The following is a 115,343-nucleotide window of genomic DNA, read 5'->3' as shown; positions in this document are numbered from 1 at the left end:
GATGTGCATGTACAGCGCCGTCGACGGCGTGCCGCAGGACTGGCACCGCACGCACCTGGCGCAGTTCGCGTCTGGCGGCGCCGGTCTGATCGTCGCCGAGGCGACCGGCGTGGTTCCCGAAGGACGCATCTCGCCGCGCGACACCGGCATCTGGAACGACGAGCAGCAGGAGGCCTGGGCGCGCGTCGTCGACGATGTCCACGAGCGCGGCGGGCTGATCGGCATCCAGCTGGCTCACGCCGGGCGGATGGCCTCCACCTGGTGGCCGTGGGCCGATCAGCACGGCACCGTGCCCGCGACCGAGGGCGGCTGGCCGACGGTCGCTCCATCCGCCATCGCGTTCGAGGGGTACGCGGCTCCCTCGGCGCTCGACGCGGCAGGCATCGAGCGGATCGTCGCGGCCTTCGCCGATGCCGCCCGACGGGCGCTGGATGTCGGGTTCGACGTGCTCGAGGTGCACGGCGCGCACGGCTATCTGCTGCACGAGTTCCTCTCGCCGCTGTCGAACGTGCGCGACGACGAGTACGGCGGCTCGCTCGAGAACCGCGCGCGTCTGCTGCTGCGCATCGTCGAGCGGGTGCGCGACGTCGCAGGCTCCGCGACACCGGTCTTCGTGCGACTCTCGGCGACCGACTACGCCGAGGGCGGCTTCACCCCCGAGGAGGCCGCGCAGGTAGCGGGTTGGGCGATGGATGCCGGCGCCGACCTCGTCGACGTCTCGAGCGGCGGCATCGTCGCGCGACCTCGCATCGAGTACCGGCCGGGCTTCCAGGTGCCGTTCGCGGAGACCGTGCGCGCAGGTGGACGCGTGCCGACCGCCGCGGTCGGGCTCATCACGACCGGTGCGCAGGCCGAGGAGATCCTCGCCTCCGGCGCCGCCGACGCGATCTTCGCGGGCCGCGAATGGCTGCGCGATCCGCACTTCGGGCTGCGGGCCGCGCACGAGCTGGGTGCCGAGGTGCCCTGGCCGCCGCAGTATCAGCGAGCGCACTGGCGCTGAACCCACGAACGCGGCCCGGCAGGAGGATCCTGCCGGGCCGCGTTCATGAGCGGGGTCAGCGTCCGTGACCGCGACGGGTCGCGTCCTGCACCTCCCCGACGAGCTCCTCCAGGATGTCCTCCAGGAAGAGCACCGCGGTGGTCTCACCCGACCGGTCGCGCACCTTGGCGAGGTGCCGCCCGGCGCGGCGCATCGAGGCGAGAGCGTCCTCGAGGTCGGTCTCCTCCTGCACGGGCAGCATGTGGTGGATGCGCTTGGACGGCAGGGGCTGGGAGATCTTCTCGTCGGGCTCGGGACCCTCGGCCGCGCGCAGCACGTCCTTCAGGTGCACGTAGCCCACCGGTGACTGCTCGTCGTCGACGATCACGTAGCGCGAGAAGCCGTAGCGGGCGACTGCGCGCTCGACGTCGTCGGGGGTGGCCGTCTCAGGCAGCGTGATCAGGTCCGCGAGCGGCACGGCGATGTCGCGTGCCTTCTTGTCGGTGAACTCCACCGCCGCGGCGACGGCGCCCGACGAGTCGGTCAGCACGCCCTCGCGTCGAGAGCGGTCGACGATCGTGGCGACCTCCTCGAGCGTGAACGTCGACGCCGCCTCGTTCTTCGGCTCCACGCCGAACAGGCGCAGCGTGCTGTTGGCGATGCCGTTCAGCGCCCAGATGATGTGGCGGAACACCCGCGACACCCAGACCAGCGGCGGCGCGAGCATGAGGACCGCGCGATCGGGGATCGAGAACGCGAGGTTCTTCGGCACCATCTCGCCGAACACGACGTGCAGGAACGAGACGAGCGCGAGGGTGATGACGAATGCGCTCACCGAGATCACCGCAGGATCCCAGCCCAGGGCGTGCATCGGCACCTCGAGGAGGTGGTGGATGGCCGGCTCCGAGACGTTCAGGATCAGCAGCGAGCAGATCGTGATCCCCAGCTGCGATGTCGCGAGCATGAGCGTGGCATGCTCCATCGCGTACAGGGCGGTCTTGGCGGCACGGGAGCCGCGTTCGGCGAGGGGCTCGATCTGCGAGCGGCGCGCCGAGATGACGGCGAACTCCCCGCCGACGAAGAAGGCGTTCGCGGCGAGCAGCACGACGAGCCAGACGAGTCCTCCCCAGTCGCTCATCGCTCGTCCTCCGTCGCAGCCTCGACCGGGTCGGCGGTGTAGCGCACGCGGTCGATGCGCCGGCCGTCCATGCGCACGACGCGCAGCACCCCGGTGTCGATCCTGACTTCGTCATCGATCACGGGAAGCCGCTCGAGAAGGCTCATCATGTAGCCGGCCACGGTGTCGTAGACCTCGCCCTCGGGCACCTCGATCCCCGTGCGGGAGAGCAGCTCGTCCGGGCGCAGCTCACCGGGGAACGTGATCGAGTCGAGCCGGCGCACGATGCCCGCCCGGGAGCGGTCGTGCTCGTCGGACACCTCGCCGACGATCTCCTCGATGAGGTCTTCGAGAGTCACGATCCCGGCGGTGCCGCCGTACTCGTCGACCACGACGGCCATCTGATAGCCCTTCGTGCGCAGCTCGGCGACCAGCACGTCCAGGTGCACGGTCTCGGGCACGCGCAGCGGCTCGGTGCTCAGCGCGCCGACCGGCACCTCCCCACGCTTCTCGCGCGGCACCGACACGGCGGCCTTCACGTGCACGACCCCAGTGATGTCATCGAGGTCATCGTCGTACACCGGGAAGCGGCTGTGACCCGTGCGCCTGGCCAGGCGGATGACGTCGTCGGCCGAGTCGCCCACCGATATCGCGTGCATGCTCGGCCGCGCGGTCATGATGTCGTCAGCGGTGAGACGCGCGAAGTTCAGGCTCCGATCGAGCAGCGTCGCGGTGTCCTTCTCGAGCACGCCCTGGCTCGCGGAACGGCGCACCAGGGAGGAGAGCTCCTCTGCGCTCCGGGAACCCGAGAGCTCCTCCTTCGGCTCGATGCCCATGCTGCGCAGCACGCCGTTCGCGCTGCCGTTGAGCAGCACGACGGCAGGCTTGAAGACAGCGGTGAACACCGTCTGGAACGGAATCACCACTTTCGCCGTGACCAGGGGCAGCGCGAGCGCGAAGTTCTTGGGCACGAGCTCACCCAGGATCATCGAGAGGAAGGTCGCGATGAGCATCGCCACCGTCACCGAGATGGGTGTCGCCGCAGCATCCGGAACGCCCCAGGCCTCCAGAAGCGGCGCGAGCAGCTTCGTGATGGCGGGCTCCATCGTGTATCCGGTGAGGAGGGTCGTCAGCGTGATGCCCAGCTGCGCCGACGACAGGTGCGTGGAGGTGATCTTCAGCGCTCGGATCGTCAGGCTGAGCCGGGATTCGCCCCGAGCCTCACGGGCTTCGAGCTCGGCGCGGTCCAGATTGACCAGAGCGAACTCGCTGGCGACGAAGAGTCCCGTCCCCACGATGAGCAGCAGCCCCACGCCCAACAGCACGAATTCCATCAGCTGTGTCCCTCGACATCATCGAGGAGCGGGCAGTGGGGCGATGTACTACAAGAAGGAGGGTCGTCCATAGTGCGCCCGATCTTACAGAATTCGGCTGTGCCCGCGTCAGGCGAAACGGCCGCCCGCGCAGACGACTCGGAATCCGTTAGGCGTTAGGCTTGATGACTGTTACGCAAGTGCGACCCGGGCGCTGCAGTCAGCGACAGGTCGCATGTGAGCTTCAGCGACGAAAGAGGGCGATAGAGCGTGTCGAACCAGGTGACCGGCGTCGGTGGCGACGGGGGGTTCGGAGCCAACTCCTGGCTCGTGGATGAGCTTTACGAGCAGTTCCAAAGGGACCGCAACTCGGTCGACAAGGAGTGGTGGCCGATCCTCGAGCAGTACACGCCGGATGCCGCGGCTCAATCTGCCGGCGGTGCACCGGCAGCGTCCGCAGAGCCCGCGCACCCTGTCACCGCCCCGATCCCCGTGATCGGCGCGCAGCCGGTCGCCCGCACCACGGCGAAGCCCGCCAAGCAGGCGCCGATCCCGGCGCAGGCGCCCAAGCGCGAGGCGAAGGATGAGGCGCCCGCCGAAGAGGAGCGCGTCACCCCGCTGCGCGGCATGCCGAAGACCCTCGCGGCGAACATGGACCAGTCGCTGTCGGTGCCGACCGCGACGAGCGTGCGCACGATCCCCGCGAAGCTGATGATCGACAACCGCATCGTCATCAACAACCACATGTCGCGCACCCGCGGCGGCAAGGTCAGCTTCACCCACCTCATCGGCTGGGCGCTGATCCGCACGCTCAAGGAGTTCCCGAGCCAGAACGTGTTCTACGCCGAGGTCGACGGCAAGCCGTCGGTCGTGGCACCCGCGCACGTCAACCTCGGCATCGCCGTCGACGTCCCCAAGCCCGATGGCACCCGCGCGCTGCTCGTGCCGAGCATCAAGCGCGCCGACACCATGACCTTCGGCGAGTACCTCGCGGCCTACGAGGACCTCATCGCCCGCGCTCGCAGCAACAAGCTCACCGCGGCCGACTTCGCCGGCACCACCGTCTCGCTGACCAACCCCGGCGGCATCGGCACGGTGCACTCGGTGCCACGTCTGATGAAGGGCCAGGGCTGCATCATCGGCGCCGGCGCCCTCGACTATCCCGCCGAGTTCCAGGGCTCCAGCCAGCGCACGCTCACCGAGCTGGGCATCGGCAAGACCATCACCCTCACCAGCACGTACGACCACCGCGTCATCCAGGGTGCCGGCTCAGGCGAGTTCCTCAAGAAGGTGCACGAGCTGCTGATCGGCGAGCGCAGCTTCTACGAGGACATCTTCGCGTCGCTGCGCATCCCCTATCAGCCGATCCGCTGGAACGCCGACATCGCGGTGGACCTCGCCGAGCGCGTCGACAAGCAGTCGCGGGTGCAGGAGCTCATCAACTCCTACCGCGTGCGCGGTCACCTGATGGCCGACATCGACCCGCTCGAGTACGTGCAGCGCTCCCACCCCGACCTCGAGATCGAGAGCCACGGACTCACCTTCTGGGACCTCGACCGCGAATTCGTCACCGGCGGCTTCGGCGGACGCCGCGTGATGAAGCTGCGCGACATCCTCGGCGTGCTGCGCGACTCGTACTGCCGCACGCTCGGCATCGAATACATGCACATCCAGGATCCCGAGCAGCGCCGCTGGTTCCAGCAGAAGCTCGAGGTCAAGTACGTCAAGCCCAACCACGACGAGCAGCTGCGCGTGCTGCGCAAGCTCAACGAGGCCGAGGCGTTCGAGACGTTCCTGCAGACGAAGTTCGTCGGCCAGAAGCGCTTCTCGCTCGAGGGCGGCGAGTCGCTCATCCCCCTGCTCGACGAGGTCCTGCAGGGCGCGGCGAACGCCGGTCTCGACGGCGCGGCGATCGGCATGGCGCACCGCGGCCGACTCAACGTGCTGACGAACATCGCCGGCAAGACGTACGGCCAGGTGTTCCGCGAGTTCGAGGGATCACTGACCCCGGGAAACCAGCGCGGCTCGGGCGACGTGAAGTACCACCTGGGCACCGAGGGGACGTTCGTCGCCGAGGACGGCGCTGAGCTGCCCGTCTATCTCGCGGCGAACCCGTCGCACCTCGAGACCGTCGACGGCGTGCTCGAGGGCATCGTACGCGCCAAGCAGGACCGCAAGCCGATCGGCACCTTCGCCTGGCTGCCCATCCTCGTGCACGGCGACGCGGCCTTCGCCGGCCAGGGCGTCGTGGTCGAGACGCTGCAGATGTCGCAGCTGCGCGGATACCGCACCGGCGGCACGGTGCACATCGTGGTCAACAACCAGGTCGGCTTCACCACCCTGCCGACCGATTCGCGCACCTCCGTGTACGCCACCGACGTCGCCAAGACCATCCAGGCGCCGGTGTTCCACGTGAACGGCGACGACCCCGAGTCGGTCATCCATGTGGCGCGGCTGGCGTTCGAGTACCGCGAGCGCTTCCACCGCGATGTCGTCATCGATCTGGTCTGCTACCGCCGCCGTGGTCACAACGAGGGCGACGACCCGTCGATGACCCAGCCGCTGATGACCGACCTCATCCAGGCCAAGCGGTCGGTGCGCAAGCTCTACACCGACGGCCTCGTCGGCCGTGGCGACATCACCGAGGAGGAGTACGACCAGGCCAAGGCGGACTTCCAGAACCGCCTCGAGATCGCCTTCGCCGAGACGCACGCCGCCGAGACCGGTGCGACGCCGATCGCCCCCGACCTCGCTCCGGTCGATGCGCAGGTCGGCGCCCCCGATGTGACCGGTGTGCCGCTCGAGGTGGTCCACCTCATCGGCGACGCGCACGCGAACAAGCCCGACGGCTTCACGGTGCACTCCAAGCTGCAGCAGCAGCTCGACAAGCGCCTGACGATGAGCCGCGAGGGGGGCATCGACTGGGGCTTCGGCGAGCTGCTGGCCTTCGGATCGCTGCTCGTCGAGGGCACACCCGTGCGCCTGGCCGGACAGGACTCCCGTCGTGGCACGTTCGTGCAGCGGCATGCCGTGCTGCACGACCGCCGCAACGGCCAGGAGTGGCTGCCACTGGCGAACCTGACCGACGGCCAGGGTCGTTTCTTCGTGTACGACTCTCTGCTCAGCGAGTACGCCGCGCTCGGATTCGAGTACGGCTACTCGGTCGAGAACCCCGATGCCCTCGTGCTCTGGGAGGCGCAGTTCGGCGACTTCGCCAACGGCGCCCAGTCCGTCATCGACGAGTACATCTCGGCCGCCGAGCAGAAGTGGGGCCAGCAGTCCAGCGTCGTCATGCTGCTGCCGCACGGATACGAGGGCCAGGGCCCCGACCACTCCTCCGCACGCATGGAGCGCTTCCTGCAGCTGTGCGCGCAGGACAACATGTACGTGGCGCGCCCGTCGACGCCGGCCTCCTATTTCCACCTGCTGCGCCGCCAGGCGTACGCCCGTCCGCGCAAGCCGCTGATCGTCTTCACCCCGAAGGCGATGCTGCGCCTGCGCGGTGCGACCAGCGAGGTCGCAGACTTCACCAAGGGCCGCTTCGAGCCGGTGATCGACGACGACCGCGGTCTCGACCGCGACGCCGTCACGCGCGTGCTCGTGCACTCGGGCAAGATCCACTGGGATCTGCGCAGCGAGCTGGAGAAGAACCCGAACCCCGAGATCGCGCTGGTGCGCCTGGAGCAGCTGTACCCGACGCCGATCGACGAGCTGAAGGCGATCACCGACTCGTACCCGAACGCCGAGCTGGTGTGGGTGCAGGACGAGCCCGAGAACCAGGGCGCCTGGCCGTTCCTCGCGCTGGAGTTCGCCGAGGTCCCCGGTCCTCGGCAGTTCCACGCGGTGACGCGCCCGGCTGCGGCGTCGCCGGCGACCGGCTCGTCGAAGGTGCACGCCGCCGAGCAGGTCGCGCTGCTGAAGACCGCCCTGACCGTCGGCTGACGCTCGGATGCGAAAGGCCGCCGCCCTCCTCGGAGGGCGGCGGCCTTTCACGTGAGCGGTCGCCCGTCAGTATCAGAGGCGGAGTCGGTATCAGTACCAGATGCCGAGGAAGGCCGACGGGGTGGTCAGGAAGGCTCGGGAGAGCGCGCTCACCGCGTCGCTGTCGCCGTGGATCCGCCCGGCAGCGGCGAGCTGCGTCGCCGGCACTCCCCCGGCGTAGATCGTCGAGAGCTCGACGACGCCGAGCGTCACGTCGGGCGAATCGGAGGTCGCGGCGACCCGGGCCCGGCCGCTGTCGTCGATGACGATCCGCCAGTCGTCCGCGGCGAAACCGAGCGGGTCGTCGACGCGCAGCACGATGTCGAGCGGTGCGCTGTAGCTGCGCGCAGCGAGCGCCGCCTCGATGTCGAGCACCCGCAGCCAGCCATGGTCGTGCAACTCGGCGGTGACCGCACGCTGGTCGGCGACCAGCCAGGGCAGCGGGTCATCGATGGGCCGCAGGTCGACGCGCGCGCTGGTGACCAGGTCGTGCTGCACGACAAACCGCCAGATCGCGCGCAGCGCCTCGTCGGACACCGTGATGATCGAGCGGATGCGCATCTCGGAGCGGAACCCTCCGGGAACCTCGGCGAGCGTGTACGCCATGGCCCCCTGCACCGCACCGTCCGCGCCGATGAACCGCACCCCGCGGACGGCGGCAGCCTCCTTGTCTCCTTCGGCCAGGCCCGCCATGCGCTGCCACCGGCCGCGCCATCCGGGGACCTGCCCGGAACGCAGGGTCCGGGATGCCTCGTGCAGACGCTCGAGATCGTCAGCGAGACTCTGCTTGTCGGCGTAGACGAGCCGCCCCTCCGATGTCTCACTGCCGCGCCAGCCGGCGCGCGCCGTGTCGACGGTGAATCGCATCACGGGCACCGCGGGGCCGAAGCCGTAGCGACCGTAGATCGTCGCCTCGGATGCGGTGAGCCCGGCGATCGGGACGCCGGCGCGCGCCGCGGCACGCAGCTCCCCCTCGAGCAGATTGCGGGCGATGCCGCGTCGGCGGTGCGTCCCCGCCACGGTGACGGAGCTGATCGCCCACATGTCGATCTCGCCGCCGGGAAGACTGAGCGGTGTCACCCAGCTGTTGACCGTCGCGATCGGCCAGGCGCCGCCTTCCGGGTCGTACACGCCGATGTTGCGCCGTGTGCGCATGGTCTCGCGCATCTGCGCCAGCTCGGCGTCGGTGGGATCCTCGTCGAGGAAGCCGCGTGCGTCCGCGCGGAGGAAGCCCTCCGCGTCGGCATCGACCGCCATGTCGGCGATGCGGTATTCCAGGCCCCTCTCGCGCAGGTTGCGCTGCGAATCCGGGTCGACGGAGATGATGGTCTCTTCCGGTGCGGTCATCCACCCAGCCTAAGCGGACGCGATGGCGCCGCCGCCGTGCGAGTCCGTCCTGGCCGTCAGTGCGTCGCCTGGGCCGAACGCAGGCGCGCCAGCACCTGGTCTCGCAGCTCTTCGGGCGCGGTCTCCTTGCAGGCTCGCGCGACGACCTCGGTGAGGGTCTTCGCGACCAGCGCCTCGTCCTTGCATGCTTCGCAGTTCTCGAGATGCTCGCGAATCTCGGTGTGCTCGGTGCGGCACACCTCGTTGCGGAGGTACTCCTCCAGATCCCGGCGCGCCTTCTCGCAGCCGCAGTCGCTCATTTCCTGCTCCTTGGTTCTGCCGCGCGGATTCCCCGTTCAGCGGCGTAGTCGGCCAGCAGCTCGCGAAGCATGCGCCTGCCACGGTGCAGGCGGCTCATCACGGTGCCGATGGGGGTCTTCATGATGTCGGCGATCTCCTGGTAGGAGAATCCCTCGACGTCGGCGAGGTAGACCGCGAGGCGGAAGTCCTCGGGCACCTCCTGCAGGGCATCCTTCACCGCCGATGCCGGCATGTGGTCGATGGCCTCTGCCTCGGCGGAGCGACTGTGCGACGCGGTCGTCGACTCGGCGCCGCCGAGCTGCCAGTCCTCGAGCTCGTCGATCGTTCCCTGGAACGGCTCGCGCTGGCGCTTGCGGTAGATGTTGATGTACGTGTTCGTGAGGATGCGATACAGCCACGCCTTCAGGTTCGTGCCCTGCGTGAACGTCGACCATGCGCCGTACGCCTTCACGAAGGTCTCCTGCACGAGGTCGGCGGCGTCAGCCGGGTTGCGCGTCATGCGCATGGCTGCGGCGTAGAGCTGATCCATGAAGGGGATCGCCTGCTCCTCGAAGTCGCGTCGAGGATCGCTGGAAGCTGTCTCGTCCATCACGCGCCAGTCTAGGCCGGAGAGCACATCGTCAGCGGAGGCGTCGACGCGGTCGCTCAGCGCGTTCGCCGTCATATGTCTTCTCCTCTCCGTCTGTCGCGGGGCTTCACTAGGCTTAGAACCGATGAGCACTGAACGGTATTCCCCTGCACCCGCTCGAGGCCGGTACGTCGCACCGCTCGCCGAGCACGCCGTGCGCGCGTCCGTCACGGTCCCCGGCTCCAAGTCGCTCACCAACCGCGAGCTGGTGATCGCCGCGATCGCCGATGGACCGGGCCGGCTGATCCGTCCCCTGCACTCCGACGACTCCCGTCGCATGATCGAGGCGCTGCGTCTGCTGGGCGTGAGCATCGAAGAGGAGCCCTCGGATGGCGAGTTCGGCCCCGATCTCCTCGTCACCCCCGCCCGGCTGCGGGGCGGGGTGACCGTCGACTGCGGTCAGGCCGGCACCGTGATGCGCTTCATCGCGCCGCTCGCCGGACTCGCCGACGACGAGGTTCACCTGACCGCGCACGCGAGCGCGCTGCACCGGCCGATGGGCGCCCTGATCACCGGATTGCGCGACCTGGGGGTCGACATCGATGACGAGGGCACCTGGTCGCTGCCGTTCACCGTGCGAGGGCACGGACGGATCCGTGGCGGCCGCGTCGAGATCGATGCCTCCGGCTCCAGCCAGTTCGTCTCGGGGCTGCTTCTCGCCGCGCCGCGCTTCGACGTCGGCCTGCATCTCGTGCACATCGGGCAGCACCTGCCGAGCCTGCCTCACATCGACATGACGATCGAGTCGCTCAGCCGGCGCGGCATCCGCATCGAGCGTCCCGCCACTGGCGAATGGCTGGTCGAGGCCGGCGTCCCCCGCGCGAAGGACGTCGCGATCGAACCGGACCTCTCCAACGCCGCGCCCTTCCTCGCGGCCGCGCTGGTGACCGGCGGCGAGGTCACGGTGACCGGCTGGCCGCTGCACTCCACCCAGCCGGGCGCCCTGCTGCCCGACATCCTGCACGCGCTCGGCGCGCACACCAGTCGGCACGGCGGCGCTCTCACCGTGCGCGCGGGCGAGGGCATCCGGGGTCTCGACATCGACCTGTCCGCGGCGAGCGAGCTGACACCGACCATCGTGGGTCTCGCCGCGTTCGCCGACGGTCCCACCACGATCCGGGGCGTCGCGCACATCCGCACCCACGAGACCGACCGCATCGCGGCGCTGGTGAACAACCTGCGCGCGCTCGGCGGCGACGCCGAGGAGCTGCCCGACGGTCTTCGCATCACCCCGCGTCCGCTGCGCGGCGGCGCCTGGCCGGCGCATCACGATCACCGGATGGCGACCACCGGCGCCCTCATCGGGCTGCGCGTTCCGGGGGTCGAGATCGACGACATCGGCACGACCGCCAAGACCCTGCCCGAGTTCACCCGGCTCTGGGAGCGCATGCTGACGGGCGCCATCGCGTGAGCTGGCTCGGCGACGACGACGACCTCGACGATGTCGAGGAGTTCGACGAGAGCCGCATCCGCACCCGCCCCAATCCGAAGGCGAACCGTCCGCGCACGAAGCGCCGCCCCGCGCACGATGACGCGGAGATCGGGCGCATCCTCGGCGTCGACCGAGGCAGGTACAGCGTGCTGCTCGGCGAGGACACCGCCGAGGAGCACACGATCACGGCCGCCAGGGCGCGGGAGCTGCGACGCACGCCGATCGTGACCGGTGATCGTGCTCGGGTCGTCGGTGAGCTCTCGGGCGAGGAGGGCACCCTCGGCCGCATCGTCGGCATCGTCGAGCGCACCTCGCTGCTGCGCCGCAGCGCCGACGACACCGATCAGGTCGAGCGGGTCATCGTCGCGAACGCGGACCAGATGCTCGTGGTCGTCGCCGCCGCCGATCCCGAGCCCCGCGCCCGCCTGGTCGATCGCTATCTCGTGGCGGCGCTGGATGCCGGCATCCGCCCGCTGCTCGTCGTGACCAAGACCGACCTCGCCGACCCCGCCGACTTCCTCTCCCACTTCGAGGGACTGGACCTGACGGTGTTCACGAGCGCGAGAGGGCAGATGCCCGTCGACGAGATCGGCGAGGCGCTGGTGGGCCATTCCACTGTGTTCGTCGGCCACTCCGGTGTCGGCAAGTCGACGCTGGTGAACGCCCTGGTGCCCGACGCGCATCGCGCGACAGGCCATGTCAACGAGGTCACCGGCCGCGGACGGCACACGTCGTCCTCGACCGTGTCGCTGCGGTATGTCGGCAGAGCCGGCAGCGGCTGGGTGATCGACACCCCCGGAGTCCGCTCGTTCGGGCTCGGGCACGTCGATCCCGCCAACATCCTCACCGCCTACACCGAGCTCGCGGAGATCGCTGCGGACTGCCCGCGGGGATGCACGCACCTGGCCGATGCCGAGGACTGCGCCCTGAACGAGGCGGCAGCCGACGGCGAGCTGAGCGAGACCGGTCAGGCCCGGCTGGAGTCGCTGCAGCGGCTGCTGGCGACCTTCGCCGGATAGGCTTGAGGAGTGACCACACGCCTGGAACCCGGTACCGCCGCCCCCGACTTCTCGCTGCTCGATCAGGACGGCGAGTCCGTCTCGCTCGCTGATCTGCGCGGCCAGAAGATCATCCTGTACTTCTACCCGGCGGCGATGACTCCGGGCTGCACGACCCAGGCGTGCGACTTCCGTGACAGCGTCTCATCGCTGCAGGCCGCCGGGTACACCGTCGTCGGCGTCTCCCGCGACGAGCCGGAGAAGCTGAAGGCGTTCCGCGAACGCGATGGTCTCACCTTCACGCTGCTCAGCGACCCCGATCACGCGGTGCATGCAGCGTACGGCGTGTGGGGCGAGAAGATGAACTACGGCAAGGTCGTCGAGGGCGTGATCCGCTCCACCTTCGTCATCGACGAGGAGGGTGCGATCGCCGCCGCGCAGTACAACGTGAAGGCGACCGGCCACGTCGCCCGGCTGCGCAAGAACCTCGGCATCGACGCCTGAACGCTCCACCCAGCGTCTGCGTCAGGCGCGGTCGCGCGGCTCGTCATCGCGGCTCAGCCGCGGATCGGATGCCCCGTCACGGTGTGTGGCGCTGATCAGCAGCACGAGGCCGATCAGCGCCGTTCCGCCGACTCCGAGGGTGAACAGCCACACCTTCGGCTCGATGCTCAGCGATGCCAGACCGAGCGCGACGCCGAGCACCTGCAGCACCACTCCCCCCGAGCGCGCCCACGACGCTCGACGGAGCGTGCCCCACGAGAACGCCCCCAGGGCGACAGCCGCGATCATGGTGAGCACGATCAGAGCGATGCCGCTGATGTCCGACGCCGCCCCGCCCGCCCCCAGGGCGAGCAGCTCGATGACGCAGACGACCGCGAGGGCGATGGCCTCGATGGCGAGCACGATGGCGGCGGCGACGGCCGGACCGGAAGGGCGCACGTGGGCTCCTCTCAAGAGCTGTAGGAAAACCCTTGATTTCAGACTATTTCTGTAACACAATGGAACAAGCCATGTGCTCCCACATCGGAGTGGGGCGGGCGGTCGCCCGCATCACCAGGGTAGCCGACCCCGATCCGCTCACCCGATCTGCGCGCCGCGTGAACGGCGCCCCACACCGAAACACCTATCTCTGAGGAGCCCCCCGTATGGATTGGCGCGATAAAGCAGCCTGCCTGACCGTCGACCCCGAGCTGTTCTTCCCCGTCGGGAACACCGGCCCCGCCGTCGACCAGATCGAGAAGGCGAAGGCAGTGTGCGCCACCTGCACCGTCACCGAGATCTGCTTGCAGTACGCACTCGAGTCCGGCCAGGACTCGGGCGTGTGGGGCGGTCTCTCTGAAGACGAGCGTCGCGCGCTCAAGCGTCGCGCCGCTCGCGCACGCCGCGCCGGCTGACCCCGACCACCCGAAAGCGCCGGCCCCCGACGGGGACCGGCGCTTTCGTGGTCTCGGGGAAACTCAGCTCAGACCGATATCCACCGCATCGGGATCTCGATGATCACCTCGGTGCCCTCGCCTTCGGCGCCCTTCCACTCGATGCTGCCGCTGAGCTCGCCCTGGATGAGGGTGCGCACGATCTGCGTGCCGAGCCCCTGACCCACCCGCCCCTCGGGAAGACCGTGTCCGCTGTCGGCCACGGTCACCCGCAGCAGCTCGGAGGTGCGGGACGCCTCGATGCGCACGATGCCCTCCTGACCCGCGAGGCCGTGCTCGACGGCGTTCGTGACGACCTCGGTGAGAGCCAGCGCGAGTGGGGTCGCGTACTCGCTGGGCAGCACCCCGAAGCGTCCCTCGAGCTGCGTGCGCGCGCGTGTGTTGGGCGCGGCAGCGACCTCTGCCACGAGCTTCAGCACCCGGTCGAACACCTCGTCGAAGTCCACCGTCTGCGCGAGCCCGCTGGCGAGGGTGTCGTGCACGACGGCGATCGACTCGACGCGGCGCATGGCCTGGGTGAGCGCCTCGCGGGCCTCGTCGGAGTGCGTGCGACGCGCCTGGATCCGCAGCAGGGAGGCGACGGTCTGCAGGTTGTTCTTCACCCGGTGGTGGATCTCGCGGATCGTCGCGTCCTTGGTGATCAGCTCCTGCTCCTGGTGGCGCAGCTCGGACACGTCGCGGCACAGCACGATCGCACCGATCCGGGTGCCGTGATCCTTGAGCGGGATCGCCCGCAGCGACACCGTGACGCCGCGTGCCTCCATGTCGGTGCGCCAGGGCGCGCGCCCGGTGACGACAACGGGCAGCGACTCGTCGACCTGACGCGACGGCGGCACGAGCCGAGTGGTGACCTCGGCGAGCGACTCCCCCTCGAGCTCGTCGTCGAAGCCCATCCGGTTGAAGGCGGACAGCGCATTGGGGCTCGCGAAGGTGGTGATGCCGTCGACGTCGAGGCGGATGAGCCCGTCGGACGCGCGAGGCGCCCCGCGCCGCGGCGCGGTCGGCGCGGCGAGGTCGGGGAACTCGCCGGAGGTGATCATCCGGAACAGGTCGTTCGCGCACTCGTCGAAGCTGATCTGCTGCCGCGACGGCATCCGCACCTCGCCGAGATTGGTGTGCCGGGTCAGGACTCCGATGATCTCGCCCTCGTCCTTGCCCTCCCTGCGGCGCACCGGCACGGCACGGACCCGGGTGGGCGTCTCCTCGAACCAGTCCGGCGAGGACGAGTCGACTATCGCCCCGGACTCGAACGCCGACTGCACCTGCGTGCGCCACTGCGGGCGCACCTTCTCGCCGACGAGATCGCGATAGAACAGGGTGGCTGCGCCGCTCGGACGCGAGTGGGTGACCGCGACGAACGAACCGTCGGCGGTCTTGACCCAGATCACCATGTCGGCGGACGCGAGGTCGGCCAGCAGCTGGCCGTCACCGGCCATGCGGTGGAGCCATTCGACATCGGCATCCGTGAGGAGACCCTGGGCGTGGACGAGGTCGCTGAGTGTTGACACGGATTCAGCCTACTGGCGCCCCGTGCAGCGTTCAGAGGATGGCGAGGGAGCTCGCCCGCCAGCGTCCGTCGAAGCCCTCGAGCCTGATCGCGACAGCCCGCGTGCGTCCGGGCCCTGCAACCACCACGACCGCCTCGATCACATTGTCAACCGGCGCGCTCTCGCGGATCGAGAGGATCTGGAAGCTCGGGCGCGTGGGCGCCAGATTCCGTGCGCTTCGTGCGCGCGCCGACAGGTTGGCCCGCGCGACCAGGGCGCGGAACGCGTCTTCACTGAACCACCGCGCGAGCTGATCGACCTCGCGGACACCGGCGAGCACCTCCAGCGCTCCCTGCGTGAGACTGCGCAGCAGCGGCACCGGGTCGGGCAGCTGGGCCGCCGAGGTCGGCTGCGGATCGAAGTACTCGTTCAACGTCGTCGTCGTCATCACACGATCCCCCCAGCGCGTGGTCCTGCTCATCTTCGTAGCGAACCCCACGAAAATAACACAGGGAATGAAGGCTGCCCAGGGTGATCTCCCCCCTGTGGAGAACTCGCGTCGCCCCTGCAAGTTCTCCCCTACTGTCGAGAACGTGGAATGGGAGCATCTCTTCGACGACCTGGAGGGTCAGCTCGCGGCCGAGTGGGAGGCCGAGCGGGCGGCGCTGGATGCCGAGTCCGAGCGGCTGCGCATCTCGAAGCTGACGCTGCATGACCGGCTGCGCGCGATGAGCGCGACCGAGGGCGGGATGGTGCTGGAGCTGGCCGGCGGCGAGCGATGGGATGCCGTCCTGCGCGTCGTCGGCGCCGACTGGGTGGGCGTGAGCGCGGGCGGCGACTCGAGGATGAGGATCGCGCCGTTGGGGGCCATCGAGTCGCTCGCAGTCGACCACGGCTCCCTGCTGGCCAGCCTCTCGGCCACCCCGCCGGATGGGGGCCTGCGCGGGCGCATGACGCTCGGCTTCGTCCTGCGAGACCTCGCCCGACGGCGCGTGCCTGTGACGCTCGGCAGGCGCTCGGGCGATCCTCAGCACGGAACGATCGACCGCGCCGGCGCCGATCACCTTGATCTGGCGCTGCACGACCCGCACGAGCCGCGACGCGTGCGCTCGGTGCGCGGATTCCGCTGCATCCCGTTCGCCGCGCTCAGCTGGGTGCGGGTGGAAGACGCCGGGGGCGTGGTCTGAGGGAGCGGCAGCCCGCGCCGCAGAGGACCTCAGTCCCGCCGCAGCGGCGCGGTCCCCCACACCTCGGGGAAGCTGGCCTCATTGGACTGCCGCCACAGCGCCATCCGACGCGCTTCCTCGGACTGGGCTTCGAGGTACTCAGCGAGGCTGGAGTGCTCCACCCGCCACCGCGGGGGCGAACCGACCTTCGAGCCGCGCAGACGACCCTCGTGCACGAGGTCGATGACTTCGTCGACCTCGATGCTGAGAAGCTCTGCGACCTGCGCGGGTGCGAGGAAGCGCGGCGCCTCTCCGGATGCTTCGGACATGCACTTATTCTCCCCCGGCCATGGCATGAAAGCCGTCACCGACCGGCCGTTGTGGATAACTTCGGCGGCGATCACCCGGCTTCTGTGACGATGTCTGCATGATGCGCTCCCGTACCCACCGTCGGTTCTTCGCCGACCTGCGATTCCTGATCGGCGTGGCGCTCGTGATCGCATCGGTGGCCGGTGTCTGGCTTCTGGTCTCGACGTCGCGCCAGACCACGCCGGTCCTCCAGGCGACGAGAACGGTCCTGCCCGGCGAGACCATCAGCTCGGCCGAGCTTCAGGTCGTCGAGGTGGGGCTCGGCTCGCTCGGCGACTCGTATCTCGCTCCGCAGAGCCTCGAACCGGGAGCCGTGGCGGTGCGCACGCTCACCGCCGGCGAGCTGGTGCCCCTCGCCGCGGTCGGCGACGTCGATGATCTGCGAACGACGTCGGTGGTGATCGGCAGCACGGCCGTCCCGGCCGGGGTGACGGCGGGGACGGTGGTCGAGCTGTGGCACGCGCCCCCGATCGACGACGGGCGCTCGTTCGAAGAGCCCCGGATCCTCGTCGCGGATGCCATCATCGCGCATGTCGCCGAGGAGGAGGGGATGCTGGCGGGAGGCCGCATCGATGTCGAGATCGTCGTCGACCGAGCCGACATCGCGGATGTGCTGGCTGCGATCACCGGCGGCGATGCCCTCTCGATCGTGCCGACGGGAGCCGGGTCGTGACGAATCTGGTCATCGTCGACGACGGGGGTGCTGCCGCGCTGCTCGCGACGGATCTCGAGCTCGAGGGAGCGCAGGTCACCGTCGTGCCGCCGGATGCCGTGACCGCTCTGCAGCTGGCAGGGATCGACGCGCTGCTCGTGCCGCCGATCCGCTCGGTGCTGACGTCCGACCTGGTCAGCGCCTGCGATCGCGCCGCCGTGCGCCTCGTGCCGGTCGGAACGGCGGACTCGCGGATCGCAGCGCGCTTCGGCCTGCCCGCCCCGCTGCCGTTCGACACTCCGGCGGCGCAGGTCCTGGCCGCGATCATCTCGGGAGCCGGCGTGGCCGGATCGTCCGACCACGGCCGACCGCCTCGCGTGCTCGCCGTCTGGGGGCCGCACGGCGCGCCGGGACGCACCACCCTCGCTATCCAGCTGGCGGTCGAGCTCACCAGAGCCGGACGGCGCACCGCGCTGATCGACGCCGACAGCGTCGCTCCTTCCGTGGCGCTGCAGCTGGGGCTCGGTGATGAGTCGCCAGGGCTGGCTGCGGCGTGTCGGCGAGCGCAGCTGGGCAGTCTCGACGTCGCCGAGCTGTCACGGCTGGCGGTGCCGCTCGAGACATCGGCGGGTGTGCTCGATGTCCTCGGCGGGCTGAATCGCCCGAGCCGGTGGCCGGAGCTCGCCGCCGCGCGTCTGCGTGCGACGCTGGCGGTCGCCCGGAACTGGCAGGACGAGGTCGTCGTCGACGTCGCGGCGGCGTTCGACGAGGACGACGACCAGCTCGGGCCCGACGCGCCGCAGCGGCACGCGGCCACCGCGGCCGTGCTGCTCGAGGCCGACGCGGTGATCGCCGTGCTGAGCGCCGATCCGCTGGGTGTCGGTCGGTTCCTGCGCGGGTACGCCGAGCTGCGTCACCTGGTGGGCGACACCCCGGTGACGGTTGTGGCCAACCGTGCCCGTCCCGGCCCGCTCGGCATCGACGCCAGAGGGCAGATTCGGCGCACTCTCAGCCGGTTCGCCGGCATCGACGACGTCGCCTTCGTCCCCCAGGACCAGCGGGCGGCGGATGCCTCGGCGCTGCACGCCAGGGCGATCGCGGACGTGGCGCCGCGTTCTCAGCTGGTGAGCGCCGTGCGGCGCATCGCCGCCGGCCTCGGCGCGCGCGCCGAGCTCACTGCCGGTAGCTCGCGAGGAAGTTCCCGAGACGCTCGACGGCCTCGCTGAGCACGCGTGCCTCCGGCAGCGTGACGACCCGCAGGTGATCGGGTGTGGGCCAGTTGAACCCGGTGCCCTGCACCAGGAGGATCTTCTCGGACACGAGCAGGTCGTAGACGAGCTTCTCATCGTCGCGGATCTCGTGCATCTCGGGATCCAGCCGCGGGAAGGCGTACAGCGCTCCCTCCGGCTTCACGCAGCTCACCCCGGGGATCGCCTCGAGGCCGCGCCAGGCGATGTCGCGCTGCTCGTGCAGCCGTCCCGAGGGCGCGATCAGAGAGCCGATCGACTGCACACCGCCGAGCGCTGCCTGCACGGCGTACTGCGCCGGCACGTTCGGGCACAGGCGGGTGGATGCCAGCAGCGTGATGCCCTCGAGGAAACCGCGGGCGTGCGACTTCGGCCCCGTGATGACCACCCATCCCGACCGGTAGCCGGCGACCCGGTAGGTCTTGGAGAGTCCGTTGAAGGTGAGACACAGCAGATCGGGTGCGAGCGTGGCGGTCGGGATGTGCTCGGCGTCGTCGAAGAGGATGCGGTCGTAGATCTCGTCCGAGAGAAGCAGCAGTTCGTTCTCCCGCGCGATCTGCACGAGTCCCTCGAGCACCTCGCGGGAGTAGACCGCACCGGTGGGGTTGTTGGGGTTGATGATGACGATCGCCTTGGTGCGCGGCGTCACCTTCGAGCGGATGTCCTCGAGGTCGGGCTGCCAGCCGTTCTCCTCGTCGCAGATGTAGTGCACGGGTGTGCCGCCGGCGAGCGATGTCATCGCGGTCCAGAGCGGATAGTCCGGGGCGGGGATGAGCACCTCGTCGCCCTCGTCGAGCAGCGCCTGCATGACCATCGTGATCAGCTCGGAGACGCCGTTGCCCAGGAACACGTCGTCCGGATCGAAGCGCGGGAAGCCCTCGACCTCCTCGTAGCGGCTGACGACGGCGCGGCGGGCGGTGATCACGCCCTTGCTGTCGCTGTACCCGTGCGCGGTCGGCAGAGCTGCGAGCATGTCGCGCACGATCTGGTGCGGCGCCTCGAAGCCGAAGGTCGCCGGGTTGCCGGTGTTCAGCTTGAGGATCTGATGCCCCTCGGACTCCAGGCGCGCCGCCTCGACCAGCGCCTTGCCACGGATCTCGTAGAGAACGTTCCTCAGCTTCGACGACTGATCAAGGGTGCGGCGGGTCATTCCGCCAGGATACCGGCAGCGTCACGCAGCGCTGTCGCGTGCGACAGCCGGCCGCGACGAGTGCTCTCCACGTGCGCGTGGGCCAGGGCGCCGGCCCTCTCTCCGTCGCGGTCGCGGACCGCCTCGAACAGCGCCACATGCTCGTCGGTGACCTGCGCGAGATCGTCGTGCAGCACGAGCGACCAGCGCAGCCGGCTGCGAATGCTCTTCATCAGATCCGCGAGCAGCCCGTTCTCGGCCAGGGCGACGACGACCTCGTGGAAGTCGGCTGCCGCCCGGCGCGCTGCGATCGCGTCGGCTCGGTCGCCGCACTCATGCGCCTCCTGCAGGACGCTCCGCAGACGTTCGAGCCCGTCGGGGCGATGGCGCTCGGCGGCGAGACGGAAGGCCATGGGCTCGAGCACCTCACGCACCTCGTCGAGATCGACGAGGTCCTCGAGCGTGAACTTCCGCACGACCGCCCAGGTGCGAGGACGCAGCTCGACGAGGCCCTCGGCCTCGAGCACCTTCAGAGCATCGCGCACCGGCACGCGGCTGACGCCGAACTCCCCGGCGAGGTCACGCTCGATGAGCCGGCTTCCGGGCTGACGGATCCCGTCGATGATCGCATCGCGCAGCCACGACGCGACCCGTCCCGACTCCAGCCCACGTTCCTGCGCTCTGATCACAGGATCATCCTCGCACTGGTCCGCTTCGCGGCTGAGCAGGTGGTCGCTGCGACACGGGCGGCATCCGGTCAGCGCCACCCGTGCCGGTGCGCGCTACTTCTTCTTCTTGCTCTGCGCCCGTCGCTGCTCGCGGTTTCCCGTCGGCTGCTCATCGGCATCCACCGACTGACCGAACGCGCCTCGCGCGGCGACGGATGCGCGGGCGGTGGCCGCCTTCTGCACCTGACCGCTCTCGTTGCGCACCTCGACGTCTCCGGCGTCGTTGGGCGCTGAGTACTCCAGCTTCTGCGCGGGCTGCTCGTCGACCAGGCCCTTGGCCTCGACCTCGGTCTGGTCGTCGCCGGCGCGACGCACCTCGACCTCGAGGTTGAAGAGGTAGCCGACCGACTCCTCCTTGATCTGGCCCATCATCGCCTGGAACATCGCATAACCCTCGCGCTGATACTCGATCAGCGGGTCGCGCTGCGCCATCGCCCGCAGGCCGATGCCGTCCTTCAGGTAGTCCATCTCGTAGAGGTGATCGCGCCAGCGGCGATCGAGCACCTGCAGCACGACGCGGCGCTCGAGCTCTCGCGTCGCGGCCTCGCCGAGCCCCTCCTCGCGCTTCTCGTACGCGATCCTCGCGTCGGAGAGCAGCTCGCGCTTGAGCCCCTCCGCGGTGATGGCGCCCTTGCGGTCTCCCGCTTCCGCGACGACCTCGTCGATCGTCACGTCCATCGGGTACAGCGTCTTCAGCTCCGCCCACAGCGCGTCGAAGTCCCAGCTCTCGGTGTGGCCGGCGCTGGTGTGGTCGTCGACGATCCCGCCGATCGCATCCTCGATGAAGTGCTGCACGCGGTCGGCGATGTCGTCACCGTGCAGGATCTGACGGCGGTCGGCGTAGATCGCCTCGCGCTGCCGGTTCAGCACGTCGTCGTACTTGAGCACGTTCTTGCGCATCTCGGCGTTGCGCGCCTCGACCTGCGACTGGGCGCTGCGGATGGCGCGGCTGACCAGACCCGACTCGATCGGCACGTCGTCGGGGAAGTTCGTGCGGGCGAGGATCGCCTCGGCGGCACCCGACTGGAACAGGCGCATCAGGTCGTCGGTGAGGCTCAGGTAGAAGCGGCTCTCACCGGGGTCGCCCTGACGGCCCGAGCGTCCGCGCAGCTGGTTGTCGATGCGGCGCGACTCGTGGCGCTCGGTGCCGAGCACGTACAGCCCGCCCGCCTCGGTGACCTTGACACCGTCCTCGGCGACCTTCTTCTTCATCGCCTCGTAGGTGTCGTCCCACGCGGCCTCGTACTCCTCCGGAGTCTCCTCCGGGTCGAGGCCCTTGGCCTTGAGCTCCTGCACCGCGAGGAACTCGGCGTTTCCGCCGAGCATGATGTCGGTGCCTCGACCGGCCATGTTCGTGGCGACCGTGACGGCGCCGAGCTTTCCGGCGAGCGCGACGATCTCGGCTTCACGCGCGTGGTTCTTGGCGTTGAGCACCTCGTGCTTGACGCCCTTCTTGGCGAGCAGTCGCGAGAGGTACTCGCTCTTCTCGACGCTCACCGTGCCGACGAGCACCGGCTGGCCGGCCGCGTGGCGCTCGGCGATGTCCTCGACCACCTGCGCGAACTTCGCCTGCTCGTTCTTGTACACGAGGTCCGGCTGGTCCTTGCGGATCATCGGGCGGTTGGTCGGGATCGGGACGACGCCGAGCTTGTAGGTCGACATGAACTCGGCCGCCTCGGTCTCGGCGGTTCCGGTCATGCCGGCGAGCTTGCCGTAGAGACGGAAGTAGTTCTGCAGCGTGACGGTGGCCAGCGTCTGGTTCTCGGCCTTGACGGGAACGCTCTCCTTGGCCTCGATGGCCTGGTGGATGCCCTCGTTGTAGCGGCGCCCGACGAGGATGCGGCCGGTGTGCTCGTCGACGATCATGACCTCGTCGTTCATCACGACGTAGTCGGTGTCGCGCTTGAACAGCGCGATGGCCTTGATCGAGTTGTTCAGGAACGAGATGAGCGGGGTGTTGGCCGACTCGTAGAGGTTGTCGATGCCGAGGTAGTCCTCGACCTTCTCGATGCCCGGCTCCAGGACGCCGATGGTGCGCTTCTTCTCGTCGACCTCGTAGTCGACGCCCGGCTCGAGGGTGCGGGCGATCTTCGCGAACTCGGTGAACCAGCGGTTCGCCTCACCCGAGGACGGGCCCGAGATGATGAGCGGGGTGCGGGCCTCATCGATGAGGATCGAGTCGACCTCATCCACGATGGCGAAGAAGTGCCCGCGCTGGACGAGGTCCTCCTTGCGCCACGCCATGTTGTCGCGCAGGTAGTCGAAGCCGAACTCGTTGTTCGTGCCGTACGTGATGTCGGCCGCGTACTGCTGGCGGCGCACCTCGGGAGTCTGGCCCGAGACGATCGTCCCGGTGGTCATGCCCAGCGCACGATGCACGCGGCCCATCAGCTCGGACTGGTACGAGGCGAGGAAGTCGTTCACCGTGATGACGTGCACGCCCTCGCCTGCGATGGCGTTGAGGTAGGACGGGAAGGCGGCGACGAGCGTCTTGCCCTCACCGGTCTTCATCTCGGCGATGTTGCCGAAGTGCAGAGCCGCGCCGCCCATGATCTGCACGTCATAGGCGCGCATGCCCAGCGTGCGGCGTGCGGCCTCGCGCACGGCGGCGAAGGCCTCCGGCATCAGCTGGTCGAGCGTCTCGCCCTTGTCGAATCGCGCGCGCAGCTCGGCGGTCTCATTCCGCAGCTCGTCGTCGGTGAGCTTCTCGAAGTCGTCTTCGAGCGCGTTCACGGCCTTCGCGACCTGCTTGAGCCGGCGGAGGATGCGTCCCTCGCCCGCGCGCAGCAGCTTCTCGAGAGGATTCGCCACGGATGTCTCCCTTGGATTTACGTCCCGGAGCAACGGTCAGCACCGGACATGCTTTGCCATGTTACCGGCGCGTGACCTGCGCACGCTGTGCACCGGCAGGTCGATGCACGCTCACGGCGAACGGACACGCCGCGCGGGTTCCCGGGGGCCTTCAATGTTGCCGGATATGCATATACCGAGAAACGCAATACCGGCGCGCCGGTCGAGGAGTCACCATGTCCGTTCGCCAGAGCCTGCTCGCCATCCTCGACCAGGGGCCGTGCTACGGCTATCAGCTGCGCGCCGAGTTCGATCGCCGCACCGGCTCCACCTGGCCGCTCAACGTCGGCCAGATCTACAACACCCTCGAGCGCCTGGAGCGCGACGGCCTCGTCGCGAGGGGCGCGGTCGACGAGCACGGCCACGTCTACTGGCAGATCACGCCGGCGGGACGGGCGGAGGTGCGTACCTGGCTGGACTGCCCCGTCGAGCGCGGGCACGGCACGCGCGACGAGCTGGCGATCAAGCTGGCCGTCGCCGCCACGCTGCCCGGCGTCGATGTCGTGAGCGTGATCCAGCACCAGCGGACCGCGTCGCTCGCACAGCTGGAGCGACTGAACCGCACCCGGCGCGCCGGCATGAACGCGGACGGGCCCGAGGAGCTCGCCAGGACGCTGGTCGTCGATTCGATGATCTTCGCGGCCGAGGCCGAGGTGAGCTGGCTCGACCACGTCGAGCAGCGGCTCGGCGAGCACCCGCAGCACGCACTGCAGCTGGAGCTGTCCACCGAGCGCCCCAAGCGTGGGCGTCCCGCGAAGGCGCTCGCCTGACGTCGGCGCCCCCTTCGGGCATCCGCACCCCCTCGCCACGGCGCGAGCCGAAGGGGGCGCCGACGGTGCGATGGGGCGCCGACGGGGTGGTGTTCGCGACGGGCGCATCGGATGCACAGCACGCGCACCGACCGACGACCGTAGGATCGTGACATGGCCGGATTCTGGGGCAGACGCAGACGTGAAGAAGAGGCGCTCGCAGCGCAGGACGCGGATCTCGCGCGCCGCGCCGAGCAGGCGCTGGTCGCGGCGGACGAGCGCATCCGCACCACCTCCGATGAGCTCGCGTTCGCCCAGGCCGAGCTCGGCGACTCACTGACCGCAGACCTCGGCAACGCCCTGCGGTCGGTGCGCACTCACCTGGGTGAGGCGTTCCAGCTGCACCAGCTGAACCACGACGAGATCCCCGACACGGTCGAGGAGCTGCGCACCCGCAACGCGCGCATCGTGCAGCTGTGCGAGTGGGCCGAGAATCTGCTCGATGAGAAGACCGGTGAGCTCGCCGAGACGGTCGCGAAGGTGCGCAGGGCTCCCGAGGTGATCGCGCAGGTGCGGCGGGATGCCGAGTCCCTCGCCGCACGCGTCCCGCAGGCGCGCTCCACGATCGAGCGCCTCTCGTCGCGGTACTCCGAGACCGCGATGCGTCGCATCGCCTCGTCGGGTGACGAAGCCGAGCAGCTTCTCGCCTTCGCCACCCACAGCGCAGACGTGTCGGAGCGCCGCCGCGCCGCGCGTCAGAACGAGGAGGCGAACCTCGCCCTCGAGACCGCGACCGAGGCCGTGCGTCGCGCAGGCGCGATGCTGGATGCCGTGGAGGACTTCGAGATCCAGGCGCTGCGCGCCGAATCCACGCTCGCCGATGTCGTCGCCGATTCGCGCGGTGACATCGTCGCGGCCCGCAGCGCTCCGCAGACGCCGGAGGTGACCAAGGCGACCGCGGAGCTCGAGGCCGCGCTGCTCGCGCTCGCGCCGTCGGGCACGCGCAACGACCCTTACGCCGAGCTCACGCAGCTGCGCGGCGCGAACACCGCCCTCGACGAGGCGATCGCGAAGGCGCAGTACCGCGCACAGAACCCGCTCCCCTCGCTCGATCACGTGCAGCATGCCCTCGACGACGCCGATCGTCAGCTGGGCGTGGCACGCGGGCTCATCGCCGGTCATCGTGGCTGGATCGGCGCCGACGCGCGCACCCGACTCGCCGAGGCGGAGCGTCTGCGCATGGATGTCCCCGCGATGCTTCCCGCGGAGAACACCCGCGAACAGGCGCTGGCGGCCGCTCGGCGCGTGGCGCTGCTGGCGTCCGAGGCCCTGCAGCTCGCCCAGCGCGACATCGACTCGTCCCGCCCGCAGAATCAGGGCTGGGGCGGCGACGGCTGGGGCGGCGGCGGGGGTCGCCGCGGCGGTGTGGGCGGCGGCGACATCATGGGCGGCGTCCTCGGCGGCCTGGTGATCGGCAGCATCCTGGACGGCATCTTCGACTAGCCCTTCGACCAGCCCTTCCCCGGGCTCAGGGCCCCGGAACGACAGAGGCGCCTTCCCCGTCGGGGAAGGCGCCTCTTCGCGGATCAGGAGGCGATCGCCTCCTCCGGCGGGGCCGCCGTGGTCAGCGAGATGACACCGTAGTCCCATCCCTTGCGTCGGTAGACGACGCTCGGGTGGTCGGTGCGCGCGTCGACGAAGAGGAAGAAGTCGTGGCCGACCAGCTCCATGCGGTCGACGGCCTCCTCGACGGTCATCCACTCGGCATCGAAGCTCTTGGTGCGGATGACGACGGGCGAGTACTCCTCTTCCTCGTCGGTCTGGACGGGGATCGCTCCGGTGGCCACAGCGCGCAGCACGTCGACCGAAGCCGGCTGCACGTCGATTCCGGCGAGAGCGCCGCTCTCCTTCTCGAAGTGAGCGCCGCGGGGATGGTTGCGCCCGTCGATCCGCTTCTCCTTGGCGCGACGCAGCTGCTCGGCGAGCTTGTCGAGCGCGAGGTCGAATGCCGCGAACTTGTCGGGATCGACAGCCTCCGCCCGGATCACCGGGCCCTTGCTGAGCAGGGTGAGCTCGACCGTCTCATCCGGTATCCGGCCGTTGCGATAGGCGCGATGGGTGACCTTGATCTCGAGCCGCTGCGCTCGCGGGGCGAGCGTCTGGATACGGGCTGTCTTCTCTTCGACAACGGTGCGGAATCGGTCGGAGATGCTCACTCCGACGCCGACGATGCTCGTTTCCATCAGTGTCTCCTTGTCCCGGTCCGCCCGGCCAAGGGCGGACCGTGGTCGCCTTGTGTCCCCCCAACGCTAGTCGCCGTTCACCGACATGTCACTAACCGTTGACATCGATCTCGCCGTTTCGCTAAGACGCGGCGTGGCGGCGAGCGCGACCGCGCATACGGGAACGAAGCCGGCCGCGCGGAGCGCCCGTGCCGCCTCGTCCAGCGTCGCGCCCGTCGTCACCACGTCGTCGACGATGACGACCTGCCCGTGCCCGCGGCGAGCAGCGCGCAGGCTGCCCAAGACGTTGCGAGCGCGCGCCTCGCGACCGAGTCCGCGCTGGTCTCCGGCCTGCCGTGCGGGCACCAGCAGCCGGTGCGCCGTGGCCCCGGCGCGTCGCACCAGCAGATCGGGCACGCGGTAGCCGCGGCGGCGGAACGCCGCGCGACTGGTCGGCACGGGCACGATCAGCGCATCGGCCGACATCCGGCGCAGGATTTCTCCCAGCGCGGCCCCGAGGGGCCGGGCGAGCATTGTGGCGCCGTCCTCCTTCAGGCGTCTGATGGCGCGCGCGGGGACACCCTCGTATCGCAGCGCGGCGTGCACGGGCATGCCCTGCGGGGTGCGCACCTCGTGCGGCTCGGCGTGCAGCAGCATCCGGCACGCGTCGCACAGCAGCGTGCCGCTGCTGTCGCAGCCGGGACAGCTGGCCGCGAGCAGCAGGGCGAGTGCGTCGCTGCCGATCCGCTGCCACAGATCCGCATCCATGCTCCGACCCTGCCCGATCCCGCGACGTGCGGATGCCGTGCAGCGCGCCTCCTGGGGAGAACTCGCAGCACGGGCATCCGGTGCAGGACGAATCAGTATCCGGCTCTGGTGCCGAGCACCCGCACGTCTGCGATCGCCTCCTGCCAGAACGAGCCGCGCTGGGCGTACACCGACTCATCGGTCGACAGCACCCGCACCCCGGTGACGGTCTTCGCTCCCGAGAGTGCGGTCGCCCCCGTCGGGGCCGACGACACCGCAGACGGGCCGCCGATCATGTGCGTCGTCAGCGTCGGGTCGGGGGTGGCGCTGAGCACCGCCACCGCATCCGCCCCGACCCACGACAGTCCCTGCACGGCTCCGGAGAGCTGCGCGACATCGTAGTAGGGGGTGCCGAGGCTGATCGGACGCTGCTCCTGGTCGCGGATGACGGACGCGACGACAAGCCGGCGCTCTCCCCCCGAGGTGACGATCGCGGCGACGCGCGCGCCGTCCGCCGACACCCGCAGCTGGCTGATGGCATCCGCCGACGGCCAGGCGTCGGCGACCGTCGAGGGCTCGGCCTGCGCGGTCGAGACCTGCACCGCGGCGGGGCTCGAGGCCGGGACGGTCCAGATCAGCCCGAAGGGGTCCAGTGACGGCGTGATCAGCCCCGCGCGGCCGTCCACCTGGTTCGTGTGACCGTCGCGCACCGCGAACACGTGCCCGTCGCGCAGCTGCACCGAGGCCAGCTGCGCGTCGGACGAGACGTCGACGGCGGCGATCGGATCGGCGATCTTCGCGATCTGCGCGGTGAGCCCGCCGACCGGGGCGATCTCGCCGCCGGATGTGGCGACGCCGAACATCTCGTCGCCGAGCACCAGCACGCCGGGGTCGATGATCGGGTCCTGGACGGTGATGCGGCCGGCGTCGAGTGGAACTCCGTCGACGAGCAGGCGCACCTCGGTCACCCCCGACCCCTCGAGGCTCGCCTCGAGCTGCGTGCGCATCCTGGCCAGGTCCGTCGGCGAGGCGGACAGCGCCGCACGGCTCACGGGCACCGAGGCGACCTGCGACGCGTCGACCGTCACCGCGTCGCCGACCATCTCGACGTCGGAGGAGAACGGCCGCACGGCAGGGGCGAGCCATTCGCTCGGCTCGCCGGAGATCAGCGCCCGCACCACCGTCGTCGCCATCGCGGCCCGACGCGGGAACCAGCGCACATCGGGCACGAGGTGGGTCCAGGTGGGGTCGAAGTACTGCAGCGAGAACTTCTCATAGACCTGCCCGAAGGTCTCGATGTCGAGGGTGACGCCATCGGGCGCCTCGGAGATCCGCCACTCGCCGCCCTCCTCGCGCACGAGCCGATAGGTGGCGTTCGCGGCGCCCGTGTCGGCGTTGTACCCGCCGGTGCCGTCGACGCTCGCGACCTGCGCGAGCGTCACGCCGACCTCCGCCGACGTCGCCTCCTCATCATCCGATTCGACCGTCGAGTCGTAGTCGCGATCATCGACCGACTTGTCGATCGTGACGCCCGCGTCGGGCTTCCACGCGCTCTGGAAGTCGTCGGTGAGGAACTTGCGTGCGGTCTTCCACGAATCCGCCGGCGACATCGACGCGTCGAGGAAGCCCTCGACGATCCGTGCCGGTCCGGCGCCGGGCTCCGGATCGTCGGCGATGAACGAGAACGGGGGCTCCTCGATCTCCTCCCCCACCGCGAGTCCGGCATTGGGCGGCCCCGACGTGGGGAGCCCAGTGCACCCGACCAGCACGACTGCCGAGGCGAGAGCGGCGGCGATCGCCGACAGGAGACGGATGCCGGTGCGCGAGGTCATGATCTCTGCCGTCCCTTCTCGCCGGAGTCGCCCGCGTCGGAAGCCTCGGCGTCCGGAAGGTCGCGCACGCCGCGCAGGGTGATCGGCTCGGTGACGTCGACCACATCGACCAGGCCTTCTGCCGGCTCCAGCGGCACGGGGCCGCGGCCGACCTCGACGTTCGGGCTACGGGGAATCGTCAGCACGAAGTTGGTGCCGACCCCGAGCTCCGACCACACCTCCAGGGTGCCGCGGTGCAGCCGGGCGTCGCCGAGCGCGATCGAGAGCCCGAGGCCCGTCCCGCCGATCGTGCGCCGGCGTGACGGGTCCGCCCGCCAGAACCTGTCGAACACGTGCTCGGCGTCCTCGGGGCGCATGCCGAGTCCGAAGTCGCGCACGCCGATGGCCACCGCGCGCTGATCGCTGTCGACGGTGATCACGATCGGCTCGCCCTCGCCGTGCTCGATCGCGTTGCCGATGAGGTTGCGCAGCACCCGGCGCACGCGGCGCGGGTCCATGTCGACGGGCGAATAGCCGCCCGGCGCCACCAGCCGCAGCTCGGTGTCGTGGGTGGCCGCGAGCGGCCGCATCTGATCGACCATCTCCTCCGCGAGCTGGGCGAGGCTCGTCGCCTCGACCTCGAGCTGCACTGAACCGGCGTCGTACCGGCTGATCTCGAGCAGATCCGCGAGCAGCGTCTCGAAGCGCTGCACCTGGGTGTGCAGCAGCTCTGCGGTGCGGGCGGTGACCGGATCGAAGTCGTCTCTGGTGTCGTTGATCATCTCGGCGGCCAGCCGGATGGTGGTCAGCGGCGTGCGCAGCTCGTGCGAGACGTCCGACACGAAGCGCTGCTGCACGAGCGAGAGCTCGGCCAGCTCCTTGATCTGACTCTGGATGCTGTCCGCCATCGCGTTGAACGAGCGTCCGAGGCTGGCGAGCTCGTCTTCGCCGTAGACGGGCAGGCGCACCTCGAGGTCGCCCGCGGCGAGTCGCTCACTGGTCTCGGCCGCCTCGATGATCGGCGCCGAGACCGAGCGCAGCACCAGCCACAGGATGCCGGTGATGAGCGCGACGAGAGTGATCCCCGCGAACCAGAGCGTGCGCTGCACGAAGAGCAGCGTCTCGTCGGCGTCCGCCAGGTCGTAGGCGATGTACACCTCGTACGTGCCGACACCGCGGAACTCGAGAAGCTGGCCGACGACGATGCCGGCGGCGACGGTGCCGTCCGCCTGCGGCAGGGCGATCGACTGCCAGGCCTGGCGCGTCGTCACCTGCTTCACGCGGGTGCGCAGCTCTGTGCTGAGCGACATCTGCCCCGACGAGTACTCCAGGCTGCGGAAGCCGGTCGGCGTGTAGCCGTCGCCCTGAGCGGCGGAGATGAAGCCGACGATGCGGCTCGACGACGCCGTGCGGCCCAGCACGCGCTGCGCTTCGCCCCACACCGCGGCGATCGTCGCGCGGTCGTCGCCGGTCTGCCCCGAGTCGAGCTGCTTCTGGGCGGCCGAGACGGCTGCTCGGGCGTTGTGCAGCGCCTCGTCCTTGCGCGATTCGAAGAGGTCGCCGCGGATCACCAGGGCGATGACCACGCAGATGATGAAGATGGCGAGCGAGGTGAGCAGCAGGGTGATCGCCGTGGCACGGAAGCGCATCGAGGTGCGCCACAGCCCGGCGAAGATGTCGGGCCATCTGCGAGGCCCGCCCCAGAGCGCTGCGGTGACGCGCGTCGGAGGATTCACGGCCACGATCGGACCTAGCCGACGCTGCCGGCGCGGTAGCCCACGCCGCGCACGGTGGTGACGATGCGCGGGTTGTCCGGGTCGAGCTCGACCTTTGCGCGCAGCCGCTGCACGTGCACGTTCACCAGGCGCGTGTCGGCCTTGTAGTGATAGCCCCAGACCTGCTCGAGCAGCATCTCGCGCGAGAAGACCTGCTGCGGCTTGGATGCCAGGGCGACGAGCAGCTGGAACTCGAGCGGCGTCAGCGCGATGGGGGCCGTTCCGCGGCGCACCTCGTGCGCGTCGACGTCGATCGTCAGATCGCCGACCCGCAGCACCTCGGTCTCGGTCTGCGGTGCGGGCCGCAGACGGGTCCGGATGCGCGCCACGAGCTCCTTCGGGTTGAACGGCTTGACGATGTAGTCGTCGGCGCCGACCTCGAGGCCGCGCACGACGTCTGCTGTGTCGCTGCGGGCGGTGAGCATGATCACCGGCACACCGGACTCGGCACGAATGCGCGTGCAGATCTCGATGCCGTCCATGCCCGGGAGCATCAGGTCGAGAAGCACCAGGTCGGGCCGGCTCGAGCGCCACTCGTCGACCGCCTGTGCGCCGTCGGCGCAGAACAGCGCCTCGAAGCCCTCGGTGCGAAGCACGATGCCGATCATCTCGGCGAGCGCCGTGTCGTCGTCGACCACGAGGATACGAGAGGTCATGTTCCGCTCAGCCTCAGCTTTCTTCCCTGTGCGGCACCGGCAGCGCCCCTGTGAGGCGACTCGGATCAGCCTACTTGAGAATGCTTCGCGCGCGCGGAGGCGGGCGCACGCGCCGACCGGTCGGTGTGCCACGATGGGAGGGCACAGGGAGGGAGTGCGAATGAGCGGTCAGACCTGGACCCCCGCACCGAAGAAGAGTGCGATTCCATTGCACCCGATGACGTTCGGGATGATCCTGGGGCGATCGTTCAGCGCTCTGCGACACAACCCCAAGGTGCTGTTCGGCTTCGCCGTGGCCGTGCAGTTCGGCATCACCGCGATCGTCGTCGTGGTGATCGCGCTCGTCGCCGGCTTCTCGGCCGCGCGCATCGCGAGCGTGCCGGCCGGCTCCCCGGATCAGGGCCCCATCGTCGCCGGCACCGTGGCGCTCAGCATCGTGCTCGGTGTCGTGCTGACCCTCGCGAGCGTCGCCTTCACCTCGATCGTGCAGGGTCTGGTCGCCGCCGACGTGTCGTACGCCGCGCTCGGGCGCAAGGCCCCGCTGCGCTCGCTGTGGTCCCGCGTGCGCCCGGCGTTCTGGCGACTGTTCGGCTACGCGCTGCTGCAGGGTCTCGCCGTCCTGCTCTGGATGCTCGCGATCGGCGGTGCCGCGATCGCGATCATGGCCGGCAGCGACTTCTCGACGAGCTCGATCGGCCTCGCGGTCGGTCTGGTGGTGCTGCTCGCCGTGACCAGCATCCCGCTGGTGGTGTGGCTGAGCACGAAGCTGCTCGTGGTGCCCGCCGCCCTGGTGCTGGAGAAGGCGACGCTCGGCGCGGCCCTCGTGCGCTCCTGGCGTCTGATCCGCGGCCGCTTCTGGCCCGCGCTCGGGGTGATGTTCCTCATCGGCGCGATCATGGGACTCGCCGCGCAGGTGGTCAGCGTGCCGGGCTCGATCCTCTCGGGAGTGATCGGCGGCGTGATGGCGCCGACCGGGTCAACCGATGAAAGCGAGGTGATCGGCTTCCTCGCGCTGACGATCCTTCCGCAGATCCTCGTCCTCGCCGTGCAGGCGATCACGCTCGTCGTGCAGGGCACCGGTGCGACCCTCATCTACCTCGACAGCCGGATGCGGTACGAAGGGCTCGACCAGACGCTGATCCGCTTCGTCGAGCGCAGCGCGCACGGCGCGTCCGACGCAGAGCTCGAGGATCCCTACGCAGTCGATCCGGCACGCGCGGTGTCCAAGACTCCCCCGCCCAAGCCGCAGCCCGCGGTATATGCCGGCTACGCGCCAAGCGGCTCTGCGGGTCAGCCCTATCAGGGTCAGCCATATCCGGGTCAGCCCTACCCTGCCCAGCCCTACGCTGGCCAGCCCTATGCCGGTCAGTCCTACCCTGGCCAGGCGTATGCCGGTCAGCCAAACGCGGGCCAGCCATATGCGGGTCAGCCGCAGCCCGGCCCGGGTCAGGCGCCGCTGCCGCCGTACGCCGGTCAGCCCTATCAGCCGCAGCCCGGCCCGGGTCAGCCGCCGCTGCCGCCGTACGCCGCTCGATCCCAGCCGCTGGCAGCCCCGGTCCCACCCGCGGCGTCCTCGTCCGAGGATTGGGCGGCGCCGGGCGGAGCCGGATGATCGCACTGCTGTCCGCCGCAGACGTGTTCGTCCCCGACGGCGACGAGGCGCGTCAGCGCGCGCAGGAGGAGCTGTCGAAGGCGGAGTATCAGGCGGCGAAGCCCACCTGGTTCGATCAGCTGGCCGCCGATGTCGCCGACTGGTTCTTCGGCCTCTTCGAGGGCGACGGCACGGGCGCCGTCGCCCCTCTGGCCCTGACGATGATCACGATCGCCGTGGTCGCCGCGGTGGTCGTCGCGCTCATCATGTGGGGCAGGCCCCGTTCGTCGCGGGCCGTGCGCGGTCGCACCGACCTGCTCGGCGAGAAGGACGACCGCACGGCAGCTCAGCTGCGCGCCGACGCCGAGCGCCGAGCGCGTGACGAGGACTGGGACGGCGCTGTCGTGCTGCGCTTCCGGGCGCTCGCCCGCGGGCTGCTCGAGCGCGATCTCATCGATCCCGCCCCCGGCGCGACTGCTCAGGGCATCGCCCGCGAGGCCGCCCCCGCTCTCCCGCAGCTCACGGAGCCGCTGCACGAAGCCGCCACGCTGTTCGACGCGGTGCGCTACCTGGGCGCCTCGGCGAGCGCCGCCGACTACCGCGCGCTCGCGACCACCGACGACCGCATCCAGGCGACCACACCGCGTCTGAGCGCTGACACCGCGGCGGTGCGCGCATGAGCACCAGCCTCTCCAGCACCTCCCTCTCCGGCACCACCGCGTCCAGCACCTCCCTCTCGTCCGACACTCTCGGCAGCACCGCCGCCGCACGACGACCGGGCCGCCGCCGGAACGTGCTCGGCTGGCTGCTCGTCGTCGTGATGCTGGTCGGCATCGCGCTGCTCTCCCTGCGCCTGGTGACCACGGCCCCCTCGCTCGAGGGCGTGCTCAATCCGGAGTCGCCGGCGCCGGGCGGCGCGAAAGCGCTCGCCGAGCTGGTGCGCGAGCAGGGCACCGAGGTCGAGGTCGTGCGCAGCCGTGCGGCTGCTGTCGCCGCCCTCGAGCCGGGCAGTGCGCTCGTGCTGACCGACCCCGTGGCGCTCACCGACGACACCGTGCTCGATCTGCTCGACGAGGCGGATCGGGTCGTGCTGCTCAGCACGAGCGCCCGCATGCTCGAGCTGCTCGAGCTCGGCAGCGGCGCAGGTGACCTCGGCGCTGTCGAGGCGAGCTGCGATCACGCCGAGTTCGCCGAGACGGGTTCGGTCGAGGCCGAGCGGATGTTCGACCCGGCCGACGGCGTGGACGGCTGCTTCCGCGGCGCGGACGGCAGCGCTGCCCTGCTGATCGCCGACCGGGACGGGACGAAGGTCTCGTTCATCGAGGCGACCCGCATGCTCTCCAATCGCCATCTCGCCGATGACGGCAACGCAGCCCTCGGGCTCGCCCTGCTCGCGCAGACCGACCACGTCGTCTGGTACATCGGATCGCTCGGCGACGGCGATCGGGTCGCCGATGCTCCCGCGACCCTCGGCGAGCTCACTCCGGCATGGCTGACGCCGGCCATCCTCCTCCTGTTCATCGCCGGCATCGCCGCGATCTGGTGGCGCGGAGCGCGCTTCGGTCCCCTGGTCGCGGAGTCGCTGCCCGTCACGGTGCGCGCGTCCGAGACCATGCACGGCCGTGCCCGCCTGACGGCGAAGGCCGCGGATGCTTCCCATGCCGCCGCGGCGATCCGGGCGGGTACCCGTGCCAGGCTCGCGCGCCGTCTCGCCCTCAGCCCGCGTGCGACGGCCGTTGAGGTCGCGGATGCGGCATCCGACCGCCTCGGCGTGCCGCGCGGATCCCTGCACGACCTGCTCGGCGGTGCTCCGCCCGCTGACGACCGTGAGCTCATCGAGCTCGCCAGACGACTCGCCGAACTCGAGACGGCGGTCGAGGCCGCCCATACCGAAAGGAACCGCCCGTGAGCGACGAGAGCACCACCCCCACCGCGACACTGGACGACGACGCGCTGCGTCAGGCCATGCATCGCGTGCGCACCGAGGTCGACAAGGCCGTGGTCGGTCAGGCCGGCACGGTCACCGGTCTGCTCGTGGCTCTGCTGGCGCGCGGTCACGTGCTGCTCGAGGGCGTGCCGGGCGTCGCGAAGACGCTCGTGGTGCGCAGCTTCGCGCGCGCCGTCGGACTCGACACCAAGCGGGTGCAGTTCACCCCCGACCTCATGCCTGGCGACGTGACGGGTTCACTCGTGTACGACGCCCGCACCGGCGAGTTCGAGTTCCGCGCAGGTCCCGTGTTCACCAACATCCTGCTCGCCGATGAGATCAACCGGACTCCCCCGAAGACGCAGGCCGCCCTGCTCGAGGCGATGGAGGAGCGTCAGGTGTCGGCCGACGGCCTGAGCCGCCCGCTTCCCGATCCGTTCCTCGTCGCCGCGACGCAGAACCCGGTCGAGCACGAGGGCACCTACACGCTGCCGGAGGCGCAGCTCGACCGGTTCCTGATGAAGCTCGTGGTCGGGATGCCCGAGCGCGACGCCGAGGTCTCGGTGCTGCGCCTGCACGCCAGCGGCTTCTCCCCGCGCCTGCTGACGGGCGTCCAGGCGGCCGTGACCGGCGAGGAGATCCGCGCCGCGCAGGACGCGGCCGCACGCGTGCAGGTGAACGACGACGTGCTCGGCTATGTCGTCGACCTCGCGCGGGCCACCCGGCAGTCGCCCTCCGTCGAGCTGGGTGCGAGCCCGCGTGCGTCGACCGCGCTGCTCGCGGCCGCCAAGGCCTGGGCGTGGCTGAACGCCTCGACGGCTGTGACGCCCGACCACGTGCAGACCATGCTCATGCCGGTGTGGCGTCACCGCCTGCAGCTGCGCCCGGATGCCCAGATGGAGGGCGTCTCGGCCGACGCCGTCCTGCAGTCGGTGGTGCAGCAGACTCGAGTGCCGATCTGACATGTTCGTCACTGCTCTTCTCGCCCCGCTGATCGCGCTGGGCGTCGTGCCGACGGTGCTGCTCGGCGCCGCCGGAGCGCCGCCGTGGGCGGTGTTCGGAGGCTGGATGCTGCTGTGCATCCTGCTCGTGGCGATCGACGTCGTGACGGCCCCGAACCCGCGCTCGCTGATCGTCTCGCGATCCATCCCCGCGCGAGCACGACTGGGCGAGCCGGTGCAGACGAGCGTCGCCGTGCAGAACATCGGCTCCCGCACCCTGCGCGGGCAGCTGCGCGACGCCTGGCAGCCGACGGCCGGGGCTCCCGAGGAGCGGGCCCGGCTCAGCATCCCCGCGGGTGAGCGCCGTCGGACAGAGGTGCCGCTGCTGCCCCGCCGCCGGGGCGAGCTGGTCAGCGAGTTCGTCGTCGTGCGCTCGCGCGGGCCACTGGGGCTCGCCGGACGTCAGGCGCGGCACGACGTGCGAGGAGCCCTGCGGGTGCTGCCGGCGTTCAGCTCGCGGAAGCACCTGCCGTCGCGGCTTGCGCGGCTGCGCGAGCTCGACGGGAACACGTCGATCCAGGTGCGGGGTCAGGGCACCGAGTTCGACTCGCTGCGCGAGTACGTGCGCGGCGACGACATCCGCTCGATCGACTGGCGAGCCACCGCGCGCGCCGGCACCACCATGCTGCGCACCTGGCGCCCCGAGCGCGACCGGCAGGTCGTCATCCTGATCGACACCGGCCGCACCGCCGCCGCACGCGTGGGCGACAGCACCCGGCTCGACGCCTCGCTCGAGGCCGCTCTGCTGCTCTCCGCCCTGGCCGCACGTGCCGGCGATCACATCAACCTCCTCATGTACGACCGGGTCGCCCGCGCGCGGGTGACCGGAGTCGAGGGCGCGGCCCTGCTGCCCGCGCTGACCGACGCGATGGCGCCGGTGCACGCGCGGCTGGTCGACACCGATTGGGCCGGCGCGTTCGCCGCGATCCGCACGCTCACGACACGACCGTCGCTGATCGTCGTGCTCACCGCGCAGGATGCGGCCGAGACCGCCCGCGGGTTCCTCGGGGCGTTCCCGAACGCGTCGCGAGCGACCACCGTGCTCGTGGGCTCGGTGACCGACGACGCCATCGGCGATCTCGCCCGGCGCCGCGATTCGAGAGCGGACGTCTACCTCGCCGCCGCCGCCGAGCAGACCATGGCGGATGCGCAGGTCGTCGCTGACGCGATCCTCCGCGCGGGCGGGGAGGCGATCGCCGCGGACCCCGAGCAGCTGCCGCCGCGCATCGCCGACCGCTACCTCGAGCTGAAGGCAGCCGGACGCCTGTGACACGCTGACCCGATGCATTCGCTTTTCTGAATCGTTCAGAATAAGATGGGGGCATGCCCCTCTCCGACACCGCTGCACAGCAGCGCCTGCGCGACGCCGGACTGCGCGTCACCGTGCAGCGGATCAGGGTGCTCGAGACTCTCGCTGCACGGCCGCACGCCTCGGCGGACGTCGTCTTCACCGGCATCCGCGATGCGCTTCCCGGCATCGCACTCGCCACGGTGCACGGCATCCTGAACGACCTCACCGACGCCGCCATCGTGCAGCGCGTGAACCTGCCCGACGTCGGCAGCGCGCTCTACGAGCTGCGCAGCGATGACAACCATCACCACGTGCAGTGCGTCAGCTGCGGACGCGTCGAAGACGTCGCCTGCGCGATCGGCGCGGCCCCCTGCCTGCACCCCTCCCATGACCACGGCATGAGAATCCTCGAAGCCGCGGTCACCTACCGAGCCCTCTGTCATGAATGCGAAAGGAACGGCAATGGCTGATAAGCCCGCAACCACCACACAGACAGGTACACCGGTCGCGAGCGATGCGCATTCGCTGACCGTCGGCGCCGACGGCGTCACGGCGCTGCACGACCGCTACCTGGTCGAGAAGCTCGCCTCGTTCAACCGCGAGCGCGTGCCCGAGCGCAACCCGCACGCCAAGGGCGGCGGAGCCTTCGGCGAGTTCGAGGTCACCGAGGACGTCTCGGCATACACCCGCGCTGCCGTCTTCCAGCCGGGCGCCAAGAGCGAGACGCTGCTGCGCTTCTCGTCCGTCGCCGGCGAGCAGGGCTCCCCCGACACCTGGCGGGACGTCCGCGGCTTCTCGCTGCGCTTCTACACCCCCGAGGGCAACCTCGACATCGTCGGCAACAACACTCCGACCTTCTTCCTGCGCGACGCGATGAAGTTCCCCGACTTCATCCACTCGCAGAAGCGCCTCGGCGCATCGGGTCTGCGCGACGCCGACATGCAGTGGGACTTCTGGACCCTCTCCCCCGAGTCGGCCCACCAGGTCACCTATGTCATGGGCGACCGCGGCCTCTCGCGCAGCTGGCGTCACCTGAACGGCTACGGCTCGCACACGTACCAGTGGGTGAACGCCCAGGGCGAGCGCTTCTGGGTGAAGTACCACTTCCTCTCCCACCAGGGCGTGGAGCGCATGTCGGCCGGCGAGGCCGAGCGCATCGCCGGTGAGGACGCCGACTACTACCGTCGCGACCTGTACGAGGCGATCGAGCGCGGCGACTTCCCGAAGTGGGACGTGCACGTGCAGATCATGCCGTACGAAGAGGCCAAGACGTACCGCTACAACCCCTTCGACCTCACCAAGACGTGGTCGAAGAAGGACTACCCGCGCATCAAGGTGGGCACGTTCACGCTGAACCGCAACCCGCAGAACTTCTTCGCCGAGATCGAGCAGGCCGCCTTCTCGCCCGGCAACCAGGTTCCGGGCACCGGCATCTCGCCCGACAAGATGCTGATGGCACGCGTGTTCTCGTACAGCGACGCGCAGCGCTACCGCATCGGCGCGAACTTCAACCAGCTGCCGGTGAACCAGCCGCACGCGGCCCAGGTGCGCAACTACATGCACGAGGGTCAGATGCAGTACCACTACGCCCCCGCCGAGCACCGGGTGTACACCCCGAACTCGTACGGCGCCGCAGGCGGCCCCGAGGCCGATCCGCTGCTGGGCGTCGAGGCGAGCTGGGAGTCCGACGGCGAGCTGGTGCGCTCGGCGGCGACGCTGCGCGAGGACGACGGCGACTTCGTCCAGGCGAGCATCCTCTACCGCGAGGTGTTCGACGACGAGGCACGCGAGCGGTTCGTGCACACCCTCGTCGGCCAGTACAACGGGCTGACCGTCCCCGCCATCCAGGAGCGCTTCTTCTGGTACTGGGGCCAGGTCGACCAGGACCTCGAAGCTCAGCTGCGTGCGCTGGCCGGCGCACCCATCGGCGAGCCCGAGCCCATCGGCATCGGCGAGTAATCCGATCCACGCCCACCCGAGGCCCCTTCATCCCCGCGATGGAGGGGCCTCGGCGTGTGCCGGCACGGCGCGCATCCGGATGCGGGATCATCGAAGGACGACCCGGCGCGAGGCCGGCATGATGAGGAGAACCGGCATGACCGAACCCCGCACATCCGTCGCCGCCACCGCCTCCCGCGGCGCCCGGCTCACCGCCGAGGGCTTCGGCTCCTTCCTGATCGTGTTCATCGGCGTGGGGGCGTCGCTGTTCACCGCCACGCTGTACGCCGACCCCGGTGCGGGGTCGGCCGTGAACCTGACCGTCGCGCTGGCGTTCGGCATCGCGCTGCTCGCCGCCTTCAGCTCGTTCGCCGGCATCTCCGGCGGGCACTTCTCCCCCGCGGTGACGATCGGCGCCGCAGCCGCCGGCCGTCTGCCGTGGCGCGACGTGCTGCCCTACGTGCTCGCGCAGGTCGTCGGCGCCGTGATCGCGTCGACCGCGCTGATCGTCGTGGGCCTGTTCGGCCCCGAGCGCTGGCTGGAGCGCGTCCAGGACGCCGGCTTCGCGAGCACCGGCTGGGGCACGCTCTCGCCCGGAGGGTTCGGGATGCCCGCCGTGATGGTCATCGAGGCGATCCTCACCGTCCTGCTCGTGCTGGTCTTCCTCAGCGTGACGCACCCCGAACGCCGCACCGCGGCGGGCGGCGTGGCGATCGGCCTCACCTTCGCCGCCGTCCAGTTCGTCGCCATCCCGGTGGCCGGCGGCGCCGCGAACCCCGCGCGCTCGATCGCCACGGCCATCTACGGCGGGCTCGATCCGCTCGCCCAGCTCTGGGTGTTCCTCATCTTCCCCGCCGTGGCTGCGGCGGCCATCGGGGTCGCCTATCGTGCCCTGTTCGACGGGACCGTGCAGCTCAGCGAGCGCGAGTCCGACGGGGGCGCGTCCCCGCTCAGCCGGCGGTGAGCGTCGGCGTGCCGGCTTCGTACTCGACGAGGTCGCCGCTCTCACCCCGGCGCGCGGCGCGCCGGCCGATGACGAGCATGTAGAAGAGGAACGCGCCCAGAGCCAGCGCTCCGATCCCGATCTTGACCGGCCATGGCAGGTCGGAGCCCGTGACGAAGCCCTCGACCAGGCCGGAGAGGAGCAGCGCGAAGACCAGGCCGATCGCGACCGTGGCGAGCGAGCGACCACCAGCCGCGAGCGATTGCGCCCTGGTCCGTCGTCCGGGGGCAGCCCACGCCCAGAAGATGTGCAGGCCCGCAGCGGCCGCGACGAAGATCGCGGTCAGCTCGAGCAGCCCGTGCGGCAGGATGTGCAGCAGCATCGTGTCGAGGTGCCCGTAGGCCGACATCACCGCAGCCGAGACGCCGAGCCCGAAGGCGTTCTGGACCAGCATCCACACCGGCCAGACACCCGTCACCCCGAAGAGCACGCACTGCATGGCGATCCACGCGTTGTTGAGCCACACCATCCCCGCGAACGACGCCATCGGACCGTAGTAGTCGACGAAGTCCTCCTCGGCGTACTTCCGCAGCACGTCGGGCGGCCCCAGCGTGGCGATCAGCGCCGGGTCGGAGGCGATCCACGCCCCGGTGACCGAGACCACGATCACGAACGCGACCGCGATGATGCCGGTCGTCCAGCGGATCCGGTAGAGCGCGGCGGGCAGCTGCAGCGAGAAGAAGCGTGCGGCCTGCGCGAGCACGTTGTCGCCCGCCCCGGTGAATCTCAGTCGCGCGGCGGCGAGGATCGTCGACAGGTACGCCCCCTGCGGGGAGTCGCCCACCGAGGTCTTCAGCTCGGCGAGGTCAGCGGATGCCGCGCGGTATCGGACGATCAGCTCGTCGACCTCGGCGCCGCTCAGGCGCCGTCTACGGCTCAGCGCATCGAGCCGCTCCCATTCCGGGCGGCGGGCGTCGGCGAGGGCATCGGCATCCACCTGATTTACTGTACTCATGTCCGCCACGATCACCGATGAACAGGAGATCCTCTCCGGCGAGGCCGTCGCGATCGACGTGCAGCCGGTGGGCTTCGTGCTGCGCGCCGCGGGCGCGCTGATCGACATGGCCATCGGATTCGCCCTGTTCCTCGCCGTCACCTTCGTGCAGGTGTGGCTGATGGTCGAGGGGCTGCTGACCGAGCACACCTTCCGCATCCTGATGATCAGCGCCGCGGTGCTGAGCTTCCTCGTGCTGCCAATCACCGTCGAGGTGGCGATGCGCGGGCGCAGCGTCGGCAAGCTCGCGGTCGGCGGCCGGATCGTGCGGATCGACGGCGGCGCCATCACGTTCCGGCACACCTTCATCCGCGCACTCGTCGGAGTGCTGGAGGTGTACATGACCTTCGGCGGCGCCGCGGTCATCACCGGCGCGCTGACCGCGCGCTCCCAGCGCCTCGGGGACCTGGTGGCCGGCACCTACTCCCAGCGCGTGCGCACCCCCGCGCTGCCCTCGCACCAGCCGCACCTGCCGCCGTCGCTGCACGGGTGGGCCACCGTCGCCGATGTGGCGCGGATGCCCGACCGACTGGCCCGGCGCATCTCGCAGTTCCTCGCGAACGTCCAGCGGCTCTCGCCGTCGGCGCGCGCCAGCGTGGCGCACGAGCTCGCGCTCGAGGCGCAGCCGTACATCTCGCCGCTGCCCGCCGTGCCGCCGGAGGAGCTGCTGCTCGGCATCACCGTGCTGCGCAGGGAGCGCGAGCAGCGGGCGCTGGCCCTCGCCGATGAGCGGGCAGAGCGCCTGAGCGGACGGCGCATCGGGCTCTGAGACCGGCCGCCGATTCAGAACCGGATCGCGTCGATCACCTTGACCCGCAGCGCGACGAGCGCGGGAACGAAGCCCGCGATCGCTCCGACGACGACGGCGGCGATCAGACCCGTCAGCGCTGCGCGGATGGGAAACGGCGGCACGTCGACGAGCGAGGGGAACATCGACTCGATGAGCAGCGGCGAGCGGAGCACAGCCACGACGATGGCGATGCCGATGACACCGGCGACGGTCGTGGCCACCAGGCTCTCCAGGAGCACGGTGGTGAAGATCCGCCCCGCCGTCGCGCCGAAGGCGCGTCGGACTCCGATCTCGCGAACCCGCTGCCGCATCGCCACGAGTTGGATGTTCACCAGGCTCAGTGCACCGAGCCCGAGGATCAGCACGGCGATGCCGCTGAGGATGAGCTCGGTCATCGCCTCGCTCTCCTTGAAGCTGGTCGACGCAGCCCAGTCGGACCGGCTCACCGTCACCGAATCACCCTCCGGCATGCCCGCTCTCAGGTCGGCGGCGAGCGATCTGCCCACGTCGGCGACCTCACGCTCGCCGACCCAGATGTCGTAGCGCAGCATGGCATCCTCGGGGAGCTCGTCGACGCGTGAGCTGAACGCGTCGTAGAGCAGATCGATGCGCTTCTCCTGGTCCCACGGTCCCTGACGCGGCCGGACCCCGACCACCTGGTAGGTGCCCCCGGCCGCGCCGGTGAGGGTGAGCGTGGGATGCTGGTCCATCGGCACGCGACCGAGCACATCCCACATCGCCTCCGAGATGATCACCGGCGGGGCGAGCGCCTCGACGTCGTCGACGCCGAATTCGCGACCCGCGAGCAGCTTCTCCCGATGGATGCCCGCGTACGCGGGGTCCATCAGTCGCGCAGCGGTGCCGTGCACGCCGTCTGGCGCCTGCACCGGGAGCATCATGCCCTCCACGAAGCGCGAGACATGGCTGAAGCCGAAGCGCTCGCTGACCTTCTCGAAGCGCTGATGGAAGGCGTCCGCGTCGACGCGACCATCGGCTCCCGCGGGAGCGACGACGAGCGTGGCGACCCGACCCCCGTAGCGGTCGTACTCCTCGGTCTGAGCCTGCACGGTGATGTCCGAGAGCGCGACCACGGCGGTCAGCGCCGCGACCGAGACGGCGATGCCGATCAGGCTCAGCAGCACGCGCAGCTTGTGCACGCGGATCTCCGACCACGCGTCGGAGAGCGCCCCGATGATCGCGCTCACGCCGGCACCTCCGCGCCGGCGACCGCGGGCGCACCGGCTCCGGAGGGCACGCTCGCGCTGAGCCCGGCCTCCGCGCCGTCATCCTGCAGCGTCGAAGCGGCGAAGGCGCGCCGGAGATCGGCGGGAGTGAGGATGCCGCCGTCCAGCCGATAGTGCCTTCGAGCCCTGGCGGCGACGTGCAGATCGTGGGTGATGGTGACGAGCGCGGCGTCGGTCTCTGTCGCGACCTCGTCGAGCAGCGCCATGACGCTCGCACCGGTGTCGATGTCCAGCGCGCCGGTCGGCTCGTCGGCGAGGATCAGCGTGGGTCTGCGCACGAGAGCCCTCGCGATGGCCACGCGCTGCTGCTCACCCCCGGAGAGCCGATCGGCGACCTGCTCGATCCGGTGCCCGAGTCCCACCCGCTCCAGCATCTCGCGGGCGATGCGGTGCCGCCGGCGGAACATCCGGCCCCTGGCGTGGCCGAGGGGCATCATCACGTTCTCGAGGGCGGTGCGGCCCGGCAGGAGGTTGAACTGCTGGAACACGAAGCCCACGTGCTCCCCGCGCATCCGGTCGAGCCGCCCGGTGCGCATACGCCGCACCTCTCTGCCCGCGAACGACACGGTGCCCGTGGTGGGCGCATCCAGCATCCCGAGGATGTTGAGCAGCGTCGACTTCCCCGACCCCGAGCGACCCACGATGGAGACGTGGTCGCCGGCCTCGACCTCCAGGCTCACGCCGCGCAGGATCTCCAGGCGGGTGTCATCGGCAAGCAGGACGCTGCGGGTGACATCCGTCAGCGCGACGAGCGTCACCAGCTCGTCCCCGACTCGCAGATCTCGCCACCGGCGCCGTCGTCGTAGCACTGCTCCTGCACGGGAACGGCGAAACCCGGCACGAACTGACGGACGGAATCGCCCTCGGCGAGGCCGTCGAGCACCTCCACCTGCTCGCCGTCGTTGACCCCGAGCGTCACCTTCCGCTCCTCCGGGTCGGCGCCGTCACCGGCATCCACCCACACCACGCCGGTGCCCGCCCCGCCCTTCACCGCTGTGACGGGGATCATGAGCGCGTCGTCGACCTTGCCCAGCGCGAGCGCCAGCGATGCGGGCAGTCCGGCGAAGACCGTCTGATCGGCAGGCACTGCACAGCGCACGCTCGCCGTCCCGTCTTCGGCGATCTGCACTCGAACGCCGGTGCAGGCGAACGGCGCCGGTCCGCCGGTGATGGTGACGGTCGCCTCGGTCGGCGCGTTCACGAGGCGATAGAGCTGCGCCGGCTTGACCGTCGCGAGGACGTGATGGCGAGCGGGGGTGAGGGTGAGGACCTCCCCGCCGATCGTCGATGCCTGCCCCTTCAGAAGGGCGAGGTCGGAGACCTCCCCCGCCTCGGGCGCGACGAGCTCGACGGTGCGGACGGGGTCGTTCTGCTTGATCGTGACCAGCAGCTGACCCTGCTGCACGACCGCGCCGTCGGCGACGTGCACGGCGGTCACCACCCCGTCGGTCGCGCTGCGCACGACGTACTCCTCGTCGCGCGCGATGCTGCCCTCGAGATCGAGCTCGTTCACGAGGGATCCGCGTGCCACCGCCGTCACCGGCTCTGTGACGCCGGCGGAGGGACCCGCGGGCTCTGCGCTCGCGGTGTCGGGGACGAACGCGATCTTCATGAGCGCCAGTGCGGCAGCGCCGAGCACGACGAGGAAGAGGACAGGGAGGATGACACGACGCCAGACGACCATGGCTGCCTTTCTGGGACAGCCCCTCGCTCCCCCTGAGGCTCAGGCTAGGGCACGGCGTGTCGATCGCGCATCAGCGCGGGCATCCGATTTCCACGACGGCGACGCCGGGCGCCGGGAGCCTCGTCACGAGCGCATCGCCTCGTGACGGATCACCAGCCATCCGGCGGGCACCGAGAGCCGTTCGGCATGCTGAGCGCACAGGTCGTGGGCGTGCGGGTCGCCGCCGGGGCCGAGCGGACCGAGCGCGGCCATCTGATCGCCGTAGTCGAAGGTGAGCGTCGCGACCGCCTCGCGCGCGCAGGCGACCTTCGAGCAGAGCCGTTCGCCGACGGCCAGGTACGAGTCGAGGCGCGGTCCCTGGTCCAGGCGGAGTCTTTCGTCCATCGCCTCCACACTATGACCGGGTCGCGTGAGAGAGGTGCAGCCGCGCGGCAGCGCATAGACTTTCGGCATGCCCCGCCGACGCTCCTCCCCCGCACCGCGGCGCGGCGCACGGCACGGCCGCCACGGCCGACTCGGGCGCAGCGAGGTCGTCCGCCCGCCCCTGCCGCCGCTCGATGGTCGACTCGACCGGTTCGAGATCACGGTGGGCAGCGCCGTCGAGTACCTCCGCGGCAGCTGGGAGGAGCTGCGGGATGTCCGCTTCGAGATCGCCGCAATGCCCGCGCACGACCGCGCCGACGGCATCCCGCTCTGGCGAGCCGATCCCGCCGCGCAGCGGGTGACGCTCTATCGCGTGCCGATCGAGCGGCTGCTGCCGAAGGGGCATGACGACGCGTCGCATCGCCGGATGGCTGTGGAGAGCGCCGTGTTCCATGCGGCCGCGGAGTATGTGGGGCGCGAGCCCTGGGAGCTCGGTCCGGACGGCCGCGACCACTGACCCGCCCCGCATGCCCGGGTGGGCAGGCTGGTCGGCGAGCGCCCGTCAGGGGCGCACGATGATGGGCTGCTGCGTCGCCGGCGGCGCCCACAGCGGCCAGCCCGCGATCGCCGCGTCACCGAGGAGGCCCACGGCGGCGCGGACCGCTCCGTCGGAGCTGAGAAGATGCTCCCCGGGCTGCAGAGCGACCTGCTCCACGCCGTTCGCGCGCAGCTCGACGACCCGCTCGTCGACACCCTCGAGTGTCACCGTGACGGTGCTGTCCTCGGCGTTGCTCAGGTACAGGGTCGCCGACGGGCCGCCCGGAACGCTGAACGGCACGGTGCCGGTCAGCGGCGGGGCGGGCAGCATCCAGGCGAAGTCCTCGCGGCCGTCGGCGCGTGACGTCTGGCGGGCAGCCGCGACGACCGGCGCGGTCGCGTCGATCTCGATGTCGTGGGCGCCCGCACCCATCCCGGTCAGGGAGACCTCGGTGGGGGTGGCCGCGGTGAGTTCGACCGCGTACTCGTCGGAGCCCACGGTGCCGTCGGCTCCGCGCACGCGCACCGTCGCGGTGGCGTCCTCCTGCGGTGCGAGAAGGCGCAGCACGATGCCGGTGGAGTCATCGCCCTCGGAGATGGGCTGCGAGTGCGCGCCGAGCAGACGCAGGCTCCGCTGCGCGCCGCCGAGGCCGTCCTGCACGTCGACGCCGACCGCCTCGAGCGTGCGCACATGCGCCGACTGGAGTGCCGCGCGCACCGGTGCGCCGGCGGCGACGACCTCGATGACCGGACGCGGCTCCGCACCGACGACGGATGCCAGGGTCAGAGTGATCTGCGTCTTCGGCGGCACGATCTTGGTCGTGGTCCTGCGCTGGGCGCCGTAGACGTTGAGCTCGACGGTCGAGGGGACGTCGGCGGGGTTGGACAGCAGGATCACGTCGGAGGATCCCGTCGACCCGTCGCCGCCGACCAGCCAGGAGCGCATCTCGGCCTCCCGGCAGGGGGCGGCCGCGTATCCGCGCAGATCCTCGTCATCGAGAGTCACCGATTCCGACGCGGAGATCAGCGGGGCGGTGCGGCCGGCGACCGCGGCGGTGATGCTCTGAGCACCCTCTCCGCCGAGCACGCCCGGCATCGCCAGCTCGGTCGTGGTCGTCTCGTGGTCGCGGGCGTCGACGCGCAGAGTGGGCGCGGCTGCCGAGACGAGCAGATCCGCCTGGCTCGAGTCACGCCCCAGAGCCCGGAATGCGCCGTTGCAGACGATCGTCGCGTCTCCGGGAACCGGGGTCACGGTCGTCGCAGCCGGCTTGTTCTGCACATCCGGCCAGGGTGCGGCGACGGCCGCCCCGACTCCGAGCACGCACGCGGCGGCGACGGCTGCCCCAGTCGCGATGCGGGCGCCGGTGGCCGCGAGGCGGAGGGTGCGCTGCTTCATCGGCTGTTCTCCTCGACGACGGGATGAGGCGGTGCGGGGACTGCCGAGGGCGGGGTGCCCTGCGCGGGGTCGGAACCCTGTGCCCGGTCGGGAGCCTGTGCCGGGTCGGGACCCTGCACCGGGTCGGGAGCCTGCCCGTGGGCGGGCCCGTGCGCCGGGTCGGGCCTTTGCCCGTCGGCGGATGCCACGGCGATCTCAGACGTGCGCAGGTCGGCGTCATCATGCGGCCGCCGCGACGCGGTCGGCTCGTCGAGGGAACGCCCCACGACGCGGGAGCGGGCGCGAGCCGCTCGACGCGACGCCCGCGTCGGGATCGACAGCAGCAGGGCGGCGAGCACCACGATGAGCTGGCCCAGCCCGATGACGTTGCCGAGGGCGCGCTCTGCGTGCGAGGGCTGCGCGCGCTCTGCGGGCGGAGTCGCCGTCTGCCACAGCCTCCCGTTGGGGGTCTCGCCCGCCTTCACGAAACCGGCGCGCTGGTCGATCGCGGTGATCGCCGCCTCGCTCATGCGGCGAGCCTGATCGCTCTGCGTGGGAAGCGACGAGAGCAGCACGAAGCCGATGCCCCGGTCGGTGAGTGCGGCGGCGGCGTCGAAGTCGCGCGCCGAGAGCAGGTCGACGGCGTCTTCGGCGAGGCCGTCGTCGTGCACATGCGTCGCCGTGGTGAGCATCGTGGTCTGGGCGCTCAGCGTCGCGCTCGGGCCCCAGACCAGCTGGGTGGCGAGGGAGCCGTCGTCGAGCGGGGTCATGACCAGGGTGCCGCTGTCGGCATCGTCTGAGGCGTGCGCCGCGACGAGTGCGGGCAGCGTGCTGGTGGCGCCGTTGCGGATCTGCGCCTCGCCGAGGTTCACGGCCAGCAGCCCTGGCACCGCGCAGACGAGCACGCCGGCGCCGGTGATGAGCGCCGCTGCGGATCGCAGAGCCGGCACCGCCACGACCGTGTCGAGGGTGACCAGAGCCGCCCCGACTGCACCGAGCCATGCGAGGCTCAGTCCGGTGCCGGGCCAGATCGCGACGGCCTCCCCCTGCACGAACGACACCTGGATGCCGACCGCGATCATCGCGGTGATCAGCCCGGTCACGGCGGTCGCCAGCAGCGCGAAGCCGGCCCGCCAGCGGGGCGAGAGCGCCGAGGTCAGCGCGAGGACGGCCAAGGGCACGAGCAGCAGGGCGACGAAGGGCGCGAAGCTGCCGCCGAGCAGCCACTCCCAGCCGCCGACATCGGGAGCCGGGAACCCCTGTGCGATGAGCAGTCGCCCGGCGGCGTCCGAGGCGGCCTGGGCGAGAGGCGCGACAGCACCCGGATCGGCGAGCAGCGCCCACGGGTCGCCGTGCCGCAGCTGCCAGTAGACCAGCGGCGCGAACAGTGCCGCCGCGGGGATCAGCAGCCAGAACACGCGCACAGCGCCGCGCACCCGACCGGCGGCGAGCATCGCCACCACCGACAGAGCCCAGAGGGCGACGAAAGCAGGCGCGAGCGACGGCGCGCAGGCGAGGGATGCCGCGGTGAGCAGAGAGGCTGCTCCGGCTGCACCCCAGGATCGGTGCGCGACCGCCGCGGAGTGGAACAGCCACGGCAGCAGCAGGTGCAGCAGCACCGCGGCCGGTCGACCCTGCACGAGGGCTGCGAGGAACGTGGGGGCCAGGGCCCACAGCACGCCCCCGAGAATCCGGAGCCCCGACCTGTCGGTGACCCTGGTCGCGGCGAACCATCCGCCGAGCACGGCGAGCGGCAGGGCACCCAGCCACAGCAGCACGACCGCGAAGGACGGCGATCCCGGCCAGAGCGTGCCGAGCACCGCCAGCACTGCGGCGAACGGGTCGGCGGGGCCGACGATGCCAGGGCCGAGGTCACGCAGCCCCCACCCGGCGTCGTTCCAGAGGTCGGCGACGCCCTGCTGCATGGGCAGCAGCTCGCCGTCGCCGATGCTGGGCCAGGCCAGCAGAGGGAAGAACGCCGCCACGCCGACGACGAGCGCCGCGAGCACAGCCCACGCGCCGCCGCCGCTGAAGAAGTGCAGCTCGCTGACTGCGCCGCGCTCGCTGCCGTGCCCGTCGTCGAGGCGGTGCCGCAGCTGAGTGCGTGTCACGCGCAGGGGCGCGATACCGGCCCACGACGCCGTGCGGAACGAGCGGATGCCGGCTCGGGAGCGCGCCACCGCGGGCACGGCGAGCATGGATGCCAGTGCCGCACCCCACTCGGGGGCGACCGCCCCCGGCCGCTTGCCGATCAGGTGGGCGATGGAGCGCCAGAGCGCCAACGGCAGCAGGCTCAGCCAGTGCAGTGGCACGGCGAAGGCGGGTGCGTAGGCAAGCCGTCGGTGCAGCTGCGCGCGGCGGCTCACCCAGGCGCGTGCCGCCTCTCGCTGCGGAGTCGCGGCGACGCCGTCGGGCCGCACGCGGACCCGCGCCTTGGGCACGAGCACGATGCGAGCACCGCCGAGTCGGGCGCGCACACCCAGGTCGAGCCCTTCGTCGGCGCCGCCCAGACCCGGGTCGGGCCGCAGCACCGTGGGCGCCGATCCGCGGATGAGCATGCCGCGCACATCTGCACCCAGCGCATCCTCGGCGGAGTCGTGCTGACCCTGGTCGAGTTCGTCGGCTGCGAGTTCGACCGTGCGGCCGAACCGGCTCATGCTGACCCCCATCGAGACGATCTCGCGGTCGTCGTCGTGCCGCACGAGCTTGGGTGCGGCGAGAGCGGCCGACGGCGAGCGCTCGAGCGAACCGGCGAGAAGCTGGAGAGCCCTGCGGCGCGGTCGCGAGTCGTGAGTCAGCATCCACACCGAGCTGCCGCTCGCCACGCGCGGCTGCGCCAGCGCGACGGCCTCGGCGAAAGTGGTGGTCGCGCGTGCCTCGATGATCGCCTCGACGCTGTGCCCGATGCCTTCGATGTCACGCACCTGCGCGCCGCTGCCGAGGACCACCACGGTGACGGCGTCGGGCGGCGTCGTCTGATCGCGGAGGTCTTCGAGGGTCTGGCTGAGCTGTGCTGCTGCGGAGTCGCCGGTGCGTGCGACGACGATGGCGTGTACTCGGGATGGCATGGCAGATTCAGCCTAGACAGGCATACGCGGGGCGCCGGCCATCGGACTCGGCGTGCCCGCGAAGCCGTCAGCTCGCGCGGCGCTTGAGCTTGCGGCGCTCGCGCTCGCTGAGACCGCCCCAGATGCCGAAGCGCTCGTCATTGCTCAGTGCGTACTCGAGGCATTCGCCGCGCACGTCGCACGATGTGCAGATGCGCTTGGCGTCTCGCGTCGAGCCGCCCTTCTCGGGGAAGAACGCCTCGGGGTCGGTCTGCGCGCACAGCGCGTCGACCTGCCAGGCGAGCGCGCCGTCATCTTCGGCGTCAGCCCGGCGTACTCCGGGTACGCCGAGATTCACTGGATCGACGAACCAATTCTCGGGAACGTCCGACCGGTAACCCGTCATCTCGATCTCCCAACCCTGCTTGTGCCCCCTCCGGGCCTGCATCACTAATTACACCCGTGTCATTCGCCCTGGTCAAGTCGCGGATCGTAAACCCTCAACGGGCCGTTTAAGGTTCATTCGACGTCCGTCGGCGTGTCGCGTGTGCTCGGAGCCGGCGCGATAACCTGAACCCGATGGCCGTGTACAGCAAGCATCCCGTTGCCCGTCGCCCCGCGGCCCCACCCCGCGAGACGACCGGGCATCTCATGGTGCGCGCATACAGCGTGCTGGCCCTGTTCTGCCTCTTCGCGCACACGGCGGTGTACAACACCTTCGGAGCGCTCGGCTCGGGCATCCTGCTGGTCGTCCTCACCGCCGGTGCCCTCGCCATCTGGGTGCCGGAGGTCGTCGCCCAGCGGCCCACCCGCTTCCCCTGGCGCCGGCTGCCGTGGGCGGCCCTCGCCTACGTGGCGCTCGCCCTGGCATCCGCGCTGTGGTCGCGCTGGCCCGTGGCCACGCTGCTCACCTGGTCGCTGCTGGCCGCCATCACCGTGGCCGCGGTGCTCATCGCGACCACCCTCACGTGGAACGAGATCGCCCGGGCGATCTCGAGCGCGCTCAAGCTCATCCTGGGTCTGTCCCTGGCGATCGAGCTGTGGGTCGCACTCGTGCTGCGTCATCCCCTGCTGCCGAACTTCGTCGATCTGCCCGAGGGGAAGATCGATCCGCACCTCTACTGGGTGCGCGGCAACCTCTTCGACGATGGACGGATCCAGGGCGTGGTGGGCAACGCGCACACCCTCGCGATGATGTGCCTGTTCGCGCTGATCGTCTTCGCGGTGCTGTACGCGACACAGGTGCGCAGGCGCAGCATGCTCATCTTCTGGGCCGTGCTGGCCGCCGTGCTGCTCGTCAAGGCCGCCTCGGCCACCGTCTACCTGAGCATCGCCGTCGTCGTGGCGGTGCTCGCCGCCGTGCTCGTGGTGCGCGCGGCATCGCCGCGACGACGCGGGAGGCTCTACCTCGTCTTCGCCGCCGTCGCCATCGTCGGCATCGGCGGCGCAGTGCTGCTGCGCGACCGGCTCCTGTCGGCGCTCGGCAAGGGATCCGACCTCACCGGGCGCATCGAGATCTGGCAGGCGGTGTGGGAGCGTGCGATCACCAGGCCCGTGTTCGGCAACGGCTTCTCCTCCCCCTGGGTGCCCTGGGATCCCGCATTCGACGGCTGGATCCTGAACCACGGACTCAGCGTCTTCCACGCGCACGACATGTGGCTCGATGTGTTCCTGCAGCTCGGCGCCGTCGGCGTCGTCCTGATGGCGATCGCCTGGCTGGCGCTCGCGTGGCGGGCGTGGTTCTTCGCCGTCGACCGGCCGCGGTGGGACTCGGATGCCCGCCGCCCCTACTCCCCCCTGTCGCTGCTGCCCGTGCTGTTCACCGCGGTGCTGCTCGTCGAGGGGCTCGCCGAGTCGGCGCCCATCATGCTCTGGGGCTGGCTGCTGCTGATCCTGCTCTCGTTCAAGATGAAGGCGGTGCCGCTCATCGGCGTCGGCGTCGGCGAGCGCACCCCGGTCATCTCGCACGGCCCCCAGTCGCGGCAGGTGCCATGACCCCGCGGCGCCTCGTCGTCTCGCTGCTGGGTTCGGCGCTGTTCGCCCGCGCCTATACGCTGACCGCGCTCACCGCGGTCTTCTCGTCGTTCCTCATCGAGCGGATGATGTCCCCGGTGAGCCTGACGACCATCATCGGCGCGCTCGCGGTGATCGGCGTCGCGGTGCTGGCCGTTCGCCGGGACGAGCTCTCGCTGCTGCGCTTCGCCCCGACATCGCTGCTCGGCTTCCTGCTGCTCGCGCTGCTGAGCGTGCTGTGGTCGTCTGACCGAGGCGGCACGGTCGCCGGCTGGTTCACCCTGCTCGGCTACGCCGTGATCGCGATCACGATCGGCCACGTGCGCGACACGCTGCAGACGGTGCGCGCCCTCGGCGACACGCTGCGCTGGCTGCTGACTCTGTCGCTCGCCCTCGAGATCATGTTCGGCGTCCTGCTCGACACCCCTTTCCGACTGCTCCGCATCGAGGGCTCGCTCGCGGTCGGCGGCCCGATCCAGGGCATCTTCGGCACCCGCAACCTGCTCGGCTTCATCGCGGTGATCGCGCTGATCACCTTCGTGATCGAGTGGCGCACGCAGTCGATCGGCCGCGTCGCGGGGGTGCTGTCGGTCGCTCTCGGCGGCTCGCTGGCGCTGTTCTCGGCCTCGCCGACGGTCGTCGTGCTCGCGGCGGCTGTCGGTGTGGCGACGGTGGCGCTGATGATCGTGCGACACGCACCCGAGCACCGGCGCGGCGCCGTGCAGGCGGTTCTGGGCGGGCTGGTGCTGGTGGCGCTTATCGTCGCGTTCGCGCTGCGGCACCAGATCATCCGCCTTCTCGATGCCGGCTCCGACTTCTCGACCCGCGCCGACCTGTGGAACATGATGCTCGACTTCATCGCCGAGCGGCCGATCACCGGGTACGGCTGGTTCGGCGCCTGGCCGCGGGGCGAGTACCCGTTCACCTACATCAACTTCCTGCTGTCTGATCACCACCAGTCGGCGTTGAACGCGTACTTCGACACCCTGCTGCAGCTCGGCTGGGCAGGGCTCGCGCTCTTCGTGGTGCTCGGCGGGGTCGCACTGGTCCGCTCGTGGCTGGTGGCGAGCGTGCGACGCTCTGTCGTGTACGCCTGGGCGCCGCTGGTGCTGGTCACCCTCGGCGTCGAGTCGATGTTCGAGAGCTTCGCGCTCACCGCGACCGGCTGGCTGCTGCTGGTGCTCGGCGCCCTGCGGGCGGGGCAGACCAGGTCGTGGCGGGAGAGCATCGACGCCGCGCACACCGGTGCAATTCCGGCGCTGGGGCCCGAGCGGCCGCCGCTCCCGGGCAGCACCAGATCATGAAGATAGACTGTGATCCCGTGACCCCCGTGACAGAATCCTCGCCCGTCCGCACCCGTTCGGAGAGCCAGGCATGACCGGCAGCGCGTTCGATCCGTCCACCGCGTCGATCGTCATCGTCACCTACAACCGCTCGCACCTGCTGAGCGGGCTGCTCACCAGCATCCGGTCGATGGATCCGAAGCCCGGCCGCGTCGTGATCATCGACAACGCCTCGTCGGATGACACGACGGACGTCGTCGATGCCTTCCGCGACGACATCGGCACCGAGATCGTCTACCGGCGCCTGGAGACCAACACCGGCGGCTCCGGCGGCTTCAGCGAGGGCATGCGCACGGCGTACGAGCTGGGATCCGAATGGATCTGGATGATGGACGACGACGTCGAGGTGCTGCCGGACGGTCTCGCGAAGATGGGCCGCTGGTCACGCCGCTTCAAGAGCATCCAGGGCCGGCGCTACGACTACGACGGCAGCGAGTTCTACTGGCAGTACCGGATCGCCGACCGGATGGGCATCCCGATTCCGTTCGCCCCGTCGAAGTTCGACTCGTCGGGCTTCAAGGAGATGAACAGCGGATGCTTCGAGGGGATGTTCATCCACCGCTCGATCGTGGCGCAGATCGGCCTCCCCGACCCGCGCTTCTTCATCTACTGGGACGACCAGATGTACGGCTGGCTGGCGTCCCGGCTGACGACCGCGGTCATCGTCGACGAGTTCGTGCTGCGGCGCACCCGTGAGATCAAGCAGTGGGACATGGGCATCCGGCACATGAACGCGTCAAGCAACGCGTACCGGTACTACATCATGCGCAACCGCGCATACATCAAGCACTACTACCGGGTGCACCGCGCGTACAGCCCCGTGCTGTTCGGCCTCGGCACAACGGCCACTTTCTTCAAGGAGCTGATCCGGCTTCTCTTCGTCGAGCGCACCGTGCGCGGCACGAGCAACCTGTTCCGCGGACTGCGCGACGGCGGCCGGATCAGCCGCGACCGCACCTGGCAGCCCATGCCGGCACTGGAGGCACGATGAGCGAGCAGCAGCCCGAGTACGTCTGGGCGCACCCGGAGGAGAAGCCCAAGCGGGGCCGCACCTGGCTGATCGTCGGCCTGGCCATCGCTGCGGTGGTGATCGCGGCGCTGGTGTTCTGGCTGTTCCTGCGGCCAGGGGCGCCGCTCGCGGATGCGACGCCGACGGCGAGTGCGAGTGCTTCGCCGAGTACGTCGGGCACGCCATCGGCAAGCGCGTCCGCTACTCCCTCCGATGAGCCGCCTGCGGAGCCTTCTGCGGAGCCCGAGCCATCGATGACACCGGTCGATACAGCTCCTCCGGTCGCGGACCCGAGCGTCAAGCAGTTCCGGGGCCAGGTCGAGGGGTGGCTCGACGATGCGCTCACGGGCCTGAGCATCGTCGAGGCGAGCAGCGGACAGGATGCCGTGGCCGTCGTCGATAATCTGCAGGACGATGCTCAGCGTCTGGCCGAGGTTGCCGCGCCTTCGTCGATCGCATCCGACTGGCAGGACGGCCTCCGAACCTATTCCGAGCGTCTGATCTCTCTGCGGGCGGCCGCGGCGAAGGGGTCCAGTGTGTCGGTGGATACCTCGCGGACAGCAGTCAAGACGCTGCGCCAACTGGTCGGTCTCTAACGATCCATCCCCTGGGCGCTCCTTCGATCAGCGAGGTGCGTCCAACACGCGGCTACCGCCGGTCCGCGCTTCAGCGGATGTTGTGGTCGGCGTTGTATCGGTCGAGCACGTCGCCGATCGATCCGTCCAGCACCAGCGAACCTTTATCGAGGTAGAGGCCGCGCTTGCAGAAGCGTCGGAGGTCACGCTCGTTGTGACTCACGAAGAAGAGGGTGCGTCCCTCAGCCAGCAGCTCGTCGATGCGCTTGTAGCACTTCTCTCGGAACGCCTTATCGCCAACGGCGAGCACCTCGTCGACCAGCAGGATGGGCTCGTCGAGCTGCGAGACCACGGAGAAGGCCAGCCGCACCTTCATGCCGTTCGAGAGATGCTTGTACGGCGTGTCCTGGAAGTCGGTCAGCTCGGCGAACTCGATCATCTCGTCGTAGCGCTTCGTGACCTCGGCGCGTGACATGCCGTGCAGCCCCGCGGTCATCCGCACGTTCTCTCGCACCGTGAGGTCGCCGACGAAGCCACCCGTGAGCTCGATCAGGGGCGCGACGCCACCGTGCACGGTGACCTGTCCTTCGTCGGGAAGAAGCACGCCGGCGACGAGGCGAAGCAGGGTCGACTTGCCCTGTCCGTTCCGGCCGACCACGCCGATCGACTCCCCCGGCCGCACAGTGAAGCTCACGTCGCGCAAAGCCCAGAACTCGCCCGGGCGAGAGCGACGGGAGGCACCTGCGAACAGGTCTTTGAAGCTTCGACGTCCGCGGCGGTTGCGCCGGAAGTGCACGCCCAGGTCCTTCACGTCGATGGCTGCGGTCATCACAGCTCCTTCAGCACGGGACGCTCGAGGCTGCGGAACACCCAGACTCCCAGCGCGAGGATCAGCAGGCTCATCACCGCGCTGATCACGACGGTGAGCGTGTTCCACTGATCGGGGAAGAACGCCATCCGGTAAAGCGTGAAGATGCCGGCGAGGGGGTTGAAGGCTCCGATCACGTCGAACGGCTCGGGCAGGTTGGAGACACTGTAGATGATGGGCGTCGCGTAGAAGAGCGCGCGCAGGATCAGTCCGGTCGTTCGCTCGAGGTCGGCGTACAGCGCGCATAAAGGCGCCACGAGCAGCCCGAGCCCAACAAGCAGGACGATCTGCAGCGCCACCGCCACCGGTATCCAGAGGATTCCCCAGCCGATCTGCACGATGTGACCGGGGTCACTCTCGGTGAGCAGGTTCACGACGACGAACAGTGCCAGCACGGGGAGGGAGAAGAGGAACTCGATGCCTTTGCTCAGCACGATCCGGTTGACCCAGATCGAACGCGGGATGGCGGTGGAGCGGACCAGCCTGGAGTCGCGCTTGAAGGCCTTCGTGAAGTCGGACACAGACGAGTTGAACCACACCCACGGCAGCAGCCCGCTGATGAGGAAGATGATGTACGGGTCCTCGCCGACGTCGCGCTGGAACACCTGCGTGAACACGAACCAGTAGATCGCGCTCATCACGAGCGGGTCGAGAACCGACCAGAGGTAGCCGAGAGCGCTCGTGGAGTAGCGGACCTTCAGGTCACGCGCCGACAGCAGCCACAGCGAATGAACGTAGCGCTGCGGAGTGCCGGGCGCGCCGACGGTGGTCCTGCTCATGTTCTCGTCAGTCGTCCTGACCCGACAGCTCGTTTCGCCACATCGAGAGAGCGGATCCGATGGCCATGTGCATGTCGAGGTACTGGTAAGTTCCCAGCCGACCGCCGAAGTGCACGTCCTGCTCACCCTTGGCGAGTTCGCGGTACGCCAGCAGGCCGTCGCGGTCCGCCGACGTGTTGACGGGGTAGTACGGCTCGTCCTCGCGGTTCGCGAATCGCGAGAACTCGCGCATGATGACCGTCTTGTCCGACTCGAAGATCTCCTTGCGCTCCGGGTGGAAGTGCTTGAACTCGTGGATGCGGGTGAACGGCACGTCGAGATCGGGGTAGTTCATCACGCTGGTGCCCTGGAAGTCTCCGACGTTCAGAACCTCCTGCTCGAAGTCGAGTGTGCGCCAACTGAGCTCGCCTTCGGCATAGTCGAAGTAGCGGTCGACTGGTCCGGTGTAGACAACCGGCAGCTGCCCGACGGTGTCGCGCTTGTTGAGCGGCTGAGCCTCGTCGAAGTAGTCGACGTCGAGCTTCACCTCGATGTTGGGGTGGTCCGCCATGCGTTCCAGCCACGCGGTGTAGCCGTCGGTGGGCAATCCTTCCCACGTGTCGTTGAAGTAGCGGTTGTCGTAGGTGTAGCGCACCGGGAGCCGGCTGATGATGTCGCCCGAGAGCTTCTGAGGATCCGTCTGCCACTGCTTCGCGGTGTAGTCGCGGAAGAACGCCTCGAACAGCGGCCGGCCGACGAGAGCGATGCCCTTCTCCTCGAAGTTCTGCGCCGTCTTGACATCGAACTCGCCTGCCTGCTCCTTGACCAGTGCACGCGCCTCGTCGGGCGAATAAGCAGCGTTGAAGAATTGGTTGATCGTGCCGAGGTTCACCGGCATGGGGTACACGACGCTGTTGTGGTTCGTGTAGACGCGGTGCACATAGTTCGTGAACGTGGTGAACCGGTTGACGTACTCCCACACTGTGGCGTTCGACGTGTGGAACAGGTGAGCGCCGTAACGGTGGACCTCAATACCCGTCTCGGGCTCCGGCTCGCTGTACGCGTTGCCGCCGATGTGGTGGCGACGATCGATAACGGTCACCTTGCGGCCAGCCTCGGCGGCACGCTCAGCGATGGTGAGGCCGAAGAAACCCGAGCCAACGACGAGAAGATCCATTTTCCTGCTTTCTGCCCGGTGAGGCTTGATGAGGCGCGAAGCTCGCCGTGTGCACAGCAACCAACACTACCCGGAGCGGCTCTATGGAACCTGCTATCCCGTGTCCCCACCCGTTCGTTCCTCCGGCTGAAGCAGTTTTCTCAGTATCGGTGTGAGCGTGCGGCCGTAGGCGTTGGACAGGTGATTGTCGTCGATGTACACGCCGATATTGCCAATGCTGCCGCGGCAGAATCCGTCGGGACAGAGCCAAGGGCGGAAGTCGACCAAGGTCACGCCGCGCCTGGCCGCGAGTGCGTCCAGCTGGTCAGGCGCGGCCAACCCGATGTCGGCAACGCTGCAGGGCTTGACCCGCGCACCGGGTGGGGCCTCGGACTCCGTGATCGCGCACTCATACATGTCGAAGTCAAAGCGCGGGTTGTCCCTCACCGCGATCACCTCGATGCCCTCGGCGGTGAGGGCATCCACAACATTCTCGATTCCCTCCACCAGCACTTCCGGCGAGGACGGGGTGGCCCGCGTCACGACGAGGTAGACGGCATCTGGCTGGATCCGCATCGCGTAATCGACAGCCGCCGCCCTCCATTCTTCGCATTCCGGGCCGGCAACCGACCGAGTCGGGGCGCCCACACCGATCGAACATCCCCCTTTGAGTAGCGCGAGCAGACCCCATTCTTGTTCTTCGGCCAGTGTAGTTAGCGGCGACATCAGCTGCTGAGCGTGGGAGTCACCCATCACAAGAACGCGGAACGCCTGGGGGTTGAGGGCGGCGTGTGTCTGGACGCAACTGTCCTTCAGCACAGACTCGGTCGGCTCCAGCGATCCGGAGCAGGAGGCGCCGATATCGACCCATTCGTCGTCGAGTTTCGTCGGAAAAGGGATCAGGGGCAGGTCGATGCCATCAAGGTCGATGGGGTTGTCGACCTGCGCGGCGCCCGGGTATCCGCCCGAGTCGGTCGCCATCAGCGCCGCCTCCTTTTGTTTGATCACGAACTGCCACGATGCGAGCGGGACCGCGGGGACGGCGACTGCGGCGACGAGCACTACCGCACCAAGCCGGGGCAGCCGGTCAAGTGCAGCGGCATCGCGAATCGGACGCTCGACAAGTGCAGATACGAGGCGGGCGAGAACGAACGAGACCGCCACGATACACAGGCCGGCGAGCCATCCGGGCTCCGAACGTCCGGTGACTACCATCCAGGTCACCAGCACGGGCCAATGCACGAGGTAGAGGGCGTACGCGTCACGGGAGACGTAGCGGAGGGGCGCAGACTCGAGGAGTGGTGACGGTCCATAAGGGGCACGATCACGCCCGGCAACGATGACCAGCGCCGTGCAGACGACCGGCCAGAGTGCCAAGTACCCCGGAAACCCGCTCTCGACATCGAGGACGATACCGCAAAGGACGATCCCGATGACGCCGCTCCACCCGAGGATTGCGGCGCTCCATCGAGGAGAGCGCACAAAGGGGAGCGCGAGCGCTACGAGCGATCCCGCCGCGAACTCCCAGAGTCTCGCCCGGGAGTCGAAGTATGCGAAGGACTGGGCTCGCCAGGTCTCGACGATCGAGAATGTCAGGGAACTGACGAATATAGCGCCGAAAACGATCGCCAACGCCGGGACGATGGCATGCCGACGACCTCGCAGGAGCAGCCAGACGGCAGCGATGATCAACGGCCAGAGAATGAAAACCTGCCCCTGAACGGACAACGACCAGAAGTGTTGGAATGGGCTAGGTCTCACCGCATCTCGCGCGTAGTAGTCGACCTCCGAGAATGCTAGCTGCCAATTTTCCACGTAGAAGAGGCTCGACCACCCCTCCGCCCATATTCGAGGCCATTCCGTCCGCGGGTAGCTCACGAACGCGACCGCAAGCACGCCGACGATAGTGACAGCGGCTGCGGGGAGCAGCCGTCGGAATCGGCGCAGCCAGAACGACCCAAGAGCGAGCGGCTGCTCGCCTTGGACGCGGCGAACGAACGAGGCCGTCAGGAAGTACGCAGACACCATGAGAAACACGTCCACGCCGCCGGACACGCGACCGAGCCAGACGTGGTAGATCACCACAAGGAGGATCGCCAGAGCGCGAAGTCCATCGATATCCGTGCGGTATTCCGACTTCGTCGTCGTGTCGGGCGCGCTTAAGCGCTCTCGGAGATGCATGAGTTTCATAGCAGGTATCTCACAGTGGGTCAGTGCAGTCACTTCGGGTCGACTGCAGACCGTTCCACCCTAGCGCCCGGTGCCGAGCAACGCGTCCGCCGCGTCTTCCATCTGTGGTCTGAGCATCCGTACGTATTCAAGATTCAGATGGTCGGCGTCGTAATACACGGGAATCCCCCCGACCACCGCGTAGCACGACGCGTCGTCGCAGAAGCGATCGGTTAAGTCGAGCAGCTCCACGTCTTCACTGTTGGCCGCCTCAGCGGCGATGACAACGGGGTCAACGGGCTGCGAGTCCTCCTTGGGGCGTGCGCACAGTTCCGGTTGACTGTCATTGAGAAGCACGCAGTCGGGGTTGCGTACCTCTGCGTTGAACGGCGGATCAGCGATCGCCAATACTTTGGTGCCCTCCGCTGCCCAGCGCCCCCACGTCTTCACCAGAGCGTCTGACATCTGATCCACCTGGGGCCGGCCGCTACCGTCATCCACGATTTGCTGCCGCGACGCCATCGCCGTCATGACGAGATCTGGCTTTTCTTCCGCAACTGCGGCGATCAGATCGCGCGACCACTCCCGGCACTGCTCGGCGTCCTTGGCGCCCCAGGGGCTCCGAAAACCGATGAAGTCGACATCCGCCGCCGGACAACCCCCGTAATAGCTCGTCGTGACAATCCAGCCCTTGTCCTTCGCAATATCGAAGACAGGTCCCTGCCATTGCTGTGCGTGAGAGTCTCCCACCAACCACACACGCACTGGATTCGACGCTCCACCGGAAAAGTCGCAGCGATGCGTCGTCCGCCGTTCCCCGTAAGCAAGAGCCTGCAAGAAGTCACCGCACTGCGGGGGCGTGTAGAAGTACTCATTCTGAGGAGTCATCAGGGAGTACTCCGTGCGCCCAAAGGGGTCGTCGCACTGCGCTTCGGGCGCGAGGGCCGCAGGTCCCTCGCACGAGCTCGCGATCACATTCTTCGGAGGACCATCGGCCGTTACTCGGGCGTGGAACCAAGTCAGAAGACCGGCGACGAGAGCACCGATCACGAGCATGCCGCCTAGCATCAGCCCGGCGCTACGGGGTGATGAAGTCCGCCAGAAAGCCCATTTCTGCCCACCGTCTTCGACGTAACGTTTCGTCAGAGCTGCGAGCACGAGGGCAAGAAGCAGTACGGAGAATTTCGAGAGGGTGCTGGCCTCAGCGCCGATCGCAAAGGGGACGACGACGATCAGCGGCCAGTGCCACAGATAAAGCGAGTAGGAGATCCCCCCGACCCACTGGACGGGTCGCATGGCTGTCACTCTGGAGTGCCAGAGCGATGGGGTTACAGTGCCCCCGAAGATGACCGCGGCCGTCCCAACCGCTGGTAAGAGCGCCATATACCCAGGAAACGATGTCTTCTGGTCGTACGTCACCGCGGCGAATGCGATCAGCGCGAAGCCGAAGAGCGAGACGATATTGGCGCTCGCCCGAGCAATCTGTATGCGGTTACCCACGAGCGCGATCACACCGCCGATCGCAAACTCCCAGCCCCGGGTGAAGGTAGCGAAATACGCCTGCGAGGGCGCAGCGATCGTGTAGACCACGCTGCTAGCGAGCGACAGGCAGAGAATCGTCACGACGACCGTCAGTGATGTGGCCATGCGGCTACTCTGCGCCCGCCTACTCACGGATCGGCGCCGTCGCTTCGTCACGGCGACGGCTGCGAGTAGAACGAGAGGCCAGACAATATAGAACTGCTCCTCGACAGACAGCGACCAGTAGTGCTGAACGACGCTCGCCGCGTCATTCAGCGCGGAGTAGTTCACGGTCATGGCCGCGAGAAACCAGTTCTCGACGTACCCTGCGCTGGCCGCGACCTCCCAGGCGTTTCGCTCCCATCGTGGGTACGGCAAGAAGGCGACAACCAGTCCCAGCGACACGACCAACACGAGGAACGCGGCAGGGAGCAGTCGACGAATTCTCCGCGCGTAGAACGCGCCGAGGCGTACGCCGCCAGTCCGCGTGATCTCGCCAGCGAGATGCCCCGTGATGAGGAATCCTGAGATGACGAAGAACACGTCCACTCCGACGTACCCACCAGTCAGCCGCACGGGCCAGAGGTGGTTCAAGACAACCAGAGCGATGGCGATGGCGCGGAGCGCCTGAATGTCCGTGCGGAAGCGGCCAGTCTTGGTTGAGGATGTCACGTCTTCCGCTGCTTGCAGCGAAGCGCTCACGGGGCGAGGTACTCCCGCAGCAGATCGATGCCACGTCGCGGTGTGAAGCCGATCTCTTGGATACGTGTGAGCTCGAGCACGCTGTTCAACGGGCGCCGAGCGACCGGAGCCGACGCGGAAGCGAAGTACTCCTCAGTGGAAACACCAGTCACCCGAGCGGGGTCGCTCCCTGTCAGCTCGAAAATCAGCCGGGCAACGTCAGCCCAGGTCATGGCGTCTCCCGCCGATGTGAGATTGTAGACGCCGTGGGCGGGACGCGTGTCAAGTAGGTGCCTGACCGCGGCAGCGATCTGCGAAGCGAAGGTGAGCCGGCCATATTGGTCGTCCACCACGCGAGGGTCGATGCCGCGCTGGGCGAGTGAGGCCATCGTGCGCACGAAGTTATTGCCGTCGCCGATCACCCAGGACGTGCGCAGGATGTAATGGCGAGGTGTTGTCGCAACCGCGATGTCACCTGCGGCTTTGGTCTGCCCGTAGACGCTCACAGGGCTGACCGCATCGTCCTCGCGGTAAGGGCGATCTTTCGACCCATCGAAGACGTAGTCGCTTGACACGTGCACCAGCGTGATACCGAACTCGGACGCGATGCGAGCGAGTTCTGCTGGTCCACTCGCGTTAGCCGCCCACGCGCCCACACGGCCGTCCTGTGTCTCTGCGCGATCGACCGCGGTGTATGCGCCGGCGTTGATGATGGTGTCGTAATCGCGCCAGCGACGTGCGGCCCGGAGATCGGGGGACCCGAGGTCGAACTCCGCTCGTGTTGCCCATTCCACGTGCGCGAGATTACCGAATTCCTCCTGAAGCGCTTTGCCCAACTGGCCGCCCGCGCCCACGACGAGAGTGCGACGCGCAGGGATCGGCGTAACGCCAGCGAGGCTCGGATGTAACAGGTCCTTCGCAGAAACCTCGACCTTGTCAAGCGGAATGGGCCAGTCGATGGCAGCTGTCTCGTCCGCGAGGTTCAGGAAAGAGTAGGACGCGTCCGGGGACCAATGGTCGTTCACGAGATACGTGTACGCTGTGTCGGACTCGAGCGTCTGGTACGAGTTGCCGACTCCGCGAGGCACGAAGACAGCCTTCGACGGGTCGATCTCCGTCGTGAAGACAGCGCCGAAGGTCGGGCCCTCGCGCAGATCCACCCAGGCCCCGAAGATCCGGCCGGTCGCCACCGACACCCACTTGTCCCACGGCTCCGCGTGGATGCCGCGTGTGGTGCCGACCGCGTCGTTGAACGAGACGTTGTTCTGCACCGGGCCGAAATCGGGCAGCCCCGCGGCCGTCATCTTCTCGCGCTGCCAGTTCTCCTTGAACCACCCGCGGGAGTCGCCGTGGACGGGCAGGTCGAAGACCACGAGGCCAGGGATCGGCGTCGTCGTCACAGCAAGCGGCTTGCCGAACTCGATGTCACCCACTGAGTCACTGCCCCGTCGACGCGTAGAACGCCTCTGTCGCATCCTTGGACGGCGCCCACCACGCCTCGTTCTCCTGATACCAGCGGACGGTGGCAGCGAGACCGGATTCGAAGTCGGCGAACCGCGGCGACCAGCCCAGCTCAGTGCGCAGCTTGGTCGAGTCGATCGCGTAGCGCAGATCGTGGCCAGCTCTGTCGGTGACGTGATCGTATGCGTTCCGATCGTGACCCATCTCCTGAAGGATGAGCTCGACGACCTCCTTGTTGTTCCGCTCGCCGTCAGCCCCGATCAAGTAAGTCTCGCCAATGCGGCCCTCATCGAGGATCGTGAGGACAGCTGAGGAGTGATCGTCGGCATGGATCCAGTCGCGCACGTTCTCCCCCGCTCCATAGAGCTTGGGACGGATGCCCCGGATGACGTTCGTGATCTGTCGTGGGATGAACTTCTCTACGTGCTGGAAGGGGCCGTAGTTGTTCGAGCAGTTGGAGATCGTCGCCTGCAGCCCGAAGGAGCGCACCCACGCGCGCACGAGCAGGTCGCTGCCTGCCTTGGTGGACGAGTAGGGCGAGGAAGGGTTGTAGGGGGTGTTCTCGGTGAACCGCTCGCGGTCGTCGAGCTCGAGGTCGCCGTACACCTCGTCCGTGGAGATGTGGTGGAACCGCGTGCCGTGCCGGCGCGCGGCCTCGATCAGCGTGTATGTGCCGATGATGTTCGTGTCGAGGAACGGCCGCGGGCTGTGCAACGAGTTGTCGTTGTGCGACTCCGCCGCGTAATGGACGACCGCATCGGCCTCGCCGACGAGAGTGTCGACGAGCTGATCATCCGTGATGTCGCCATGGACGAACGTGAGACGATTCTCGGGGATCCCGTCGAGCGAGGCGCGGTTGCCTGCGTAGGTCAGCGAGTCGAGCACGGTGATGTGGTGATCAGTCTCGCGCGCGACGTAGTGGACGAAGTTCGACCCGATGAATCCGGCACCGCCGGTGACGAGCAGGTTCGACATCAATGACCCCTTCCGAGGATCTCCAGCAGGTACGCGCCGTATCCCGACTTGACCAGGCGCTCCGCTCGCTCGCGAAGCTCATCGTCCGTGAGGTGACCCTGCCTCCACGCGACTTCTTCTGGCACTCCGATGCGCAGACCGGTGCGTCGCTCCATCGTCCGCACGTAGTCACCGGCATCCGACATCTGATCGAACGTGCCCGTGTCGAGCCAGGCAGTGCCGCGTGGAAGGACCTCGACCTGCAGCGACCCACGTTCCAGGTACGCACGGTTGATGTCGGTGATCTCGTACTCGCCACGTGCGCTCGGCTGCAGTCCGCGCGCGATCTCAACGACATCATTGTCGTAGAAGTAGAGGCCCGGGACCGCGAAGCTGCTCCGCGGATGCTCCGGCTTCTCCTCCAGCGAGACGGCCTTGCCCTCCGCGTCGAATTCGACGACGCCGTATGCGCTGGGGTCCGCGACCCAGTACGCAAAGACGGCTCCACCATCGACGTCGGTGTAGCGCTTGAGCTGGGTACCCAATCCGGGCCCGTAAAGCAGATTGTCGCCCAGGACGAGCGCGACTTTGTCGTCGCCGATGAAATCCTCGCCGATGACGAAGGCCTGGGCGAGGCCGTCCGGCGAGGGCTGCTGTGCGAAGGTGAGGTTCACGCCGAACTGCGACCCGTCGCCGAGCAGCCGTTCGAACTGCGATGCGTCGTGCGGCGTCGTGATGATGAGGATGTCTCTGATCCCCGCCAGCATGAGCGTGGAAAGCGGGTAGTAGATCATCGGCTTGTCGTAGACCGGGATGAGCTGCTTCGAGATGCCGATCGTGATCGGATGCAGCCGGGTGCCGGAGCCGCCAGCGAGAATGATTCCCTTCACTCGTCCATCGTGTCACACCGCACGTACCTCACGTCTGACTGGGGTGCACCGGTTCCACCGGAATTCCTGTATTTCGGCTGATACCTGGGACAATCGTGTCGTGCACCCGAAAATCTCCGTCTCCCGCCGGTTCGCCACGATCGTCGTCACGGCCTGCCTTGCGATCGGTTCCCTTATCGGCGCCCCCGAGACGGCACTTGCCGCCGCCCCTCAGGTGACTGCTGGAACCGCGAAGAGCGCGAACCTGTCGACGTTCACCCCCGGCAACATCATCGCCGACAGCGTGTTCTTCAACAGTTCGGCCATGAACGCGACGCAGATGGACACGTTCTTCAAGTCCAAGGTCAAGTCGTGCCAGTCGGGGTACGTGTGCCTCAAGGACTATCGGCAGAACACGCCGAACCGGCCGGCCGACCGCTATTGCAACGGATACTCGGGTGCTGCGAACGAATCGGCGGCGACGATCATTCACCGCGTCTCGGTCTCGTGCGGCATCAACCCGCGCGTCCTGATCGTGATGCTCGAGAAGGAGCAGAGCCTGGTGACCCACACGTGGCCGAGTTCCTGGCGTTACGACATGGCGCTCGGACAGGGGTGTCCTGACACCGCTCCGTGTGACCCCGCATATTCCGGCTTCTTCTACCAGATTTACGGGGCCGCCCGTCAGATGCAGATCTATGCGGAGGGCCGGTGGTTCACTTACTACGCCCCGGGCAAGACCTGGAACATTCGCTATCATCCGAACGCATCATGTGGCTCTGCGCCCGTGCGCGTCGAGAACACCGCCACGGCAGCCCTGTACTACTACACGCCCTATCAGCCCAACCGTGCAGCCCTGAATGCCGGATACGGCACAGGGGATGCGTGCTCGAGTTACGGCAACAGGAACTTTTTCCAGCTGTTCAGCGATTGGTTCGGCGACCCCCGCAATGGCCTGACCGTTTCAGGCGCGATTGCTGACGTCTGGACCGCGCATGGGGCGGGCACCGGCTGGATCGGCACGCCCGTCGGGAATATGCGCAGCTGGTCCACGGGCCCCGGGTGGTCTCAGCAGTTCGCCAACGCCGACATCTTCGTGAAGGCGGGTCAGCCCGGCCGCACGGTGACTGGCCCGATCCGCACCGAGTACCGTCTGGTGGGCGAGGTCGCCAGCGGCCTCGGCTGGCCGACCAGCGACAGGATCGCCATCACCGGCGGCGCATACCAGGACTTCGACAACGGGCGCATCTACGAGCGCTCGGATGGACGCGCCTTCGCCATTGCGGCGCCGATGTTCCGACTCCATGAGTCCGTGGGAAATGTCTTCGGCTCATATGGGTGGCCCACGAGCCGCGCCTACCGAGTACCGGGTGGCGCGACGCAGACGTTCGACCGAGGCGCGGCCTATGAGTCTGCCTCCGGTGTCTTCCTCCTCGACGCGACGTGGACGGCCTGGCTGAACTCTGTCGGCGGCACCGGTGGGGCATACGGCATCCCCACTTCCGGCGTGACGGATGCCGGAGACGGGACGCAGCGAGTGCTCCTCAGTAATGCCGTCGCCTTCCGAAAAGCGTCTTCGGTCACCGTCGTCAAGGCGCCCTTCGTGAGCGTGTACGCCGAGCAGGGTTACGAGTCGGGAGCACTCGGTCGCCCGACTGGCTCTGCCTCCGACCTCCCCGGAGGTTCGTCGCAGCAGTTCGCCTCCGGTCAGATCTACTCCTCGCCGGCAGGCACGTTCGCAGTGACCACATTCGCGTCGGCCGTGGCGGCCGCAGGCGGGGTCGAGAAGACCGGTTTCCCTACCGGTCCCGTCGTCGCTTCCAAGACGGCTTCCTCACAGCGGTTCTCCGCCTTCACCTTCACCAAGGGTGCAGCGGGCGCACGGAGCGTTCGCGGCGCGATCAAGACGGCGTACGACGCAACGGGCGGTGCGTCCAGCTTCTTGGGTGCGGCGACTGCCGGAGAGCGTGCGCTCGCAGACGGCTTCGTTCAGGAATTCGACGGCGGGCGGATCATCTGCGCTCCGACCGCACTCGTCGCACTGCCCCGCAGCATGGCTACCGCATGGGACAGTCTCGGAGGGCAGACCGGCCGGCTCGGCTGGCCCGTGGGCTCGTCTGTGGTAACGAATGGAGTGACCGAACAGGCTTTCCAGGGCGGCCTCCTCGTGTCGCCGAAAACGGGCGGCGCGCACGCCATCGTCGGTGCAACGCTGAGCGCATTCCGGATCGCCGGCGGGGTGCCCGTTCTCGGGGCTCCGCTGGAGCCGGAGCAGAAATCAGCCGCAGGCTACTCCCAGCGTTTCGAGCGGGGAGTGGTCTTCGTGCCCTACTCGGGCTCCGCCTCCGCGGTTGCTCTTGACACCTTCAAAGAGTACGAGCGGGGCGGCGGATTGCCTGGATTCGGCTTCGCAACTGGCCCGGCGGCGCCCATTGGCGCTGGGAAGGCCCAGCCCTTCCAGCTGGGATCCATCGCCACGAGCGGATGGGGCACGTCCGCGGTGCGAGGGACGATGTGGAGGGTATTCCAGAGCAGTGGCGGGTACACCGGCCCCCTCTCCTACCCGAGGGAAAGCGAGGCGAAGGTGAGCGACGGCTACATCCAGCCGTTCGTCGGAGGCACGACATACGTCTCGCCGTACGCGCTGGCGGTCACCCGCGGCGTTCTGCATCGTGAGTACTGGAAACTTGGCGGCCCGGAGGGGGAACTGGGGTGGCCACTGCTCAACGAGACGAGCGGCAACGGCGTGTGGCAGCAGAAGTTCCAGAAGGGAACCATCTACCTCTATGCCGACGGCCGCGTCGTCGTTCGCTGAAGGTGGGCGCCATTCGGAACCCTCGCAGCAGCCGATTAGACTGAGGTCACTATGACGCAGGAGCCTGATGCCGTGCTGGTGATCGTGCCAGCCTGGAACGAGTCCCGGAATGTAGGGAACACGGTCAGGGAGATCATCTCGTCGAGCGCCGCCTACCACGTCGCGGTCATCGATGATGGCTCGGTAGACGACACCGGTGATGTAGCAAGAGCGGCGGGTGCGACGGTCCTGCGCCTCCCGTTCAATCTCGGAGTCGGCGGGGCCATGCGGACGGGCTTTACGTATGCGCAGCGCAAGGGATATCGGCGTGCGATCCAGGTGGACGCGGACGGTCAGCACAACCCCGCTGACATCGATCGCGTCCTCGCCGGCCTCGAGGCCGCCGACATCTCCATCGGAGCGCGCTTCAGCGATGTCGGCGACTATAAGGTGAAAGGCCCTCGCCGCTGGGCGATGGTCGTCCTCGCTCGCATCGTGTCCCGCGTCGCGAAGACCTCGCTGACCGACGTCACGAGCGGGTTCCGCGCCGCCAACGAGAAGGCGATCGCGCAGTACGTCTCCTACTACCCCGCCGAGTACCTCGGCGACACCCTCGACTCGCTCGTCGTCGCTTGCCACGCGGGGCTCAGGGTCACGCAGGTGCCCGTTGCGATGCGCCCTCGTGTCCACGGTAATCCCAGTCAGGGACCAATCGGGTCCACGATCTATCTCGCACGATCAGTGATGGCCCTGGGCCTGGCACTTCTGCGTCGGCCGCGTCTCGCAAGCCGCTCGGAGGAGACAGCATGACCATCGCGATCACCGGCGTCATCCTCGCTATCGTGATGCTCGCCGCCGTCCTGGCGATGCTGCTGACCCGACGACTGCGCGAGAAGTACGCGGCGCTGTGGATCGTAATTGCAGTCGCGATGCTCGTCCTAGGCCTGTTCCCCCAACTCCTGCTCGCGCTGACATCGCTCGTCGGCGTGGTCCTGCCCGCGAATCTGCTTTTCGCGATGGCGATCCTCCTGCTGCTCGGCGTTTCGCTGCACCTGTCCTGGGAGCAGTCCCAGGCGGAGGACGAGATCCGGAGGGCCGCCGAGGAGCTGGCGATCCTTCGCGCAGATCACGACGAGGTTCTGAATCGCATCGACCGCCTCGAGCATCCTCCCGCATCCGAACGGCAGAGTATCGATCGCCACGACGAGCTCGATGGCTGATCGAACCGAAGGGCGGGCTGCCTCGGGAGCGCTGCGCTACATTCTGCTCGCCACGGTCATCGCCGGAGCGATCGGCTACCTCATCCAGATCGCCGTTCCGATCTTCGCACCGGATTCCTACCTGCCCTTCGCGACCACGTGGTCGGCGATCTATCTGGTAGTCACGTGTGTGTCCGGCGTCCAGCAGGAGATCACGCGGGCCGCCCGCCCCGATCCGTCCGGCGCGGGCTACCACACCTGGCGCACGTTCACGATCTCAGCCGCCGTCGTGGTGGCTGTCAGCGTCTCGGCGGTCTTCGCTCTCATCGGTCCCCGGGTGTTCCCATCGGACACCGTTGCCTTCGTTCTCATCCTTGTTCTCGCGGCTGGCGGTTACACGCTCGTCGCCGCTCTCAGTGGGGCGCTCTACGGTCTGGCTGCCTGGCCTGCTGTGGCCGGCATGACCGTGTCGGACTCCGCGATCCGACTGCTGACGATAGCCGGGGCGCTTCTCGCCGGAGCCGGGGCGACGGTGCTCGGCTGGGCGATCGCTGCGCCGTTCGCCGTCGCAGTCGCCGGAATGTGGATCTGGACCGGTCGACGGGTGAAGACCAGGCTGGGCCTTGATGTCGAAATCGGTCGCCTGGCTCGAAACTCAGTCGCAACGGTTCTCGCATCGTTGGCGACGGGAGCATTGATCAGCGGACTGCCGCTGCTCATCAATGCCTTTGCTTCAGATGCCGGCTCGGAGCTGCTCGCCGTCCTGATCCTCGCCATCACCCTCACGCGTGCGCCGCTGGTCGTCCCACTGCTGGCACTTCAGGGCTACCTCGTGGTCTCATTCCGTGACCGTGCCGATCGCATAGCATCCATGATCGTTCGCTGGGTGATCCTGGTGCTCGCCCTGGTGGTCGTGCTCGCACTGCTCGCAGCCCTGATGGGCCCTGCGCTGCTCTCCGCGGTGTTCCCCTCCTTCTCGAGCCTTCCCGCCGCAGACCTCGCGCTCATCGTGGTGAGCGCCGGACTGACCGGCGTGATGTGCATCACGGGCCCTGCCGTCCTCGCCGGCAACCGACATGCCTGGTACACCGCCGGCTGGGCAGTGAGTGCGCTGGCGACTCTCGTGACCCTGATGCTCCCATTCGACGCGCACTCACGAGTTCTCACCGCGTTGCTCGTCGGGCCGGTCATCGGCTCCGCAGTGCACATGACCGCCGTGCGTCGAGCGCAGCGTCAAGGGGAATGAACTGCCGGAGCCGGATCAGCGCGGGTCGGATACGAGCGCGCGTTCGAACACCTCGCGCGTCTCCAGCGCGGTTCGCGCCCAGGTGAACTCAGCCGCCCGGGCACGTCCGGCGGACGTCATGTCCGCGACCAGATCCCGATCGGTGGCTACTGCGAGAAGCAGCGACGCCAGCGCGTGGTCGTCCTTTGGATCGAAGTACCGCGCCGCTTCTCCCCCGACGTAGCGGTGCACTTCGATATCGCTGAGCAGTGCCGGAAGCCCAGCGCCCATCGCCTCCAGTGTCGGCAGCGAGAACCCCTCGGCGAAGGACGGGATGGCCAGTGCGGTCGCTATCGAGTACAGTCGGGCGACCTCGTGGTCATCGATCCACCCTCGGAGGTCGACGGAATCGGTGACGCCGAGGGCTTCGACGAGCGGAGCGAGGGGATCCTCTCCTCGGCCACCTGTGATGACGATGCGTGGGCGATCCTCGGGGCGCAGCAGAGCCACAGCGCGAATGAGCGCCGCCCAGTTCTTGTGGGGGCGCCGATTCCCCATGGCGAGGATCAGCGGGCCTTCAGACCCTGCGAGAGAGCGGTCGACAGCGGAAGGTGCCGCTCCCGCCAGCGGAATGACGTCGATGCGCTCCGCCGGGACCCGCAGGTACTTGGCGATCTCCCCCTGCGATGTCGGACTGATGGTGATGATCCGCGCAGCGTTCGCGGCGGCTTGTCTCTCCATCCACTTCACCGGTGCCGTGTAGAGAGGTGTGCTCATCAGCTCGGGGTGGCTCCAGTAGAGCATGTCGTGCATCGTGACGACCGTCGGCATCCGCGTGCGGCGAGGGCCGAGCGTCGCTGGCGCGTGCACGAGGTCGACACCAGCGCGTCGCGCGGCGCGCGCGACGCGCGTCAGCTCACCCCATGCCCAGACGAATCGGTTCTCGCCGCTGATGCCGGATTCGACGATCTCGCCGGGGAACCATGTCAGGTCGAGCTTCGCGCCCTCTCTCGAGACGTAGCCGATGTACTCCCACTCACCGGGAAGCTGCCCGAGAGCGCGATACAGCTCGCGCGTGTAGGTCTCCATTCCGCCCTTGGTTCCGGTGTAGGACAGAAGATCGACGAAGACGCGAGGCACCGAACCAGCGTAGTACACCGCCCCCGCAGAGCTGCGGCGCTCAGGCCACGCGGACCGCGGTCTGCCGACGCCGGATCCTGGTCATCGCGGGGCGTTCGACGGTAGTCCAGCTGATCCACGCGCACGCAAAAGTCAGGACAACGGCGAGCACGTTGTAGAAGACGAAAGCCAGAACCCCGCCATCTAGACCGACGCCAGCGAGCGCGAGCAGCTGCTGCATGGGCCATGCATAGATGTAGAAGCCGTAACTGACGTCGTTTGCCGCTACCCACCTCGGCTGGGGGATGACACTGGAGAGCCAGAGAAGACCGTACGCGAGAAACGGAGACGACAGCTGCCCACCCCAGCCCGGAATAAGGAGGATGAGGCCTCCGGCTATGAGCAGGCAGATCACCCCGATCAAGGCGTTGATGCCCGCGCTCTCGATGATGAAGTAAACCAGAGATCCCCCGAGGAAGAACGGCGCGAGCTTGAGGAACAGGAGGAAGCTCCCATCGAGTCCTGCCGCTGCCACCAGGGGATTCAGAGCGTGTGCGGCAGTGACAAGCGCGAACGCCAGGGCGGCCAGGATGGGGCTCCGCCTGAACCATGCCAGCGCTCCCAGAAGCCAGACCATGACATAGCAGAGAAACTCGTAGAAGAGCGTCCAGAGCGATCCGTTCCACACACCGGGGTAAGGAACATTGCTCAGCGTGGAGCCGATCGTGTACTCATTCATGTAGAGGGTGATGTTGCTCCACACGAACTGTAGCGGCGTCACCGGCGTCTGCAGGTAGCCCTCGAGAGATCCGTACTGCACGAGTGCCGCGACGGGACCGAAGACGAAGGCCGTGACGATCAGGCAGACAACGAACGCCGGGAAGATTCTGACGATGCGATGCAGGAGATAGTCGCCGGCTGACGTGCGCAACCGCGAGCGCGTGATAAGGAACCCGCTCAGGACGAAGAAGCCCGCGACTGCCCAGCCTCCGAGGTTCTCGCCGCGGATGTGCGGTCCCAAGCCGTTGCCCGTCGTGTAGAACGAGTGAGCGAAGAGCACTGTCGCCGCGAGAATCAGCCGGAAGAGATTCAAGCTGTTATCGCGGTAAGGGAACGGCGTTCCACGCAGCACCGCGCGAAGGCTCACTTGAGAAGCTTCCGCTCCGACATCTCCCGCAGCGAGCGCTCGTACGAATCGCCCTCGATGGGCTCGGTGAGCACCCACTCAGCGAACTTTGTGACGCCATCCTGGAAGGCGACCTTCGGCGTGTAGCCGAGGATCTCCCGCAGCTTGGTCGTGTCAGCGATGTTGTGGCGGATGTCGCCCAGACGGTACTGACCCGAGACTGTCACTGGCACCTCGATCCCGTACGCCTTCTGAAGGGCGGCCACGACATCCATCACAGTCGTCGCAGTGCCAGCACCAATGTTGAAGATCTCGCCCGCTGCCGCGGGAACGGTGGATGCGAGGAAGGTCGCCTCCACGATGTCGTCGATGTAGACGAAGTCCCGGCTCTCGAGTCCGTCTTCGAAAACGTTGATCGGCTTCCCCTGACGGATGAGCGTCGAGAAGATCGAGAGGATGCCGGTGTACGGGTTCTTCAGCGACTGTCCTGGCCCGTACACGTTCTGGTAGCGCACAGACACCGCCTCCTTGCCGAGCGTCGGCATCACGGTCATCACCAGCGACTCCTGCATCTGCTTCGTGATGCCGTACACGCTTGACGGGTGAAGCTTCGACTCCTCGTCGGTAGGGATGAGGGTCAGAGCTCCTTCGCCTTCGACGTGCACCTCGAAGTCTCCCGCCGCCATGTCGGCGTCTGCACGATGCGACGGATACACGATGCGGCCGTCCTTCGTTCGGTAAGCGCCCTCACCGTAGATCGAGCGCGATGATGCGATGACCACGCGACGAACGGAGTTCTCTTCATTGGCCAGGATGTCGAGGAGCTTCGCGGTGCCCCCGACGTTGGCGTCGACATACCGGTCGATCTCGTACATCGACTGGCCGGTGCCGGTCTCGGCTGCGAGATGCACGACGATCGTCGCTCCGTCGATCGCGCGACGCAGGTCGTCCTTCGAGGTCACCGTGCCCTCGATCACCTCGGCGATGCCGTCGAGCGAGCGGAGAAGCGGAGAAGTTGTTGACGGGTCATCTCCATGCACCTGCGAGATGAGCGAGTCGAGGACCGTCACCCTGTGACCCGCTTCGACGAAGCGGGCAGCCAGACGCGACCCGATGAATCCGGCCCCGCCGGTGATCAGCACGTGTTCGACCATGCGAACGCCTCCAGAGATGCTTCTTCGGCACGACGTTCGCGCCGGACGCACCGCTCAGATAGCGAAGATGTGCGCCAGAGTCGATTGTAGTCCAGCGCGGTTCCCGTGCTTGAGAACGCCGGGGATCTCGGTGATCGCGTGAAGTCGCGACATCAGACGCAGCTTCGCAGTCCGCCGCGTGCTCGACCAGCCTTTCGCCCGTGCCAACTGGGCCGCCTGCCGATAGTAGGCCCGCTCATCGCGGAACCGACGGCCATCGAGAAGCGTCTTCTGCGACGCGCTCGATCCGTGGCGTCGGTAGGAGAACACCACTTGCGGTACGAACACGAGCGTGCCGCCGTCAAAGGCGATGTCCATGAGCAATGCAAGATCCTGGATGATCGGCAGACCGTCGCGGAAGTCGACCCGCTTCAAGGTGTCGGTGCGGAAGGTGAGCGACGGCCAGTACAGCCAGTCGCCGCGAATCAAGCTCGTCGCCATCTCGACGCCGGTCAGGACCGAGATGCCGTCTGTCGTCTTCGGCGCGAGCACCCGCTGCTTCACACGATCGACGAGCGGGAGTCCCTGTTTCCCGCTCTCGTCGATCACCACTACTCCGGGCTGAATCACGTCGGCGTCTGGCACCCGGCGCGCCGCCTCGCTCACGACGCGGAGGTAGTCAGGATGCATCAGGTCGTCACAGCCCAGAATAGTGATGAAGGGGCTCGTGGCCCGACGGATGGCTTCGCGGTAGTTCTCGGTTATCCCCAGGTTCGTCTCATTGCGGGTGTACTCGATCCGCGGATCATCGATTCCGGCAAAATACGCCGCGACGCTCTCGTCCGGATAGCAGTCGTCTATGACAACCATGCGCCAGTCCTGCACGGTCTGCGCCCTGACGGAGTCCACCGTCGCGTACAGGAGGTCCGGGTCGCCCCAGAACGGCACGAAAATCTCATGAGTCACGCGTCAGCACCCCGTCACTTTGTAGAGCTTCGCCGCGCCCTCAGAATCGACGAGCGTCACGGCATCGGACGCCGCGAGGCGGCGGAGGCCGTCGTACTCATGCTTCGCCCCGTGGACCTCGTCGACACCGAAGTCAAGCACATATGTCGTGCCCGTGCGCTCGACCGCGCTGCACACCACGGAACCCGGCTCCGCGTCGGACAGATCGTCGAGTATGAGCTGCTCATCCTTCGTGAACTCCATCAGCACATGCGGCATCGTCACGCGGCGGTCGGCGAAGGCGTACGCCATGCCCGCACCGGTCCAGCCGCTGCCGGCGATCACGGCACCTTCAGGAACCTCGTCCGGAAGCCTCTTCATCAGCTCGAGTTCGTCCGTGGAGACCAAGCGGGAATGCTCACTGTATGCGTACACGGCCGAAACATACCGAATCGCCTGCTGGTTGGTGTAGAGCTGCCCGCCGAGAAACATGGCCCCCACGACACAGAGGGCCGCGACGGCCGTTCTTCGCGGCCCTCCTGCGCCGGCTGTGACGCGTTTGACCCAGCCCGTAGCGACATATCCTCCGAAAGCTGCGATCGGAACCACGAGCATTGGCAACAGAGCGGCAAGCCGCGGGGAGTTGTTGTACCAGGCCGCGGTGAGGAGATCGCGCAGCGTGGGCCAGGGCATCGCGCTCGCGATTACGTAGAGACCCGCAACGATCACATAGAGCACAACGGGCAGGGCTGTCGACAGCCTCCCCTGCCGGGCGAGCGCCGCCGCGCCGATGATCATGAGCACGACGGGGATCCACGTGACGTTCCCGTATGTCGGCGAGAGCGTCAGCGCCTGGCCGACCGCCTGCCCGACGGACTGCTCGACTGGCCATCCGCGAGCCTCTGCAGCCGGCTTCAGCACCTTCCAGGCCACGGCCGCCACAGCGACCGCGATCACGAAGAGCACGGTGTTGCGTACGAGTGCGGGGCGCTCGGGTCTGCCGAGAACGAACCTGGCGTAGGCGAGGGTCGACGTGGCCAGGGCGAGTACGATCCACGCCACGAATGCACCGGGGTGCGCGATGACCAGCCCGGGCAGCGCGCCGAGCAGGGCGAAGAAGAGCAAACCGCGATGCAGCCTGGTCTCGGACGACCTGAACCCGAGCAGCTCGACCGTCGCCGCGAGAACCGCGGGAAGCAGACTGACCGCGAAGAAGTACGGGTACAGGACGCCGTAATCGATCATCAGGATCGGGAACACCGGGACAATCGCGGCCACGACACCCGCGGTGAGCGTGACAACCCGATGCCGGCCCACCATCACGCGGGTGAGCAGGAGCACGGATGCGGGCCACACCACCGCGGCGACGACGATCATCGTCGCGTTCGACGCGATCATGATGGACGCGCCGCTGATCTCCGCGACGAGCGCGACGAGGGCGTGCCACCCGTCGGGGTAGAACCACAATCCGCCATCAGGGCTCGTCATCGCACCGATCGTCATGGGCGACGCCGAACCCGTGTCCATGATGTAGCGCACGGCGTTGAGGTGGAAGATGTTATCGAAGGTTTGCGAGATGTTGCTCGCGTCACCGACGATCAGGACGAGCTGCACGGTGAGGATGAGGCCCGCCGCGAGGAGCGCCCACAGCGTCGTATGTCCGGACGCGGTAGACGAGTCATCTGCCTTCGCGGCTCGCAGCGCTCTGCAGATGAGGAACACCACAGCCATCACGACGAGCGCGGTGATCCCCACAGGCAGGGCCGTCCATCGCATGCCGACGAGAGGCGTCCACAGTGAGGCCAGAGCGATAACCGTGGCCGACGCGGGGGCGGCGAACGCCCATGCCCAGAGCCCCCGGAACGTGATAATCCGGGCGATCAGGTACCCGGGGACGAGGAGCAGCGCGGCTGCGGTGATCGCCGGGAGGACCGCCGACACCCAACTCATCGATTCCCCTCGGGGAACCGCATCTTTGGATTGAACGTGATTCCCTTGAGCCACTTGCCGAGGAGCTTCGCCCGCAGGTCTAACGGGACACGGCCGCGGTGCAAGCTCACGAACAGACGGGCGCCGAACTCGATGAAGTAGAGGAAGCCACGGTGGTGCAACTGCCAGGATGCTTCGTTGCGAACACCATAGGAGAACTTCCAGAGGCTCTGGCGGTCGACCATTGCGAAGTTCACACCACGGTTGTCGCCCATGTCGTGCACCACGACGCTGTCGAGCACCTGCACCCCGGGGCAGCGCTTCGTAAGCCGCAGCGTGTACTCCCGGTCGTCGAACCAGATGAAGTACTCGGCGTACGGAAGGCCATACTCTGCGATCGCCCATCTGGGGATGAGCACCGAGACGAAGGAGCATGCCGTGACCATGACGTTCTTCTGCCCCTTGACGAGCAGGCGACCCCAGTCCCAGGTCGGCACCGGGTTGTTCATCTCGCAGATGCTTCCATCTGTGAACTTCACGACCGAGCACGCGAAGGGGACGTCGCCGCCGAGTTCGTCGACCGCCCCATCGAAGCCCGAGATCAGTGCGGCCAAGGCACCAGGTTGCGGGTAGCAGTCGTCGTCCATGATCCACACATGGTCCGCGCCGGAAGCGTAACCCCGCCGCATGCCCTCCGCGAACCCGCCGGCCCCGCCGGAGTTGGTCGTCATCGTGACGACCTGGAGGGGCACCGAGGTCTTCAGCGCAGCCAGATACTCACTCGTGCCGTCAGTCGACGCGTTGTCGATGACGAACAACGTCTCCACAGCATGTGTCTGTGCCTCGATCGACGCGATGACCGTCTTCAGCTTCTCGAGTCGGTTGAACGTCACGACGACTCCGGCGACCGTCACCATCCGCTTACCTCTTCCACGAACCACTCCGTCGCATTCTTGCTTCCCAGCAATCTCTTCTCAGCCTTTCGCTCCGTCCGCCAGAGAGCTTCCCGGGCCCTCTCATCGACGGCCAGCTCTGCGACCTTCGCCGCCAATGCTCGGGATGCCCTGTGTACATCGCGCGGGGCGAGCGCCGATGCGGGAACGATGTCAGATTGCGCGCCTACATCGGTTGAGACCACCGGAACGCCGTGCGCAATCGCCTCGAGTGTGGTGAGCGTGAGTCCCTCATTGTGCGAGGAGACGACCAACAGGTGCGACTCATCCAACGTCTCGGGAACCGGGTGTGTGGATGAACGACGCTCGATGCGGTCTGCCATACCCATCGATCTGGCGACATCGTCGACCCAACTCGCGAGCTCACCATCGCCATGCATGACGAATCGCAGCTGGATCCCACGAGAATGCAACCGACGCGCCATGTCCACGAACACCTCGGGGGCCTTCTGCCTGGCCATACGGCCGATGAACGTAACCGTGAAGCGTTCGTCGGGCCGCCGGGGGCGGAACTGTGCATCCGTGAGGCTGACGGTCAAGCCGCCGAGCGGCGCCATCACGATCTTCTCGGGTGCGATCTGCTGAACGTCGGTCATCCACCGCGCAAGGCTCGGCGAGATGACATGGTGCTTTCCGATGCTGTTCGAGACAAGAGCGCTGCTCAACGGGTAACCGCCGCCCCTGTACTCGACGATGTGCGTCGAATCGACGATGGGCAGCCCGGGCCGTGAATGTGCAATCCACGCGAGGCGGTCATAGAGCCACTGGTTGTGGTGCACGACGACCCCTCGCACGTCGAAAGTACGCAGGATCGCTCGCAACAGCGGCTCGACACCGAGCGTCTGGGAGCGCGAAGTGGCCTCCGAGAACGGGATCAGCATCGCGCCGTCGAGCTCCGGCCGTGTGATCCAGGGTTGGTGAGACGCTCTGTTCGTCAGGACGATCGGCAGGAAACCGGCTTCCCGGACGATACGCACCGTCTCGAACGCCCACCGTTCCGCTCCCCCGAGTTCAAACCAGTGCATGCCGATGATCACCGCTGGAACAGCGCCGTCTGGAGCATGCGGCGCCGGCACCGGCCCGTCGATCCCGACTTCCTCTAGAAGGTGCCCCTCGTAATCCTGCCGAGGAACCATGCGATTGAGGGCGCGCGAGTGGCGCAACAGGGCGAGGTCGCGCGCCTCGTCATACATCAGGGGTGCCGCAGCCTTCACACGACGGGCAATACGGCCCACCAGGTCGGTGCGTACTCCACGGACCGGATCGTGACCGAGTACGGCGTCAGCTGAAATGTGCAGGTGTCGAGACGGTTGCGCGATCAGCTCTTCAGATTCGCGTTCGATCGCGAGAGTGTTGCGCTCCTCACGCGGGACCAGACTCCGCATACGGAGAGTGCGCAGACGGTTCCTGTTCTCTCTGGAGAGGCCAGAGAACGTGGTGTCGTCCGTGGTTCGCGGGTGCGACTGCTCGTCACCGTCGTAGAGGTGGATGTCGAGTTCGCGTTCCGGTGCCATCAGCGCATGAAAGTTCAGCGCCCCGACCAGCAGGCGGCGCTCCCGCTCGGATAGCTGCTCCATGTCGAGCCCGTCGATGTCGAACATGGCTGGCAGGCCCTGCACCTGATTGGGGTTCACGTCTTCATGCTTTCTGGGTATCTGACTGTGTGCGCAGGATGAAGGAACCGCGATGGGAGGAGTGGTCGCGCACGACTCACAGAGTCTAGCCTCCCCCGCTTCGCGACCCCTGAACCTGCAGGCTTCCCCCTGCAGGGGCTTCTAAGATGGTCAACGGTGCTCGCGGCCCGTGCGAGCAGACGGAGGTAACCAGCGGTGCTCCACACCCGCACGAACGAAGACGGCAGACTGTCCCCGCCCGGCTCGCGTCGCGGTCTGGCCGAGGTCTTCCGGCACCGCTATCTGCTTTCACTGATAGTCCGCAAAGAAGTGCAGATCCGCTACCGTGGATCCGTCTTGGGCTGGCTGTGGTCATATGTGAAGCCAGTCGTCCAGTTCATCGTCTTCTATTTCGCCATCGGTGTCTTGCTGGGGATGAACGGACGAGTCGAGTTCTTCCCGATCTATCTGCTCGCCGGAATCACCGTGGTGACCTTCTTCAATGAGGCGTTTTCGAACGGCACGCGGTCGCTCGTCGACAACGCAGCGCTGATCAAGAAGATCTACCTGCCTCGCGAGATGTTCCCGATCGCCAGCATGCTGATCGCGGCGGTGAACACCCTGCCGCAGATCCTGGTCGTCATGGTGATCGCGCTCTTCTTCGGCTGGACTCCGAGCGCCCTTGCTGTCATAGCAATCCTGCTCGCGCTTGTGATCGTCGCCGTCTTGGCGAGTGGTCTTGGTCTGCTGTTCGGCTCGATCAACGTGACCTTCCGCGATGCACAGAGTTTCGTCGAGATCATCCTGATGATCGCCGTGTGGGCATCGCCCGTGATGTATGAGTGGACAGCAGTCGCGAATGTCGTACCCGAGTGGATGCTCACGCTGTACCGCCTCAACCCCGTGACCGCGGCCGTGGAGCTGTTCCATTTCGGAATCTGGTATCCGCTCGGCCCGACCAACGCCACGCTTGCCCCGGACATGTGGCTCTACAGCGGGTTTGCCCTGCTCATCTCCGCCGTGCTGCTCATCATCGGACAGCTCGTCTTCCGTCGATTGGAGGGTCGCTTTGCCCAGGACCTCTGAACAATCTTCCCCGCGAATCGTCGTGGACGACGTGCGGAAGCAGTTCCGGCTCCGTCATACGCACTCGATCAAGGAGACCGCGCTGGCAGCAGTGCGCAGACGCCCGCTCAGCACGGAATTCCGTGCGCTCGACGGAGTCTCGTTTCAGATCGGCGAGGGCGAATCCGTCGCGCTGCTCGGGTTCAACGGCTCGGGCAAGTCCACCATGTTGAAGCTCATCTCTGGAGTTCTCTCTCCTGACACCGGGCGGGTGCTGACGCGAGGTAGAATCGCTGGCCTGATCGAAGTGGGCGCGGGCTTTCACCCCGATCTGTCCGGACGCGAGAACATCTTCCTCAATGCGGCGATCCTTGGGATGGGCAAGAAGGAGACCGAGGCACGGTTCGATGAGATCGTGGCGTTCAGCGAGATCGAGAAGTTCATCGACACTGAGGTCAAGCACTACTCCTCCGGCATGTTCCTCCGACTCGCCTTCTCGGTCGCCATCCACACCGAGGTCGACATCCTCCTCATCGACGAGATCCTCTCGGTCGGCGACGAGCCCTTCCAGAAGAAGTGTCTGGCACGGATCCGAGAGCTGCACGCCAAGGGCAAGACCCTCGTCGTCGTGAGCCATGACCTCGACATGGTGTCGAGGCTCTGTGAGCGCGGAATTCTTCTTCGAGATGGCAAGGTCGCGTTCGATGGGCCGAGCAAGGAGGCGGTAGAGGTCATGCGGGCATGAGGTCCAGCTTTCGCAACCCACGCGTTTAGAAGCCATAATGCGTGATATGCCGAATCTCAATCCGTTGACTGTGATTCAACGTGCCGTTGCATGGATGCGACGCGTGAATGCTTCACTCCAGCAGCTGAACGGACAGCAGGCGGAGCTGAAGAGACAACTCGACTCCATCGCGGGCGACCTCTCCTCGCTCACTGCGATGACGGGCGCTGTCTCGGAGACCGTCGGCGAATCGCGGCGCGCCACGATGATCGCAGTTCGACGCCTCAGCTCCATCCGAGCCCGCGTTCGGGTCGTCTTCCTTGTGCACAACGCGACGGCATGGGGCTCCATCGCCGAACTGATCGAGCTCATGCAGCACGACGCGGAGTTCGACCCCGTGGTCGTCAGCATCCCCCACCGGTACTCCGGTGTCGGTCCCGCGAAGGGCGAAGGGCGCACCCATCGGTTCCTGCAGACAGCTGATGTCCCTCATCTGCGGCTCCGCAAAGACCAGCTCGACGAGGCAAGCCAGCTCCTGAGAGCGCTCGACCCCGACATCGTCGTGCGCCAGAGCCAGTGGGATGATGACATCGACCCTGCCTTCAGCGCTGACGCGCTGAGCTGGGCACGTCTCGTACTTATCCCGTACGAGACGATGAACATCATCGAGAACGTACCCGTTGGCGACCCACCGATCAATTCCGCAGTCGACACAGTCATGCACCGCAACGCCTGGCTGGTCTTTCTCGCTAACGAGGAGGCGCTCAATATCGCCCGCGCTGACTCACTCACCGGCGCACTGCAGTTCCGCGCAGTCGGGCACCCGAAACTGGACTACGTCCGAGCCACTGAAGCAGATTGGCCAGTCGAGAGCACCGAGACACGCGCACGCCGTGTCCTTTGGTCCGCGCACCACTCCATCCTCACCGGCTGGAACGACTTCGGCATGTTCCCTCAGGTGCGCGAACAGATGCTCGGTTGGGCGAAGGCGTCTCCCGAGACGGAGTTCGTATTCACACATCACCCTCTCCTTCCCGGAACGATCGAGCGCGAAGGCAGTCCGCTGTCACCCGACGAGTATGACGCGTGGCTCGACCAGTGGAAGAGCCTTCCCAACACCGCGGTCTGGCGAGGAAATTACGCAACTGTGCTGTCCGCCGCCGACTATCTCGTCACCGACGGCCCGAGCATGACGATTGAGGGACAGTTGCTGAACGTGCCAACCGTTTTCATGGAGCGCCCGGACCACATTCCGTTCAACGAGATCGGACGCGAGGTCGCATGCGGTGTGCACCGCGTCCACTCAGTCGAGGATGCACAGAACACGATTCGAGACATCGAGGCTCACGGCAGCGATCCGCTCGCCGAGCGTCAGGCCGCGAACGTGAGCCGTTTCTTCGGAGAGCCGGGCGCGGCCGGGCGCATCCTTGAGGTGATTCGCGCAGAGATCGCTGCGGACCGGATCGTCACCAACCGAGCGTGAATGAAAGCGACTCGAAGCCGACTCTCAGAGTTCCGCGTGCAGCGCCCACACGCGCTCGGCTGAGCTCGTCCACGAGAACGCCCGCGCCCGATCGGAGCCGAGCACCCGCAACCTCTCGCGCCCGGAACCGAGCGCATCGCTGAGCGCGTCGTCGAGCTGATCGGAGGGCACCACAGCTCCCCCATCGGCGATCACATCGCGATGCACTCCCGAGTCCACTGCGACGATCGGCGTGCCCAGCTCCATCGCCTCGATCAGCCGCCACGGCCAGGCCGCAGCCTGCGAGGTCGCGACGAGGGCATCCGCTCCCGCGAGCAACGCTGCTCGTGATGAGTCGTCGAGCTCATGGGCGATGTGCGTCCGACGCTCAGGAAGACCCACTGAGGAGGCCAGTTCGATCAGCGCGACACCTGCGCCTTTCTGGGTATCCACGACCACGGCCTCCGCTTCCGCACGCGCAGCCGCGCGGAAGCCGTCCCCGAACGACTCGCCATCGCCCGTGATCACGATGTAGCGCTCCGGCAGCTGCAGGTCCGCCCGCAGCATGGAGGCGTCCTCCGGCTCGCGGAAACCGATCGGCGCAGCACCGGCGATCACGCGAATGCGGTCGCCGAGGCGCGCGATCTCCCCCAACCGTTCCGCCATGGCGTGTGACGGCACGACCACGGCATCCGCGTGCTTGACCGCTCTCTTCAGCATCGCTCGCTGCCATGCGACGCTCGTCTTCGGCATGGTCTCCGGGGCTTCCCAGGCGCACAGATCCCAGAGCGTGACCGTCGTCTGGTCGTTGTCGTGCAGCCTGTCATGACGCACCAGGGGCGCGAGCAGGGTGGGCGAATGGATCAGCCCGCCTCCGACTCCAGCCGCGATGCCCATCTGCCAGGCGGCGGCCAGCTCACGCCGCGCGAGCGGCAGCGTTCGGACCTCGCTCAGACCGGCGATCGAGGCTTCCGTCCCGCTCGGCGCGATCGCCGAGACAACGCAACCACGAGGGGCGGTGCGGATCAGCCCCTCCGTCAGAGCCCGAGCCGCGCGAGCCAGGTCGGCGTCCACACCGACCTCGTCGACAACGACACGCAGCTGCACAGTCATAGCCTCAGCGTAGCCGCGGCCCCCACCGCGATCAGAAGCCTCTCCGGCGCGGAGCCGAGCACTCTGCATACTCACAGTCCGCGCGCATACAGCGCCGCCGGCAACAGGTCGACGGGCTCCTCAGCTCTCGGCCGAGCCCACAGGCTCGAGCAGATCCTTCTCCTCGATGAGCTCCAGCGACAGCACTCGATATCCCTCGGCTTCGAAGAACACCGTCATCCGATCGTCCTCGACAGACATCACGGTGCCAGGTCCCCACTCCCGGTGATTGACTTGGTCATCGACCTGGAAACCCGCATCGGTCACAGCATCCCGCTCCTCTCCGATGTTCTCCGCGACGCCCGCCGCACACGTGTCGCAGTTGCCGCACGGCTCGTCGAGCTCTTCACCGAAGTATCCGAGCAGCACCTGGCGGCGGCACCGGCGCGTCTCGGCGTACGAGCGCATCATCTCGATGCGGGACTGATCGATGCGCTCTCGCTCCTCGACACGCTCGAGGGCGTCGGAGACCGCCGTCTCGACGTCACTGCGGGCGAGCAGTCGTGCCCCGGTGCGCCCGATGCGCACGTGCCCGGTGTCGGACAGCAGGGCGAGCAGTGCGGTCACGCGGCGGGCCGAGAGACCGGATGCCTCTGCCAGCTCTGCGCGCCTGCCCGCGCTGCTCTCGAGGGCACCCAGGAGCCTGCGGAGCTCGCCGCCGGCGGGCTTGCGTCCGGCGAAGTACTTCCGCAGCGCGAGATCCTCGGGGCGGAAGTGCAGGGTCGCCTGGGCCGGCTCGCCGTCGCGGCCGGCACGACCGAGCTCCTGGTAGTAGGCGTCGACCGACTCGGGTGCGTCCGCGTGCACGACGAACCGCACGTTGGGCTTGTCGATGCCCATCCCGAAGGCAGAGGTCGCGACCACCACGTCCAGTCGGTCATCGAGCAGATCCTCGTGCACCTGGGTCCGCGACTTCGCCGACATACCCGCGTGGTACGCGGCAGCTCGCAGCCCCCGCTCCTGCAGCCGCTGCGCATAGTGCTCGGTGTCGCGTCGCGTCGCCGTGTACACCAGGCCCGGCTTCGGCAGCTCGGCGACCTCATCCTCGACCGCCGCTCGCTTGTCGGCATCCTCAGTGTGCCGTCGCACCGTCAGGGCGATCCCGGGTCGGTCGAGCTCGCCGATGCACTCGAACGGATCCCGCAGGCCCAGTCGCCGCGCGATCTCGGCGCGCACCGGTGTGGATGCCGTCGCGGTCAATGCCATGATCGGCGGGCGCCCGAGGCGCTCCGCCACTGCACCGAGCATCAGGTAGTCGGGCCGGAAATCGTGCCCCCAGGAGGCGATGCAGTGCGCCTCATCGACGACGAACAGCGAGACATCCAGGTCGGCGAGAGCCGTCAGCACCTCCTCCTTCGCCAGCTGCTCGGGTGCGAGCAGCACGAACTCGGCCTGGCCCGAGCGCAGCATCCGCCATGCCTCGCGTTTTCTGCGCACTCCGCCGGCGGAGTTCAGCGCGACCGCCGCCGGTGCGTCCGGTGCGTTCTCGATGCCGACGAGCTGATCCTCCTGCAGCGCGATCAGCGGCGACACGACCACCGTCACGCCCGCACGCAGAGTCGCGGCGATCTGGTACATCACCGACTTGCCGTAGCCGGTCGCGAGCACACCCAGCACGTCACGCCCGCCGACGACCGCCTCGATCGCGTCGCGCTGCGCGGGTTTGAGCTGGTCGATTCCGAAGGACTCGCGAGCGACGCGGTCGATGTCTTCTGTGATCACACCCCATCGCATCGCGCCATCGCCGATCACACCACGGGGTTGCGTGGGGAGGTGGTACGGCCTAGGCCCTTCGACAGGCTCAGGGACCCGAGACGGCTGAGGACCCGAGACGGCTCAGGGACCCAGGACAGGCTCAGGGACCCAAGACGGCTCAGGGACCCAAGACAGCTCAGGGCCCTTCGACAGGCTCAGGGACCCAGGGGATCAGGGGCTGGGCGTGGGCGTCGGCGGGTGCAGCGCGGCGTCGACCATCTCGCGGATCAGCGAGTAGTCCGGCTCGGCCTCCACGATGCCGTTGTCGGGCGTCAGCTCGATCTGGGCGACCGGCTGGTCCTTGGCCTTCTGGACGAGATCGAAGAACTCGGGCAGCTTGCTCGTGGGCAGATCGGTCTGCACGAGCTGAGTGCCGGCCGCTGCGATCTCGTTGAAGCGCGTCAGAACGGTCTGCGGGGTGAACTGCTGCAGGATCGCCACCTGCAGCTCCCGCTGCCGCTTCATGCGGTCGAAATCGCTCGTCGTGTACCGCGATCGGGCGTACCACTGCGCCGTGTCGCCGCTCATGTGCTGCGGTCCCGGCTCGATCCAGCCGATCGCCCAATCCTCGGCGGACTGTCCGGGGTATGCCGGCCCACCACCCTTGGGAAGGCGCTCCACGACCGTGATGTCCACACCGCCGAGCGCGTCGATGAGCGCCGCGAACGCATCCATGTCGACGAAGACGTAGTAGGGGATCTCGATGCCGAGGATCCCCTCGGCGGCATCCTTCGTCGCCTCGATCGCCGGGGTCGAACCGTGGGCGGCGGCGTCGGGGTAGATCGAGTCCCCGCGGTCTTTCCGGCATTCCTCCACCGCATTGGTGAGCTGGTTGATACCCGCCCCCCAGCCGCACTGCCGGTCGTCATGCCCCTCGAAGTAGTTGCGGTAGTCGTAGCCGACGAGCTCGGGATCGCGCATCGGGCTGCCCTCCGCGAACGGGAACTCCCTCATGTCGCGGGGGATGCCGGTGATCGTGACGGCTCCCGAGTCGGCGTTCACCGAGACCACCGAGATGCTGTCGAACCGCATCGAGTCGCGTCCGTCGCCGCTGTCGGCGCCCAGCAGCAGGATGTTGTAGTACCCGTCGCTCGGCGGCAGGCTCGGCCCGCTGTTGCCGAAGATCGTCGTCAGCGCGCCGCGGCTCGACGCGACGACGGTGGAGACGTAGACCGCTGAGGACGTGGCGAGCGCGAGCACCAGCACGGAGGCCACCACCATCGCCCACCGCGAGAAGACCGGCACCCTCACCAGGCGCGCCAGGCGCAGGGTGTCGATGGTCAGCACCACCCACAGGATCGCGTATCCGATCAGCAGCACCTGCACGAGCGTCAGGACGAACCAGGACAGCGGCCCGGTGACGAACCACACCAGAGCGTCCTGCGCGAACAAAGCCATCCCCGCGGCGACGATGAGCAGGAACCACCCCAGCAGGGTGGCTCCGAGCCCGAAGCGACCCAGGCGGCGGTTGCCGGCGAGCACCTGCGCCGAGCCGGGGATGAGCACATTCATCCCGACGAGCCACCAGCCGCGGCGGCCCATGACCGCCGGATCCGCCGCATCCGGATGCCGCAGCGGCCGGGTCTCGATGAGCGGCCGCCCCCCTCGCGCCGGGGCGTGCGGGGCGGCCAGGGTCACAGCGAGTCCTTCAGCCGCTGGTTCTTCTGCTCCACCTGCTGCTCGAGGTCGCAGGCATACGCCTCGACGCGATCAGCGAGCGCGGCGTCGGAGGTGCCGAGGATCCGCGCCGCGAGGATCCCCGCGTTGCGGGCTCCGCCGATCGACACGGTGGCCACCGGGATGCCCGCGGGCATCTGCACGATCGAGAGCAGCGAGTCCATCCCATCGAGGTACGCGAGCGGCACGGGGACGCCGATGACCGGCACGGCGGTGACCGAGGCGAGCATGCCGGGCAGGTGCGCCGCTCCCCCGGCCCCGGCGATGATCGCCCGGATTCCGCGGCTGCGTGCCTCTCGCCCGTAGCTCATCAGCTTGTCGGGAGTGCGGTGCGCCGAGACGACCTCGACCTCGTGCGGGATGCCGAAGTCGGTGAGCGCCTGGGAGGCGTCGCTCATCACGCGCCAGTCGGAGTCGGATCCCATGACGACGCCGACGAGGGGCGTGCTCGAGGAGTGCAGTGGCTCAGTCACCATGACAGGCTACGATGCGGCGCTGGGAGAAGGTGGCAGCGGCACGCGCGCGCTCAGACGAACAGAGCGGCTGCCGCACGGGCGGTGTAGACGATGTCTTCGAGGTCGTCGCCCGAGACGTTCACGTGCCCGACCTTGCGGCCCGGACGCGGAGCCTTGCCGTAGGTGTGGATCTTCGCGTCGGGATACTCCTGCATCGCGGGAGCGAAGCGGTCGGCGAGCGAGCCGTCGGCGGGACCGCCGAGGATGTTGATCATCACGGTCCACGGCTGACGCGGCTCGGTGCGACCGAGGGGCAGGTCGGCGACCGCTCGCAGGTGCTGCTCGAACTGCCCGGTGATCGCGCCGTCCTGACTCCAGTGCCCGCTGTTGTGCGGACGCATCGCCAGCTCGTTGACGAGGATGCGATCGTCGTCGGTCTCGAACAGCTCCACGGCGAGCATCCCGGTCACTCCGATCCCCTCGGCGATCCGGCGACCGATCTGCTCGGCGAGCTCGACCACGCGCTCGGTGGTGCCGGGGGCCGGCGCGATGACCTCGGCGCACACGCCGTCGCGCTGCACGGTCTCGACGACCGGGTATGCGACGGTCTCGCCGCTGGGCCGGCGGGCGATCTGCTGGGCGAGCTCGCGACGGAACGAGACCAGCTCCTCCGCGAGCAGAGCCTCGCCCCCGGCCGAGGCGAACCAGTCTGCTGCCTCTGACCCGGACCGCACGACGCGCACGCCCTTGCCGTCGTAGCCGCCGCGCGGCGTCTTCACGACCGCTCCCCCGCCGTGCTCGTCGATGAACCGCTGCAGCTCGCCGGCGTCATGCACCGGCGCCCAGTCGGGCTGAGGCACGTCGAGCTCGGCGAGACGCGCGCGCATGACCAGTTTGTCCTGCGCGTACTGCAGTGCGTCAGGGCCGGGATGCACCTGCGTGCCGTCCGCGACAAGCGCCCGGAGCACCTCCTGCGGGACGTGCTCGTGATCGAAGGTGATGACGTCGACGTCGCGGGCGAAGGCGCGCACCGTCTCGAGGTCGCGGTAGTCGCCGACGGCGGTCGCGGCCAGCTGCGCCGACATCCCCTCGTCCTCGGCGAGCACCCGGATGTCGAGTCCGAGTTCGACCGCCGGGGCGATCATCATCCGAGCCAGCTGTCCTCCGCCGATCACACCCACGCGCACGGTCATGCAGCGCCCCTTTCGTCGTCTCCATTCTCGCGTACTCCGTCGCGGGCGGAGAACGATCGGCGCTCAGTACCCCCGGCTCGCCGTCTGCGCATCGCGGTGGGCGAGGATCTGATTCACCTCGACCTGATCGGCGAGCACCTCGTGCACCAGGCTGGCCATGGGCACATTCACCAGCCGCACCGGCTCGTCGGCGCCGTCGCTCAGCGTGATGGTCCCCGCGCCCCACAGGCGCTGCAGCAGGCCCCGGCGGATGCTGATCGAGTAGCCGCGCATGTGCGACAGCTCACGGCGGCGACGCGAGCCCAGGCCGTCGCGCACGATGACGCGACGCGTGGTGATCGTGAAGGTGCGCGAGATCCAGTGCAGGAACGGCATCACCACGAGCAGGAGCACCACGATGCCGGCTGCGGAGAGCAGCATCCAGTTCTCGTAGGGCGCGGGCAGGTTGTCGTAGAGGTACGCCGTGACGCCGACGGTGGCGATGAGCAGCACTGCCGACCAGAACAGCCGGCGCGCATGACTGCGCAGACGCGCGACGAGCAGCTCTTCGGCGGGCGCACCAGGGGGCGGCATGTTCGGCCGGCCGCCGAGGGTCACGGGCTGGGTCACCCTTCCATTGTGCCCGCGGAGGGACGGGGACGCGGAAGGCCCGCCGGGCGCGTCGGCTCAGGCGAGCCGGGCGTGCACGACATCACCGGACGCGACGGCACGCTCGACGCCGTCGACATCGACCATCAGGCATCCATCGGCCTGCAGGCCCACGGCGCGACCGCGCAGCGTCGCGCCGTGCGGCATGGTCACCTCGACGTCGCGACCGAGGCTGAGACAGCGCTTCTCGGCTTCGCGGTGGAGTCCGGATGCCGCAGCTCCCCGGCGGGCGAGCTCGGCGACCAGGTCGCGCAGCCCGATCAGATAATCCGAGAGCAGACGATCGATGTCAGCGGCCGCGCCGAGCGCGGCGAACGACGTGGCCGTCGACACCGGCAGCTGCTCGGACGTCATCGCGGTGTTCACTCCGCTGCCGATGATCACGCCGTGCGGGGTGACCTCGGCGAGGATGCCGCAGATCTTGCGTCCGTCGACGAGGACGTCGTTGGGCCACTTGAGCCCGACCTCGTGTGCCGGGAGCTGGGCTGCCACGGCATCCGCCATCGCCACCCCCGCCGCCAGCGGGAGCCAGCCCCACGCGTCCGGATCTGCGGGCAGATCCCGCAGCAGCACCGAGACGGCGAGCGCAGAGCCCGCCGGTGTCGTCCACGTGCGATCCAGCCGGCCGCGGCCGGCTGTCTGCGCGTCGGTCACGATGACCGCCAGATGCCCGAGCCGCTCGCCGTGGAGCCGCTCACGCATCTCGGCATTGGTCGAGCCGCACGACTCGAGCACGATGAGCGGGTCGGCCAGCGCACGCGTGCGCGAGAGCTGCATCAGTCGTCGTCCTCGTCGGCGCCGTCGCCGCCGTCCTCGTCGGATGCCCCGGATCCGGCATCCCTGGCGTGCCACTCGTCCCACTTGAGCATGAGCTGCTCGATCGCGCCGTGGAACTTCTCGGTCGCCACTCCCGGTGCGGTGTCGCCGAAGTAGTGCTGCACCCAGGTGCGCAGCCGCGCGACCGCCTCATCGTCGGCGGCGACCCGCTCGACCTCGTCCACGATGCGCGCAGCACCGTCGACGGTGAGCCACTCGCACGCCGAGAGGTATCCGGTCGTGTCGATGGACGCGCGCTCGTCGGCCGGGCGGGTGATCAGCAGCGGCTTGCCCGCAGCGAGCCTGTCGTAGACCATCGCCGAGATGTCGACGACGGCGACATCAGCGGCGGCCAGCTGCCAGCCGAGCTCCGGACCGTCGTCGTACACGTGCTGCGCGCCGGGGCCGGCGGTGTTCGCCTCGTCGATCGCGGCGAGGATGCGACGGTGTGCCGCGCCGTACTCGTCGCTCACGACGCCGCTGCGCGGATGCGGACGGTAGATCACCCGATGGCGGCCCGTGGCGAGAAGCTGGGTGACCAGGGTCTCGCCGTGCGATGCGATCGAGCCGTAGTGCGCCGAGGGGCGGTCGCCCTCCCAGGTCGGCGCGTACAGCACGACCATGCGCTCGTCGGGCGTGTACGGCAGGGTTCCGGAGTAGTGGTCGGCCTGCGGCCGGCCGATCTCGATCGTGCGGGTGGCGAGGTCGTAGTCCCACAGCGTGCGGCTGAGCCGGTCGCGGGCCGCCTGACCTGCGATCAGGGCGTAGTCGTACGCCTTGTACTGGTTCGTGGTCATGTACATCTTGTCGGACTCGCCGTGGTTGATGAACACGTGCCAGCGCCTGCCGTAGCGGAACATCTGGAAGTTGCGGGTGTTCTGGTTCACGTAGAGCACGATGCGGATGTCCTGCTCGGCGATGAACCGCTCGAGGTCTCGCACGGTGGGCACGAAGGCGACCGGGGGTGCGTCCTCCTCGATCAGCCGCTCAGCTCCGGTCGCGCTGCGGGAGAGCACGACGACGGGCCACCGCTTCGCGAGCTCGGCGAGGGGGCGGTACCACTGGCGCATCTGGTACATGTTGACGGCGCCGTCGGCGAAGTACACCGCGATGCGGTAGTGACGGTGCGGGTGGGGTCCCTGCGCGATCACGCGGCGGCGCACCCGCTGCACGGCCGAGCGGGAGGTCAGTGCCTTCTGCAGCAGTCGATACGCCTTCTTGCCGTCGGAGACCACACCCATCCCTCCAGGATAGCGGGCGGTCGTGCTCACCTTCAGGCGTCGGGATGCCCGGCGGCGGCGTCCCAGAGCCGATCGATCGCGGCTTCGAAGCGCGCGGTCGCCGCTCCCGGCGAGGTGTCGCCGAAGTAGCGCGCCGACCAGCGGCCCAGGCGCTCGATCGCCTCGACGTCGACCCGCACGCGCTCGATCTCGGCGACCGCGCCGGTCCGGGCGGCGGTGGCGCTCAGCCACTCACAGGCCGAGAGGTAGCCGCTCTCATCGATCTCCGCCTCTGCGCTCACCGGGCGCGTCACGAGCAGCGGGCGCCCGGTGGCGAGGCGGTCGTAGATCATGGCCGAGACGTCGAGCACGGCGACGTCTGCGGCGGTGAGCTGCCAGCCGATGTCGGGACCGTCGTCGTACACGTGGTGCGCAGCGGGATCAGCGGCGTTCGCCGTCGACAGCATCGCGATGATCCGCTCGTTCGCGGCGCGGTACTCGGCATCCACCACACCGGTGCGCGGATGCGGACGGTAGATGACCCGGTGCCGGCCGGTGGCGAGCAGAGCCTCGACCAGGGCGACGCCGTGCGTGCGCACCGATCCGTACGCCATCGATGCCCGATCGCCCTCCCAGGTCGGCGCGTAGAGCACGACCGTGCGCTCGTCGGGCGCGAACGGGACGTCACCGGCGAAGTGGTCGGCCTGCGGCCGGCCGATCATGCTCGTGCGCTGGTCGACGTCGTACTCCCAGAGGGCATCGGCCAGACGATCGCGCGCGGCCTCGCCGGCGATGAAGGCGTGATCGTACGCCTTGTACTGATTGCTGCTCATGTAGACCTTGTCGGACTCGCCGTGATTGATGAACACGTGGATGCGCCGGCCGTACCGGAGCATCTGGAAGTTGCGGGTGTTCTGATTCACGTAGAGCACGACGCGGATGTCCTGCTCGGCGAGGAATGCCTCGAGGTCGGCGACTTCTGGCACGAAGGCGACGGGCAGAGCGTCGTCGCGCAGCAGTGCCTCCGCCCCGCGCGGCGAGCGCGAGAGGACGACGACGGGATGGCGGTCGGCCAGCCGCTGCAGCGGGCGATACCACTGACGCATCTGGTACATGTTCACCTCGGTGTCGGCGAAGTACACCGCGATGCGGAAGCGCCGGGTGGGCAGGGGCGAGCGGCCGGCGAGCAAGCCCCGCACATTCCGCCGCGCCTCCCGCACCCGCATGGCGCGCCGCACCAGCCGGATCGCCTTCTTCACGTCTCGGACAACGTCCATCCCGGGACGCTATCGAGCCAACCTCCGAATCGACCGTGCTGGCTCGCCGAACGCGCATGACATGATCGACACGTGCAGGATGACGACAGGATCACCTCCGCCGGCGTCTCGTTCGTGATGCCGGTTCTGAACGAGCGCGACTATCTCGAGCACGCGGTGCGCTCGGTGCTGGAGCAGGACATCGACGGTCCTGCCGAGCTGGTGCTGGCCCTGGGTCCGTCCAACGACGGCACGACGGAGCTGGCCAGGCGCCTCGCCGATGAGGACCCCCGCATCATCCTGGTCGACAACCCCGCGGCGCACATCCCGGTGGGCTTGAACGCCGCGATCCGGGCGAGCCGGCACCCCACGATCATCCGTGTCGACGCGCATTCCGAGCTCTCCCCCGGCTACGCGCGCCGCGCGCTCGAGACGCTGCAGCGCACCGGGGCGGCCAACGTCGGCGGGATCATGCGCGCCGATGGGCGCACCCCGTTCCAGAGCGCCGTGGCGCGGCTGTACAACTCTCCCGTGGGCCTCGGCGGCGGCGCGTACCACGGCAGCGAGCACGAGGGCGAGGCCGAGTCGGCTTACCTCGGCGTGATGCGCCGGGATGTCATCGAGCAGGTGGGCCTGTTCGACGAGACCATCCGTCGCGGCGAGGACTGGGAGCTGAACCTCCGGATCCGGCAGGCTGGTCACCTCGTCTGGTTCGACCCGGCGCTGTCGGTCACGTACTGGCCGCGCGAGAGCTGGTCGCGGCTGGCCAGGCAGTTCCGTGCCACCGGCGCATGGCGCGGGGAGCTGGTGCGCCGTTTCGGGCGCCGGAACGGGCTGCGCTTCTTCGCTCCGCCCGTCCTGGTGATCGTGACCGCGACGGCCCTGCTCGTCGGCATCCTGCAGCTCGTCGGCGTGCTGCGCGGCATCGCGGCCATGATCGCGTCGGTGATCTACCTGCCGCTCCTCGCCTACGCTCTGCTGGTCATCGGGGTCGGCCTCGTGAGCCCGGGCGGGATGCGCCGGCGTCTGTGGACGATGGCCGTGCTGCCGACCATGCACCTCTCGTGGGGCGTCGGCTTCCTCGGCGGTGCGCTGCGCGGCGCGGGCGACACGGTCGATGCGTCCCGGCTCGGGTCGCGCAACACGCCGCTGCCCTGACTGTCGGTGGGGTCCGCCCTTCGACAGGCTCAGGGACCCAGAGAGGCTCAGGGACCCAGAGAGGCTCAGAGGCCGAGAGAGCTCAGGCCGTGAGCCACCCCTGATCGAGCATGCGCGACACGACGCGGTCCGCGGCCTGGCCGTCGTCGCGACGGTTGAACTGCGAACGCCAGGCGGCGTACCGCTCACGGTAGGCCTCGGGCACCTCCGGCTCGTCGAGCGCGCGGACGAGCTCGTCCTGGCTGTGCACGAGCGGCCCCGGCGCGCGCTCGGCCAGATCGAAGTAGAACCCGCGCAGCTCGCCGCGGTAGTGCTCGAGGTCGGGCACGAGGAAGAACATCGGCCTGCCCGTGACGCTGAAGTCGAACATCACCGACGAGTAGTCGGTGACCAGCACATCGGCGATGAGCAGCAGCCGGGCCGTCTCCGGGTACCCGGTGACGTCGATGACCCTGGCCCCGGCATGATCGCGGCCCGGCCGGATGGTGCGGGAGTGGCCGCGCACCAGCACGACCGAGTCCGTCTGCTCGGCGAGCAGCTGCGGGTCGACGAAGTCGACCATCTCCGAGCGGTCGTCGCGCCACGTGGGTGCGTAGAGGATGACCCGCTCATCGGCCCCGATGCCCAGCGCCTCGCGGACGGGAGCCGGGTCGCCGTTCACGAGCACGTCGTTGCGCGGGTAGCCCTCGACCCAGATCGGCTTGCCGAAGAACGCGTAGGCCTTCTTCAGGATGCGGGCGGCGTAGGGGTTCTGCGCGAGCAGCACATCCCACCGGCGGGACTCCTTGATGACCGCGGCCATCCGGCGCGGGTCGAATCCGGGCCGGTGCAGCGCGAGCCGCTTGAGAGGCGTGCCGTGCCAGGTCTGCATCACGATCTGGCCGGGCTTGCGCACGAACCGTCGTCGCAGCCAGTCGTTGACGACGAGGATGCGGGACTCTGCGCGGGCGCGCCACCAGTCCGGTCCGCCCTCGACGACCGGCACCGCTCCCTCCGGCACCTCCACCGACAGATCGGTCACGCTCCAGTACCTGGTCACGGCCGGCGCGCGTTCGGCGAGCACGCGGTCGATCGCGCGCGGGTTGCATCCGGCGGTCTGGCCGTAGAAGCTCTCGAAGAAGACCGCGTTCTCACCGGCGCCGATCTGCGAGGCGTACCGCTGCTCGAGGGTGCGCTGCCCCTCCGGCGTCTCGTAGATGGGTGGGATGGGCGCCGCGATCAGGGCATCCGCGCCCCGCACCTCGATGCGCAGGCCCGGCAGCAGCGTCGGCTCGATCTCGACGCCGTCGAGATCGACACCCTCCACCGTCAGCTTGTACGAGCCGGCGGGCAGCGGCAGCGCGGCCCCTCCCCAGCGGGATGCCTGCAGCGGCAGCGTCGCCTTCCAGGTCTTCCCCCCGCCGGTGAGCCGGGCGGAGACGCGCGCGCGCGGCCCGACCAGGGAAGCGGATGCCGGGCGGGCGCCGGCGCCGGAGATGATCAGCGTCTGCGTCTGCTCATCGATGCGAGCCGTGGTCATCGTGCTCCCTTCGGCGCGGGGATGCCGCGCGCGCGGATGGCCTGGTACACGCGGCGGGCGTTCTGCCCGTCGCGATGCGCGTGCATGTGCGCGCTGAGTTCGGCCGAGCGCGCGGAGCGCTCTGCCCTGACCGTGTCGTCCGACAGCACCGCGTCGAGCTGATCGAGAGCCCCCGGCCAGTCGGTCGCGTGATCGTCACCCGCGACGTCGGAGTATCGCCCGTAGAAGCCGCGCTCGTGGGCGTACTGCTCGGCATCCGATGCCAGGTACACGACCGGCATGGCCAGCAGGCCCACGTCATAGGCCATCGACGAGTAGTCGGTGATGAGCACGTCCACCCGCGGCAGCGCCGGTGTGACATCGGCGAGCAGGTCGGAGTTCAGCATCCGCACCCGTCCGCTCGACCACGGCGGCGCGTACGCGCCGGCGCCGAGCGGATGCGACCGGATGAACAGGAGGGCATCGTGCTTCTCGAGCAGCCGGACGATCTCGACCCACTGTGCGGCGGTCGGGACCGCCGGGTCTGGCGCGCCGTCGCGCCAGGTCGGGGCGTAGAGCAGCACGCGCTGTCCGGTGAGCACCGGGCCCGTGCGGGTGAGCAGCTGTGTCGCGGTCGCGCGCCGCTGCCGGTCGGATCCGGTCGAGAGCACGTCGACCCGCGGCTCGCCCGTCACGACGACGCGGTCGTGGCCGAGGCCGAAGGCCGATTCCAGTCGTCCGCGCGAGCGATGGGAAGCGGCGGGCAGCACCTGGATGCGCTGCGCCGCTCCGCGGTACAGCGCGGTCAGCAGCCGACGCAGCGCAGCGGCGCCCGGCAGCCCCGGCGGCACCTGCGCCGTGATCGGCGAGTCGAGTCCGATGCGCTTGAGCGGGATGCCGTGCCACAGCTGCACGACGAACGCGTCGCTGCTGCCGTATCTGTTCACATCCCCCAGTCCGTGCGTGACGACGATCACGCCGGCGCGGGTGGTCGCCCACCAGCCGCGGACGCTGTCACGCAGGACGGTGCGGATGCCCAGTGCTCTGGCGTCCTCAGCATCCTGCGGCGAGCGCGCCAGCCAGAGCACGCGGTGCCCCGCCTCGGCCGCGACGCGGTACATCGCGAGGGCTCCGTCGCCGACGCCAGCCCCGCAGCCGAAGACCCATCTGTCGCCGCGCGGGATCAGCAGCGCCGCGACGCGTCCTGTGGCATACAACGGCATCCGGAGCAGCTTCGCCGCGTTGCCGGAGCCGAATGAGAAGGACGCCACCTCGCGAGCCTATCGCGGGGTGGCGTCCTTCTCGGGGAGTCGGCTGGCAGAGCTCAAAGCTTCAGCTCGCCGAGCGTCACCTTCGCCTCGTAGGTCTTGCCGGAGCGGACGTAGCTCAGCGTCGCGTCACTGCCGGCGGCCGCCGCGCGCACCTGGGCGGTGAGGTCGCTGGCGCCGGTGATCGGCACGCCGTTGAACCGGGTGACGACGTCTCCGCGCTGCAGGCCTGCCTCAGCTGCCGCACCGCCCGCCGTCGGGGTGTCGATCACGGCACCGGCGACCGACGCTCCCTTCACACTCGACGCGTCGCGCACGGTGGCGCCGAGCAGACCGTGCGTGGCGGCGCCGTCGGCGATGATCTCCTCGGCGACGCGCTGGGCGATGTTCGAGGGGATGGCGAAGCCGAGGCCGATGGATCCCGCCTCGCTCGACGACGACGAGCCGCCGGCGGTCGCGATCGCGACGTTGATGCCGATCAGGCTGCCCTTGCTGTCGACGAGCGCGCCGCCGGAGTTGCCGGGGTTGATGGCCGCGTCGGTCTGGATCACGGCGATCGAGATCGACTGCTTCGCCTGCTGCTGGCCCATGCCGGGGATGTCGAACTGGAACGGGTTGCCGCTGCCGCCCTGCTCACCCTCGCTGTCGGGCTGCTCCGAGTTGTCGGGGAGCGCCGACGAGGCGACCTCGATGCTGCGGTTCAGCGCGCTGACGATGCCCGTGGTGACCGAGTTCGACAGGCCGAGGGGTGCGCCCACCGCGACGGCGGTGTCGCCGACGTTGAGCTTGCTGGAATCGGCCATCTCGATCGGTGTGAGGTCCTTCGCCCCCTCGAGCTTGATGACAGCCAGGTCGTACACCGGATCGGTGCCGACGACGCTCGCTTCGAAGATGCGGCCGTCGGAGGTCGTGACGCGGATGGACGGGTCGGCTACCGCGCCGCCGAGGGTGACCACGTGCGTGTTGGTCAGCACGTGGCCCTCCTTGTCGAGGATCACTCCCGATCCACTGCCCGACTCGCTGGATCCTGCGACCTCGATCGTCACCACCGACGGCAGCACCTCGGTGGCGATGGCGGTGGTCTCGTTGACCGAGCCCGGGTTGTTGACCGTGACGCTCTGCGGTCCGGTCTCCGACTGCGACGCAGGCTGGTTGAACACGGCGGTGCCGATGGCGCTGCCGCCGAAGCCGGCGACCCCGCCGACGAGCGCCGCGGCGAGGATGAGGCCGGCGACCTTCACGGCTCCGCCGCCCTTCCTCTGCTCGGTGCCGTGCACGCCGGCCTGGCCGGTGGATCCGGCAGGGGCGGCGACCAGCGTCGGGTCGAGGCTGAGCGTCGGCTGCTCGGCGGATGACGGCGATCCCGTCGGGTGCGGCGGCTGAGGCATCCCGTGCTGCGGAGCGCCGTACGGGGCGCCGGCGGGCTGCGTGCCGCCGGGCTGGGCGGCGGGCCCGAAGGTTCCACCGGACTGCGGCGGGACGCCATACGGGGCGCCAGGCTGCGGTGACGCGGGGGCCTGCCACCGCGCCTGGTCGGAGCCGAAGTGCGAGGGCACGTGCTGACCCGGCGCCGACGACGGCGGGGTCGGAGCCGAGGCCTCGGGATTCGAGGGCTGGTCGGGGGTGCTGTTGTCGTTCATCTTCTGCTCCTTCTCAATGCCCTATCAGAGTGACAACCGAGTCTGTGCGTTTCGTATGCCGCCGATGACATTCACCTATGGTCTTAGCCTGTTCTGCATGGATGTCATATCAGGAGCCTGGCGCCGCACCGCTGCGGGAGCCGGTCTGCTCTCTCCCGACGGCCGGGTCGCCCCCACCATCTTCGCCGAGATGTCGGCGGCAGCGGCGCGAACCGGGTCAGTGAATCTCGGCCAGGGCTTTCCCGATGAGGATGGTCCGGCTCAGGTGCTGGAGGCGGCGAGGGATGCCATCGCGCGCGGCGCGAACCAGTACCCGCCGGGCCGGGGCATCCCGGATCTGCTCACCGCGATCAGCGAGCACCAGCGCCGCTTCTACGGACTGGAGGTCGATCCGGACACCGAGATCCTGGTGACGGCGGGAGCGACCGAGGCGCTCACCGCCACCCTGCTCGCGCTGATCGACGGCCCCGACGACGAGGTCGTCGTCTTCGAGCCCTACTACGACTCGTATGCCGCCGCCGTGGCGCTGGCTGGCGCCCGGCTGCGCACTGTGCCGCTCCGCCGGCCCGACTTCCAGCCCGATCTCGACGAACTCGCCGCGGTGGTGAACGATCACACCCGGATGATCCTCGTCAACGACCCGCACAATCCCACCGGCACCGTGTTCACGCCCGAGGTGCAGGCGGAGATCGTGCGGCTGGCGAACCTGCACGACGCGGTGATCGTGACCGACGAGGTGTACGAGCATCTGTCCTTCCACGCACCTCACGTGCCGCTCGCGACGCTGCCGGGAGCTGCCGAGCGCACGCTCACGATCTCCTCGGCGGGCAAGACGTTCTCGACCACGGGGTGGAAGATCGGCTGGGTGCACGGACCTGCGGCTCTGATCACCGCGGTGCTGACCGTGAAGCAGTTCCTCACCTATGTGAACGGCTCGGCGTTCCAGCCCGCGATCGCGGTCGGGCTGCGGCTGCCCGACGCATACTTCGACGGCGCGGCAGCGACCATGCTGCGCAAGCACGAGCTGCTCGGCGACGCGCTGCGCGCGGCGGGCTTCGACGTGTCCGCCCCGCAGGGCGGCTACTTCACCGTCGCGGATGCCACGGCGCTGGGCGGCGCGGACGCCGCGGCGTTCTGTCGTGCCCTGCCGGAGCGCGTCGGGGTCGCGGCGATTCCGATCAGCGCGTTCGTCACGGCGGGGAATCAGGGGCAGTATGCCGGCCTCGTGCGCTTCGCCGCGTGCAAGCGCGTCGACGTGCTCGAGGAAGCCGGCCGGAGGCTGGCGGGATTGCGCTGACGCGCGGGCCGGATTCCTGTTCGCACGCGGTCAGCGCGGCACGACGCGGTAGCGGCGCAGCCGCAGCGACGGGTTCGTCTCGCGCGTGCGCGCGATCAGCTCCGGGTCGAGGGATGCCACGCCCACTCCCTCCCCCGCGCTGACGCCTGCGACGACCACGCCCTGCGGGTCGATCACCTGCGTGTAGCCCACGCCGACCGGTGCCGGATGGTCGGCCGCGATCACGTACGCGGTGTTCTCGATGGCTCGTGCGGTGAGCAGCGTGTTCCAGTGGTGCTCCTTGAGCGGGCCGCGTACCCACTCGGCGGGCACGATCAGGGCATCCGCACCGGCATCCACCAGCGTCCTCGCCACCTCAGGGAAGCGCAGGTCGTAACAGGTCATCAGTCCGAACCTCATGCCGAACGCGTCGAAGACGGCGGGGTCGCCGAGTTCGCCCGGCTCGATCCAGTCCGACTCCCGCTGCCCGAACGCGTCATACAGGTGCTGCTTGCGATAGAGCGCCTGCACCCCGGCATCCGACACCGCGACGACGGTGTTTCGCACGCGACCCGATGCTGCCGTCTCGACCATCCCGGCGACCACGACGACGCCGTGCTGACCGGCCAGCGCGCGCAGGGTGTCGACGAACGTGCCGTCCAGGCTCTCCGCATGCTGCGCGAGGGTCTCGTCCATCTCCGGGGTGAAGTAGTTCGAGTACTCCGGCAGCACGACGAGGTCCGCGCCGCGCTGTGCAGCCGAGGCGACGAGCTCGCCGATCCGCTCCCGGTTGCGCTCGGGTGAGGCATCCGGAGCGAACTGGCACACGGCGACGAGAGGAGTGGCTGCGCTCATGCTGCCATCCTCCCTCACTCCCGGGGTGCGAGCGCTCTGCTCTCGGGTGCGGTGAAGGCCGTGCGGGTACCTCTTCGCTCGAGCGAGAATGCGCTGAGCTCGGCCTCGACGCGGCGCGTGTACGGCAGGAAGAGCAGGGCGACGGCGCCGACGAGGGCGAACCCGATCGGCACCGCGGCCGTGGCGAGGCGGATGCCGAGCTGCGCGCTCTCGGACTGCACCTCCGCGTTCTGGTCGTACCCGAAGGCGCTGATCAACCACAGGTAGAGCGCGGTCTGGCTGCCGATCAGGGGCGCCGACATCAGTGCGCGCAGCGCGGCGAACGAACCGGTCTTGCGCGTGCCGGTGTTCCGCTCGTTCTCATCGACGAGCGCGGCCTCCAGCGGCGCGCCCGCGGTCATCATGATGTGCCGCCCGCTCATCAGCACGATGTAGCACAGCAGCGCGTGCCACCACTGCGTGGCGAAGAGCAGGGCGGCCAGCCCCAGCACGTATGGGAGCAGGCCGATGAAGATGCTCGTCCGACTGCCGATGCGCTTGATGGCACGGGCGAACAGCGGCAGCAGCAGAAGCACGACGGCCATGGATCCCACGTCGATGATGGTGGCCTCGGTGCCGGAGCTGCGGATCACGTGATCCATGAAGTACAGGAACGCTGTGAAGTACATCCCCATGGGCGCGAGCGCCGTGGCGCTCCAGGCGAACCACGCCCAGAACGCGCGCATGCGCAGGATCGAGCGGGCATCCGCCGCCAATTGACGCCAGGTGACGGTCTGCTCCCCCGCGTCGCCGTGCTCGTACAGCTCGGGCGGGTCCTTCAGCCGCAGCACCGGGATGAGGTAGAGCGCGCCGTTCAGCGCGACCACGCCCATGAGGATCGTGGCCATCGTGGTGTGCTCGGTGACCGTGTCGCCGACCAGCAGCTGCGTTGCGACGATGGTGGCGAACGCGGAGGTGACATTGCCGATCCACGCCTTGCCGACTTCGATGTCGATGCGGTCCTCACGGGCGGGCGCGGCGAGATAGATGTAGCTGGTCGTCGCGATGAGGTAGAAAGTCGACGCGACATCGAACAGGAACAGCTCGATGAGGAACACCCACAGCAGAGTCGTCTGCGACCACGACGGGTCGCTCCACGCCATAGCGATGAGCCCGAGCAGCATGAACGGCACCGTCGTGCGCATCACCCGCAGGAACTTGCCGCGGCCCGGTCGGTAGCGCATCTTGTCCAGAACGACCCCGAAGACCGGATCGTTGATGACGTTCCAGATGTTGAAGGCCAGATAGACCCATCCCACGTAGGCCGGATCGAGGCCGATGACGTCGGTGTAGAACTTCACGTACACGTTGTGGATGACCACGTTCGACATCCACGTCGCCGGCAGGGGCGTCGACAGCAGCGCCTTCTGACGGAAGGTGAGGGCCATCGCGCGCTACCCCACTGTCAGTTCGTACTCGCCGATCCCTGCGGGAACGGTGACCCAGAGGCCGTCGCGCTCGGCCTGCACCGCTCGCCCGTCGCACGTGGCCCGCGGCTCTCCGGCGGGCGCGAAGAACACCGACGGAGCACCGGTCTCCGCGCCCTGCCATCGAGCATGCAGCGCGCCGCCGTCGACCCGCCATCGCAGTCCGTCACCGGCGAAGGCGACCGGACGCGGCCTGGTCAGTGCTCCCGCCGCCTCGGAGCCCGCGAAGCCCTCCTGCCAGCACCAGTACGTCCACGACCAGCCGCGCTCATCGAAGAGATCCTGCAGCGCTGTGGCATGACTCGCCACACCCGTGCCCAGATCCAAGGCGCCCCACTCGCCGACGATCACGGGCACGCCGAGGCGCTCAGCCGTCTCGGCGTGGCGGGCGAAGATGGTCGCCGCTCGGATGTCGCTCGACAGGCTTATCGCCGGAGTGTCGACGGTCAGGTCGTACCCGTGCGGTGAGTACACCTCGCCGGGGTCGTCGAGCGGGGGCTGGCCCGACGGGATGCCGAGATTTGCGAAGTAGCTGTGCTCGCGCAGGATCAGCCCGTGCGGATCGACGGTGCGCACGGCGTCGGTGACGCGCGCCATGAGCGGGGCGACGCTGCGCTGCTCGAACTCGGCGACGAGCGGATGCACGGCATCGCCCACGGCTCGGTGCACCGCCTCGTCCTCGAGGTGCGCGAGCTGACGCAGCTTCGCCTCGGGATCGGCGAAGTCCGACAGCAGCTGCTCCGGCTGCTGGCCGGTCGCCTGGGCGAAAGCACCGATGAGCGCACCGAAGATCTGCGGAGCGGCGCTGCCCGGGGCGGGCTCGTTGAGCAGGTCGTAACCGGCGACGGCGGGATGGCGTCCCAGTCGCGCGGCCACGTGTGCCCACATGGCGGCGAAGCGCTCCTGCAGCCCGACACCGCCAGGCCCCGACGCGTTGCGCCAGAATGCGTCCAGAGCCTCGTGCACCGCGGCGCTGGACAGGTAGGCATCGCTCCACAGCTCGCTGGGCTCGAATTCCTGTGCGGTGAGGGTCGCCCAGTGCGGCGCACCGTCACCGAAGCGCTGAGAGTAGAGATCCTGGTGCGCGTCGAGGACCGCGAGCATGCCGGCCTCGTGGATGAGGTCGAGCTGCTCGTCGAGCCAGTCGAGGTAGGCCTCGTCGTACGCCCCGGGGCGCGGCTCGACAGCCGCCCAGATCACGCCCAGGCGCACGAGGGTGAATCCCCGCGCCGCGAGATCCGCGATGTCCTCCGCCGTCCATTCCCCGCGGAAGCCTCTCGCTGTGAAGTCGCCGATCTCGCTGCCGCCGCCTTTGGCCACGAGGTTGATGCCGTGCAGCACACGATGACGCCCGTGCACGTCGCGGAGTCGGGCTGCGTCGCTGCGCAGCGGCGGCGGACCGGGCCGCGGCGCGGGGTCCTCCGCGACGGCGCTGCGGACGGGGATGCGGATCTCATCGGTCATGTCGCTCTCCGGCGGACCTCGTCGTCCGCGTGCTCAGACAGGAGCGGGACAGCTGTCCCACTGCTCGGAGGCTAGCCTGTCCGCCCCCCGCGAGCCAGAGGCGAGATCGCGGCGGCAACGAAAAAGGCCCGGTCCTTGCGGACCGAGCCTTTTCCTCTTGTTGCGGGGACAGGATTTGAACCTGCGACCTCCGGGTTATGAGCCCGGCGAGCTACCGAACTGCTCCACCCCGCGGCACGTTTTATAGCCTAACACGGCTTCAGGGAGAGGTCGAATCGAGGGCGGCCGGCAGACGCACACGGGCGTGTCGCGTCTGCCGGCACTGCCTTATTCGGTCGCCGCGCCGTCCTCGAGGGCGAGCAGCTTCTCGATGGCGGCGGTCAGCTTCTTGTCCTCGGCGGCGAACCGCTCGAGGTCACCGGACTTGAGCGCCGTCTCGCGGGCCTGAAGCGCGGCACGAGCCTCTTCCAGCGCCGTCGCGGCCTCGCCGGTCGGCGGGGTGCTGCCCTGGTCGGGGTCAGCGGGGGCATCCGGATCGGCTGGTGTCTCGGGATCGGTGGGTTCCACGTCGCCGTCACCGCCGGCGGCACCGGCGTCGCCGCCGAAGAGCACGTCGAGCGCTTCGGTCAGCGTGTCCTCGAAGGCCACGCGGTCACCGAACGCGACGAGCACCTTGCGCAGGTTCGGCAGCTTCGTCCCCTCGGACGACTGCACGAAGACCGGCTGCACGTACAGCAGGCCACCGCCGACCGGCAGGGTCAGCAGGTTGCCGTACTTCACATCCGACTTGCCGAGCGTCAGCACGTTCAGCTTGTTGGCGATCTCGGTGTCGGAGTCGAACGTGTTCTGCACCTGACCGGGGCCGGGCACCGTCGTGTTCGTATCGATCTCCAGCAGCCGCAGCTTGCCGTATCCCTCGGCCTTCTCGCCCTTCTTGCTGCCGGCATCCGAGTCGACGGCGAGGTAGCCCATGAGCACCTCGCGGCTCTCGCCCTGCTGCGCGGCGGGAATGAAGGTGGAGAACATCGAGAAGCGCGGCTCGTCCTGGCCCGGCATCTTCATCGACAGGTAGTACGGCGGCTGCAGGCGGTCCTTGGCGCGGGGGTCGTCCGGCGTCTGCCAGCGGTTGTCCTCCTGTGCGAACGAGCGTGCGTCGTCGATGTGGTAGACCCCCAGCACGTCGCGCTGCACCTTGAACAGGTCGGTCGGGTAGCGCACGTGGCTCATCAGGTCGCCCGACATCTCGCTGATCGGCTCGACGGTGGCCGGGTAGACCTTCTGCCAGGCCTTGAGGATCGGGTCCTCGTCGTCCCAGGCGTACAGCTTCACCGAGCCGTCGTAGGCGTCGACCGTCGCCTTGACCGAGTTGCGGATGTAGTTGATGTTGTCGAACGACACCACGGATGCCGGGGTGCGGGAGTCCGCGATGGCATCCCGCAGGCTCACGGTCTTGGAGTACGGGTAGCTGGCGCTCGTGGTGAAGCCGTCGACGATCCAGACGATGCGACCGTCGACGACGCTGGGGTACGGGTCGTTGTCGAGGGTCAGGTAGGGCGCGACCTTCTCGACGCGCTTCTTCGGGTCGCGCTCGTAGAGGATCTGCGACTCGGAGTTCACCAGGTTCGAGAACAGGATCTGCTCGGACTGGAACTTCATCGCGTACAGCAGCTTCACGAACGTGTTGCCGATGCGCGGGCCGCCGTCGCCGTCGAAGGTCGTCTTGGTGTCGCTCGCGCCATCCTCGCCGCGCGGGTAGTCGATCTCGACCGGGTCGGTGTCCTTCGGCGCGCCGACGATCGAATACTCCGGCGAGGACTCACCGAAGTACACGCGCGGCTCGAACTTCTCGGTCTCGGTGAGGAAGCCCGAGGTGGGGATGCCCTGCTCGAGGAAGACGGGCTCGCCGTCGCTGGTGCGCTGGTTTCCGGCGAGCGCGACGAGGCCGTAGCCGTGGGTGTAGACCGCCGCACGGTTGTTCCAGCTGTCGCCGCCGCCGAGCTTGGTCAGGTCGAGGTCGCGCACCGATACGACGGTGTCCTGCGACTTGCCGTCGATCTCATAGCGGTCGACGTCGAGCTCGGGAGCGAACTGGTAGTACGAGCGGTACTGCTGCAGCTGGCGCACCGTCGGGCTGATGATCGACGGGTCCATGATGCGCACGGATGCCGTGGTGTCGGCGTCCTCGCGCAGCTGCCCAGGCTCGGTGTCGGTCGTCGCAGCGAACGGAGTGACCTCCATGTCGGCGACGCCGTACGCCTCCTTCGTGCTCTCGATGCTGCGGTCGTAGAACTCGGCCTGGTAGGCGTTCTCGTTGGGCTTCACCTGGAAGGTGGTCACGACCCACGGGTAGCCCATGCCGACGACGAGCGATGCGACGACGAACAGCGCGGTGGCTGCCAGCGGGAAGCGCCAGCGGCCGATCACGGCCGTGACGAGGAAGAGCACCGCCACGACGGCGGCGATGATCGAGAGGATGGCGAGTCCGGGGATGGTCGCGTTGACGCCGGTGTAGGCGGCACCTGTGATGCGGCCCTCGGGCTGCACGAGCGTGAGGTACCGGTCGAGCCAGAGGCTCACGGCCTGCACCGCGAGGTACACGCCGGCGAGCACCGCGAGCTGGATGCGGGCGGGCTTGGAGATGCGCAGCTCGCGCTGGCCGATGCGCACCGAGCCGTACAGGTACGACACCAGAGCCGTGATCACGAGGCAGAGCAGCAGCACGGCCGATGCGAAGGCCAGCAGCGCCGAGTAGAACGGCATCGCGAAGAGGTAGAAGCCGGTGTCGACGCCGAACTGCGGGTCGAGGGTGTCGGTGGTCACGCCGTTCGCCCACAGCCACACGGTCTTCCAGTTGCCCGCGGCGGCGAAGCCGGCGAACACGCCGAAGAACACGGGCATCCCCCACATCGCGAGGCGGCGCAGCGGCTCGATGACCTCCTGATAGCGATCGAGCTGCGAGCTCAGCCGCACGTACACCGGACGCAGCCGGTACGCGAGCTGGATGCACAGGAAGATCGGCAGCGCCATGCCGAGGAACCCCACGGCGAACATCGTGGCGGTGGCGATCCACTGGGTGGTCAGCACCGAGGCGAAGTCGAGCTGGTCGAACCAGAGGAACTCGGTGTAGAGCGAGGAGAACACGAAGAACGCCGCGATGATGGCGGCGATGATCGCCACCGAGATCGCGAGTATCCGTCGTGATGTGCTGGGCGTGGCCGGCTGCGGCGCTGAGGTCGAGGTCACTGTTCCATCCTAGGCAGGCGACCTATGACGCGGCCCCGGATGAGCGTCCTTCGACAGGCTCAGGAACCCATCTTGGGCTCAGGAACCCATCTTGGGGTCAGCGCTTCGCGGTGCACACCGGAAGCGCCGACGTGTCGCCGCCCCCGGCGACCACCTCGAGGATGTCGAGCGACTCCTCGAGTGTGCCGGTGCGGAACACCTTCAGCCCGTCGGGCACGTGGCCGACCACCTCGTCGCAGTTCCCCTCGGGCGCCAGGAAGACGGTGGCGCCGGCGTCGCGAGCGCCGTACAGCTTCTGCCGGATGCCGCCGATCGGCCCCACGGTGCCCGCGGCGTCGATGGTGCCGGTGCCGGCGATGTCCTCGCCGCCGTTGAGCTCGCCCGGGGTGAGCGTGTCGATGATCCCGAGGGCGAACATCATGCCGGCGCTCGGCCCACCCACGTTGTCGAGCTGCAGCCGCACGTCGACGGGGAAGTCGTAGTCGGTGGTGAGGGCGATGCCGATCAGCCACACCTCGTCGCCTGCGGCGTCGGTCGACTTCTCGGGCGTGACCGCGACCGACTTCTCCTCGCCGTCCCGCTCGACGGTGAGGGTGACCTCGGCACCCTCTGCCTCCTGGATGGCGTCGCGCAGTCGGGTGGCCGAATCGACCGCGGTGCCGTCGATCGCCAGAACCAGGTCGTCGGCCCGCAGCTCTCCGTCCGCCGGGCTGTCCGCCACGGTCTCGACGACGCGCACCTTCGCGCCGACGTCGTAGCCGAGTTCTGTGAGCGCGGCTGCGGTCGCCTCGTGCTGCGAGTCGACCATCAGGGCGGCGTTGCGCTCATCGCGCTCGTTCGAGCTCACGCCCTGCGGGAAGACCGTGTCGATCGGCACGACGGCCCGCGTCGGATCAGTCCATGCCATCGCGAGCTCAAACCAGGTGGGGGTGCGCTCGCGGTTGCCGATCACCTGCACGGTGGTGAGATCGAGTGCGCCGGACGTGGGATAGGTCTCTGCGCCCTCGACCTCGATCAGCGGCACCTCGGCGCCGTCGGCGCTGCGCGCCGTGCCGAGGGTGTCGTACACCGGGCCGGGTCGCTGGATGACATACGGCGTCGGCACGAAGGTGAGCGCGACCAGCGCCACCAGCGAGACGCTCAGCGCCACGATGCCGGTGACCGTGCCGTTGCTGCGGCGTGATGACACGGAACCTCCGGGGCGTTCGCGAGCGGCGTACAGCGATCCGGGCGCATCGGGTACGAGCACAGGATCGTGTGACTAGCGTAGAGCGCACACGCTACGGGCATGCTGAGAGGGCAATCGCATGGCAGATGACGATCGAGATCCGTCCGACTTCGAGGAGATGCTCCGGCGCATGATGTCGGGTGGGCAGATGGACCCTGAGGCGCTGCGCGACGCCCTGTCGGGAATGGGCGGGATGTCGATCGACCCGGCCCAGATGTCGGGGTTCATGTCGCAGCTGCAGGGCATGTTCGGCGGCGATCCATGGCAGAGCGCCAAGCAGCGGGCGCTGCACGTCGCCAACCGCGACGGTCTCGGCATCGCCGACGGCTCGCGTACGTCGCTCGCGGATGCCTTCGCTCTCGCGAATCTCTGGCTCGGCGAGGCGACCACGATCTCCGAGCTCGCCTCGGCGCCGCAGGCGATGACCCGCGGCGAGTGGGTCGAGAAGACTCTGCCGGTCTGGAAGGAGATCGCCGACCCGGTGTCGACGTCGATCGCGGATGCCCTCACCGGCGCGCTCGAGACGCAGGTTCCGCCCGAGATGCAGAGCATGGTGCAGGGCGCCGGTCAGCTGATGCGCGGCGTCGGCGGTTCGCTGTTCGCCGCGCAGTTCGGTCAGGTGCTCGGCCGGCTCTCGCTCGAGGTGGTCTCGGGTGGCGACGTGGGCATCCCCGTGCTCCCCGCCGGCACCGCCGCGGTGATCCCGCAGAACATCGCGGCCTTCGGTGAGGGCCTCGAGATCCCCGAAGACCAGATCGCCCTGTACCTGGCGGTGCGCGAGCTCGCCTACGCGCGGCTGTACCGCCACGCGAAGTGGCTGCACCTGCACGTGCTCTCGCAGATCACCGACTTCGCCCGCGGGGTGACCGTCGACGTCGAGGTGCTCGATGATCTGGCATCCCGGCTCGATCCGACCAACCCGGAAGAGCTGCGCGCGGCGATCGAGGGCGGTGCGCTGCTTCCGGCGCAGACCGAGGCGCAGCGCGAGGCGCTCGCGCGCCTCGAGAACCTGATCGCCACGATCGACGGCTGGGTCGACGTGGTCACCGAGGAGGCGACGTCGCGTCTGCCCGACGGTGCGCGGCTGGCCGAGGCGGCCCGTCGGCGTCGCGCGGTCGGCGGTCCTGCCGAGGACGCCCTGGGTGCGCTGGTCGGGCTCAAGCTCCGCCCCCGCCGCCTGCGTGAGGCGTCGGCGATGTGGCGGTCGGTGACGGATGCCGTCGGCATCGCTGCCAGGGATGCCCTGTGGGACTACCCCGACATCATGCCGCTCGCGTCGGACATCGATGACCCTGCGGCGCTCATCGCGCGCCTCGAGGCCCTGCAGCGCGGCGAGACGCCGGAAGCGGACGAGCTCGACGAGGCTCTCGCGCGTCTGCTCGACGGCGAGGACTTCGGCGGAGACGCCCCCGACGAAGAGGGCGACCGTCCGGAGGGCGACCGTCCCGAAGGCGACCGTCCGGAGGGCGACCGTCCCGAAGGCGACCGTCCGGGGGGCGACCGTCCCGTCTGAGCTCGTCTCCGTTCGTCGGCGCCCCCTCCGAGCATCCCCGCCCCCTCGGGGCGACGCGAATGCGAGGGGGCGCCGACGACGAGAGGGGGCGCCGACGGAGACGCATGCGGGCGAGCGGGAGCGATCGCGAGTGCGCGAGTGATCCTGCACAGTCCGGGAAACGCCCGATCCGTCCACAGATCGTCACTTTCCGCCCCGCGCACGGCCCGCATCGGGACACAATCGGGTCATGAGCCCGATGACGCCGACGACCTTGACCCGGCTGGATCCGCGTTATCCGCTGCTCTGGCGCGATGTGGACACCGTGCAGTTCGGTCTCGAGAACGTCGTGCGCCTCGACGTCGCGGGCGCCTGGGTCGAGCCCCTGCTGAACCGGCTGCGCTCGGGCATCCGGCTCAGCTCGTTCGACGTGATCGCACACGGCGTCGGCGCCCCGCGCGGCGATGCACGGCGGATGCTGGCGACGCTGCGTCCGCTGCTCGTCGAGGATCCGCTGCCTGCACCGCCGTTCTGGGCCGACAGCGTCAATCTCGCCGACGGACGAGGGCAGGAGCGGCTGCGCCAGTCGCTGATCGACGAAGGCCTGGACGAGGCCGACCCGCGCTCCGCCGGCGCGGTGGCGGTCGTGATGGTCGGCGGGGCCGCGGCGGCGCTGCAGCTCGCGCCCTACCTGCGTGACGATCTGCCGCACCTCCCGATCGGCTTCGAGCAGGATGCGGCGGTCGTGGGTCCCCTTGTCGTGCCTGGGCGCACGCCGTGCCTGTCCTGCCGCGACGCGCACGAGCGCGATCGTGACGAGGCGTGGCCTCGCCTGCATGCACAGCTCGTCGGCACGACGACGCAGGTGACCTCGGCGCGCATCGCGCACGCGGCGGCGCTCGTCGCGCGCATCCTGCGCACGCCGACGCCGTCAGCCGGGTTGATGGTGCGCGTCAGCCCTGACGGGCGGCACGCCTGGCGCTCGGTGCGACATCACGCAGAATGCCCGTGCCGCGAGCTGTCGTTCCGATCTCCGCCAGGAAGCGCGACGGAGACCGCTCCCCCCGCCCGGCTGACCGCGCCCATGACACCGCCAGCGTTCGCGCGGCCCGCGTGATGCCGACGTAGGCGAGGCGCCGCTCCTCATCGATGTTCTCGAACGAGGTCGCGTACGAGATCGGCAGCGACCCCTCCGCCCACCCGGCGAGCAGCACATGCGGCCATTCGAGACCCTTCGCCGCGTGCAGCGTCGACAGGGTGACGGTCTGCAGCGTCGGCTCGTGCTGGTCCTTGGCCCGCGCCATCAGCTCATCGGCGAAGACACGCAGTGTCGTGCTGGGCGGCGCCTCCTCGGCGAGGCGCAGGATCGCGCGGCGCGCCTCCCACCCGTCCCGCTGCGCGCCGCCGGCCTGCGGCGGCTCATCTGTGAGGCCGAGACCGCGCAGCACGTCGCGCACGGTCGGCAGGAAACCGGCATCCGTGGGCGCCACCGCAGCCCCTCGCAGCGCGAGCACCGCCTGACGCACCTCCGGCATGTCGAAGAAGCGCGTGCCGCCGAGAACGCTCGTCGCGACGCCTCGCGCCGCGAGCGCCTGCTGCAGAACGGCCGACTGGGCGTGCGCACGATAGAGGACGGCGATGTCGGATGGGGCGGCGCCGCCGGCGATGCGGCGCACGATGGCGTCGGCGATGCCCGCCGCCTCGTCGGTCTCGCTGTCGTACGCCGTGACCGTGGGCGGCTCCGCCTCGCCCGCGCGCGCGCCGGCGGGTTCCAGAGCCAGCGCACCGGGGCGTCCCTTCATCAGCGCGTTCGCGGCGGTGAGGATCGGCTCCTGAGAGCGGTAGTTCGTCTCGAGCCGCACGACGGTCGCGTCGCTGAACCGGCGCTCGAACTCGAGCAGGTAGCGCTGCTGCGCGCCGGCGAACGAGTAGATGGTCTGGCTGGCGTCGCCCACCACGCAGATGTCGCGCCGGTCGCCGAGCCACAGCTCGAGCAGCCGGTTCTGCAGCGGCGACACGTCCTGGAACTCGTCGACCGTGAAGTGGCGGTACTGCTCGTGCACCGCCGCGGAGACCCGGGGCTCGGCCTCGAGCATGCCCGCGCAGGCGAGCAGCACGTCCTCGAAGTCGAGCTGACGCCGCTCGTCCTTCAGCGCCTCGTAGGCGGTCTGCAGCTCGATCAGCTGCTCGGGGCGGATGCCGCTGATCGGCCGCTGCAGCTCGGCGTACTGCTCGATCGACAGCATCGAGACCTTCCGCCACTCGATCTCGGAGGCGATGTCGCGCAGCGTCGCCGTGCTGGGACGCAGGCGCATCGCGTCGGCCGCCTGCCCGAGCAACCTGACCTTGTTGTCGATGAGCGACGGGGCGGAGTCGCCCGCGACGGTGGGCCAGAAGAAGTTCAGCTGCTTGAGGGCGGCGGCGTGGAAGGTGCGCGCCGCGACCCCGCCGACGCCGAGGGCGCGCAGGCGCCCGCGCAGCTCTCCGGCCGCCTTCGCCGTGAAGGTCACCGCCATCACGCGCTGCGGCGAATACGCGCCCGTGTCGACGCCGTGCGCGATGCGGTGCGTGATCACCCGCGTCTTGCCCGTTCCGGCGCCGGCGAGCACGGCGACCGGGCCGCGCAGCACGGATGCCGCCTCCCGCTGACGATCGTCCAGGGCATCCAGAGCGCTCACTTCGCCACTTCGTCTCGCTGCGCTCGCTCAGTGCGGCGCTCGCTACGCTCGCTCAGCGCACCGCACTGCTCGCCATCCCGGTACCAGTCCTCGATGAGCCGGCGGGCGATCGACGACTGGCTCGGCAGGCCGACCGGGCCCTTGCCGGCGAGCGCGCTTCCGATCTCGTCGCGCGTCAGCCAGCGCACATCGATGATCTCCTCACCATCGGCCACCACGTCCTCATCGGCGGCGACCGCGCGGAAGCCGACCATCAGCGAGCGCGGATACGGCCAGGGCTGCGAGGCGACGTAGCGCAGCTCGCGCAGACGCACTCCGGCCTCTTCCGCGAGCTCGCGGTGCACGGTCGTCTCCATCGACTCCCCCGCCTCCACGAAGCCGGCGAAGCACGAGTACATGGTGCCGCGCCACGCGGCGTTGGCGCCCAGCAGCAGCCGCTCGCCGTCGGGACTCTCGACCGCGACGATCACGGCGGGGTCGGTGCGCGGGAAGTGCTCCGCGTCGCAGACATCGCAGTGCCGCGCCCATCCGGCGCTGCGAAGCTCGAGCCGGCTGCCACAGCGGCTGCAGTGCCGCACGTCGACCAGCCAGGCGGAGACCGCGACCGCGGTCACGAAGATCTCGGCTTCGAAGGAATCGAGCAGGCCGCCGACCTCCCGCAGCCCGAGCCACGTCTCGTCCGGTGCGGCATCGATGCTCTCGTGCTCCGACGGGACGGAGGCCAGAAGCAGGGCCGCGCCGTCGGCATCCCGCCCGAGCAGAGCCCACTCAGCATCGCCGACCTCCGCCGCGCCGACACGCACGACGGCCCTGTTCGCGACGCGAATACGGCGATCGCGGACGACGACGACCCTGGTGCCCTGTGCGGCGCGCAGGCGATCGAGCACGCCGGGCTCTGCACGCAGCTCAGCGGCTCTGTCGAGGATGTCGGACCTGGTGCTCATGCGTCCTCCTCCTGCTCTCGTGCGGCCCTCCCGGAATGCGACGTATGCCGCGGCACTCGCGTGGCGTGGACGCCAACTGCGCGGAGGCAGACCTACGCTGGGGAGCATGGCACGCTCTCCTTTCACTCTAGTGGCGGCGGTCACGGCCGCTGTGCCCGGGGCGGAGGTCACGGGCGCTCGCGCTCTGACCGCGGACGGCGACGGGAGGTTCGACTCGGCCATCGCCACACTCGCCGACGGCAGCGAGCTCGTGATCCGCGTCGCCGCCGATGACGCGGCGGCCGTCGAGCTCGCCGAGGAGGCGCTCGCGCTGCGCGCGCTGACGGCCGGTGCGAGGGAGATCCTGCCCTTCCGCGTGCCCACCGCGATGGGAGAGACGCGGGTCGGCGAGGGGCGCGCCCTGGTCACCGATCTCATGCCCGGCTTCCAGGTCGAGGCCGCGCACCTTCCCGCCGGACGCGGCGCCGCGGTGTCGATCGGTCAGGCGATCGCCGCCGTGCACGCCCTGCCGCCCTCGGTCGTGCGCGCAGCCGGGCTGAGCGTGCGCGATGCCGCCGCTGTGCGAGCCGAGACCGACCAGCTGGTCGACCGCGCGTCGGCGACCGGTCGAGTGCCGGCCCGTCTCAGCGGACGCTGGCGGGATGCCGTCGCCGACGACAACCTCTGGCGCTTCGAGAGCGCCGTGACGCTGGGCGGCATCCAGGCTCTCTCGTTCCTGTTCGAGGACGACCCGCACGACGGCCCACAGGTGGTCGCGGTGCTCGGCTGGCGCGGACTCGCGGTCGGCGACCCCGCAGAAGACCTCGGGTGGCTTTCCGGTGCACCGGATGCCGCGCCCGACGTGCTCGCCGCCTACACGGCGGCGTCGCAGCGCGCTGCCGATGAGGCGCTGCAGGCGCGCGCTCGCCTGCACGCCGAGCTCGAGTTCGCCCGCTGGCTCGTGCACGGCGATGAACTGCGTCGACCCGACATCGTCGACGACGCCGCTGCGCTGCTGGAGTCGCTCAGCTCGGGCCTGCGCGGCGATGACCTGCGGGTGGCCGTCGCATACACCGGCGGCGTCGATTCTGCACTCGACGTGCTCGATCGCGTACCGGCCACCGCGTCGAGCGACATCGACACCTCGATGCAGACCGACGCGTATCGTCCCGAGGATCTCTGGCGCGAGGCGGAGCCGGACGAGCCGGACCACGCCCGCGAATCAGCACAGGCCGCGGCGCCGGTCGTGCCGCGCGGGGAGGATGACGCGCAAGGCGGAGCGGGTGCGCCCGCAGCGCCGGTGCGCTCGTCGTGGGAGGAGCCGACGCAGGACCTCACCGACGTCGCCGGCGTGCGCGGATCGACACGTCACGCTGATGACGCGGACGACGCCGAGTCGACGGATGCCGATGCCGCGGCGCACCCCGGTCAGTCAGCGTCCACCGACGCGGACTCCGACGAAGCTCAGCGCGCGGCCCGCGCCGCGCTCCAGCGCTGGACCAGGTCCGACTCGGAGTAGATCCGGTCATCGCGGATGACCAGCTCGTCCGCGACGTAGAACAGCGCCACATCGATCTCCTCCAGCGGCACGCCGAACCGCCGATGGTAGGCGAGCCGGTAGAGGGCCAGCTGCAGCATCCGCTCCTCCCGCTCGGCAGCCGTGCGAGGTGCCCGCCCGGTCTTCCAGTCGACGATCTCGATCCGCCCACCACGGTCCTCGCGGCGGTAGACCGCGTCGAGCTTGCAGATGACGATGTGACCGTCACCCTCGCCCGCGATGTCGGCTTCGCCGAAGGCGAAGTCGATTTCGATCTCGACGGCGATCGGCTGCAGCGGCGCCCATTCGCTGCGTTCAAACCGCTCCTGGAGCTCAGTGAGATCGGCCGCGTCAGCGGCTGACACGTCGCCGGAATCGGGCGTGTCGTCGTCGATCTCCCACAGACCCTCATCGATCCTCGTGCCGACGCCGACCCGCTCGCTGCGCTGCTCCACCCACGCGTGGAACAGCGTTCCCAGCCGCGTCTGGCGGTACGGCCGCTCGGGCATGGGCCGCACGATCCGGCTGACCGTGCCTTCGAAGTCGGCGAGGTAGTCCTTGAACCGCGACGCAGGCAGCCGGGTGGGCGGATCGGCGTCGACGCCGCGCATGCGGGCTTCCCGCTCTGCCAGCAGCCGGCGCAGCTCGATCGTCGGCTCGACGCGCTCGGCGTCGGCCAGCGCCTCGCCGACGAGGTCTGCCGCCGCGGTGACGGCGGGACGGCGACCGCCCAGCGGGTCGAGCGGCCACTGGGTCGTCATGCCAGCTCCCGCGTACGGATTGTCGTCGCGGTCCACCACGCCGATGAGGTCGACCGGATCGCTCCGCGGGTCGAGCACGTCGATCGCCTCGAGCAGGTAGGGGCTGGGGGTGCGCG

Annotated in this window: 96 protein-coding genes and 1 tRNA gene (2 of these 97 only partly in view); 36 read left to right on the top strand and 61 right to left on the bottom strand. The window is 68.8% G+C overall.

Annotated features, from left to right (window positions below):
- Positions 1-1,000 carry the 3' portion of an NADH:flavin oxidoreductase/NADH oxidase gene (locus ACIPV2_RS03880; protein ID WP_400838687.1) on the top strand. The gene continues 83 nt to the left of window position 1, outside the view, so 1,000 of the gene's 1,083 nt are visible here — the last part of the coding sequence; its start codon lies beyond the left edge, outside the window; it ends in the stop codon at positions 998-1,000.
- Positions 1,001-1,055: 55 nt separating this feature from the next.
- On the opposite strand, the gene ACIPV2_RS03875 is transcribed toward ACIPV2_RS03880, so the two are convergent.
- Positions 1,056-2,117 carry a hemolysin family protein gene (locus ACIPV2_RS03875; RefSeq protein ID WP_101187122.1) on the bottom strand — a complete coding sequence of 354 codons (1,062 nt, stop codon included), beginning with the start codon at positions 2,115-2,117 and terminating at the stop codon, positions 1,056-1,058.
- Positions 2,114-3,430: a hemolysin family protein gene (locus tag ACIPV2_RS03870; protein WP_400838684.1), complete on the bottom strand. Its 1,317-nt coding sequence runs from the start codon at positions 3,428-3,430 to the stop codon at positions 2,114-2,116. The genes ACIPV2_RS03875 and ACIPV2_RS03870 overlap by 4 nt, the downstream gene beginning before the upstream one ends.
- A gap of 249 nt (positions 3,431-3,679) precedes the next feature.
- Between ACIPV2_RS03870 and ACIPV2_RS03865 the strand changes: the two genes are divergently transcribed.
- Complete coding sequence (locus ACIPV2_RS03865) at positions 3,680-7,351, top strand: multifunctional oxoglutarate decarboxylase/oxoglutarate dehydrogenase thiamine pyrophosphate-binding subunit/dihydrolipoyllysine-residue succinyltransferase subunit (protein WP_400838682.1); 3,672 nt, start codon at positions 3,680-3,682, stop codon at positions 7,349-7,351.
- A gap of 90 nt (positions 7,352-7,441) precedes the next feature.
- On the opposite strand, the gene ACIPV2_RS03860 is transcribed toward ACIPV2_RS03865, so the two are convergent.
- Genes ACIPV2_RS03860 through ACIPV2_RS03850 form a run of 3 tightly spaced genes read right to left on the bottom strand, consistent with a single transcriptional unit; the run spans position 7,442 to position 9,701 of the window.
- A complete protein-coding gene (locus ACIPV2_RS03860; RefSeq protein WP_400838680.1) occupies positions 7,442-8,737 on the bottom strand; it encodes a GNAT family N-acetyltransferase in 1,296 nt (431 codons plus the stop codon).
- A 56-nt stretch (positions 8,738-8,793) separates the two neighbouring features.
- The gene (locus ACIPV2_RS03855) at positions 8,794-9,036 is read right to left on the bottom strand and encodes an anti-sigma factor (protein WP_101187126.1); all 243 of its coding nucleotides are present in this window, start codon (positions 9,034-9,036) and stop codon (positions 8,794-8,796) included.
- Positions 9,033-9,701: a sigma-70 family RNA polymerase sigma factor gene (locus ACIPV2_RS03850; protein WP_400838678.1), complete on the bottom strand. Its 669-nt coding sequence runs from the start codon at positions 9,699-9,701 to the stop codon at positions 9,033-9,035. Before ACIPV2_RS03850 ends, ACIPV2_RS03855 begins: the two co-directional genes overlap by 4 nt.
- Before the next feature lie 49 nt (positions 9,702-9,750).
- Here ACIPV2_RS03850 and aroA point away from each other — a divergent pair, with 49 nt between their 5' ends.
- Genes aroA through bcp form a run of 3 tightly spaced genes read left to right on the top strand, consistent with a single transcriptional unit; the run spans position 9,751 to position 12,599 of the window.
- Entirely contained in the window at positions 9,751-11,076 is a 1,326-nt protein-coding gene (aroA, locus tag ACIPV2_RS03845) for a 3-phosphoshikimate 1-carboxyvinyltransferase (RefSeq protein ID WP_101187128.1), read from the top strand.
- Positions 11,073-12,116 (top strand): ribosome small subunit-dependent GTPase A, encoded by a 1,044-nt coding sequence (gene rsgA / locus ACIPV2_RS03840; RefSeq protein WP_400838675.1) that lies wholly within the window; start codon positions 11,073-11,075, stop codon positions 12,114-12,116. The genes aroA and rsgA overlap by 4 nt, the downstream gene beginning before the upstream one ends.
- Before the next feature lie 9 nt (positions 12,117-12,125).
- Entirely contained in the window at positions 12,126-12,599 is a 474-nt protein-coding gene (gene bcp, locus ACIPV2_RS03835; RefSeq protein ID WP_400838673.1) for a thioredoxin-dependent thiol peroxidase, read from the top strand.
- 21 nt (positions 12,600-12,620) lie between these two features.
- Here the strand turns inward: bcp and ACIPV2_RS03830 are convergent, their stop codons facing one another.
- On the bottom strand, positions 12,621-13,037 hold the full coding sequence (locus ACIPV2_RS03830) for a hypothetical protein (protein ID WP_400838671.1): 417 nt from the start codon (positions 13,035-13,037) through the stop codon (positions 12,621-12,623).
- Positions 13,038-13,243: 206 nt separating this feature from the next.
- Between ACIPV2_RS03830 and ACIPV2_RS03825 the strand changes: the two genes are divergently transcribed.
- Positions 13,244-13,492, top strand: coding sequence for a WhiB family transcriptional regulator (locus tag ACIPV2_RS03825; protein ID WP_071641453.1), 249 nt, complete (start codon positions 13,244-13,246; stop codon positions 13,490-13,492).
- Positions 13,493-13,560: 68 nt separating this feature from the next.
- Here ACIPV2_RS03825 and ACIPV2_RS03820 read toward each other — a convergent pair whose 3' ends face one another.
- Positions 13,561-15,039, bottom strand: a complete 1,479-nt coding sequence (locus ACIPV2_RS03820) for a sensor histidine kinase (RefSeq protein ID WP_101187132.1) — start codon at positions 15,037-15,039, stop codon at positions 13,561-13,563.
- Positions 15,040-15,070: 31 nt separating this feature from the next.
- Positions 15,071-15,466 (bottom strand): Rv3235 family protein, encoded by a 396-nt coding sequence (locus tag ACIPV2_RS03815; protein WP_101187133.1) that lies wholly within the window; start codon positions 15,464-15,466, stop codon positions 15,071-15,073.
- Between the two features lie 145 nt (positions 15,467-15,611).
- Here ACIPV2_RS03815 and ACIPV2_RS03810 point away from each other — a divergent pair, with 145 nt between their 5' ends.
- A complete protein-coding gene (locus tag ACIPV2_RS03810) occupies positions 15,612-16,205 on the top strand; it encodes a hypothetical protein (protein ID WP_400838669.1) in 594 nt (197 codons plus the stop codon).
- A 29-nt stretch (positions 16,206-16,234) separates the two neighbouring features.
- Here ACIPV2_RS03810 and ACIPV2_RS03805 read toward each other — a convergent pair whose 3' ends face one another.
- Positions 16,235-16,513 carry a helix-turn-helix domain-containing protein gene (locus ACIPV2_RS03805; protein ID WP_101187135.1) on the bottom strand — a complete coding sequence of 93 codons (279 nt, stop codon included), beginning with the start codon at positions 16,511-16,513 and terminating at the stop codon, positions 16,235-16,237.
- Positions 16,514-16,611: 98 nt separating this feature from the next.
- Between ACIPV2_RS03805 and ACIPV2_RS03800 the strand changes: the two genes are divergently transcribed.
- Positions 16,612-17,226: an SAF domain-containing protein gene (locus ACIPV2_RS03800; protein ID WP_400838666.1), complete on the top strand. Its 615-nt coding sequence runs from the start codon at positions 16,612-16,614 to the stop codon at positions 17,224-17,226.
- A complete protein-coding gene (locus tag ACIPV2_RS03795) occupies positions 17,223-18,431 on the top strand; it encodes a CpaE family protein (RefSeq protein ID WP_400838664.1) in 1,209 nt (402 codons plus the stop codon). The genes ACIPV2_RS03800 and ACIPV2_RS03795 overlap by 4 nt, the downstream gene beginning before the upstream one ends.
- Here ACIPV2_RS03795 and ACIPV2_RS03790 read toward each other — a convergent pair.
- The 3 genes from ACIPV2_RS03790 to secA form a co-directional block, all read right to left on the bottom strand.
- Positions 18,379-19,602 (bottom strand): pyridoxal phosphate-dependent aminotransferase, encoded by a 1,224-nt coding sequence (locus ACIPV2_RS03790; protein ID WP_400838662.1) that lies wholly within the window; start codon positions 19,600-19,602, stop codon positions 18,379-18,381. The genes ACIPV2_RS03795 and ACIPV2_RS03790 overlap by 53 nt on opposite strands.
- On the bottom strand, positions 19,599-20,270 hold the full coding sequence (locus ACIPV2_RS03785; protein WP_400838660.1) for a GntR family transcriptional regulator: 672 nt from the start codon (positions 20,268-20,270) through the stop codon (positions 19,599-19,601). The genes ACIPV2_RS03790 and ACIPV2_RS03785 overlap by 4 nt, the downstream gene beginning before the upstream one ends.
- A 93-nt stretch (positions 20,271-20,363) precedes the next feature.
- Positions 20,364-23,120: a preprotein translocase subunit SecA gene (gene secA, locus ACIPV2_RS03780; protein ID WP_400838658.1), complete on the bottom strand. Its 2,757-nt coding sequence runs from the start codon at positions 23,118-23,120 to the stop codon at positions 20,364-20,366.
- Between the two features lie 215 nt (positions 23,121-23,335).
- Between secA and ACIPV2_RS03775 the strand changes: the two genes are divergently transcribed.
- Positions 23,336-23,929, top strand: a complete 594-nt coding sequence (locus ACIPV2_RS03775) for a PadR family transcriptional regulator (protein WP_400838656.1) — start codon at positions 23,336-23,338, stop codon at positions 23,927-23,929.
- A gap of 153 nt (positions 23,930-24,082) precedes the next feature.
- The gene (locus ACIPV2_RS03770) at positions 24,083-25,411 is read left to right on the top strand and encodes a hypothetical protein (RefSeq protein WP_400838654.1); all 1,329 of its coding nucleotides are present in this window, start codon (positions 24,083-24,085) and stop codon (positions 25,409-25,411) included.
- A gap of 83 nt (positions 25,412-25,494) precedes the next feature.
- Here the strand turns inward: ACIPV2_RS03770 and hpf are convergent, their stop codons facing one another.
- The 5 genes from hpf to mtrA form a co-directional block, all read right to left on the bottom strand.
- Positions 25,495-26,151 (bottom strand): ribosome hibernation-promoting factor, HPF/YfiA family, encoded by a 657-nt coding sequence (gene hpf, locus ACIPV2_RS03765; RefSeq protein ID WP_400838652.1) that lies wholly within the window; start codon positions 26,149-26,151, stop codon positions 25,495-25,497.
- Between the two features lie 66 nt (positions 26,152-26,217).
- Entirely contained in the window at positions 26,218-26,898 is a 681-nt protein-coding gene (locus ACIPV2_RS03760) for a ComF family protein (protein ID WP_400838650.1), read from the bottom strand.
- A 92-nt stretch (positions 26,899-26,990) separates the two neighbouring features.
- Positions 26,991-28,709 carry an LpqB family beta-propeller domain-containing protein gene (locus tag ACIPV2_RS03755; RefSeq protein WP_400838648.1) on the bottom strand — a complete coding sequence of 573 codons (1,719 nt, stop codon included), beginning with the start codon at positions 28,707-28,709 and terminating at the stop codon, positions 26,991-26,993.
- Positions 28,706-30,424 carry an MtrAB system histidine kinase MtrB gene (mtrB, locus tag ACIPV2_RS03750; RefSeq protein WP_400838647.1) on the bottom strand — a complete coding sequence of 573 codons (1,719 nt, stop codon included), beginning with the start codon at positions 30,422-30,424 and terminating at the stop codon, positions 28,706-28,708. The genes ACIPV2_RS03755 and mtrB overlap by 4 nt, the downstream gene beginning before the upstream one ends.
- 14 nt (positions 30,425-30,438) lie before the next feature.
- The gene (gene mtrA, locus ACIPV2_RS03745; protein WP_071641497.1) at positions 30,439-31,119 is read right to left on the bottom strand and encodes an MtrAB system response regulator MtrA; all 681 of its coding nucleotides are present in this window, start codon (positions 31,117-31,119) and stop codon (positions 30,439-30,441) included.
- Positions 31,120-31,336: 217 nt separating this feature from the next.
- Here mtrA and ACIPV2_RS03740 point away from each other — a divergent pair, with 217 nt between their 5' ends.
- The 8 genes from ACIPV2_RS03740 to ACIPV2_RS03705 all read left to right on the top strand — a co-directional run bounded on the left by ACIPV2_RS03740 (position 31,337) and on the right by ACIPV2_RS03705 (position 39,831).
- Positions 31,337-32,731, top strand: coding sequence for a hypothetical protein (locus tag ACIPV2_RS03740; RefSeq protein ID WP_400838645.1), 1,395 nt, complete (start codon positions 31,337-31,339; stop codon positions 32,729-32,731).
- Positions 32,728-33,390, top strand: coding sequence for a DUF4129 domain-containing protein (locus tag ACIPV2_RS03735; RefSeq protein WP_400838643.1), 663 nt, complete (start codon positions 32,728-32,730; stop codon positions 33,388-33,390). Before ACIPV2_RS03740 ends, ACIPV2_RS03735 begins: the two co-directional genes overlap by 4 nt.
- Positions 33,387-34,619 carry a DUF4350 domain-containing protein gene (locus ACIPV2_RS03730; RefSeq protein WP_400838641.1) on the top strand — a complete coding sequence of 411 codons (1,233 nt, stop codon included), beginning with the start codon at positions 33,387-33,389 and terminating at the stop codon, positions 34,617-34,619. The genes ACIPV2_RS03735 and ACIPV2_RS03730 overlap by 4 nt, the downstream gene beginning before the upstream one ends.
- Positions 34,620-34,675: 56 nt before the next feature.
- On the top strand, positions 34,676-35,599 hold the full coding sequence (locus tag ACIPV2_RS03725) for an AAA family ATPase (protein WP_400839908.1): 924 nt from the start codon (positions 34,676-34,678) through the stop codon (positions 35,597-35,599).
- 1 nt (position 35,600) lies between these two features.
- Positions 35,601-36,908 (top strand): DUF58 domain-containing protein, encoded by a 1,308-nt coding sequence (locus ACIPV2_RS03720; RefSeq protein ID WP_400838639.1) that lies wholly within the window; start codon positions 35,601-35,603, stop codon positions 36,906-36,908.
- A gap of 53 nt (positions 36,909-36,961) precedes the next feature.
- The gene (locus ACIPV2_RS03715) at positions 36,962-37,399 is read left to right on the top strand and encodes a Fur family transcriptional regulator (RefSeq protein ID WP_400838637.1); all 438 of its coding nucleotides are present in this window, start codon (positions 36,962-36,964) and stop codon (positions 37,397-37,399) included.
- A complete protein-coding gene (locus ACIPV2_RS03710; RefSeq protein ID WP_400838635.1) occupies positions 37,392-38,888 on the top strand; it encodes a catalase in 1,497 nt (498 codons plus the stop codon). The genes ACIPV2_RS03715 and ACIPV2_RS03710 overlap by 8 nt, the downstream gene beginning before the upstream one ends.
- 136 nt (positions 38,889-39,024) lie before the next feature.
- Positions 39,025-39,831 (top strand): aquaporin, encoded by an 807-nt coding sequence (locus ACIPV2_RS03705; RefSeq protein WP_400838633.1) that lies wholly within the window; start codon positions 39,025-39,027, stop codon positions 39,829-39,831.
- Here ACIPV2_RS03705 and ACIPV2_RS03700 read toward each other — a convergent pair.
- Positions 39,818-40,807 carry a stage II sporulation protein M gene (locus ACIPV2_RS03700; protein WP_400839906.1) on the bottom strand — a complete coding sequence of 330 codons (990 nt, stop codon included), beginning with the start codon at positions 40,805-40,807 and terminating at the stop codon, positions 39,818-39,820. The genes ACIPV2_RS03705 and ACIPV2_RS03700 overlap by 14 nt on opposite strands.
- Before the next feature lie 16 nt (positions 40,808-40,823).
- Here ACIPV2_RS03700 and ACIPV2_RS03695 point away from each other — a divergent pair, with 16 nt between their 5' ends.
- On the top strand, positions 40,824-41,633 hold the full coding sequence (locus tag ACIPV2_RS03695) for an RDD family protein (protein ID WP_400838631.1): 810 nt from the start codon (positions 40,824-40,826) through the stop codon (positions 41,631-41,633).
- Between the two features lie 14 nt (positions 41,634-41,647).
- Here ACIPV2_RS03695 and ACIPV2_RS03690 read toward each other — a convergent pair whose 3' ends face one another.
- The 4 genes from ACIPV2_RS03690 to ACIPV2_RS03675 form a co-directional block, all read right to left on the bottom strand.
- Positions 41,648-42,859, bottom strand: a complete 1,212-nt coding sequence (locus ACIPV2_RS03690) for an ABC transporter permease (protein WP_400838629.1) — start codon at positions 42,857-42,859, stop codon at positions 41,648-41,650.
- A complete protein-coding gene (locus tag ACIPV2_RS03685; RefSeq protein WP_400838627.1) occupies positions 42,856-43,656 on the bottom strand; it encodes an ABC transporter ATP-binding protein in 801 nt (266 codons plus the stop codon). The genes ACIPV2_RS03690 and ACIPV2_RS03685 overlap by 4 nt, the downstream gene beginning before the upstream one ends.
- Complete coding sequence (locus ACIPV2_RS03680; protein ID WP_400838625.1) at positions 43,653-44,582, bottom strand: biotin/lipoyl-binding protein; 930 nt, start codon at positions 44,580-44,582, stop codon at positions 43,653-43,655. The genes ACIPV2_RS03685 and ACIPV2_RS03680 overlap by 4 nt, the downstream gene beginning before the upstream one ends.
- Positions 44,583-44,705: 123 nt before the next feature.
- The gene (locus ACIPV2_RS03675) at positions 44,706-44,918 is read right to left on the bottom strand and encodes a DUF3499 family protein (protein WP_400839904.1); all 213 of its coding nucleotides are present in this window, start codon (positions 44,916-44,918) and stop codon (positions 44,706-44,708) included.
- Positions 44,919-45,033: 115 nt separating this feature from the next.
- On the opposite strand from ACIPV2_RS03675, the gene ACIPV2_RS03670 reads away from it, so the two are divergent.
- Positions 45,034-45,462: a hypothetical protein gene (locus ACIPV2_RS03670; RefSeq protein WP_400838623.1), complete on the top strand. Its 429-nt coding sequence runs from the start codon at positions 45,034-45,036 to the stop codon at positions 45,460-45,462.
- A gap of 45 nt (positions 45,463-45,507) precedes the next feature.
- Here the strand turns inward: ACIPV2_RS03670 and ACIPV2_RS03665 are convergent, their stop codons facing one another.
- The 3 genes from ACIPV2_RS03665 to ACIPV2_RS03655 form a co-directional block, all read right to left on the bottom strand.
- Positions 45,508-46,878: a DUF5719 family protein gene (locus ACIPV2_RS03665; protein WP_400838621.1), complete on the bottom strand. Its 1,371-nt coding sequence runs from the start codon at positions 46,876-46,878 to the stop codon at positions 45,508-45,510.
- Entirely contained in the window at positions 46,875-49,925 is a 3,051-nt protein-coding gene (locus ACIPV2_RS03660) for a glycosyl transferase (RefSeq protein ID WP_400838619.1), read from the bottom strand. Before ACIPV2_RS03660 ends, ACIPV2_RS03665 begins: the two co-directional genes overlap by 4 nt.
- Positions 49,926-49,992: 67 nt before the next feature.
- Positions 49,993-50,310 (bottom strand): WhiB family transcriptional regulator, encoded by a 318-nt coding sequence (locus tag ACIPV2_RS03655; protein ID WP_101187161.1) that lies wholly within the window; start codon positions 50,308-50,310, stop codon positions 49,993-49,995.
- A 173-nt stretch (positions 50,311-50,483) separates the two neighbouring features.
- Here ACIPV2_RS03655 and ACIPV2_RS03650 point away from each other — a divergent pair, with 173 nt between their 5' ends.
- From ACIPV2_RS03650 to ACIPV2_RS03635, 4 genes are all read left to right on the top strand, one after another.
- The gene (locus ACIPV2_RS03650; RefSeq protein ID WP_400838617.1) at positions 50,484-51,899 is read left to right on the top strand and encodes an O-antigen ligase family protein; all 1,416 of its coding nucleotides are present in this window, start codon (positions 50,484-50,486) and stop codon (positions 51,897-51,899) included.
- On the top strand, positions 51,896-53,221 hold the full coding sequence (locus ACIPV2_RS03645) for an O-antigen ligase family protein (RefSeq protein WP_400838616.1): 1,326 nt from the start codon (positions 51,896-51,898) through the stop codon (positions 53,219-53,221). The genes ACIPV2_RS03650 and ACIPV2_RS03645 overlap by 4 nt, the downstream gene beginning before the upstream one ends.
- 70 nt (positions 53,222-53,291) lie before the next feature.
- Positions 53,292-54,251: a glycosyltransferase family 2 protein gene (locus ACIPV2_RS03640; protein ID WP_400838614.1), complete on the top strand. Its 960-nt coding sequence runs from the start codon at positions 53,292-53,294 to the stop codon at positions 54,249-54,251.
- On the top strand, positions 54,248-54,865 hold the full coding sequence (locus ACIPV2_RS03635) for a hypothetical protein (RefSeq protein ID WP_400838612.1): 618 nt from the start codon (positions 54,248-54,250) through the stop codon (positions 54,863-54,865). The genes ACIPV2_RS03640 and ACIPV2_RS03635 overlap by 4 nt, the downstream gene beginning before the upstream one ends.
- A gap of 70 nt (positions 54,866-54,935) precedes the next feature.
- Here the strand turns inward: ACIPV2_RS03635 and ACIPV2_RS03630 are convergent, their stop codons facing one another.
- The 8 genes from ACIPV2_RS03630 to rfbA form a co-directional block, all read right to left on the bottom strand.
- Positions 54,936-55,673 carry an ABC transporter ATP-binding protein gene (locus ACIPV2_RS03630; RefSeq protein ID WP_400838611.1) on the bottom strand — a complete coding sequence of 246 codons (738 nt, stop codon included), beginning with the start codon at positions 55,671-55,673 and terminating at the stop codon, positions 54,936-54,938.
- Positions 55,673-56,491: an ABC transporter permease gene (locus ACIPV2_RS03625; protein ID WP_400838609.1), complete on the bottom strand. Its 819-nt coding sequence runs from the start codon at positions 56,489-56,491 to the stop codon at positions 55,673-55,675. Before ACIPV2_RS03625 ends, ACIPV2_RS03630 begins: the two co-directional genes overlap by 1 nt.
- Before the next feature lie 7 nt (positions 56,492-56,498).
- Positions 56,499-57,647 (bottom strand): UDP-galactopyranose mutase, encoded by a 1,149-nt coding sequence (gene glf / locus ACIPV2_RS03620; RefSeq protein ID WP_400838607.1) that lies wholly within the window; start codon positions 57,645-57,647, stop codon positions 56,499-56,501.
- Between the two features lie 93 nt (positions 57,648-57,740).
- The gene (locus tag ACIPV2_RS03615) at positions 57,741-59,816 is read right to left on the bottom strand and encodes an acyltransferase family protein (RefSeq protein ID WP_400838605.1); all 2,076 of its coding nucleotides are present in this window, start codon (positions 59,814-59,816) and stop codon (positions 57,741-57,743) included.
- Positions 59,817-59,876: 60 nt separating this feature from the next.
- Positions 59,877-62,018: an acyltransferase family protein gene (locus ACIPV2_RS03610; RefSeq protein WP_400838603.1), complete on the bottom strand. Its 2,142-nt coding sequence runs from the start codon at positions 62,016-62,018 to the stop codon at positions 59,877-59,879.
- Positions 62,015-63,472: a sugar nucleotide-binding protein gene (locus ACIPV2_RS03605; protein ID WP_400838601.1), complete on the bottom strand. Its 1,458-nt coding sequence runs from the start codon at positions 63,470-63,472 to the stop codon at positions 62,015-62,017. The genes ACIPV2_RS03610 and ACIPV2_RS03605 overlap by 4 nt, the downstream gene beginning before the upstream one ends.
- Positions 63,435-64,433 carry a dTDP-glucose 4,6-dehydratase gene (gene rfbB, locus ACIPV2_RS03600; RefSeq protein WP_400838599.1) on the bottom strand — a complete coding sequence of 333 codons (999 nt, stop codon included), beginning with the start codon at positions 64,431-64,433 and terminating at the stop codon, positions 63,435-63,437. Before rfbB ends, ACIPV2_RS03605 begins: the two co-directional genes overlap by 38 nt.
- Positions 64,433-65,302: a glucose-1-phosphate thymidylyltransferase RfbA gene (rfbA, locus tag ACIPV2_RS03595; protein WP_400838597.1), complete on the bottom strand. Its 870-nt coding sequence runs from the start codon at positions 65,300-65,302 to the stop codon at positions 64,433-64,435. Before rfbA ends, rfbB begins: the two co-directional genes overlap by 1 nt.
- Before the next feature lie 100 nt (positions 65,303-65,402).
- On the opposite strand from rfbA, the gene ACIPV2_RS03590 reads away from it, so the two are divergent.
- The 4 genes from ACIPV2_RS03590 to ACIPV2_RS03575 are packed head-to-tail and all read left to right on the top strand — an operon-like array spanning position 65,403 to position 70,520.
- Entirely contained in the window at positions 65,403-68,096 is a 2,694-nt protein-coding gene (locus ACIPV2_RS03590; protein WP_400838595.1) for an LGFP repeat-containing protein, read from the top strand.
- A 51-nt stretch (positions 68,097-68,147) separates the two neighbouring features.
- Positions 68,148-68,885: a glycosyltransferase family 2 protein gene (locus ACIPV2_RS03585; RefSeq protein WP_400838593.1), complete on the top strand. Its 738-nt coding sequence runs from the start codon at positions 68,148-68,150 to the stop codon at positions 68,883-68,885.
- Positions 68,882-69,295, top strand: a complete 414-nt coding sequence (locus ACIPV2_RS03580; protein WP_400838591.1) for a DUF2304 domain-containing protein — start codon at positions 68,882-68,884, stop codon at positions 69,293-69,295. Before ACIPV2_RS03585 ends, ACIPV2_RS03580 begins: the two co-directional genes overlap by 4 nt.
- Positions 69,288-70,520, top strand: coding sequence for a hypothetical protein (locus ACIPV2_RS03575; RefSeq protein WP_400838589.1), 1,233 nt, complete (start codon positions 69,288-69,290; stop codon positions 70,518-70,520). The genes ACIPV2_RS03580 and ACIPV2_RS03575 overlap by 8 nt, the downstream gene beginning before the upstream one ends.
- A 15-nt stretch (positions 70,521-70,535) precedes the next feature.
- Here the strand turns inward: ACIPV2_RS03575 and ACIPV2_RS03570 are convergent, their stop codons facing one another.
- Genes ACIPV2_RS03570 through ACIPV2_RS03540 form a run of 7 tightly spaced genes read right to left on the bottom strand, consistent with a single transcriptional unit; the run spans position 70,536 to position 79,338 of the window.
- The gene (locus ACIPV2_RS03570) at positions 70,536-71,639 is read right to left on the bottom strand and encodes a glycosyltransferase family 4 protein (RefSeq protein WP_400838587.1); all 1,104 of its coding nucleotides are present in this window, start codon (positions 71,637-71,639) and stop codon (positions 70,536-70,538) included.
- A 40-nt stretch (positions 71,640-71,679) separates the two neighbouring features.
- Complete coding sequence (locus ACIPV2_RS03565) at positions 71,680-72,765, bottom strand: acyltransferase family protein (protein WP_400838585.1); 1,086 nt, start codon at positions 72,763-72,765, stop codon at positions 71,680-71,682.
- Positions 72,762-73,898 carry an NAD-dependent epimerase/dehydratase family protein gene (locus ACIPV2_RS03560; RefSeq protein ID WP_400838583.1) on the bottom strand — a complete coding sequence of 379 codons (1,137 nt, stop codon included), beginning with the start codon at positions 73,896-73,898 and terminating at the stop codon, positions 72,762-72,764. Before ACIPV2_RS03560 ends, ACIPV2_RS03565 begins: the two co-directional genes overlap by 4 nt.
- Before the next feature lie 54 nt (positions 73,899-73,952).
- Positions 73,953-74,843, bottom strand: coding sequence for a glycosyltransferase family 2 protein (locus ACIPV2_RS03555; protein WP_400838580.1), 891 nt, complete (start codon positions 74,841-74,843; stop codon positions 73,953-73,955).
- 3 nt (positions 74,844-74,846) lie between these two features.
- Positions 74,847-76,772: a DUF6541 family protein gene (locus ACIPV2_RS03550; protein ID WP_400838577.1), complete on the bottom strand. Its 1,926-nt coding sequence runs from the start codon at positions 76,770-76,772 to the stop codon at positions 74,847-74,849.
- Positions 76,769-77,668: a glycosyltransferase family 2 protein gene (locus ACIPV2_RS03545; protein ID WP_400838574.1), complete on the bottom strand. Its 900-nt coding sequence runs from the start codon at positions 77,666-77,668 to the stop codon at positions 76,769-76,771. Before ACIPV2_RS03545 ends, ACIPV2_RS03550 begins: the two co-directional genes overlap by 4 nt.
- Positions 77,662-79,338 (bottom strand): glycosyltransferase, encoded by a 1,677-nt coding sequence (locus ACIPV2_RS03540; protein ID WP_400838571.1) that lies wholly within the window; start codon positions 79,336-79,338, stop codon positions 77,662-77,664. The genes ACIPV2_RS03545 and ACIPV2_RS03540 overlap by 7 nt, the downstream gene beginning before the upstream one ends.
- Before the next feature lie 195 nt (positions 79,339-79,533).
- On the opposite strand from ACIPV2_RS03540, the gene ACIPV2_RS03535 reads away from it, so the two are divergent.
- Genes ACIPV2_RS03535 through ACIPV2_RS03525 form a run of 3 tightly spaced genes read left to right on the top strand, consistent with a single transcriptional unit; the run spans position 79,534 to position 82,589 of the window.
- On the top strand, positions 79,534-80,403 hold the full coding sequence (locus ACIPV2_RS03535) for an ABC transporter permease (protein ID WP_400838568.1): 870 nt from the start codon (positions 79,534-79,536) through the stop codon (positions 80,401-80,403).
- Positions 80,387-81,127 (top strand): ABC transporter ATP-binding protein, encoded by a 741-nt coding sequence (locus tag ACIPV2_RS03530; RefSeq protein WP_400838566.1) that lies wholly within the window; start codon positions 80,387-80,389, stop codon positions 81,125-81,127. The genes ACIPV2_RS03535 and ACIPV2_RS03530 overlap by 17 nt, the downstream gene beginning before the upstream one ends.
- 46 nt (positions 81,128-81,173) lie before the next feature.
- Positions 81,174-82,589, top strand: coding sequence for a hypothetical protein (locus tag ACIPV2_RS03525; protein ID WP_400838563.1), 1,416 nt, complete (start codon positions 81,174-81,176; stop codon positions 82,587-82,589).
- 24 nt (positions 82,590-82,613) lie between these two features.
- On the opposite strand, the gene ACIPV2_RS03520 is transcribed toward ACIPV2_RS03525, so the two are convergent.
- The 9 genes from ACIPV2_RS03520 to ACIPV2_RS03480 all read right to left on the bottom strand — a co-directional run bounded on the left by ACIPV2_RS03520 (position 82,614) and on the right by ACIPV2_RS03480 (position 92,761).
- Entirely contained in the window at positions 82,614-83,681 is a 1,068-nt protein-coding gene (locus ACIPV2_RS03520; protein ID WP_400838560.1) for a glycosyltransferase, read from the bottom strand.
- Positions 83,682-83,801: 120 nt separating this feature from the next.
- Entirely contained in the window at positions 83,802-85,442 is a 1,641-nt protein-coding gene (locus tag ACIPV2_RS03515; RefSeq protein ID WP_400838557.1) for a RecQ family ATP-dependent DNA helicase, read from the bottom strand.
- A gap of 204 nt (positions 85,443-85,646) precedes the next feature.
- Positions 85,647-87,113, bottom strand: a complete 1,467-nt coding sequence (locus ACIPV2_RS03510) for an LCP family protein (RefSeq protein WP_400838554.1) — start codon at positions 87,111-87,113, stop codon at positions 85,647-85,649.
- Positions 87,110-87,577, bottom strand: a complete 468-nt coding sequence (gene purE / locus ACIPV2_RS03505; protein WP_400839902.1) for a 5-(carboxyamino)imidazole ribonucleotide mutase — start codon at positions 87,575-87,577, stop codon at positions 87,110-87,112. The genes ACIPV2_RS03510 and purE overlap by 4 nt, the downstream gene beginning before the upstream one ends.
- 101 nt (positions 87,578-87,678) lie before the next feature.
- Entirely contained in the window at positions 87,679-88,800 is a 1,122-nt protein-coding gene (locus ACIPV2_RS03500; protein WP_400838551.1) for a 5-(carboxyamino)imidazole ribonucleotide synthase, read from the bottom strand.
- Between the two features lie 63 nt (positions 88,801-88,863).
- On the bottom strand, positions 88,864-89,409 hold the full coding sequence (locus tag ACIPV2_RS03495) for a PH domain-containing protein (protein WP_400838547.1): 546 nt from the start codon (positions 89,407-89,409) through the stop codon (positions 88,864-88,866).
- A 57-nt stretch (positions 89,410-89,466) separates the two neighbouring features.
- On the bottom strand, positions 89,467-90,225 hold the full coding sequence (locus tag ACIPV2_RS03490; protein WP_400838544.1) for a biotin--[acetyl-CoA-carboxylase] ligase: 759 nt from the start codon (positions 90,223-90,225) through the stop codon (positions 89,467-89,469).
- Positions 90,225-91,505 (bottom strand): CDP-glycerol glycerophosphotransferase family protein, encoded by a 1,281-nt coding sequence (locus ACIPV2_RS03485; RefSeq protein WP_400838541.1) that lies wholly within the window; start codon positions 91,503-91,505, stop codon positions 90,225-90,227. The genes ACIPV2_RS03490 and ACIPV2_RS03485 overlap by 1 nt, the downstream gene beginning before the upstream one ends.
- 32 nt (positions 91,506-91,537) lie before the next feature.
- Positions 91,538-92,761, bottom strand: coding sequence for a hypothetical protein (locus ACIPV2_RS03480; protein WP_400838538.1), 1,224 nt, complete (start codon positions 92,759-92,761; stop codon positions 91,538-91,540).
- A gap of 117 nt (positions 92,762-92,878) precedes the next feature.
- On the opposite strand from ACIPV2_RS03480, the gene ACIPV2_RS03475 reads away from it, so the two are divergent.
- A complete protein-coding gene (locus ACIPV2_RS03475; RefSeq protein WP_400839900.1) occupies positions 92,879-93,898 on the top strand; it encodes a glycosyltransferase family 2 protein in 1,020 nt (339 codons plus the stop codon).
- A gap of 82 nt (positions 93,899-93,980) precedes the next feature.
- Here ACIPV2_RS03475 and ACIPV2_RS03470 read toward each other — a convergent pair whose 3' ends face one another.
- Genes ACIPV2_RS03470 through ACIPV2_RS03460 form a run of 3 tightly spaced genes read right to left on the bottom strand, consistent with a single transcriptional unit; the run spans position 93,981 to position 98,304 of the window.
- Positions 93,981-95,417, bottom strand: a complete 1,437-nt coding sequence (locus ACIPV2_RS03470) for a CDP-glycerol glycerophosphotransferase family protein (RefSeq protein ID WP_400838535.1) — start codon at positions 95,415-95,417, stop codon at positions 93,981-93,983.
- Positions 95,414-96,667 (bottom strand): CDP-glycerol glycerophosphotransferase family protein, encoded by a 1,254-nt coding sequence (locus tag ACIPV2_RS03465; protein WP_400838532.1) that lies wholly within the window; start codon positions 96,665-96,667, stop codon positions 95,414-95,416. The genes ACIPV2_RS03470 and ACIPV2_RS03465 overlap by 4 nt, the downstream gene beginning before the upstream one ends.
- 53 nt (positions 96,668-96,720) lie before the next feature.
- On the bottom strand, positions 96,721-98,304 hold the full coding sequence (locus ACIPV2_RS03460; RefSeq protein WP_400838529.1) for a trypsin-like peptidase domain-containing protein: 1,584 nt from the start codon (positions 98,302-98,304) through the stop codon (positions 96,721-96,723).
- Positions 98,305-98,401: 97 nt separating this feature from the next.
- Between ACIPV2_RS03460 and ACIPV2_RS03455 the strand changes: the two genes are divergently transcribed.
- Entirely contained in the window at positions 98,402-99,601 is a 1,200-nt protein-coding gene (locus tag ACIPV2_RS03455) for an aminotransferase class I/II-fold pyridoxal phosphate-dependent enzyme (RefSeq protein ID WP_400838526.1), read from the top strand.
- A gap of 30 nt (positions 99,602-99,631) precedes the next feature.
- On the opposite strand, the gene ACIPV2_RS03450 is transcribed toward ACIPV2_RS03455, so the two are convergent.
- From ACIPV2_RS03450 to ACIPV2_RS03425, 6 genes are all read right to left on the bottom strand, one after another.
- Complete coding sequence (locus ACIPV2_RS03450; protein ID WP_400838523.1) at positions 99,632-100,435, bottom strand: carbon-nitrogen hydrolase family protein; 804 nt, start codon at positions 100,433-100,435, stop codon at positions 99,632-99,634.
- Positions 100,436-100,449: 14 nt separating this feature from the next.
- Positions 100,450-101,862: an MFS transporter gene (locus ACIPV2_RS03445; protein WP_400838520.1), complete on the bottom strand. Its 1,413-nt coding sequence runs from the start codon at positions 101,860-101,862 to the stop codon at positions 100,450-100,452.
- 6 nt (positions 101,863-101,868) lie between these two features.
- Positions 101,869-103,365, bottom strand: a complete 1,497-nt coding sequence (locus ACIPV2_RS03440) for a glycoside hydrolase family 5 protein (protein WP_400838517.1) — start codon at positions 103,363-103,365, stop codon at positions 101,869-101,871.
- A 160-nt stretch (positions 103,366-103,525) separates the two neighbouring features.
- A tRNA-Met gene (locus tag ACIPV2_RS03435) sits at positions 103,526-103,599 on the bottom strand.
- Positions 103,600-103,692: 93 nt separating this feature from the next.
- Positions 103,693-106,608, bottom strand: a complete 2,916-nt coding sequence (locus ACIPV2_RS03430; protein WP_400838515.1) for a UPF0182 family protein — start codon at positions 106,606-106,608, stop codon at positions 103,693-103,695.
- 97 nt (positions 106,609-106,705) lie between these two features.
- Entirely contained in the window at positions 106,706-107,797 is a 1,092-nt protein-coding gene (locus tag ACIPV2_RS03425) for a PDZ domain-containing protein (RefSeq protein WP_400838512.1), read from the bottom strand.
- A 118-nt stretch (positions 107,798-107,915) separates the two neighbouring features.
- On the opposite strand from ACIPV2_RS03425, the gene ACIPV2_RS03420 reads away from it, so the two are divergent.
- The gene (locus tag ACIPV2_RS03420; RefSeq protein WP_400838510.1) at positions 107,916-109,349 is read left to right on the top strand and encodes a zinc-dependent metalloprotease; all 1,434 of its coding nucleotides are present in this window, start codon (positions 107,916-107,918) and stop codon (positions 109,347-109,349) included.
- 932 nt (positions 109,350-110,281) lie between these two features.
- Here the strand turns inward: ACIPV2_RS03420 and ACIPV2_RS03415 are convergent.
- Together ACIPV2_RS03415 and nudC are read right to left on the bottom strand one after the other, a co-directional pair.
- The gene (locus tag ACIPV2_RS03415; RefSeq protein WP_400838507.1) at positions 110,282-112,006 is read right to left on the bottom strand and encodes an ATP-dependent helicase; all 1,725 of its coding nucleotides are present in this window, start codon (positions 112,004-112,006) and stop codon (positions 110,282-110,284) included.
- Entirely contained in the window at positions 112,003-112,950 is a 948-nt protein-coding gene (nudC, locus tag ACIPV2_RS03410) for an NAD(+) diphosphatase (protein ID WP_400838504.1), read from the bottom strand. Before nudC ends, ACIPV2_RS03415 begins: the two co-directional genes overlap by 4 nt.
- Positions 112,951-113,056: 106 nt before the next feature.
- On the opposite strand from nudC, the gene ACIPV2_RS03405 reads away from it, so the two are divergent.
- Positions 113,057-114,448 carry a hypothetical protein gene (locus ACIPV2_RS03405; protein WP_400838500.1) on the top strand — a complete coding sequence of 464 codons (1,392 nt, stop codon included), beginning with the start codon at positions 113,057-113,059 and terminating at the stop codon, positions 114,446-114,448.
- On the opposite strand, the gene ACIPV2_RS03400 is transcribed toward ACIPV2_RS03405, so the two are convergent.
- Positions 114,394-115,343, bottom strand: the 3' portion of a protein-coding gene (locus ACIPV2_RS03400) for a UvrD-helicase domain-containing protein (RefSeq protein ID WP_400838497.1). 2,569 nt of this gene lie beyond the right edge of the window; the window shows 950 of its 3,519 coding nt (coding positions 2,570-3,519); its start codon lies off the right edge, out of view; it ends in the stop codon at positions 114,394-114,396. The genes ACIPV2_RS03405 and ACIPV2_RS03400 overlap by 55 nt on opposite strands.

The organism is Microbacterium sp. NPDC089987, assembly GCF_044748505.1.
In the GTDB taxonomy this organism is placed as follows: domain Bacteria; phylum Actinomycetota; class Actinomycetes; order Actinomycetales; family Microbacteriaceae; genus Microbacterium.
This window is presented reverse-complemented; position numbering and strand designations above follow the sequence as displayed.

What these genes read in the sequence shown, in the direction of transcription:
- rfbB (WP_400838599.1), bottom strand. Translation starts at nt 64,433, where the DNA reads ATGTCGAACCTGCTCGTCACCGGCGGTGCCGGATTCATCGGGTCGAAC.
- ACIPV2_RS03855 (WP_101187126.1), bottom strand. Translation starts at nt 9,036, where the DNA reads ATGAGCGACTGCGGCTGCGAGAAGGCGCGCCGGGATCTGGAGGAGTAC.
- ACIPV2_RS03475 (WP_400839900.1), top strand. Translation starts at nt 92,879, where the DNA reads ATGCCGGTTCTGAACGAGCGCGACTATCTCGAGCACGCGGTGCGCTCG.
- ACIPV2_RS03650 (WP_400838617.1), top strand. Translation starts at nt 50,484, where the DNA reads ATGGCCGTGTACAGCAAGCATCCCGTTGCCCGTCGCCCCGCGGCCCCA.
- ACIPV2_RS03705 (WP_400838633.1), top strand. Translation starts at nt 39,025, where the DNA reads ATGACCGAACCCCGCACATCCGTCGCCGCCACCGCCTCCCGCGGCGCC.
- ACIPV2_RS03470 (WP_400838535.1), bottom strand. Translation starts at nt 95,417, where the DNA reads ATGACCACGGCTCGCATCGATGAGCAGACGCAGACGCTGATCATCTCC.
- ACIPV2_RS03625 (WP_400838609.1), bottom strand. Translation starts at nt 56,491, where the DNA reads ATGAGCAGGACCACCGTCGGCGCGCCCGGCACTCCGCAGCGCTACGTT.
- ACIPV2_RS03775 (WP_400838656.1), top strand. Translation starts at nt 23,336, where the DNA reads ATGTCCGTTCGCCAGAGCCTGCTCGCCATCCTCGACCAGGGGCCGTGC.
- nudC (WP_400838504.1), bottom strand. Translation starts at nt 112,950, where the DNA reads ATGAGCACCAGGTCCGACATCCTCGACAGAGCCGCTGAGCTGCGTGCA.
- ACIPV2_RS03645 (WP_400838616.1), top strand. Translation starts at nt 51,896, where the DNA reads ATGACCCCGCGGCGCCTCGTCGTCTCGCTGCTGGGTTCGGCGCTGTTC.
- ACIPV2_RS03655 (WP_101187161.1), bottom strand. Translation starts at nt 50,310, where the DNA reads ATGACGGGTTACCGGTCGGACGTTCCCGAGAATTGGTTCGTCGATCCA.
- ACIPV2_RS03460 (WP_400838529.1), bottom strand. Translation starts at nt 98,304, where the DNA reads ATGAACGACAACAGCACCCCCGACCAGCCCTCGAATCCCGAGGCCTCG.
- ACIPV2_RS03860 (WP_400838680.1), bottom strand. Translation starts at nt 8,737, where the DNA reads ATGACCGCACCGGAAGAGACCATCATCTCCGTCGACCCGGATTCGCAG.
- ACIPV2_RS03715 (WP_400838637.1), top strand. Translation starts at nt 36,962, where the DNA reads ATGCCCCTCTCCGACACCGCTGCACAGCAGCGCCTGCGCGACGCCGGA.
- ACIPV2_RS03480 (WP_400838538.1), bottom strand. Translation starts at nt 92,761, where the DNA reads ATGGACGTTGTCCGAGACGTGAAGAAGGCGATCCGGCTGGTGCGGCGC.
- ACIPV2_RS03870 (WP_400838684.1), bottom strand. Translation starts at nt 3,430, where the DNA reads ATGGAATTCGTGCTGTTGGGCGTGGGGCTGCTGCTCATCGTGGGGACG.
- ACIPV2_RS03670 (WP_400838623.1), top strand. Translation starts at nt 45,034, where the DNA reads ATGCCCCGCCGACGCTCCTCCCCCGCACCGCGGCGCGGCGCACGGCAC.
- ACIPV2_RS03660 (WP_400838619.1), bottom strand. Translation starts at nt 49,925, where the DNA reads ATGCCATCCCGAGTACACGCCATCGTCGTCGCACGCACCGGCGACTCC.
- ACIPV2_RS03730 (WP_400838641.1), top strand. Translation starts at nt 33,387, where the DNA reads ATGAGCACCAGCCTCTCCAGCACCTCCCTCTCCGGCACCACCGCGTCC.
- ACIPV2_RS03770 (WP_400838654.1), top strand. Translation starts at nt 24,083, where the DNA reads ATGGCCGGATTCTGGGGCAGACGCAGACGTGAAGAAGAGGCGCTCGCA.
- ACIPV2_RS03525 (WP_400838563.1), top strand. Translation starts at nt 81,174, where the DNA reads ATGCCGAATCTCAATCCGTTGACTGTGATTCAACGTGCCGTTGCATGG.
- ACIPV2_RS03710 (WP_400838635.1), top strand. Translation starts at nt 37,392, where the DNA reads ATGGCTGATAAGCCCGCAACCACCACACAGACAGGTACACCGGTCGCG.
- ACIPV2_RS03585 (WP_400838593.1), top strand. Translation starts at nt 68,148, where the DNA reads ATGACGCAGGAGCCTGATGCCGTGCTGGTGATCGTGCCAGCCTGGAAC.
- ACIPV2_RS03485 (WP_400838541.1), bottom strand. Translation starts at nt 91,505, where the DNA reads ATGGGTGTGGTCTCCGACGGCAAGAAGGCGTATCGACTGCTGCAGAAG.
- ACIPV2_RS03550 (WP_400838577.1), bottom strand. Translation starts at nt 76,772, where the DNA reads ATGAGTTGGGTGTCGGCGGTCCTCCCGGCGATCACCGCAGCCGCGCTG.
- ACIPV2_RS03735 (WP_400838643.1), top strand. Translation starts at nt 32,728, where the DNA reads ATGATCGCACTGCTGTCCGCCGCAGACGTGTTCGTCCCCGACGGCGAC.
- ACIPV2_RS03680 (WP_400838625.1), bottom strand. Translation starts at nt 44,582, where the DNA reads ATGGTCGTCTGGCGTCGTGTCATCCTCCCTGTCCTCTTCCTCGTCGTG.
- ACIPV2_RS03640 (WP_400838614.1), top strand. Translation starts at nt 53,292, where the DNA reads ATGACCGGCAGCGCGTTCGATCCGTCCACCGCGTCGATCGTCATCGTC.
- ACIPV2_RS03665 (WP_400838621.1), bottom strand. Translation starts at nt 46,878, where the DNA reads ATGAAGCAGCGCACCCTCCGCCTCGCGGCCACCGGCGCCCGCATCGCG.
- ACIPV2_RS03575 (WP_400838589.1), top strand. Translation starts at nt 69,288, where the DNA reads ATGGCTGATCGAACCGAAGGGCGGGCTGCCTCGGGAGCGCTGCGCTAC.
- aroA (WP_101187128.1), top strand. Translation starts at nt 9,751, where the DNA reads ATGAGCACTGAACGGTATTCCCCTGCACCCGCTCGAGGCCGGTACGTC.
- ACIPV2_RS03800 (WP_400838666.1), top strand. Translation starts at nt 16,612, where the DNA reads ATGATGCGCTCCCGTACCCACCGTCGGTTCTTCGCCGACCTGCGATTC.
- ACIPV2_RS03630 (WP_400838611.1), bottom strand. Translation starts at nt 55,673, where the DNA reads ATGACCGCAGCCATCGACGTGAAGGACCTGGGCGTGCACTTCCGGCGC.
- ACIPV2_RS03720 (WP_400838639.1), top strand. Translation starts at nt 35,601, where the DNA reads ATGTTCGTCACTGCTCTTCTCGCCCCGCTGATCGCGCTGGGCGTCGTG.
- ACIPV2_RS03615 (WP_400838605.1), bottom strand. Translation starts at nt 59,816, where the DNA reads ATGAAACTCATGCATCTCCGAGAGCGCTTAAGCGCGCCCGACACGACG.
- ACIPV2_RS03850 (WP_400838678.1), bottom strand. Translation starts at nt 9,701, where the DNA reads ATGACGGCGAACGCGCTGAGCGACCGCGTCGACGCCTCCGCTGACGAT.
- ACIPV2_RS03605 (WP_400838601.1), bottom strand. Translation starts at nt 63,472, where the DNA reads ATGCGACAGAGGCGTTCTACGCGTCGACGGGGCAGTGACTCAGTGGGT.
- ACIPV2_RS03500 (WP_400838551.1), bottom strand. Translation starts at nt 88,800, where the DNA reads ATGACCGTGCGCGTGGGTGTGATCGGCGGAGGACAGCTGGCTCGGATG.
- ACIPV2_RS03420 (WP_400838510.1), top strand. Translation starts at nt 107,916, where the DNA reads ATGGCAGATGACGATCGAGATCCGTCCGACTTCGAGGAGATGCTCCGG.
- ACIPV2_RS03725 (WP_400839908.1), top strand. Translation starts at nt 34,676, where the DNA reads ATGCATCGCGTGCGCACCGAGGTCGACAAGGCCGTGGTCGGTCAGGCC.
- ACIPV2_RS03695 (WP_400838631.1), top strand. Translation starts at nt 40,824, where the DNA reads ATGTCCGCCACGATCACCGATGAACAGGAGATCCTCTCCGGCGAGGCC.
- mtrA (WP_071641497.1), bottom strand. Translation starts at nt 31,119, where the DNA reads ATGACCTCTCGTATCCTCGTGGTCGACGACGACACGGCGCTCGCCGAG.
- ACIPV2_RS03635 (WP_400838612.1), top strand. Translation starts at nt 54,248, where the DNA reads ATGAGCGAGCAGCAGCCCGAGTACGTCTGGGCGCACCCGGAGGAGAAG.
- ACIPV2_RS03405 (WP_400838500.1), top strand. Translation starts at nt 113,057, where the DNA reads ATGGCACGCTCTCCTTTCACTCTAGTGGCGGCGGTCACGGCCGCTGTG.
- ACIPV2_RS03755 (WP_400838648.1), bottom strand. Translation starts at nt 28,709, where the DNA reads ATGACCTCGCGCACCGGCATCCGTCTCCTGTCGGCGATCGCCGCCGCT.
- purE (WP_400839902.1), bottom strand. Translation starts at nt 87,577, where the DNA reads ATGGGATCCGACTCCGACTGGCGCGTGATGAGCGACGCCTCCCAGGCG.
- ACIPV2_RS03790 (WP_400838662.1), bottom strand. Translation starts at nt 19,602, where the DNA reads ATGACCCGCCGCACCCTTGATCAGTCGTCGAAGCTGAGGAACGTTCTC.
- ACIPV2_RS03825 (WP_071641453.1), top strand. Translation starts at nt 13,244, where the DNA reads ATGGATTGGCGCGATAAAGCAGCCTGCCTGACCGTCGACCCCGAGCTG.
- ACIPV2_RS03760 (WP_400838650.1), bottom strand. Translation starts at nt 26,898, where the DNA reads ATGGATGCGGATCTGTGGCAGCGGATCGGCAGCGACGCACTCGCCCTG.
- ACIPV2_RS03875 (WP_101187122.1), bottom strand. Translation starts at nt 2,117, where the DNA reads ATGAGCGACTGGGGAGGACTCGTCTGGCTCGTCGTGCTGCTCGCCGCG.
- ACIPV2_RS03520 (WP_400838560.1), bottom strand. Translation starts at nt 83,681, where the DNA reads ATGACTGTGCAGCTGCGTGTCGTTGTCGACGAGGTCGGTGTGGACGCC.
- glf (WP_400838607.1), bottom strand. Translation starts at nt 57,647, where the DNA reads ATGGATCTTCTCGTCGTTGGCTCGGGTTTCTTCGGCCTCACCATCGCT.
- ACIPV2_RS03560 (WP_400838583.1), bottom strand. Translation starts at nt 73,898, where the DNA reads ATGGTCGAACACGTGCTGATCACCGGCGGGGCCGGATTCATCGGGTCG.
- ACIPV2_RS03440 (WP_400838517.1), bottom strand. Translation starts at nt 103,365, where the DNA reads ATGACCGATGAGATCCGCATCCCCGTCCGCAGCGCCGTCGCGGAGGAC.
- ACIPV2_RS03545 (WP_400838574.1), bottom strand. Translation starts at nt 77,668, where the DNA reads ATGGTGACGGTCGCCGGAGTCGTCGTGACGTTCAACCGACTCGAGAAG.
- ACIPV2_RS03490 (WP_400838544.1), bottom strand. Translation starts at nt 90,225, where the DNA reads ATGCAGCTCTCGCGCACGCGTGCGCTGGCCGACCCGCTCATCGTGCTC.
- ACIPV2_RS03580 (WP_400838591.1), top strand. Translation starts at nt 68,882, where the DNA reads ATGACCATCGCGATCACCGGCGTCATCCTCGCTATCGTGATGCTCGCC.
- hpf (WP_400838652.1), bottom strand. Translation starts at nt 26,151, where the DNA reads ATGGAAACGAGCATCGTCGGCGTCGGAGTGAGCATCTCCGACCGATTC.
- ACIPV2_RS03445 (WP_400838520.1), bottom strand. Translation starts at nt 101,862, where the DNA reads ATGGCCCTCACCTTCCGTCAGAAGGCGCTGCTGTCGACGCCCCTGCCG.
- ACIPV2_RS03455 (WP_400838526.1), top strand. Translation starts at nt 98,402, where the DNA reads ATGGATGTCATATCAGGAGCCTGGCGCCGCACCGCTGCGGGAGCCGGT.
- ACIPV2_RS03815 (WP_101187133.1), bottom strand. Translation starts at nt 15,466, where the DNA reads ATGACGACGACGACGTTGAACGAGTACTTCGATCCGCAGCCGACCTCG.
- ACIPV2_RS03740 (WP_400838645.1), top strand. Translation starts at nt 31,337, where the DNA reads ATGACGTTCGGGATGATCCTGGGGCGATCGTTCAGCGCTCTGCGACAC.
- ACIPV2_RS03805 (WP_101187135.1), bottom strand. Translation starts at nt 16,513, where the DNA reads ATGTCCGAAGCATCCGGAGAGGCGCCGCGCTTCCTCGCACCCGCGCAG.
- ACIPV2_RS03450 (WP_400838523.1), bottom strand. Translation starts at nt 100,435, where the DNA reads ATGAGCGCAGCCACTCCTCTCGTCGCCGTGTGCCAGTTCGCTCCGGAT.